The sequence below is a fragment of the Sporocytophaga myxococcoides DSM 11118 genome (assembly GCF_000426725.1).
In the GTDB taxonomy this organism is placed as follows: domain Bacteria; phylum Bacteroidota; class Bacteroidia; order Cytophagales; family Cytophagaceae; genus Sporocytophaga; species Sporocytophaga myxococcoides.
The window spans coordinates 57672-173014 of the sequence record NZ_AUFX01000010.1; the positions used below are offsets into that span (position 1 = coordinate 57672).

General features: G+C 35.3%; 107 protein-coding genes and 2 pseudogenes (2 of these 109 cut by a window edge). 40 read left to right on the plus strand and 69 right to left on the minus strand.

The genetic code is table 11. The features are described 5' to 3' along the window. Positions 1-67, minus strand: the 5' end (the start) of a protein-coding gene (locus K350_RS0112805; RefSeq protein ID WP_028980249.1) for an LLM class flavin-dependent oxidoreductase. It extends 926 nt beyond the left edge of the window; 67 of the gene's 993 nt are visible here — the first part of the coding sequence; it begins with the start codon at positions 65-67; its stop codon lies off the left edge, out of view. A gap of 203 nt (positions 68-270) precedes the next feature. Between K350_RS0112805 and K350_RS0112810 the strand changes: the two genes are divergently transcribed. Both K350_RS0112810 and K350_RS0112815 read left to right on the plus strand, forming a co-directional pair. Continuing rightward, on the plus strand, positions 271-657 hold the full coding sequence (locus tag K350_RS0112810) for a hypothetical protein (RefSeq protein ID WP_028980250.1): 387 nt from the start codon (positions 271-273) through the stop codon (positions 655-657). 32 nt (positions 658-689) lie between these two features. Next, the gene (locus K350_RS0112815) at positions 690-1151 is read left to right on the plus strand and encodes a heme-binding domain-containing protein (RefSeq protein ID WP_028980251.1); all 462 of its coding nucleotides are present in this window, start codon (positions 690-692) and stop codon (positions 1149-1151) included. Positions 1152-1249: 98 nt separating this feature from the next. Here the strand turns inward: K350_RS0112815 and K350_RS28610 are convergent, their stop codons facing one another. Beyond that, a complete protein-coding gene (locus K350_RS28610) occupies positions 1250-3853 on the minus strand; it encodes a TonB-dependent receptor (protein WP_081670992.1) in 2604 nt (867 codons plus the stop codon). 430 nt (positions 3854-4283) lie between these two features. On the opposite strand from K350_RS28610, the gene K350_RS0112825 reads away from it, so the two are divergent. Together K350_RS0112825 and K350_RS0112830 are read left to right on the plus strand one after the other, a co-directional pair. After that, a complete protein-coding gene (locus tag K350_RS0112825; protein WP_028980252.1) occupies positions 4284-4625 on the plus strand; it encodes a hypothetical protein in 342 nt (113 codons plus the stop codon). Positions 4626-4728: 103 nt separating this feature from the next. Next, the gene (locus K350_RS0112830) at positions 4729-5316 is read left to right on the plus strand and encodes an LURP-one-related family protein (protein WP_028980253.1); all 588 of its coding nucleotides are present in this window, start codon (positions 4729-4731) and stop codon (positions 5314-5316) included. A 91-nt stretch (positions 5317-5407) separates the two neighbouring features. Here the strand turns inward: K350_RS0112830 and K350_RS0112835 are convergent, their stop codons facing one another. The 3 genes from K350_RS0112835 to K350_RS0112845 all read right to left on the minus strand — a co-directional run bounded on the left by K350_RS0112835 (position 5408) and on the right by K350_RS0112845 (position 8070). Then, a complete protein-coding gene (locus K350_RS0112835) occupies positions 5408-6328 on the minus strand; it encodes a hypothetical protein (protein ID WP_156027028.1) in 921 nt (306 codons plus the stop codon). Positions 6329-6367: 39 nt separating this feature from the next. Next, positions 6368-7597, minus strand: coding sequence for an ammonium transporter (locus K350_RS0112840; protein ID WP_028980255.1), 1230 nt, complete (start codon positions 7595-7597; stop codon positions 6368-6370). A 161-nt stretch (positions 7598-7758) separates the two neighbouring features. Further along, complete coding sequence (locus K350_RS0112845) at positions 7759-8070, minus strand: P-II family nitrogen regulator (RefSeq protein ID WP_028980256.1); 312 nt, start codon at positions 8068-8070, stop codon at positions 7759-7761. Between the two features lie 293 nt (positions 8071-8363). Between K350_RS0112845 and K350_RS31155 the strand changes: the two genes are divergently transcribed. Next, positions 8364-8717 carry a hypothetical protein gene (locus K350_RS31155; protein WP_051313108.1) on the plus strand — a complete coding sequence of 118 codons (354 nt, stop codon included), beginning with the start codon at positions 8364-8366 and terminating at the stop codon, positions 8715-8717. Positions 8718-8721: 4 nt separating this feature from the next. Here K350_RS31155 and K350_RS0112855 read toward each other — a convergent pair whose 3' ends face one another. Beyond that, a complete protein-coding gene (locus tag K350_RS0112855) occupies positions 8722-9099 on the minus strand; it encodes a hypothetical protein (RefSeq protein WP_028980257.1) in 378 nt (125 codons plus the stop codon). A gap of 87 nt (positions 9100-9186) precedes the next feature. On the opposite strand from K350_RS0112855, the gene K350_RS0112860 reads away from it, so the two are divergent. Then, entirely contained in the window at positions 9187-9408 is a 222-nt protein-coding gene (locus K350_RS0112860) for a DUF3820 family protein (protein WP_028980258.1), read from the plus strand. A gap of 34 nt (positions 9409-9442) precedes the next feature. Here the strand turns inward: K350_RS0112860 and K350_RS0112865 are convergent, their stop codons facing one another. After that, positions 9443-11251 carry an ABC transporter ATP-binding protein gene (locus tag K350_RS0112865; protein ID WP_051313109.1) on the minus strand — a complete coding sequence of 603 codons (1809 nt, stop codon included), beginning with the start codon at positions 11249-11251 and terminating at the stop codon, positions 9443-9445. Positions 11252-11451: 200 nt separating this feature from the next. Next, complete coding sequence (locus K350_RS0112870) at positions 11452-12087, minus strand: hypothetical protein (RefSeq protein WP_028980260.1); 636 nt, start codon at positions 12085-12087, stop codon at positions 11452-11454. A gap of 200 nt (positions 12088-12287) precedes the next feature. Here K350_RS0112870 and K350_RS0112875 point away from each other — a divergent pair, with 200 nt between their 5' ends. Further along, a complete protein-coding gene (locus K350_RS0112875; protein WP_028980261.1) occupies positions 12288-12575 on the plus strand; it encodes a hypothetical protein in 288 nt (95 codons plus the stop codon). Between the two features lie 131 nt (positions 12576-12706). On the opposite strand, the gene K350_RS0112880 is transcribed toward K350_RS0112875, so the two are convergent. The 4 genes from K350_RS0112880 to K350_RS0112895 all read right to left on the minus strand — a co-directional run bounded on the left by K350_RS0112880 (position 12707) and on the right by K350_RS0112895 (position 16643). Further along, positions 12707-13090, minus strand: a complete 384-nt coding sequence (locus K350_RS0112880; RefSeq protein WP_028980262.1) for an SRPBCC domain-containing protein — start codon at positions 13088-13090, stop codon at positions 12707-12709. 93 nt (positions 13091-13183) lie between these two features. Further along, on the minus strand, positions 13184-14434 hold the full coding sequence (locus K350_RS0112885; RefSeq protein ID WP_028980263.1) for a hypothetical protein: 1251 nt from the start codon (positions 14432-14434) through the stop codon (positions 13184-13186). 189 nt (positions 14435-14623) lie between these two features. Then, on the minus strand, positions 14624-15238 hold the full coding sequence (gene prfH / locus K350_RS0112890; protein WP_028980264.1) for a peptide chain release factor H: 615 nt from the start codon (positions 15236-15238) through the stop codon (positions 14624-14626). Between the two features lies 1 nt (position 15239). Then, positions 15240-16643: an RtcB family protein gene (locus tag K350_RS0112895; RefSeq protein ID WP_028980265.1), complete on the minus strand. Its 1404-nt coding sequence runs from the start codon at positions 16641-16643 to the stop codon at positions 15240-15242. 693 nt (positions 16644-17336) lie between these two features. Between K350_RS0112895 and K350_RS28620 the strand changes: the two genes are divergently transcribed. Then, complete coding sequence (locus K350_RS28620) at positions 17337-18710, plus strand: ammonium transporter (protein WP_051313138.1); 1374 nt, start codon at positions 17337-17339, stop codon at positions 18708-18710. An 82-nt stretch (positions 18711-18792) separates the two neighbouring features. On the opposite strand, the gene K350_RS0112905 is transcribed toward K350_RS28620, so the two are convergent. Both K350_RS0112905 and K350_RS0112910 read right to left on the minus strand, forming a co-directional pair. Further along, complete coding sequence (locus tag K350_RS0112905) at positions 18793-19011, minus strand: RNA-binding S4 domain-containing protein (RefSeq protein ID WP_028980266.1); 219 nt, start codon at positions 19009-19011, stop codon at positions 18793-18795. Between the two features lie 353 nt (positions 19012-19364). After that, on the minus strand, positions 19365-19826 hold the full coding sequence (locus tag K350_RS0112910; RefSeq protein ID WP_028980267.1) for an Lrp/AsnC family transcriptional regulator: 462 nt from the start codon (positions 19824-19826) through the stop codon (positions 19365-19367). Between the two features lie 157 nt (positions 19827-19983). On the opposite strand from K350_RS0112910, the gene metE reads away from it, so the two are divergent. After that, on the plus strand, positions 19984-22320 hold the full coding sequence (gene metE, locus K350_RS0112915; RefSeq protein WP_028980268.1) for a 5-methyltetrahydropteroyltriglutamate--homocysteine S-methyltransferase: 2337 nt from the start codon (positions 19984-19986) through the stop codon (positions 22318-22320). Between the two features lie 320 nt (positions 22321-22640). Further along, a complete protein-coding gene (locus K350_RS28625; protein ID WP_037575530.1) occupies positions 22641-22904 on the plus strand; it encodes a hypothetical protein in 264 nt (87 codons plus the stop codon). 57 nt (positions 22905-22961) lie between these two features. Here K350_RS28625 and K350_RS0112925 read toward each other — a convergent pair whose 3' ends face one another. Beyond that, on the minus strand, positions 22962-24404 hold the full coding sequence (locus K350_RS0112925; RefSeq protein WP_028980269.1) for a T9SS type A sorting domain-containing protein: 1443 nt from the start codon (positions 24402-24404) through the stop codon (positions 22962-22964). Positions 24405-24660: 256 nt separating this feature from the next. On the opposite strand from K350_RS0112925, the gene hrpB reads away from it, so the two are divergent. Further along, on the plus strand, positions 24661-26814 hold the full coding sequence (gene hrpB, locus K350_RS0112930) for an ATP-dependent helicase HrpB (protein ID WP_028980270.1): 2154 nt from the start codon (positions 24661-24663) through the stop codon (positions 26812-26814). Positions 26815-26870: 56 nt separating this feature from the next. Here the strand turns inward: hrpB and K350_RS0112935 are convergent, their stop codons facing one another. The 3 genes from K350_RS0112935 to K350_RS0112945 all read right to left on the minus strand — a co-directional run bounded on the left by K350_RS0112935 (position 26871) and on the right by K350_RS0112945 (position 29311). Then, on the minus strand, positions 26871-27665 hold the full coding sequence (locus K350_RS0112935) for an SDR family NAD(P)-dependent oxidoreductase (protein ID WP_028980271.1): 795 nt from the start codon (positions 27663-27665) through the stop codon (positions 26871-26873). Positions 27666-27737: 72 nt separating this feature from the next. Next, a complete protein-coding gene (locus K350_RS31160; RefSeq protein ID WP_051313110.1) occupies positions 27738-28844 on the minus strand; it encodes a DUF6688 domain-containing protein in 1107 nt (368 codons plus the stop codon). A 17-nt stretch (positions 28845-28861) separates the two neighbouring features. Further along, a complete protein-coding gene (locus K350_RS0112945; protein WP_028980272.1) occupies positions 28862-29311 on the minus strand; it encodes a hypothetical protein in 450 nt (149 codons plus the stop codon). A gap of 349 nt (positions 29312-29660) precedes the next feature. Between K350_RS0112945 and K350_RS28635 the strand changes: the two genes are divergently transcribed. Together K350_RS28635 and K350_RS0112955 are read left to right on the plus strand one after the other, a co-directional pair. Further along, positions 29661-30029: a hypothetical protein gene (locus K350_RS28635; protein WP_051313111.1), complete on the plus strand. Its 369-nt coding sequence runs from the start codon at positions 29661-29663 to the stop codon at positions 30027-30029. A 405-nt stretch (positions 30030-30434) separates the two neighbouring features. Then, the gene (locus K350_RS0112955) at positions 30435-31352 is read left to right on the plus strand and encodes a hypothetical protein (RefSeq protein ID WP_028980273.1); all 918 of its coding nucleotides are present in this window, start codon (positions 30435-30437) and stop codon (positions 31350-31352) included. A gap of 349 nt (positions 31353-31701) precedes the next feature. Here the strand turns inward: K350_RS0112955 and K350_RS0112960 are convergent, their stop codons facing one another. The 6 genes from K350_RS0112960 to K350_RS0112985 all read right to left on the minus strand — a co-directional run bounded on the left by K350_RS0112960 (position 31702) and on the right by K350_RS0112985 (position 36282). After that, entirely contained in the window at positions 31702-32331 is a 630-nt protein-coding gene (locus K350_RS0112960) for an SDR family oxidoreductase (protein ID WP_028980274.1), read from the minus strand. A gap of 101 nt (positions 32332-32432) precedes the next feature. Continuing rightward, positions 32433-32852, minus strand: a complete 420-nt coding sequence (locus tag K350_RS0112965; RefSeq protein ID WP_028980275.1) for a (R)-mandelonitrile lyase — start codon at positions 32850-32852, stop codon at positions 32433-32435. Between the two features lie 123 nt (positions 32853-32975). Beyond that, positions 32976-33824 carry a hypothetical protein gene (locus K350_RS31165; protein WP_211236742.1) on the minus strand — a complete coding sequence of 283 codons (849 nt, stop codon included), beginning with the start codon at positions 33822-33824 and terminating at the stop codon, positions 32976-32978. 106 nt (positions 33825-33930) lie between these two features. After that, positions 33931-34092, minus strand: coding sequence for a hypothetical protein (locus K350_RS32530; protein ID WP_162144167.1), 162 nt, complete (start codon positions 34090-34092; stop codon positions 33931-33933). A gap of 244 nt (positions 34093-34336) precedes the next feature. Further along, positions 34337-34828, minus strand: a complete 492-nt coding sequence (locus tag K350_RS0112980) for a hypothetical protein (RefSeq protein WP_028980277.1) — start codon at positions 34826-34828, stop codon at positions 34337-34339. A 212-nt stretch (positions 34829-35040) separates the two neighbouring features. Further along, positions 35041-36282: a phospholipase D-like domain-containing protein gene (locus tag K350_RS0112985; protein WP_028980278.1), complete on the minus strand. Its 1242-nt coding sequence runs from the start codon at positions 36280-36282 to the stop codon at positions 35041-35043. A 280-nt stretch (positions 36283-36562) separates the two neighbouring features. On the opposite strand from K350_RS0112985, the gene K350_RS0112995 reads away from it, so the two are divergent. From K350_RS0112995 to K350_RS0113005, 3 genes are all read left to right on the plus strand, one after another. Next, entirely contained in the window at positions 36563-36838 is a 276-nt protein-coding gene (locus tag K350_RS0112995; protein WP_245598646.1) for a hypothetical protein, read from the plus strand. A gap of 178 nt (positions 36839-37016) precedes the next feature. Next, the gene (locus tag K350_RS0113000) at positions 37017-37862 is read left to right on the plus strand and encodes an MBL fold metallo-hydrolase (protein WP_037575537.1); all 846 of its coding nucleotides are present in this window, start codon (positions 37017-37019) and stop codon (positions 37860-37862) included. 399 nt (positions 37863-38261) lie between these two features. Further along, a complete protein-coding gene (locus tag K350_RS0113005) occupies positions 38262-38600 on the plus strand; it encodes a hypothetical protein (protein ID WP_028980282.1) in 339 nt (112 codons plus the stop codon). A gap of 176 nt (positions 38601-38776) precedes the next feature. On the opposite strand, the gene K350_RS0113015 is transcribed toward K350_RS0113005, so the two are convergent. Beyond that, the gene (locus tag K350_RS0113015; RefSeq protein ID WP_156027030.1) at positions 38777-39175 is read right to left on the minus strand and encodes a hypothetical protein; all 399 of its coding nucleotides are present in this window, start codon (positions 39173-39175) and stop codon (positions 38777-38779) included. 222 nt (positions 39176-39397) lie between these two features. Between K350_RS0113015 and K350_RS28645 the strand changes: the two genes are divergently transcribed. Next, on the plus strand, positions 39398-39931 hold the full coding sequence (locus K350_RS28645) for a hypothetical protein (protein WP_156027031.1): 534 nt from the start codon (positions 39398-39400) through the stop codon (positions 39929-39931). Between the two features lie 72 nt (positions 39932-40003). Beyond that, positions 40004-40864: an SDR family oxidoreductase gene (locus K350_RS0113025; protein WP_028980284.1), complete on the plus strand. Its 861-nt coding sequence runs from the start codon at positions 40004-40006 to the stop codon at positions 40862-40864. Between the two features lie 161 nt (positions 40865-41025). On the opposite strand, the gene K350_RS0113030 is transcribed toward K350_RS0113025, so the two are convergent. The 3 genes from K350_RS0113030 to K350_RS0113040 form a co-directional block, all read right to left on the minus strand. Further along, positions 41026-41949: a DUF4249 family protein gene (locus K350_RS0113030; RefSeq protein WP_028980285.1), complete on the minus strand. Its 924-nt coding sequence runs from the start codon at positions 41947-41949 to the stop codon at positions 41026-41028. Beyond that, positions 41949-44168 carry a TonB-dependent receptor plug domain-containing protein gene (locus K350_RS28650; RefSeq protein ID WP_051313114.1) on the minus strand — a complete coding sequence of 740 codons (2220 nt, stop codon included), beginning with the start codon at positions 44166-44168 and terminating at the stop codon, positions 41949-41951. Before K350_RS28650 ends, K350_RS0113030 begins: the two co-directional genes overlap by 1 nt. Positions 44169-44748: 580 nt before the next feature. Then, positions 44749-46797, minus strand: a complete 2049-nt coding sequence (locus tag K350_RS0113040) for a HelD family protein (protein WP_028980286.1) — start codon at positions 46795-46797, stop codon at positions 44749-44751. Positions 46798-48060: 1263 nt separating this feature from the next. On the opposite strand from K350_RS0113040, the gene K350_RS0113045 reads away from it, so the two are divergent. Further along, complete coding sequence (locus tag K350_RS0113045) at positions 48061-48474, plus strand: hypothetical protein (RefSeq protein ID WP_028980287.1); 414 nt, start codon at positions 48061-48063, stop codon at positions 48472-48474. Between the two features lie 81 nt (positions 48475-48555). Further along, positions 48556-49605, plus strand: coding sequence for a WG repeat-containing protein (locus tag K350_RS0113050; RefSeq protein ID WP_028980288.1), 1050 nt, complete (start codon positions 48556-48558; stop codon positions 49603-49605). Between the two features lie 280 nt (positions 49606-49885). Here K350_RS0113050 and K350_RS0113055 read toward each other — a convergent pair whose 3' ends face one another. The 13 genes and pseudogenes from K350_RS0113055 to K350_RS0113105 form a co-directional block, all read right to left on the minus strand. Further along, positions 49886-50275, minus strand: coding sequence for a GxxExxY protein (locus K350_RS0113055; protein ID WP_028980289.1), 390 nt, complete (start codon positions 50273-50275; stop codon positions 49886-49888). Between the two features lie 705 nt (positions 50276-50980). Beyond that, entirely contained in the window at positions 50981-51457 is a 477-nt protein-coding gene (gene greB / locus K350_RS0113060) for a transcription elongation factor GreB (protein WP_028980290.1), read from the minus strand. An 87-nt stretch (positions 51458-51544) separates the two neighbouring features. After that, the gene (locus K350_RS0113065; RefSeq protein ID WP_028980291.1) at positions 51545-53416 is read right to left on the minus strand and encodes a hypothetical protein; all 1872 of its coding nucleotides are present in this window, start codon (positions 53414-53416) and stop codon (positions 51545-51547) included. A 102-nt stretch (positions 53417-53518) separates the two neighbouring features. Continuing rightward, positions 53519-54715: a PD-(D/E)XK nuclease family protein gene (locus K350_RS0113070; RefSeq protein WP_028980292.1), complete on the minus strand. Its 1197-nt coding sequence runs from the start codon at positions 54713-54715 to the stop codon at positions 53519-53521. An 84-nt stretch (positions 54716-54799) separates the two neighbouring features. Next, a complete protein-coding gene (locus tag K350_RS0113075) occupies positions 54800-56446 on the minus strand; it encodes a type I restriction-modification system subunit M (RefSeq protein WP_028980293.1) in 1647 nt (548 codons plus the stop codon). A 17-nt stretch (positions 56447-56463) separates the two neighbouring features. Further along, the gene (locus K350_RS0113080; protein ID WP_028980294.1) at positions 56464-57591 is read right to left on the minus strand and encodes an AAA family ATPase; all 1128 of its coding nucleotides are present in this window, start codon (positions 57589-57591) and stop codon (positions 56464-56466) included. Positions 57592-57594: 3 nt separating this feature from the next. After that, complete coding sequence (locus K350_RS31170) at positions 57595-58929, minus strand: restriction endonuclease subunit S (protein WP_051313115.1); 1335 nt, start codon at positions 58927-58929, stop codon at positions 57595-57597. Between the two features lie 252 nt (positions 58930-59181). Then, positions 59182-59463: a PDDEXK nuclease domain-containing protein gene (locus tag K350_RS32880; RefSeq protein ID WP_425423911.1), complete on the minus strand. Its 282-nt coding sequence runs from the start codon at positions 59461-59463 to the stop codon at positions 59182-59184. Then, on the minus strand, positions 59457-59768 hold the full coding sequence (locus K350_RS32885) for a PDDEXK nuclease domain-containing protein (protein ID WP_245598659.1): 312 nt from the start codon (positions 59766-59768) through the stop codon (positions 59457-59459). The genes K350_RS32880 and K350_RS32885 overlap by 7 nt, the downstream gene beginning before the upstream one ends. 45 nt (positions 59769-59813) lie before the next feature. Next, a pseudogene (locus tag K350_RS32890) lies at positions 59814-60221 on the minus strand (DUF1016 N-terminal domain-containing protein); the annotation flags it as partial. A gap of 90 nt (positions 60222-60311) precedes the next feature. Beyond that, on the minus strand, positions 60312-63314 hold the full coding sequence (locus K350_RS0113095; protein ID WP_028980295.1) for a type I restriction endonuclease subunit R: 3003 nt from the start codon (positions 63312-63314) through the stop codon (positions 60312-60314). Positions 63315-63359: 45 nt separating this feature from the next. Continuing rightward, a complete protein-coding gene (locus K350_RS28665; RefSeq protein ID WP_037575542.1) occupies positions 63360-64220 on the minus strand; it encodes a HEPN domain-containing protein in 861 nt (286 codons plus the stop codon). A gap of 198 nt (positions 64221-64418) precedes the next feature. Further along, positions 64419-65132, minus strand: coding sequence for a hypothetical protein (locus K350_RS0113105; RefSeq protein WP_028980296.1), 714 nt, complete (start codon positions 65130-65132; stop codon positions 64419-64421). Between the two features lie 105 nt (positions 65133-65237). Here K350_RS0113105 and K350_RS32365 point away from each other — a divergent pair, with 105 nt between their 5' ends. Further along, positions 65238-65414 carry a hypothetical protein gene (locus K350_RS32365; protein ID WP_156027033.1) on the plus strand — a complete coding sequence of 59 codons (177 nt, stop codon included), beginning with the start codon at positions 65238-65240 and terminating at the stop codon, positions 65412-65414. A gap of 645 nt (positions 65415-66059) precedes the next feature. Here the strand turns inward: K350_RS32365 and K350_RS0113115 are convergent. The 4 genes from K350_RS0113115 to K350_RS0113130 form a co-directional block, all read right to left on the minus strand. Continuing rightward, entirely contained in the window at positions 66060-66962 is a 903-nt protein-coding gene (locus tag K350_RS0113115; protein ID WP_028980297.1) for an endonuclease/exonuclease/phosphatase family protein, read from the minus strand. An 83-nt stretch (positions 66963-67045) separates the two neighbouring features. Then, a complete protein-coding gene (locus K350_RS28670; RefSeq protein ID WP_051313116.1) occupies positions 67046-67900 on the minus strand; it encodes a HEPN domain-containing protein in 855 nt (284 codons plus the stop codon). 339 nt (positions 67901-68239) lie between these two features. Further along, positions 68240-70243 carry a T9SS type A sorting domain-containing protein gene (locus K350_RS0113125; protein ID WP_028980298.1) on the minus strand — a complete coding sequence of 668 codons (2004 nt, stop codon included), beginning with the start codon at positions 70241-70243 and terminating at the stop codon, positions 68240-68242. Between the two features lie 18 nt (positions 70244-70261). Further along, the gene (locus tag K350_RS0113130) at positions 70262-70504 is read right to left on the minus strand and encodes a hypothetical protein (RefSeq protein WP_028980299.1); all 243 of its coding nucleotides are present in this window, start codon (positions 70502-70504) and stop codon (positions 70262-70264) included. A gap of 387 nt (positions 70505-70891) precedes the next feature. On the opposite strand from K350_RS0113130, the gene K350_RS0113135 reads away from it, so the two are divergent. The 3 genes from K350_RS0113135 to K350_RS0113145 all read left to right on the plus strand — a co-directional run bounded on the left by K350_RS0113135 (position 70892) and on the right by K350_RS0113145 (position 73076). Further along, on the plus strand, positions 70892-71443 hold the full coding sequence (locus tag K350_RS0113135) for a 2OG-Fe(II) oxygenase (RefSeq protein WP_028980300.1): 552 nt from the start codon (positions 70892-70894) through the stop codon (positions 71441-71443). An 80-nt stretch (positions 71444-71523) separates the two neighbouring features. After that, positions 71524-72204: a hypothetical protein gene (locus tag K350_RS0113140; RefSeq protein ID WP_156027034.1), complete on the plus strand. Its 681-nt coding sequence runs from the start codon at positions 71524-71526 to the stop codon at positions 72202-72204. Positions 72205-72677: 473 nt separating this feature from the next. Beyond that, complete coding sequence (locus K350_RS0113145; protein WP_028980302.1) at positions 72678-73076, plus strand: YchJ family protein; 399 nt, start codon at positions 72678-72680, stop codon at positions 73074-73076. Positions 73077-73371: 295 nt separating this feature from the next. On the opposite strand, the gene K350_RS0113150 is transcribed toward K350_RS0113145, so the two are convergent. Continuing rightward, entirely contained in the window at positions 73372-74007 is a 636-nt protein-coding gene (locus K350_RS0113150; RefSeq protein ID WP_342665047.1) for a nitroreductase family protein, read from the minus strand. A gap of 102 nt (positions 74008-74109) precedes the next feature. Here K350_RS0113150 and K350_RS0113155 point away from each other — a divergent pair, with 102 nt between their 5' ends. Further along, positions 74110-74460: a winged helix-turn-helix transcriptional regulator gene (locus K350_RS0113155; RefSeq protein ID WP_028980304.1), complete on the plus strand. Its 351-nt coding sequence runs from the start codon at positions 74110-74112 to the stop codon at positions 74458-74460. Between the two features lie 145 nt (positions 74461-74605). Here the strand turns inward: K350_RS0113155 and K350_RS28675 are convergent, their stop codons facing one another. The 4 genes from K350_RS28675 to K350_RS0113175 all read right to left on the minus strand — a co-directional run bounded on the left by K350_RS28675 (position 74606) and on the right by K350_RS0113175 (position 80187). Beyond that, positions 74606-76009 (minus strand): M64 family metallopeptidase, encoded by a 1404-nt coding sequence (locus K350_RS28675; RefSeq protein WP_162144168.1) that lies wholly within the window; start codon positions 76007-76009, stop codon positions 74606-74608. Positions 76010-76044: 35 nt separating this feature from the next. Next, on the minus strand, positions 76045-76455 hold the full coding sequence (locus K350_RS0113165) for a hypothetical protein (protein WP_156027035.1): 411 nt from the start codon (positions 76453-76455) through the stop codon (positions 76045-76047). Positions 76456-76792: 337 nt separating this feature from the next. Then, on the minus strand, positions 76793-78946 hold the full coding sequence (locus K350_RS0113170; RefSeq protein ID WP_028980307.1) for a hypothetical protein: 2154 nt from the start codon (positions 78944-78946) through the stop codon (positions 76793-76795). 482 nt (positions 78947-79428) lie between these two features. After that, complete coding sequence (locus tag K350_RS0113175; protein WP_028980308.1) at positions 79429-80187, minus strand: hypothetical protein; 759 nt, start codon at positions 80185-80187, stop codon at positions 79429-79431. A gap of 372 nt (positions 80188-80559) precedes the next feature. Here K350_RS0113175 and K350_RS0113180 point away from each other — a divergent pair, with 372 nt between their 5' ends. The 3 genes from K350_RS0113180 to K350_RS28680 all read left to right on the plus strand — a co-directional run bounded on the left by K350_RS0113180 (position 80560) and on the right by K350_RS28680 (position 82525). Beyond that, positions 80560-80940 (plus strand): globin domain-containing protein, encoded by a 381-nt coding sequence (locus K350_RS0113180; RefSeq protein WP_028980309.1) that lies wholly within the window; start codon positions 80560-80562, stop codon positions 80938-80940. A gap of 224 nt (positions 80941-81164) precedes the next feature. Beyond that, the gene (locus tag K350_RS0113185) at positions 81165-81746 is read left to right on the plus strand and encodes a Crp/Fnr family transcriptional regulator (protein ID WP_028980310.1); all 582 of its coding nucleotides are present in this window, start codon (positions 81165-81167) and stop codon (positions 81744-81746) included. A gap of 56 nt (positions 81747-81802) precedes the next feature. Beyond that, a complete protein-coding gene (locus K350_RS28680; protein WP_051313119.1) occupies positions 81803-82525 on the plus strand; it encodes an MBL fold metallo-hydrolase in 723 nt (240 codons plus the stop codon). 107 nt (positions 82526-82632) lie between these two features. On the opposite strand, the gene K350_RS0113195 is transcribed toward K350_RS28680, so the two are convergent. After that, positions 82633-83538 carry an SMP-30/gluconolactonase/LRE family protein gene (locus K350_RS0113195; protein WP_245598650.1) on the minus strand — a complete coding sequence of 302 codons (906 nt, stop codon included), beginning with the start codon at positions 83536-83538 and terminating at the stop codon, positions 82633-82635. Between the two features lie 120 nt (positions 83539-83658). On the opposite strand from K350_RS0113195, the gene K350_RS0113200 reads away from it, so the two are divergent. After that, positions 83659-84993 carry a PQQ-dependent sugar dehydrogenase gene (locus K350_RS0113200; protein WP_081670995.1) on the plus strand — a complete coding sequence of 445 codons (1335 nt, stop codon included), beginning with the start codon at positions 83659-83661 and terminating at the stop codon, positions 84991-84993. 113 nt (positions 84994-85106) lie between these two features. Here the strand turns inward: K350_RS0113200 and K350_RS0113205 are convergent, their stop codons facing one another. Beyond that, positions 85107-85499 (minus strand): cupin domain-containing protein, encoded by a 393-nt coding sequence (locus K350_RS0113205; RefSeq protein WP_028980313.1) that lies wholly within the window; start codon positions 85497-85499, stop codon positions 85107-85109. A gap of 271 nt (positions 85500-85770) precedes the next feature. On the opposite strand from K350_RS0113205, the gene K350_RS0113210 reads away from it, so the two are divergent. The 3 genes from K350_RS0113210 to K350_RS28685 are packed head-to-tail and all read left to right on the plus strand — an operon-like array spanning position 85771 to position 87223. Beyond that, the gene (locus K350_RS0113210; protein ID WP_028980314.1) at positions 85771-86310 is read left to right on the plus strand and encodes an RNA polymerase sigma factor; all 540 of its coding nucleotides are present in this window, start codon (positions 85771-85773) and stop codon (positions 86308-86310) included. Further along, the gene (locus tag K350_RS0113215; RefSeq protein ID WP_028980315.1) at positions 86291-86563 is read left to right on the plus strand and encodes a hypothetical protein; all 273 of its coding nucleotides are present in this window, start codon (positions 86291-86293) and stop codon (positions 86561-86563) included. Before K350_RS0113210 ends, K350_RS0113215 begins: the two co-directional genes overlap by 20 nt. 9 nt (positions 86564-86572) lie before the next feature. Then, a complete protein-coding gene (locus tag K350_RS28685) occupies positions 86573-87223 on the plus strand; it encodes a ClpP family protease (protein ID WP_037575548.1) in 651 nt (216 codons plus the stop codon). Positions 87224-87333: 110 nt separating this feature from the next. On the opposite strand, the gene K350_RS0113225 is transcribed toward K350_RS28685, so the two are convergent. Both K350_RS0113225 and K350_RS0113230 read right to left on the minus strand, forming a co-directional pair. Then, complete coding sequence (locus K350_RS0113225; RefSeq protein ID WP_028980316.1) at positions 87334-87516, minus strand: hypothetical protein; 183 nt, start codon at positions 87514-87516, stop codon at positions 87334-87336. A gap of 254 nt (positions 87517-87770) precedes the next feature. Beyond that, entirely contained in the window at positions 87771-88706 is a 936-nt protein-coding gene (locus K350_RS0113230; protein ID WP_028980317.1) for a ClpXP adapter SpxH family protein, read from the minus strand. Positions 88707-89115: 409 nt separating this feature from the next. On the opposite strand from K350_RS0113230, the gene K350_RS0113235 reads away from it, so the two are divergent. From K350_RS0113235 to K350_RS0113250, 3 genes are all read left to right on the plus strand, one after another. Then, positions 89116-89478 (plus strand): winged helix-turn-helix transcriptional regulator, encoded by a 363-nt coding sequence (locus K350_RS0113235; RefSeq protein ID WP_028980318.1) that lies wholly within the window; start codon positions 89116-89118, stop codon positions 89476-89478. A 400-nt stretch (positions 89479-89878) separates the two neighbouring features. Next, the gene (locus tag K350_RS0113240) at positions 89879-92500 is read left to right on the plus strand and encodes a DUF7619 domain-containing protein (RefSeq protein ID WP_081670996.1); all 2622 of its coding nucleotides are present in this window, start codon (positions 89879-89881) and stop codon (positions 92498-92500) included. A 353-nt stretch (positions 92501-92853) separates the two neighbouring features. Further along, entirely contained in the window at positions 92854-93792 is a 939-nt protein-coding gene (locus K350_RS0113250) for a prolyl oligopeptidase family serine peptidase (RefSeq protein ID WP_162144169.1), read from the plus strand. A 19-nt stretch (positions 93793-93811) separates the two neighbouring features. Here K350_RS0113250 and K350_RS0113255 read toward each other — a convergent pair whose 3' ends face one another. From K350_RS0113255 to K350_RS0113275, 5 genes are all read right to left on the minus strand, one after another. Continuing rightward, complete coding sequence (locus K350_RS0113255) at positions 93812-94336, minus strand: DinB family protein (protein ID WP_028980321.1); 525 nt, start codon at positions 94334-94336, stop codon at positions 93812-93814. A 4-nt stretch (positions 94337-94340) separates the two neighbouring features. Next, complete coding sequence (locus K350_RS0113260) at positions 94341-94928, minus strand: DUF1572 domain-containing protein (RefSeq protein WP_028980322.1); 588 nt, start codon at positions 94926-94928, stop codon at positions 94341-94343. A gap of 137 nt (positions 94929-95065) precedes the next feature. Then, positions 95066-95776 (minus strand): helix-turn-helix domain-containing protein, encoded by a 711-nt coding sequence (locus tag K350_RS0113265; protein ID WP_162144170.1) that lies wholly within the window; start codon positions 95774-95776, stop codon positions 95066-95068. 352 nt (positions 95777-96128) lie between these two features. Then, positions 96129-96614, minus strand: a complete 486-nt coding sequence (locus K350_RS0113270; RefSeq protein WP_028980324.1) for a DUF6252 domain-containing protein — start codon at positions 96612-96614, stop codon at positions 96129-96131. A gap of 105 nt (positions 96615-96719) precedes the next feature. Then, positions 96720-97163 (minus strand): hypothetical protein, encoded by a 444-nt coding sequence (locus tag K350_RS0113275; RefSeq protein ID WP_028980325.1) that lies wholly within the window; start codon positions 97161-97163, stop codon positions 96720-96722. Between the two features lie 402 nt (positions 97164-97565). Here K350_RS0113275 and K350_RS0113280 point away from each other — a divergent pair, with 402 nt between their 5' ends. Both K350_RS0113280 and K350_RS0113285 read left to right on the plus strand, forming a co-directional pair. Continuing rightward, positions 97566-98810, plus strand: a complete 1245-nt coding sequence (locus K350_RS0113280) for a hypothetical protein (protein WP_028980326.1) — start codon at positions 97566-97568, stop codon at positions 98808-98810. A gap of 54 nt (positions 98811-98864) precedes the next feature. Further along, complete coding sequence (locus tag K350_RS0113285) at positions 98865-99500, plus strand: porin family protein (protein ID WP_028980327.1); 636 nt, start codon at positions 98865-98867, stop codon at positions 99498-99500. A gap of 215 nt (positions 99501-99715) precedes the next feature. Here K350_RS0113285 and K350_RS31175 read toward each other — a convergent pair whose 3' ends face one another. The 4 genes and pseudogenes from K350_RS31175 to K350_RS32725 all read right to left on the minus strand — a co-directional run bounded on the left by K350_RS31175 (position 99716) and on the right by K350_RS32725 (position 104714). After that, a complete protein-coding gene (locus K350_RS31175; RefSeq protein ID WP_156027036.1) occupies positions 99716-100261 on the minus strand; it encodes a collagen-like triple helix repeat-containing protein in 546 nt (181 codons plus the stop codon). Positions 100262-100442: 181 nt separating this feature from the next. Beyond that, entirely contained in the window at positions 100443-101090 is a 648-nt protein-coding gene (locus tag K350_RS0113295) for a hypothetical protein (RefSeq protein WP_211236743.1), read from the minus strand. 23 nt (positions 101091-101113) lie between these two features. Further along, on the minus strand, positions 101114-103354 hold the full coding sequence (locus tag K350_RS0113300; protein WP_028980330.1) for a TonB-dependent receptor: 2241 nt from the start codon (positions 103352-103354) through the stop codon (positions 101114-101116). 143 nt (positions 103355-103497) lie between these two features. After that, positions 103498-104714: pseudogene (locus tag K350_RS32725) on the minus strand (family 8 glycosyl hydrolase). Positions 104715-104914: 200 nt separating this feature from the next. Between K350_RS32725 and K350_RS0113310 the strand changes: the two are divergent. Together K350_RS0113310 and K350_RS0113315 are read left to right on the plus strand one after the other, a co-directional pair. After that, positions 104915-105505 (plus strand): Crp/Fnr family transcriptional regulator, encoded by a 591-nt coding sequence (locus tag K350_RS0113310; RefSeq protein WP_028980331.1) that lies wholly within the window; start codon positions 104915-104917, stop codon positions 105503-105505. A gap of 73 nt (positions 105506-105578) precedes the next feature. Further along, positions 105579-106208 (plus strand): hypothetical protein, encoded by a 630-nt coding sequence (locus tag K350_RS0113315; RefSeq protein ID WP_028980332.1) that lies wholly within the window; start codon positions 105579-105581, stop codon positions 106206-106208. Between the two features lie 174 nt (positions 106209-106382). Here the strand turns inward: K350_RS0113315 and K350_RS0113320 are convergent, their stop codons facing one another. The 5 genes from K350_RS0113320 to chrA all read right to left on the minus strand — a co-directional run bounded on the left by K350_RS0113320 (position 106383) and on the right by chrA (position 112053). Then, positions 106383-106772: a hypothetical protein gene (locus K350_RS0113320; protein WP_028980333.1), complete on the minus strand. Its 390-nt coding sequence runs from the start codon at positions 106770-106772 to the stop codon at positions 106383-106385. Positions 106773-106915: 143 nt separating this feature from the next. Further along, positions 106916-107815 carry a DUF6268 family outer membrane beta-barrel protein gene (locus K350_RS0113325; protein WP_028980334.1) on the minus strand — a complete coding sequence of 300 codons (900 nt, stop codon included), beginning with the start codon at positions 107813-107815 and terminating at the stop codon, positions 106916-106918. Between the two features lie 15 nt (positions 107816-107830). Beyond that, on the minus strand, positions 107831-109684 hold the full coding sequence (locus tag K350_RS0113330; protein ID WP_211236745.1) for an ATP-binding response regulator: 1854 nt from the start codon (positions 109682-109684) through the stop codon (positions 107831-107833). A gap of 408 nt (positions 109685-110092) precedes the next feature. Next, positions 110093-110668 (minus strand): GNAT family N-acetyltransferase, encoded by a 576-nt coding sequence (locus K350_RS0113335; RefSeq protein ID WP_028980336.1) that lies wholly within the window; start codon positions 110666-110668, stop codon positions 110093-110095. A 251-nt stretch (positions 110669-110919) separates the two neighbouring features. Continuing rightward, positions 110920-112053: a chromate efflux transporter gene (gene chrA / locus K350_RS0113340; protein WP_028980337.1), complete on the minus strand. Its 1134-nt coding sequence runs from the start codon at positions 112051-112053 to the stop codon at positions 110920-110922. A 562-nt stretch (positions 112054-112615) separates the two neighbouring features. Here chrA and K350_RS0113345 point away from each other — a divergent pair. Then, a complete protein-coding gene (locus K350_RS0113345; RefSeq protein WP_028980338.1) occupies positions 112616-115078 on the plus strand; it encodes a TonB-dependent receptor in 2463 nt (820 codons plus the stop codon). 80 nt (positions 115079-115158) lie between these two features. On the opposite strand, the gene K350_RS0113350 is transcribed toward K350_RS0113345, so the two are convergent. Continuing rightward, a protein-coding gene (locus K350_RS0113350; protein ID WP_028980339.1) for a globin family protein crosses the window boundary here: on the minus strand, positions 115159-115343 show its 3' portion. It continues 430 nt past the right edge of the window; the window shows 185 of its 615 coding nt (coding positions 431-615); the start codon falls outside the window, past its right edge; the stop codon is at positions 115159-115161.

Genomic DNA, 115343 nt, shown 5'->3' on the forward strand with positions numbered 1-115343 from the left:
CTGCCAGTGCCTGTTCTGCTGTTCCCCCTTTAGGAATATGTGATTGATCTAATACACTTATATACATTTTGAAAAACTTTTATTCACAAACTACTGATATTCAACAACAGTATAGCTAAATTTGGTTTCCCTTGTTTCTAATGGGATTCAAGAGCCCAATGTAAAACACATAATTTCTTTTTTCAACGATAAACCTCAATTTTACTTACTATCTTCAGAATTACAACAAAAAAAAATTTTACCTTTAATAATCAATATTATTTATATAACATGAGAATATTACCTATCGCAACAACATCCATTATGTTGTTACTTTCAATTCAGACATTTTCGCAAAATAATTTTGATTCCTATAAAATGGCCGAAAAGACGGTGCAAGAGCTTAATGATCGCATGCTATTAACTTCTCAGAAAAAAGATTCTCTTATCCTTATTTTTAACAAATACTATTCTGATAAACACCTCAATCGAAGCAAAGACAATGAAAAATTTGCGAAAGCGATAGAGCAAAACAGAGATATGAGTGTAAAACAAGTGCTCTCTCCTTTTAGCTACCAGGAATACTTAAGGTATCTTGAAGAACAAAAAAGCAAAGTAAAGACAAAAGACAGGGTAAGACACGGAGAAAGAGAAGCTACCGATCTGATTGACTTTTAATTAATTTTAGATATTGAATTTATTTCGCTTAAATGAAGAAAAAAATTATTTATGGAGCATTGCTCCTGCTTATTGCAATTCAGTTTGTAAGACCAGAAAAAAATGAAGGTATAGCGGATACTTCAAATGATATAACTCATCATGTTGATGTTCCGGAAAGCACATTAAAAATCCTTAAGACCTCTTGCTATGATTGCCATTCGAATCATACCAATTACCCTTTGTATTCTGAGATAATGCCTTTCGGATGGTTCCTTGCCAATCATGTAAAGGATGGTAAAAAACATTTAAACTTTTCAGACTTTTCAAAATATGCCAAAAAGAAGATTGATCATAAACTAGAGGAGACTGCTGAAGAAGTTGAAAAACATGACATGCCGCTTTCAACTTATCTGATCATGCATTCAGAAGCAAAGTTAAATGAGAGTCAGACACAGGAACTTATTGAATGGGTAAATAAAGAAAGGTCTAAGCTACAGGCATCGGGACTTTAATTATATCTTGCTAATAAAATGCATAAATAAAAAGGAGTAAGCTTATGCTTACTCCTTTCTATTTATGCTTGATTAAACCTGATCCAACTCATTTTCGATTATTTACTTCTATTATCTTTTCCACCTTTCCCTCTTACCGGCCCCTGACGTTGCTCGCTTCCACCCTGTCCTCCCGATGGCATATCTGACATGTTTGTACCATCACCTCCCCCTCCGTCTTTCAGGTCATCATTATTGATAAGCTTCCTTCTCTTCTTAGGCTTAGCATCTTCCATTGACATCTTTCCTATTTTATAAGTGAAGGTTACCTTAAAGTTCATGTTATGAAGAACATTGGTGCTCTTCTGATTGATAACAGGAGACACTAATTCACTTCTGATTCTGTATGAAGCGTTAAAGAAGTTTTCTGCACCAAATCCGATACTTCCTTTATCATTCTTAAGTTGTTTTCTGAAATTAAGACTATAAATACCAAATCCTCCCTGATAGCCTTGCAACTGAACCTTTCTTCCTCTATAAAAACCAAAAAACTGCACTTCCCAACTTTTAGGTAGTTTATAGCCTGCCATCATTCTGTAGTTAGCAACCCACCCCTCATTGCTTGCATTATAAATAGGGTCAGGTACATTATTTTTTAATACAGCATAGTACACGTCTGTTCCTCCATTCAAGGTAAACTTATCCGATAATTTAACATTAGCAAAAATACTGAAGCCATAAGAATTTTCACTTCCTATATTCTTGTATGTAGTTTGAATGGTATCTCCCTTTACATTTCTTACACTTTGAATAGCATTGTTGGAGTTTTTTGCAAAAGTTGAAATAGTCAATGAACTTTTCTTTATATAAGCATTGTAAGCCAATTCGAAGTTGTTGGTGTATTCCGGATCAAGTTCAGGATTACCATAAGAAACATTAAGAGGATTAGCGGCCTGAAAATTGGGATTCAGATATCTTAATGAAGGCCTTTGAATCCTTCTGTTGTAAGAGGCTTTGACAATATTTCCACTTTTCAGTTTTCTTGATAGATTAATACTAGGAACAAGAATTCCATAGGATGGAATATCTATATTATCTCCACCTTTTTGAAGCCTTGCATCAATAGTGGTATATTCATATCTCAGACCGACTTTCGCACTATATACTTTCTTAAGAGTCACAGTTGCAGCGCTATATGCAGAAGCTACATTTTGATTATAGTTAAGCTTGTTGCTCAAATCATTATTATTCACCTCGGAAAATGTCCCATCACTGCCTGGTGCAGAGAAATATTTATAATTACTTGTTACATTCCTGTATATATTCTTGACTCCTGCTTCAAGCATGACCATTGAATCTATTGGAGTCTGATAATCAACCTGGAAAGTTGCTTCTTGATTATAACTGTCATTTATGTTCTTTAACCTGCTTACAGTTGAAAGACCTAAGTTGTCCATGATGGAATTTGTAAAGTCATTGACACTTTTATCCCTGCTGTACAATGCCATAAAGCTCAGCTCCCTCATAGGTTTCTTAAAAAGGTGAGTGTAGTTTAAATTTAGGTCCAGGTTGTTATTGTTGTTTTTAGTGAATACATTCCTTATTCCTATATTCTCTAATATTCCACTCTGATAAGTTTCCGTAGTAAGATTATCCTGATAGTTATTACCATTTCTGAAACCAAACTTCGCCGATGCAGTCAGCAAGTTGTTCTTATCAATATCATAATCCCAACCAAACTGATAATTACCAAATCCATGAAAATTTCTGGTGTTCGCATACTGAACATTTTCATTCACTTCACCTGTTTCACTAACTGTAGTCTGAGTGTTTCTAAAACTTCCAGGTGTATTATAGCTCCACCTTCCATTGCCACCAAGTGAGAATCCCATCTTCCCTTTTCTATAGCTTCCATTCAAGCCAAGGCTAGAAGCTCTGACTCCAACACTACCATCAATACTCACCATAGCACCTTGCAATGTATTCTTTTTGGTAATGATGTTAATAATACCCGCAGAACCTTCGGCATCATATTTAGCAGAAGGAGAAGTGATCACTTCAACAGACTTGATCATATCAGCAGGTATTTGCCTTAAAGCATCGGCAACACTGGTCGCGGTGATTGTTGATGGCTTATTATTTATGAGCACCTTTACATTCTCGCTACCTCTAAGTGAAACATTACCATCAAGGTCAACAGAAAGCATAGGAACTTTCCTTAGCACATCAGAAGCATCGCCTCCCTTATTACCCGCATCATTTTCTGCATTATATACTGTACGGTCTACCTTTTCTTCAAAAATAGGTTTTTCACCCACTACAGTTACTTCTTTTAATTGCTGAATGGTCTGGCTTAGTTTAATTTCACCAAGCTCTACATTTTCTTTTCCTTCAGCAACAGATATTCCCTTTATTAACTTAGTATCATAGCCGATAAAAGAAATTTCGATACTATAAATACCAGCTTCAATTTTAGTAATTTCAAATTTACCATTATCATCTGCCATGGTTCCATTAACAGGGTTTCCTGATTCCTGACTTATCAAAGCTACAGTAGCAAAAGGAACAGACGCACTATTGGCAGAATCTTTAATTACACCTTCAATCTTACCTTTACCTTTAGGAGCAGTCGACGTAGCTGTATTTCCATCAGGTTGCTTAGTCTGTGCTAAAATAATATTGGAAAATGCTAAAAGGACACAAAAAACGATTGAATACTTCACCTCTTTAACTTATTTAATACAATTTAAAATTAGTACTTAAAGTTGAGAGTATATAACCATTCATATTTGAAAATCAGCGGTTGGTATATTACTTAGGAGTAAAAATTCTACAACTCAAAGATTCTTACAAGGTTATATCTGATTAAATTTTCATTAAAACTATTAGCTACAAAATCAAATAGACAATAATACTTTACAACTGTCAAAAAAAAGACAAACCAAATCAATATAACTACCTGTAAACAAACAACATAACTATAAATATCATACTAATTAACATCTTTTCTTACCTCTTTTACTTTTACAATGACATTTTTGCTAAGTTTGAAGTCTTTAATGTTAAAAAATTGTTAAAACTTAAACATTTTTTAGCTTTCAGAATTAAGGTTAAGTTAGCTCGGGCAAAACAATTGAAATAAAATATAAATTCATGGCGATTTCTAAAGAAGATACCATTCAGGCTATCAAATTATCCCAAATCATTCAAGATCATTTTGACAAAAACAAAAATTGTGGTTCACTTAGTACAAATGACATGTATGAGTTTATCTACAAGAAAGGAATAAGTAACTGGGATAAAAACAGCACAGGTAAATTCAAAGATTTTCTAAAAAAATTATCTAACAACAACGCACTGGACCTGATCCCTCAATGCAGAGCAGAAAGTACTGGCAGATCTGTTAGCTGGTATTTTGAATCTACTCCGGGGAAAGTCATTAAAGCCAGAAAGTTAGTGCCACTTTCTGAAGCAAAAAATGTAGTTGCTAACTAAGAAACTGAGACCTTTAATCGGGTCTCTTTTTTTTGTCTTTAATCATCTTTTTTTCAATAATTTCCGTAATATTTTTACATTTAATTAAACAAATCACTTACATATGCACCCTATTTTAAATAGAAATTTATTTTTCATCAAGGAAAAAGTCGGCATGTTTAAAGCATCTAATAACTACGACATTTTTAATCCTGAAACACAAGAATTAATTCTTACATGTACTGAAGAGAAGCTTGGCTTTTTTACTAAAATTTTCAGATTTACAAAATATAAAAGAAATACTCCATTTAATGTTGTAGTAAAAACCACCAAAGGAGAAACTGTTTTAACAGTAAAAAGAGGTGTTTCAATTTTCTTATCAAAGGTTGAAGTATTTGATGAAAAGGATAATCTGATTGGTAAGTTTAAACAAAAATTCTTCTCTATCGGTGGTAAATTTGACGTGGTGGATGCCAATGACAATCTAGTTTGTACTCTTAAAGGGAAATGGACAAGCTGGGATTTTAAGTTTATGAAAGAGAATCAGGAACTTGCTGAAGTGAGTAAAAAATGGAGTGGACTTGGTAAAGAATTATTCACTACTGCTGATAACTATATGCTTTGCATAAGTGAAGTGCTGCCTGAAAATGCTCCTGCAAGAATTCTTATTCTTGGGGCAGTGATGTGTATAGATATGGTTCTGAAAGAATAATATAAGCAGAAAGCTAAAAGTAAAAAGTTTTAAAAAAATGCCGGTAGTAAAAGCTCGCTTTTATACCGGCAACATTTTTATATAGCCACCTTTAAATTACTTGAAAACTTGTAGCTCCTGAAAGCTTTCCGTCGAGATACACCTGCATAAAGTGTTTGCCGGGTTTGTACTCACTTCCTTTTTCAAAAACAAAGTTAATATTTTTACTTCCTGAATATTCAAAATCTTTGTTTACAGTATAAGGAATTTCCTTTTCACCAACTTTCAACATACCTCCTCCCTCAAAAGGGTTGTATAAAGTTTTTCCTCCAGGTTCCACCAAACGAACAGTAACCTCTACATGACCTCTGGACGATTCCGGAAAAGCAGCCAACGCTATTCTGAATTTAAGCTTATCTTTCGGCTGTAAAGAAATTGCGTCTGCTTTTATTTCTTTGCCATTAACAATAGCTACAATATTTATTTCTCTTACTTTCAAAGTTGTTTTGGCAGGAGCTGTTCTTGAATATGATGCATCAGAGACTTCATCGGAATTATCGGAATCAAAACCTCCGGCTGCATTGGCTTCAAATTCGACTCCCCCTTCTGCTTCTTCAGCTTTTTTAGAAATAGAATCTTCAAATTTCACAAGCTCCTTAATCAGATACTTTACATTCGCTTCATTTCGGGCATACTCTTTATCCTTTAACTTTCGAGTTGCCTTCTGTTTTTGAATTTCTTCAAAAATGTATTCTAGTTCAGTTTCTTTTGACCTCAATTCACCCAAAACCAAAGCAAATTTATTAGACTCTTGCTTTACCGAATCTTTCATTACTTCATTCTCCAGTTGCAACGCAAGCAAATCAGCTTTTAATTTTTCAATTTCGCTTGATTTTTTTACAATAAGGAGACTGTCCTGTAAGATGCGGTTTCTTTGGGACATGATAATTGAATTCTTCTCAACTCCGCTATATATAAAATAAGCAAGAGCAATAGAGATTGATAAAAAAGCTATAAAAATTAGCTTTTTCAAATCGCTTTTGGTTGAATTTTCATTAGTGGACATATAAATTTATTTAGGGAGAAAATTGGGATAAGCTTCCATTCCATGCTCAAGAGCATCCAGGCCTTCAACTTCTTCTTCTATAGTTATCCTGATACCGATGGTATATTTAAGGATCAGGAATACAATAAATGAAAAGACAAATGATGCAAAGCCTGCAGCACACATTCCTATAAGTTGGGCAAATAACTGATCCACTCCTGCTTTATTTCCAAACAAGCCCACAGCAAGTGTTCCCCACAAACCACATGAAAGGTGCACTGATAATGCTCCCACCGGATCATCTATCCTAAGTCTGTCAAAAACCATAACTGAAAACACCACTATCATCCCTGCTACAGTTCCTATGATGATGCTGTCCAGGACTCCCATTTGATCCGCACCGGCAGTAATACCCACTAGTCCGGCAAGAATGCCATTCAAGGTCATACTCAGGTCAAATGATTTGCTAATGGAATAAATTGTAATACTTGATGCTATCCCTCCTGCACATGCCGATAAGCAAGTCATTACTAACACTCTAGACACTTCCCCTGGATCAGCAGAAAGTACCGAACCTCCGTTAAATCCAAACCAACCAAGCCATAACAAAAAAGTGCCAATAACAGCTGAAGTCATATTGTGCCCTGGTATTGGATAAATGTTATTGCCTTCATATTTGCCAAACCTGGGACCTAACAACAATACTGCTGCAAGCCCTGCCCAGCCCCCAACTGAATGCACCAGCGTGGAGCCTGCAAAGTCATAAAAACCCATTGTGTTCAGCCAACCATAGCCCCATTTCCAGCTACCAATAATTGGATAAGCAAAACTAACAAATAGTGCAGAAAATATAATAAAACTGATCAGCTTGATTCTTTCAGCAACAACTCCGGAGACAATTGTAGCACAAGTTGCTGCAAACATTCCCTGAAATAAAAACTCTGTCCAGAATGTGTACCTGGAGCTGTAATCAATTCCTTCACCGCCCTCAGGAAGGAATATTCCAAATCCTTTAAAACCTATAAAATCATATGATACCCCTTTTTGAAAGCCAGGATACATGAGACTATAGCCTACTAATGCAAATGAAAGCAACCCAATACAAGGTATTATTACATTCTTAAATAAGATGTTGGTGGTATTTTTTGCCCTGGACAAACCTGATTCAAGTGTAGCAAAACCAAGATGCATTATAAATACAAGACTTGTAGCGATCATCATCCAAAGGTTATTAATTACAAAACCACTTTTCTGAATTTCACTGGCTTGAGCAAGCTCAGCAGTTTTCGCTGCAGCGACAGAATCTTTTATTGTCTGAATCGCTTGCATGAGTTCCGCTCGGAGCAATTCCGACTGGTAAGAATTTGTTGCAGATCCCTGAATAGTGTCGTAAATAATATCCTGCATAAAGTAATAATTTAGATTCTAACTAATTCTGCAACATCGAAAATTACAATTTTCCCATCTCCAACCTGACCTGTACTTGCTGCCAATTTTATGCTTTTAACTACTTCTTCACAATCTTCAGATGGAACTACAATTTCTATAGACCTTCTTGGCACAGAAGCATTATCAACAATAGAAGTACCCCGATAAGCACCTTTACTTTCACGATGAAAAACTGCATCCTTCACATCGTAATAGGTGAAAATCTCTATCCCCGTTTTGTGCAATGCGTTGCGCACTTCTTCAAATTTCGACGTCCTAATAAATGCCTGAATTTTTTTCATGAAGTTAGAATAATCAAAATCTATTCGTTTTCAATTTATATAATTTTTTTTATATTCATAAATTAGACAAGAAAATTTAAACTTGACAAATCTCCTCCTTTATATAGTCTTGACATCTTTTTATGAAATTTCAACATGAATTTGACCGTATATTTTAACAGAAATTTAATATTTAGCCTACTTTTGCATTTACCCCCCATTGAAATTGAGCAATAAGTCCAATCTACTTTTTTGAACTAAACCAATATTAAAAATAAAAGAATAATTAAAAATAACATAAAAATAATCCTAAAATGAAACAATATAAGCATCATGCAATCCTCATTACCGCAAGGGATAGAAAGCTTATGGATGAATTAAGAATAAAGGCAAAGGATTTTTTTCTGAAAGGTATGCAAGCCAAAACGGGCTATAAATTGATAGGAGAAATCATCCCAAGTATTATTGGTGAGTTTTATACAATGGTAATTTTTCCTGATGGAAGTATAGAAGGATACGAAACTTCTGAAGAAGCTGATAAAATCCGGGCTAAGATCATTGATACCATAAAAGAAATCAATCAAAAAAAGGGATGCCAGGAAATCAGTTACGCCGAAGTATCTTTTGGTTCAGGGACTGAACCAGCTGCCATTGAAAATACAAATTAAATTATCAGTTTAGAATCTCTACTTCGTCAACAATATATTTGGTATCCCCTCTCCAGTCAAATTGAAAAAACTTTTCGTCATAATGTACTTTTACACGTTTCCCATTAAGCAATGCTTGTTGCAATTTATTGTTTAGCTCATCTTCCGAACCCTTTACAGAAAATTTCCAGATATTTGCAACACTTACACCTGGCTGCTGATCATTAAGAACCATTCCAAGATTGAGTTCGCCTTCGTACGTTTTAAACAGCACTCCTTTCTTACTGAATTTTACCATTGTTCCTGCCCTATATCCATCACTGTAATTGCCAAATAAAAAATATCCTCCTACGCCTACTACTAACACAATAAGGATAAGCGCAATTATCTTAAGTTTTGCCATGAGAACATTTAAATTCTCAGAAAAACCGCACTGTTATACTTTTGTTATTTAAAGTTGCCTACCTTTGTTCTATCAAAAACTTCTTAAGTGCAGCCCGATCCGGAAATTCTTATCAAAATTGTAAAAACCAAAATGCCATTTGGTAAATATAAAGGCACCTTGCTTTGCGACCTTCCGGTCTCCTATCTTGAATGGTTTCAAAAAGAAGGATTTCCTGACAACAGCCTTGGAATGATGTTAGCCACCGTCTTTGAAATTAAAATCAACGGACTCCAGGATATACTGAATAATCTGAAAAAGATGTATTGAGGCTGGTCTACTCAAATCCCAACCTATCTAAAATTTAAGAAAGCTCAAACTGTAATTTATTAAGGTTCTTATACAACCCATTATTAATAAGAATTAACTCTTCATGGGTTCCGCTTTCCTTTACAAATCCCTTTTCCAGCACAACTATTTTATCTGCATTGCGAATAGTTGAAAGTCTGTGCGCTATCACAATCGAAGTACGCCCTTTCATCAAACTGTCTAGCGCTTTCTGTACCAGCTGTTCTGACTCACTATCAAGAGAACTTGTAGCCTCATCGAGAATAAGGATTGCGGGATCTTTTAATATTGCTCTTGCAATGGCCACTCTTTGTCTTTGACCACCAGAAAGCTTGACACCTCTTTCTCCCACCACTGTATTATAACCTTCAGGGAAGCTGCTAATAAAGCCATGAGCATAAGCCTTGCGGGCAGCCTCTTCAACTTCTTCTTTGGTAGCTTCAGGTTTTCCATAAGCTATGTTTTCAAAAATTGTTCCTCCGAAAAGTAACACATCCTGGGGAACAAAAGCCATTTGTTTTCTCAATTGAGATAAAGGAAAACTTCCTGCATCTTTCCCATCAAATAATAACTCGCCTTCAGCAGGATTATAAAACCCTAGCAGCAAAGATACCAACGTACTTTTGCCCGCCCCACTGGGACCAACAATCGCAATCTGCTGACCCAGGCCAGCCTTAAAGCTTACATCTTTTAGTATCTGCATTTCAGGACGCGATGGATAGCTGAAAGCAACATGCTTCAACTCCACTGTTCCTTCGATTCTGAAAGCATCCTGCACAGGTTCATCCTTGATGTTTACATTTTCTGTAACTTCATCAAACAGCTCTTTAACTCTTTGTGTAGCTCCCAATGTTTTCTGCAATTGAGAATACAGTTCTGCGAATCCTGCCATAGATCCGCCTATGAATGCAGTATATACTACGAAAGCTGTAAGTTCTCCAAACTGAAGTATACTTGTACCATACCACACGACCATTACAATTGCGGCAAAGACACTGAATATCATAACAGATATAAATACCCCTCTAAGCTGTGCACTTTTGATAGCAAGCTTCACTACCTTTTCAACACTATTGCTATAACGCTTCAGCTCATAAGCTTCATTAGAGAACGCTTTTACATTTGCTATTCCTTGCAATGTTTCCTGAACAATTACACCAGAATCGGCAAGCTGATCCTGTGCTTCTTTAGATTCTTTTCTTATTCTTCTGCTGAAGACCACAGCAACCACAACGATCACCGGCACTACAGAAAGCATCACCAGAGTGAGCTTCCACGACAGATAGAAAATCAATCCAATACCAATGATCAGGACAACCAGTCCTCTCAGCAACTCTGCAAGCACTGAAGAAACGGTATCCTGGATCTGAGATATATCTGCTGATAATCTATTAGATAGTTCTCCTACTCTCCTTTGAGCAAAAAACTCCATAGGCATCATGATCATCTGTTTATAAATGTCCTTTCTAAGATCAGACACAGCATGCTCCCCCACAAAAGAAAAAAGATAGACCCTTGAAAATGAAAAAAACATTTGAATGGAAAGTACTCCAAGCATCGTCAGAGCAACGAGCCCAGGAGCAATAGCATCTTCTCCAAGACTTATCTTATGTGCATTATCTATAAGCTCCTTCAGCAAATATGGAAAAGCCATTGTGGTAATTCCAGAGAGCGCTATAAACACCAGTCCAAGAATAAATCTTAATCTATACGGGATGATGTATTTAAATACCCATAAATTTTCCTTTATACTTTCTTTACTTAACTTAACCTTTGGTAATTCTTCTTTAATGGATCCGTTGCTGCTATAATTGGGTCTTGCCATTTTTTTAATTCTGATTTCTCTCTTTTCTAAAAGAAAAGACGATTAAATGGTATAAATATTTTAAAGAAAAGAAAACTAATGTACCTGAAATACAAATTTATAAAAACATTCTGAACACATCCTGTACTTAATATAAACATCTTTCCTCAAAGGCCTAAAATTCAGGACACTTTAGTCAGATGAATAATGCATATTGAAATTTAAAATTTATATTTATCGGAGAAGATTCCTTCAGGATAATGCTGTTCATATAAGTCAATCAGATTGAGCAGGAACCGGAGGCCTACATCCAACATTTCCTTTATCATGTAATCACTTATTGTAATTGGGCCATTGTTTTCAGGATCAATATGATTATCAACTGCTAGTGTAAGCTTGGTTTTTAATGTAGTATTTCCTGGAACAATAGAATTATGATGCACTATTATATTTCTTATTTCTCTATATATAACTAGCCTTGCCCAGTCCTCTGAAATAACTGAGGCGCTTACAGGAAGAATATTCGCAACCAACGAATGATATTGATAAACCTTATCCATATCAGACAACTTCCTTTTAAAGCCAGTATGCTCAGTCACTATAATTTCACAATATTTCCTGAATGAATATTCAAAGAATGAATAAGCTGTAACCAAAAAAGAATTTTTTATAATTGAAGATGTGAAAGAATAAAAATGAACTTCTCCAAGAGCATGAGTGTTTACTTCATTATTTATTAAAAATCCGTCTTTTAAATCGGAGAGCGCCATGCCAGCATCAATTGCCACTAGTATAGACTTTTTACAATTACTGAATTGAGTTTCTAAAACTTGGCTAAATTGTTGCTTGTAATTCATACAAAAATTTTATCACAGATTTCCATTTAACATAATGGAATTGAAAGTTGCTAAATTAAATAAAGCAATCTTATTTAATGAAAGGCGAAATGATTATGTGGATAAATTAAAACCCTTCAAATACAATATTTACCCACATCTACTATTATCGTCATAACATTACGAACATAAAGCCGTATAATTATTAAAATTTAAAAGTTATGAGCTCAGCATTAGAAACGATAGCAAAGGAAAAACTTAGCGAAATTCACTTTACTAAAGATGACGTTCTAAGTGATCCGGCAAAGAAAAGGCTTAGAAACATTTACCTAAAAAAAGCAGAGCTTCTTGGAAATGCGTACAAAGGAAAGGTAAAGATGTTTTTCAAAACACTTGAAGGAAATGTGCTTTGTGTTGAAACTACCATTTGGGAAGCAAATGAAGAATATATAACGCTTAAAGGTGGCATTAATATTCCAACCAAGTCAATTCTCGAAATCGAATTTTAATCTGCATCTTAAAAGAAATATAAACAGCCTCCGACAAGAGGCTTTTTTTATTTCTCAACAGATTGGCCTTTGACAATAATTAAAGCGCTGCAATCATTAACCTTTATAGAATCGAACCTATGAGGATAAATTTATTCTCCTTCATAAAAATCTTGCAAAGCGCCAAAATATATCTCATTCCAACCTTCTACAATATCACTATAATCTTCATCCGGAATATTTGTATGCCTCAATTCTGCAGAGGTTCCTTTTTTATCCTGATGTAATATTATAGTTACAATTGATTGAGCTTCCTGATCTCCGAAAAACCATTCCTGCACAATCTTTTTACCTTCTGCAAACTCAATATTCCTTCCGGAAATACTTCCATCCCAAAGAGAAAATTCAGATCCTGGAACAGTTGACATCTCTGCAGGTTCTCCTGACCATAGCTGAATGGTTGCAGGGTTTGTCAATGCGGCAAATACCTCCTCTGGCTCAGCCGGAATAATATAGTACTTTTTGTAATCTTTCACTTCTTATAAACTTTTATTATTGATCAATATAAAACTTAAAAAGCATGTCTGAAAGATCAGACATGCTTTTAATATTTTCAGTATCAGTAATACTTATTTAGATAATGTTAAAGCACTTACACCGATTTTTTTACCATCGCAGTAAAATTCGATAGTATATTTACCTGGCTTATATCTGCTACCTTTCATATAAAGGAAACCAGTTGAGTGGGAAGACTCAAGATCCAAAGTCTGCTTATCTGTATAGAATGTCTTTTTACCATTAACAAGGAAAGTTTTATCTCCTTCAAAAAGAGTTGCTCCTCCTGGCTCAATAAAGCGCATGTAGATCTCTTTTTTACCTTGTGCCAGATCATTCTGAGCAAGAGATATAGACATTTTAACCTGCTGAACAATCATTGCTTTGTAAGTAGCAGCTTGCTTAAGTTCCTTACCTCCATGGCCTAAAGCTGTGATATGGATAGACTCAGCTTTTAAGGCTGCAGCTACGGATACCTTCTCAGACAATTCTACTTTTTCAGTTACAAGAGCTTTGATAGAATCATCTTTCTCCTGAAGCTGCTTGTAAAGCGTTTCCTTCTCATACTGCAAGTGCTTATTTTCAGCAGATAATGACTGAAGGCTTGCACTTGCCATGATATAATCCTTTTTGAAGTGGGATAGCTTTTTGTTCAATTGATTAATTGAAACTTGTTTGTTCTGAATCTGTGATTTTAAATCATCAAGTTCAGCAAGTTTAGCTCTCTCTTCACTAAGCTCTAAACCAAGTTTTTGCTTTTCTGCAATAACAATCTTAAGGCTGTCCTGAAGTCTTGTAATCTCTGCTAACTTGCCGTTAATGTCAGATTTAAAAGTTTCTGTAGTGCTTTGTAGCTCGGCTTCAGCAATTTTTGCCTGATCTGCTTTGCTGTAGACAAAAAATGCAAGTGCTCCTAATAACAATACGTTTGTAATCAAACTGGCAATTTTTACAAAATCAGTACCTCCTCCATTCGATTTTGGTCTGGATTCTTTTGGAGCTCTCTCAGGTTTTGATTTCACTTCCGGCTTTGTTTCCTTAGGCTCTGGTTTAACTATTGCCTTCACCTCTGATTTTGCCTCAACTTTAGGAGTTTCAACTTTAGGTTCTTGCTTAGGTTCAACTTTTTCCAAAGGTTTTGATTCTGATTGTACAACCGGAGCTGAATCAAACTTTATCTCGTCAGTTTTTTTTGACTCAATCTTGGTCTCCTTTTTAACATCAGAACTAGCTGCCTGATTTTTTGTGTCATTCGGATCAGCAGGTTTCTTCTTGACTGGTCTCATGATCGGTCTGGGACCATTCATTCTAGGTTCTGGGCTCATGAATTATAAAGCTTTTGTTAATTGTACTAAAATGTGATTTTTTATAAAAAGATTGACAATTTACATAAACTATGAAACATCTACAATGTTTTTTAAGTATAAATCTTTTTTTTTGATTAAGCAGATTTTTACCAGGCCAAATGCATAAAACGGCTCTATTAAAGTCGTTTTTAAAATTTAATTTGACTTTTATAACCTTTCATTGAATGTCCTGACAGGGTTTCCGCGCTCCAGACAGTTATGCTGATTCCATTGACTTTGTGTTTTCTTTGCTGCTTCCTCAGCATTCCAACCTAAAACCTTAGCTTTCAACCTTTCCAAAGCTTCGGCTTTATTTTGAAATTGAGACCTTCTTTCTGAGGCAACTACTGAAATTCCTGACGGCAAATGTTTTGCGCGAATGGCTGACTCAGTTTTATTAACGTGCTGGCCGCCTGGACCAGAAGCTCTGAGACTTTCAAATACAACCTCTTTGTCTTGCCAGACAAAAAAATCAGCTACATCATATGCTTTTATTCCCACAAACCAATTTTTCCTTTTATTAAATTTCCTGTATGGACTTGGTGAAATCCACAAAATAGAGCCTTCCCAGTTTGTTAAAAACTCTTTTACTTTTATGCCCTTTACCAATACAGAGACTGACAATAAGGTACCATTTAATGGTCCAATCTCTTTATCCGTGATATTAACCTGCAGACCTTCTGTTTTCGCCTCTTTAAGGAAGATTTCAAGCACCTTTGCCACCACCTTCCAGCATTCCTCCGGACCACGTCCGGAGGAAATTTGTACTAAATATTCATTCATCTTATTCCTTATTCATTCTTACAATTTTTGGAAAAAACTTTCCATGAACATCCACGAGTGATTGCTGAGTTGCCATTACTTTTTCTATATCCTTATAAGCCTGAGGTGTCTCTTCCACAGTACCTCCGAGAAGGGTTACTCCTGCAGAAGAAAGCTGTTTCTTTAATGCTGACATGGTAAAGGTTTCACGGGCCCCACCTCTTGATAACCGCCTACCAGCACCGTGAGATGCTGAATTCAAAGAATCTTTGTTGCCCTTACCGACAACCAGGTAACCAGGCGAGATCATATTGCCAGGAATAATACCCAATTCACCTTTACTGGCAGGGGTTGCACCTTTTCTGTGGACTATTACTTTTTTGTCATTGTGCCATTCTTCCCATGCAAAATTGTGATGGTTTTCAACTCTTGCTATTGGCTTTTCTCCGATTGCTTTAGCCAGATTATAATGAATTCGGTCATGACAAGCACTTGCATAATCGCCAGCAAGGTTCATGCTCTGCCAATATTCCTGCCCTGCTGCACTATTGAGCGACAACCAGGCCAAATGCTGGGCTTCTCTTGGCAGTTTACAAGTATCCATTGCAATTTTCATATAATACTTAGCAACCTCAGCTCCTAAGCCACGTGAACCTGAATGAGAAAGAACTGCAAGATATCTTCCATCAGGAAGGTCAAGAATATTACCTGCAATCAGCTCTATCAGGCCAAACTCCACAAAGTGATTTCCACCTCCGGAAGATCCAAGTTGCTTCACGGCCTTCCCATGAAGCTTTTTCAGCAAGTCAGTATACCCGAATTCAGGCCTCTCAAGAATTTCATGATCCTGAGCAAATTCAAGCCCGCCATCCATACCAAAATGAGTGAATTCTCCCAATGCCTTCTTTAAGCTATAGGCATTCATTTGCAGGTATTTTTCAGAAAGATCAAATACTGATAGCGCCATCCTACAGCCGATATCAATACCTACTGCATATGGAATGACTGCATTATCAGCCGACAATACCCCTCCGACAGGCAAACCATACCCCGTGTGTGCATCTGGCATCAGAGCACCCTGTAGCGATATGGGTAAACGCATGGCAAGATCCATCTGCCTTTTCGCATTCCCATCAATATCTTTTCCTCCAATAACTTTATATGCTGCAGGCTTTTCAAGCAACTCATAAGATTCAAATGTCTGCACTTTTACTTTAGTCACAAATGTGTTTGCTAATGGTCCCAATTGCTCATCGTTTAAGTATTCGTCAGGATTATCTTTTAAAAGAGACAGCATATTCAATATTTCTTCTTTGGCAATGTGCTTAAAATGACGCATTACTACAGCCATTGCCACGCTGCGGGATACATCGTTATGATAACCTATTTTAGTCAGGTCTTTCGTTTTAATAGTTTGTCTTCCCATATGGGTATTGACTTTTTATAATATTTGAAATAAAAATCTATTTGGCTCCTGTATGTACAAGGAGAATATTCTGAAGTCTCTGAGACTAATTCAGAAAAAGTACTAAACACCAACATAAAACTTTGGATTTAAAACAGTTAATTATTTAACAATACTGTAGTTTCAATTTCAGAAGGCACAAAAATATACCACCCTTCCCGAAGGAAGTATCTGAAAACAACTTAAGAGGTAAGGAAAACAGGACAAAAACAGGAAATTAATACCGGTAAAAAAACGATATTAAATACTCTCGTAAAATCATTCTTTAATAAAGTGTACAACAAGACCATACAGAATATGGCTTCTCTGCAATACCTTCTATTTGATTTTCTTATAATAAATTAAATGAAGTCCTGAACTTAAAACTAAGCTGTCAGTTGAATGGGTGATATGTATAATGAGGTTTGCAACATAATGTCCTCCTTTTCAAAAAATCTTGGGAGATCTGCTCTGCAAAGATAAACGTTTTTTTCCAAAACACATTAAATGATCCATATTATTTTACACAATGATCACTTAAAAAAACTTCAGCTTCAAATTATGGCCAACTTGTAAGAAATATCCGGTTATTCCCCTATAAATACATCGTAATTTTACCTAAATTTGATGCGTTTTTTTACGAAACCTAACCAGGTAACTCAAAAAATTAACCAAATGACCAGAAAATTATCAATTATTCCATTTATCGTTTTAATTGGCATTGCCCTAATCACTTTATTAATAACAGGTATTCCGAGTGTAAATACAATTGACTATTGGACGAAATACAAAGACCAGTTAAGTGCAGGAGATACAGCCTGGATGCTCACAGCTGCTGCTCTGGTTTTATTGATGACGCCAGGGCTCGCATTTTTCTATGGGGGAATGGTTAACCCTAGAAACGTAATTTCTACGATGCTTCAGAGCTTCATTTGTATGGCGGTCATTTCTGTCTTATGGATAGTTGTAGGCTTTAGCCTTTCTTTCGGAGAAAGTATCGACGGATGGATCGGCAATCCTTTTACTTATTTCTTTCTTGATGGAGTAGCTGAAGGTAAACCATGGGTAAACGCTCCTACTATTCCACTTCTGTTATTTGCTCTTTATCAGCTGAAATTCGCTATCATCACACCTGCATTAATTACAGGTGCTTTTGCTGAGCGTATTCGTTTTACTTCATATATTCTGTTCATTTGTCTTTTTTGCATTTTCATTTATACCCCGCTTGCCCACTGGACATGGCATCCTGAAGGTATTTTATATAACCTTGGAGTTCTAGACTTTGCAGGAGGAACTGTTGTTCATATGTCTGCGGGTTGGGCTGCTCTGGCTTCTGCCCTTTATTTGCATCAGAGGAAAGAAGCAGAACATAATCCAGCCAACATACCATTAGTTATGCTGGGAACAGGATTATTATGGTTTGGATGGTTTGGATTCAACGCTGGATCTGCACTTGGTGCTAATCAACTTGCAGTATCTGCTGCCATGACGACAACAGGTGCTTCTGCAGCTGCAGCCCTTGCCTGGATTTTCTTTGACACTGTCAAAGGTAAAAAACCAAGCGCACTGGGAATGTGTATCGGGGCAGTAGTAGGACTTGTGGCAATTACCCCTGCTGCAGGGTTTGTTACAATACCTCATTCTATTTTCATAGGTGTTATTGCAAGTCTTATCTCTAACAAACTAGTTGACTGGAGAACCAGCAAAACTACACTTGATGATACACTCGACGTGTTCCCCTGCCATGGTGTAGGAGGAATGGTAGGAATGGTTTTAACTGGAGTATTCGCTACTAGTGCTGTAAACCCTATTATACCTGATGGTGACAATGGCCTATTCTTTGGAGAAACAAAACTATTCCTTCATCATTTGGCTGCACTCATTGGCGTTTCTGTATTCGCATTCGGTGGATCTTACCTTCTGTTAATGTTTACTAACTGGATTTCTCCGCTAAGAGTTAATGAAGACGATGAAAAAGCTGGCTTAGATTCCAGTCAACACGGAGAAGGTTATTTATCCTGGGTAAAAAATGACCTTGAGCATTCATAGAACATTAACCAACCTTATAAGATAATTAAATAAAAAGGGCAAAAGAATTTATCTTCTGCCCTTTTTATCTTTTAGGTAAAAACTAATACGCCTTTTTTATCTTCACTTTCTCACCCTGGAATTCTACCACATCCCCATCTCTCAATTTTTTTCTTTTCTGAGTTTCAACTGCACCATTTACAATCACTTCTCCATCAACAATAAACGTATTAGCCTCACCGCCAGTACCGGTGAGACCGGTAATTTTAAGCAACTTATTTAATTCAATAAATTCGTAGCCTTCTAATTCAAATTCAGTCATTATTATTTTAATTAAGGAACCCAAAGGTAGTAATAATTAAATAACATATCTATACCAAATGCCACAATGGCTTACACTTGTTCAACAACTACTTATTACCCTCAATAAAATTTGATTGCATTGAGAATTTAAAAGTTCTCCGATAAAACATTTTGCTTCCATCTTTAATCCACAACCCATAGAAAAAATTCCGAAAAACTGTATCGGAAAACAAAAGCACTTATCAAACCAGTAATATACAGTATAACAGAAAGCCTATTTAATCTGATATTCTTTTCATTGGGAATAGATATTATCGAACCTGTACGATAAATTTAAACTGAATACCGATAAACGAAGATTACTATATATTCTTATATCGGCAGCTCAGTCGAATTCTTAATCTCCCCCATCACGAATACACTATGAGTACTTCCTATATTCTCAATGGAAGCCAGTTTATTCATTATGAAATTTTGATATTCAGGCATGTCCTTTACCATCACCTTCAACATAAAATCATATTGTCCTGAGACGTTATAGCACTCTGTCACTTCTTTTAGTGAAACTATATCATTTACAAACTTTTTCCCTATACCTTTTTCATGCTGCTTTAAGGTCACATTGCAAAAGACAACCAGTCCTTTATTCAATTTATGGTTATCTAATAAAGCAACATATTTCTTAATATAACCATCACGCTCCAATCGCTTGATCCGCTCGTGAACCGGTGTTGGGGTAAGATTAAGCTTATTTGCCAACTCCTTTGTAGTGAGTGTTGAATCCTTTTGAAGCAATTTCAACAGTCTGATATCCAAATCATCTAATTCAGTCATAGATAAATTTTCTTTTTAAGATCCTTTCGAACCACAAATACAGATTTTTATTCCACAAAAATAAACACAAAAGATATTTATTTCAATTTTTAACCAAAATTATAGTATTAAGATCTACCAACATAGATTTGTAAAGAATTTATATCTACAAACAACTATGCTAACACAAAATTTAGGATACCCGAGAATTGGAGCTTTCAGAGAGCTTAAAAAAGCTTCAGAGCAATACTGGTCAGGCAAAGAGAGCCTTCAGAATCTTTTAACCACTGGAAAGAAAATCAGAGAGGCGAACTGGACACTTCAAAAAAATGCACAGATTGACCTTATCCCGTCTAATGACTTTTCCTTTTATGATCAGGTATTAGACATGTCTCTCATTGTAAATGCCATCCCTGAGCGCTATCATGAGATAGCAGAAGACAGAAATAACACAGAGAATGACTTGTATTTTGCAATGGCCAGAGGCTATCAGAAAGATGGAAAAGATATCATAGCAATGGAGATGACAAAATGGTTTGATACTAACTACCACTACATCGTTCCTGAGTTCCATAAAAATCAAAAGTTCAGCCTGTTTTCAAATAAGATTACCAATGAATACCAGGAGGCTAAAGTGTTAGGAATAGAAACCAAACCAGTGATCATCGGTCCAGTATCTTATCTGCTGCTTGGAAAAGAGAAAGAAGATGGATTTCACAGAATTGAACTGATCAAAAACCTTCTGCCTGTCTATATAGAAATCATTGAAAAGCTTGAGAAAATGGGGGCTCAGTGGATTCAGCTGGATGAGCCATTCCTAACAATGGACTTGAGTGACGAAGAAAAGAAAGCCTACCATCTTGTATATGATCAGCTAAGAAAGAAATTCCCTTACCTGAAAATTATGGTTGCTACTTACTTTGACTGCACCGGAGACAATCTGGGACTTGCAGTAGTACTTCCTATAGATGCCTTGCATGTTGATCTTGTAAGATGCCCTTCTCAGCTTAATGACATACTACAGACCTCGTTCATACTTTCCAAAACCTGCCTTTCCCTCGGAGTTGTAGATGGCAGAAATATCTGGATCAATGATTTTGAAAAGTCTTTATCATTTATTCAAAAGGCTGTTGAAATATTAGGAGAAGATAGAGTGATGATCGCTCCTTCATGCTCATTGCTGCACACTCCGTGCGATCTAGACAATGAAAAAGATGAAACAGTTCTAACTGCCGAAATCAAACAATGGATGGCTTTTGCAAAGCAAAAGATTGAAGAAGTTGGTGCTTTGAAAAAACTGGCATCTGTCAAGGATCCTCAAGAGCTTGCAGCTGCAATTAAACCAAACAAAGATATCATCGAAAGCAGGAAGAAATCAACACTGATTCATAAACCACAAGTAAAAGAACGAGTAAAGAACATAACTGATGCGGATAGCAGAAGGGCAAGCACATTTGATATAAGACAAAAGAAACAGGAAAAAGCATTAAATCTTCCTTTATTCCCGACTACTACAATCGGGTCATTTCCACAAACTGATGAAATTCGACAGCTCAGAGCTAAATTAAAGAATGGAACATTAACTCAAGCAGATTATGAGGAAAAAGTAAAATCAGAAATTGATCGTTCGATTGTGTGGCAGGAGGAAATTGGTATAGATGTGTTGGTACATGGAGAATTTGAGCGCAATGACATGGTGGAATATTTTGGCGAACAACTGGACGGCTATGTATTTTCTCAGAATGGCTGGGTACAAAGCTATGGCTCAAGATGTGTTAAACCTCCCATCATTTATGGAGATATTGAAAGAAGCAAACCTATGACAGTAAAATGGTCTCAGTATGCACAATCAAAAACCAATCATTATATGAAAGGTATGCTTACCGGTCCTGTTACGATCTTGCAATGGTCATTCGTACGTGACGATCAGCCGAGATCAGAAACTACCATGCAAATAGCTCTAGCTATAAGAGATGAGGTGACAGACCTTGAAAAAGCAGGCATAAAAATTATCCAGATAGATGAGCCTGCAATCAGAGAAGGCCTACCACTACATAAAGTGGATTGGGATAGGTATCTGAACTGGGCAGTAACTGCATTCAGAATAAGTGCATCTGGAGTAAAGGATGAAACGCAGATCCATACACATATGTGTTATTCCGAATTTAACGATATCATCTCACACATTGCAGATATGGATGCTGATGTAATCACTATAGAAACTTCAAGATCTCAGATGGAATTGCTGGATGCTTTTGCAGACTTCAACTATCCAAATGAAATAGGTCCCGGAGTATATGACATTCACTCTCCTAGAGTACCAGGAGTTTCAGAAATAGAGCATTTACTTGAAAAAGCTTTAGCTGTAATTCCGGCAAGGAATCTATGGGTGAATCCTGATTGTGGGTTAAAGACAAGAAAATGGGCTGAAACAGAGCTTGCATTAAAGAACATGATGATCGCCACCAAGAAACTCAGGCAAAGAGTAAATGAAACATCCGGAATTGAAGCTTAACCTTGCAATGATACTCCAGGAAAAGCCCTCTTCTAAATCATTTTTCCATAGGAAAAAAAATTAATTCACATAGTTTTGGTGCTGTTCATATGTATTGTGAGTTGCTGTAAAATCTTCACCGATCTTCAGCAATTCACACATATATTATTATTACATATTTCATATAATCCTCTGTACAACTCTGCATCTCCTCTGTGTACCTCTTTGTCATTATATTCTTTCAAAAATAGGCTATCCATTATCCTCATAAACCCAAATACTTTTCCACATACAACAACACTTTTTCTAAACAGTCGTATGTTTCGAAAAATTACAGCAATATGAGAAATCGTTTTTTATTTACTTCAGCTTTTATTATTCTGTTTGCAATACTAAGCCAGTTTGCAAAAGCTCAGACAGTATACGTTACAGAGAAAGGTAAAAAATATCACAAAAAGAACTGCTCCGTTGTAAGCGAAGGCAAAAAAGGACAGGAACTTGCTGCGGCCCAAAAAAATGGCTATGAGCCTTGTTCTGTTTGCAAGCCAGACGAAGCTAAGAAACAAGAAGCCACAGACCCCAAGAAAAAAGTAACCCTAAAATAACCAGAGGCCGGAGCTGCAAAGTTCCGGCCTCTTTTAGTTTTATACTTTCAATAAATTTCATTCCACAATAATCGGAGCTGATCTTCTACCTGCTTGGTTGTTTACTTCCAGAATATACATACCAGCCTCTACTCCGGATATAGAAAGTGTATTCTGAGATCCATCAAACAACTTAACTACCCTACCTGACAAATCCATTATACTTATAGCATCGCCAGCCAGAAGGCCCTCTACTGATATAAATTCCTTCGCAGGATTAGGATAAACATTAATTTTACCTGCAGCTAACTTTTGCAAAGACGTAATCACATTTTCTACTTCCAGCAAATTAGAACCTAGAGACAGATCTTCTGAAGTGCGTGCAGACGGGAAGCAACTTACCCAGTGCATTTCAATCTGATAAAACAATTTTTCAGATGCAGGAGGATTGATATCGGTAAATGAATAAATACCTTCAGAAACTGTAGTAACTAATTCCAGAGCATCTTTGGAAGCACCTCTGTAGATCGCGTATTCAGCTATACCTGCACCTTCATAAGCATTCCAGGTAATTGTAATTGCACTTTCCTGTTTATCCTGCGATAGCAAAACAGTTTTATGCGACTGAGACAATGGAGTCATATTACCATTAACATCCTTCACTGCAATGCTATATGAATAAGAAGTTAGTTCAGGATGTGAACTGTTATCTTTAAATATACTGAATTCAATTCCTCCAAGACGGCCGATCTGCTTACCATCTCTGAAAATCCTGACACTGTCTACCGCAGGATAATCTTCTGATTTTTCGAATATAACCAGATTTTTTCCAGAGGTCTTATCAAAAGTTGCCATGCACATAGATGGCTGATAAACAGTAAGACTAGCCGGAGCTGATGAAATGCTGCTTCCGCAACTTGATAATAATTCACAAACAAAATTCAAACCATTCAGGTCAGTAGTTACATTATTTAATATTAACTTTGATGAATTCGCTCCATCTATGTATTCAGGCCCGGAACCTCTGTCTGTAAGCCAGGCATAAGATATTCCTCCTCCGGATGCAGTGACCTCAAAAACTGCTTTTCCATTTTCCCATACAGAAACAGACTCTGGGTCTGAAAGGATAATAGGGTTCTCATTTACAGTTAGCTTTGCTGATTCGGAATAAATTTTAACTTCGCTCTCATCTGTTAAAACGCACCTGTAAAGACTTCCATTCATTTCTTTTTCTACTGGCGGCGACTGATAAGAACTAGATTCTGCACCATTTATATCTACATATGCAAAGCCTGTATATACCTGCCACTGATAAGATAAATTTTCACCTTCAGCTTGAATAGAAAAAAGTGCTCCAGTACCAACACATACAGCTACATCTTCCGGATGCTTCGCTATCTGGATTTCATTGATTTCCTGAATATGATGCACTAAGGATTTGATCGGCTCGGCTATTGCAAAAGAGGACAAAGAAGTGAAAGAAGCTGAAATCAGCAGAGATAAAAGTAGTTGTTTTTTCATCTAAGAATACAATAATTAGTAGTGTTTACCATTTACAAAAATAAGCTTAACTTTCTAATTATCAAAGTGAATTACTTACTCCCAATATCCTAAAACTACAATAATTAAAATTCTAAAATAGGATTTGATAAATATTCCTATCAACATATAAACCTGGTGGATAAATGTCGTGAAATAAATCATTAGATTTTTTTTCCACCTGTCAGACTTTCTCTAATCCTTGATTACCTTTGCTTTTTCAAAAAAACATAATCACTTGTCATTTAATCCATTATCAATAGACCTTCCTGTAAGGGAAATTATTCCTGCTGTACAGGAACACTTAAGCAAATCAAATACACTTATTGTAAATGCCCCTCCGGGAGCGGGAAAAAGTACCTTATTACCACTGGCAATTTTTAATGAACCATGGCTTGAAGGTAAAAAAGTGCTGATGCTAGAACCGAGAAGACTGGCTGCCAAGACAATAGCTGAGCGTATGTCTTCTCTGCTTGGTGAAGATGTTGGGCAAAGCATTGGTTATAGGATAAGGTTTGAAAATAAAGTCAGCAATAAAACAAGAATTGAAGTTCTGACCGAAGGTATTTTAACCCGCTTCATACACAACGACAACAGCCTTGAAGGTGTAGGACTTGTAATCTTTGATGAGTTCCATGAGCGCAGCATCCATGCTGATGTTGCAATGGCTTTGTGTAGAGAAGCTCAACAAAGACTGCGTCCGGACCTCCGCATTATGGTGATGTCGGCAACACTTGATATGCCTCAACTGACTAAGATCCTCAAAGCTCCTGTTGCACAGAGTCAGGGCAAACAATATCCTGTAGAAATCAAATATACAGGAGAAGCTGATCAGTTCCTGCTTCCGGAGATGACAGCGAAAGTCGTCATTAAGGCTGTAAAAGAAAAAGATGGAGATACCCTTGTATTCCTTCCGGGAGAAGCTGATATCAAACAATGCGAAGGCATTCTTAAAAAAGAGCTAAAGGGCTTTGTCATTCATCCTTTGTATGGCATGTTGCCACCAGGAAAACAATATAGTGCCATTATGCCTGACAAGACTGGAAAGCGTAAGGTTGTACTTGCCACTTCTATTGCAGAAACAAGCTTAACAATAGAAGGCATTAAAATAGTTGTTGACTCTGGTTTTGGAAAGACCTCTAAGTTCGATCCCCAATCAGGATTATCAAGGCTTGTAACTCAAAGAATTTCTAAAGACTCTGCAGACCAGCGTGCTGGCCGGGCAGGAAGACTTAGTCCTGGAACATGCTACAGAATGTGGTCAGAAAGCATCCAGGAAAATATGACAGAGCACAGGATTCCTGAAATTATGGAGGCTGACTTATCTTCATTGGTGCTGGATATGGCTCAATGGGGAATAGTTGATCCTCACCAGCTTACCTGGCTTTCTCCTCCGCCTAAAGCTACTCTTGCTCAAGCTGTAGAAACTTTGCATCAGTTGAATGCTTTGGAAAATGGCCGTATTACGGAACATGGAAAGAAAATTCACTCGCTTCCATGTCACCCGAGAATTGCGCATATGCTTCTGATGGCAGAAGAAGAAAACAGACTTCCGCTTGCTACTGACCTTGCTGCTCTTCTGGAAGAGCGAGATCCATTGAAAAGAGAAACTGGGATTGACATTAACGTCCGAATTGAAGCACTAAGAAGGTATCGTAAGGAAAAGGGTCAGGGTAAACAATTGGGAAGGATTGAAAAGGTTGCCGCTTCTTACAGAAAGCTTTTTGATATAAAGGAAGATAATGGTCAGCAAGATCCGTACGAAACAGGTGTTTTATTAGCACATTGTCATCCGGAACGAATTGCCTTTGCCAGACCTGGCAATAATGCTCAGTTTCAGCTTGCCAATGGTAAATATGCTTCCGCAAGCCATAAAGATGAACTGGCACATGAATCATGGCTTGCCATTGCCAACCTTGATGCCAGAGAGGGTATGGGTAAAATTTTCTTAGCCTCTCCTTTAAATCCAAAAGATCTCGCACCATTGGTAAAAGAGCAGGAAGTCATTTCATGGGATACTGAAGACGGTACATTAAAAGCTTCTAAAGATTTAAGAATCGGAAGCATCATACTTAAATCAAAACCATTGCCAGCACCTAACGATAAATTCAGAATTAAAGCTATTTCGGATGCGATTAAAAAAGAAGGAGACTTCTTACTTCCGTTTACCGAAGAAGTAAAAGAATGGCAGGAAAGGATATTACAATTAAAAAAATCTGAGCCTCAGGCAGGATGGCCGGATGTAAGTACCTCTACGCTATTACTTACAAACTATGAATGGCTGACTCCCCATCTTACAGACATCGAACACCCTGATGACCTATATGAGCTGGACCTGCTGGATATCCTTCAGAAATTTCTGACGAAGGAACAAAAAGAGAGGTTGTTATAAATCTACACATCAGTCTTCAGAATCAGGCATGATTCCGAAGACTGTGGATATGATTTCTACAATAATGATTTTATCACCCCTCCCTCAACTCTTATAGAAGCTCCATTGGTAGCTGACGCAAGAGGACTAACAAAATAAGCAACAGTATCTGCGATTTCCTCAACAGTTGCAAATCTCTGAATGAGAGAAGTTGGCCGTATGTTTTTAAAGAAATCAGCTTCTACTTCATCTACTGAAATATTCTTAGATCTGGAAAGATCTTCTATAAACCCTCCTACTCCTTTGGACTTTGTAGGCCCTGGCAATATTGAATTTACAGTAACATTCGTTCCTTTTGTCAACTCAGCAAGACCTCTCGAAATTGCCAACTGAGCTGTCTTCGTCATGCCATAATGGATCATTTCTTCAGGAATAAAAACAGCTGACTCACTGGAGATAAAAATAATTCTGCCCCAATTATTAGACAACATTTTTGGAAAACAGTATCTGGCAAGTCTGATACCACTCATAACATTTACTTCAAAAAAGCGAAACCAGTCTTCATCGGTAATTTCTATAAAAGTCCTGGGTTCAAAGATACCGGCATTATTAATTAGAATATCTATAGAAGGCAATGAAGCTATCAGTTTGTTTACTCCTTCTGCATTTGAAAGATCAGCTTCAATCCCTGTAATATTAGAATTTCCGGATATTGACTTTAGTTCAGCTATAGCCTTTTCTACACTTCCCTTTGTTCTGCCGTTGATAATAACTTCCGCTCCCTCAATCAGCAATCTGCTGGCAATGGCAAATCCGATCCCGGCAGTAGAACCTGTAATAAATGCTTTCTTACCTTTAAGCTTTAAATCCATATTTTTTTTATTTGATAAATGAAATATCTTTTCTTCTTAAATTGTTATTTTATAAGTGTAAATCACAACTTATCAATCAGTATTTAGCATTCCATTTAATTTTTCTCTGTCAGAAATACTAAGATACTGGCAAGCTATTCTATCTTCAGGATTTCTGTCAACGGTATAAAGCACTATTGTAAATAAAAACTCCAGAGGCTTCATCAGAATAAAAATAAGATCCGAAACTAATTTATTATTGAATATATCATAATACCTGTGAATAAAAACCCCTACTCTGTTATAATTTGACCTAACTGCTTTATGTATCTTAGGAAAATTCTGTTCTATAAGTTCTTCAAATGCATTTGCTACTAATAGCTGTCTATTGCAGATGATTTTATTTCCCATTCTTTCCCCATATCTGACAGGCCTGACAATAACCTTGTGACCGTTTGCTGCTACTGAACATAAAAAATGTCCTCCACACTCAACATTTGCACACTCATAGTCCAGTTGAGAAAAACCATGCTTATATGTATCGGTGAACACTCTTATCAATGAATCCGGTTTCTGCCCGAAAAGCAGTAATAAACTACTGATCACTGATAACACAGGTAAAAATACTATTAATAAAACAGGAATCTTAAAGAACATATTAAGCTCTAATATTCTCCATGCAATTTTTTCAAAAAAATTACCATTACTATAATCCCTGTTTTTATTAGTCTTAAGAAATATTTTATGGTTCTTCACCAATTGAAAAGTAAACAGAATGATAATAGGAATATTCCCCAACATTGCTAAAAGAGGATGAATCTGAATGCCTATAAAGACATTTAAGATAATACCACCCAATAACATTGAATTGATTAAAACTTCTACCACAGGGCTTGCTATTCTTTTTTTCAAAGCAGAATAGAAATATGCACCAATACTGATCAGAATAAAGATATATATGGTCAGTTTATGTTCTGGTGAAAAGGTAGCCGACTCCTGACAACAATCGTTCTTTGTTTCATCTATCAGAAAAAAGTAAAAGAGAGGATATATCACTATAAATACAAAGTCCAGCACCTTGACAAGACCAAGATCCAGATCTCCTTTGCTAAGAAATCGCTTTCCATTAAAAAGATAAACTACAAAATCCAGAAGAACTAAAAGTAATGGAAGAGCAAAAAAGGCAATAATAATAAACATATTTCTTTTTTATATTATCAATTCAGTTGAGTCATTACAAAACTACCATTTCCAGTTGATATAAACATTGGTATAATTCCTTTCCAAAAAACTAACCTTTTCTTAAACTTCCAGCTACCTGTTATATTCCTTTTATTCTGCGAAAACAGGCCTTCATATATCAGAACAGGGTGCTTCTTATTGTGATCAATATGATGTTCTCCATTTCTCTTTATAAAGCCATATACCGGCATAAACTTTTCAAAATAAATATGAGTATCGGTACATCTACCCTTTATCTTTCCTATACCTGGCGTGCCTCCCATCTCAATATTATCTTCTACAGTTCCTTCAAACTCAGACCTCTTAACTGAGAGAATTGTTATTACAAAGTCCACATGACCCACTTCAATATCTGAAATTTCTTTCGGAATATTATAGTAGTATGTTCCTTTCCATTTACCTTGTATTTCTATTGCACCTTCCATGGTTAAATGATCTTCTAAAAATGAACAATTGTACAACTAACATTAAAAATTATCTTGGTATTTTCCTCTTACTAACTTTTATGTCTTTATTTCCAATAAAAGATTATTAAGAGCAATTGAGTTATAAATTTAGTCTTATTATTTATCAAAAGCCAAATGAACAGTAGCAATATGTACGTATTAAAGAATGGACTCAAAATGTGACCGGCTTTGCTTCTCTTATTAGCTAGCTCTAGTGTATAGAAAGAAATTTCAATTCCAGACAGCACAAAAAGATAAAACTATCTGATAGTATGAAAGTTAACTTTAAATATTATATTTAATTAACAAACCATACTCATTTTATGATATGAACAAGGTAACTTTAATTGCAAGAATTCTGCTAGGCATCACCTTTGTTACATTTGGGTTAAATGGGTTTTATACTTTTATACCAGTCCCAAAGTTCCATCCCTTCATGGAAATATTGGTTTCAAGCGGTTTTATATATTTTGAAAAAGGTCTTGAAGTTATAGCTGGTGCACTTCTATTATTCAACAGATATATCTTGGCAGCGCTGTTAATATTAGGCCCTATTGTCATCAATATATTTTTGTACCATATCCTGTTAGATTACAGAAACTGGCCAGTATCTATTATCATCTTACTACTGTATGCCATTTTAATAAAAAAGCATTGGTCATACTTTAAGATCTTTACAAAAGCAAAAGTTGATTAAGTGAAAATAAAGCTTCAGTTACCAACCTTCGTCTTTACATCTTTTGCTTTTCTTCTCAAATGCATAGAGAAATAAGCAATTTGATTTAAAGAACCTGGACAGAACACTCCAGTTATGAAAAGATTAACTTATAAATAAATCTTTATAAACTTTAAAAAGATCCTAGGACAAACTTTATTTAAATGATAATATTGTTTATCTCAAGTAGATACAATTATTTGTCACCTTAGTATTCTACACCATAATTCTCAATATAATTTGAATTTAATATGGGTCAGCAGAATAAATGAAACGTCATACTACCTATCCAAAAGATAAGAAGTATCATTACTTTCAAAAAATCACAACAGTTCTCCGTCCAAGGAGTTATCTCTTTATTCCTAGTTTTTACCTCTTAATGTAGCTATGAAAAATCTTAATTTAAGCATTCTTCTTTATACACTGATTCTACTCAGCGTGAAAGTCCCTTCAAAAGCCGGAATTGACAATAACGAACAAAAAGAAAGTTACTGGTCAAAATGGAGCAAAGGGAAAAAATCAAATAGATTAAATAGAGATAGCACAAAAACTTATCCTAAACCATTCCTGACTATTCACCTTGGTGTTGCACATACTACAAATTTCGGAAATGTCCGGCTTAATTCTGAACAAGCCCAAGGCACTAAGATAAGTTTACGTAATGATCTGGGATTTCCCACAACCACAATCTCGCCAAGGTTAAATTTCATTTTTAATTACGGAAACCTTTTCAACCTCGCTTTTGATATGTACAGTGCAAACAGGAAAGAAACAGAAGTGATCAGTAAAGATATTAAGTACGGTAATGCTACCTTCCTTGCAGGAAGTGAAATCCAAACTACCCTACGCTTAACTTATGCAAGTTTATGCTATTCCAATTTTTTCTATGATAATGGAAGAGCCAGGATAGCCGCTCTTGCCGGTGTTGCAGGAATTTTTTATCACTTAAATATCAAAAGCACTACCGATCCTGATTTAATTCAAAAAAAGAGTCTTTTTGTTCCACTCCCTACGATTGGATTAAATGGATCAATTTATCTGACGAGGAATCTATTTTTAAGAACGATGGTAAAGTACTCAGCATGGTGGTCTAAAAATTACAACTGCAATGTTGTAGAGGTTATACCCTATATTGAATATTATATTTTCAAAAACTTCGGGATTGGAATGAGATATAACTTCGGTTATACTGGCTTTAAAAATCTTCCTGACAAAAAATTTAATGGCAGCATGGAGAATACATTTAATGCCATCTCAGGAGTATTTGTATACAGATTCATTAAGAAAAGAGACAGAAAGTATTGATAATGCTTGGGGAGTTGGTAGGCTATGAGCTAGAGCAGAAACAAGACATATAGAAAATATTTATTTACTGTCGGTCAGTTAATACTCCTCTCTTAAGGATAAAACTTAAGTTGACAACCATGTCTTCAGGAAGAATGATTTAGAATTTTCAGTGAAAAAAATCTGAAGTTCCAATCTTTACTATTTGCTTTATTCTCCTGCAAAGGGCCTTTGCTGCATCGGATAATAGTCAGCATTATTACGGTAAAAACCAAAAGGTACAAGTACATTTTCCATGTTTTCATTTTTTCGGGTCTTGTTCCTTTATAACATAGTACTAATTCATCTTCCCTTTACACGTCATTTGATTTTAATAAAAAGCAGGCTTATCAGCATCGGTATCTGGTTTATTCACACCAAGGCTCCTTTTGATTGCAGATTCCGGATGTTGGATAAGTTTTACGATCAACTCTGCAACACTTTTTCGGGAAACCTCGGTCCCCTTAAAATCCTCACCCTTTTGAGTTGTTTCATAATCTATTTCGTCATAGTCCGTTAACCATGCTGGCCTTATTATGGTATAATCAAGTCCGGAATTCTCTATAATCTCTGCAGCTTTTCCATATGGCCCAAGGTATTGGCTAATCATACTTTTATTCCACTTACCGAAAGCTCCTGGAACTTCATCATAAATACCAAGTGAAGTAATAAAGATAAGTCGTTTCACACCTGCTTCCCTCATAACATCAACTATGACCTTAGCCATTTTATCTACTTCTCCTGCAAGGTTTGCATATACAATATCCTGCCCTGACATAGCACCTTTTAACTTCAGGTGATCAAGGACATCACCATCAATCACGACTGAGGAGTCTGTCTTTCCGATTCTGCTGGCATTTCTCAGAAACAAAGTCAGCTCAACATCTTTTTCTTCTAATAATTGATCTATCACGTGCTTAGCAATACGGCCACCTGCTCCTAAAATTAATACTTTAGTCATTATGTAAATCCTTTGTTATAGCTATTTAACCCCTCTTCAGTATTATTAAAGTATCGAAAGATGAGACGGAATACAATTTGCTCGTCTTTCCTTAGATGCTACTAATTACCATTGACAGACTGATTATATTCTTCATCAGTAACGCTCTCCATCCATACCACAATTCCATTCTGGGTATTGGTGTTAATTGCAATATGTGTACATTCATTACCTGGTGATGCTCCATGCCAATGTTCCACATCTGGGGGAATATGAACCACTTCACCCTGTTGGATTATCCGTATTGGTTGGCCTCTCTCCTGAAAATAGCCGATACCTTCTGTTACAATCAGTATTTGTCCTCCCGGATGCGTATGCCAGTTGTTTCTAGCCCCTGGCTCAAATATTACATTGCTTACCTGGCAATGCAACATACCATCATTTGGGACTAACAATTTTACCCAGGCATTACCCGTAAAATTATCAGCCGGTGCTTTTCCACCTTTCGGAAAAATTTGGGTTTGAAATCCCGTTATAGTCATAGTCCCTTATTTTTATTCAGTTAAATACCAGAAAGGAGACTATTTGTTAAAAACTTTTACTAACAATTGAATTCCAACCACATACAAAAAAAAGGATAAAATCTAAGCCCAGTACACTTAACCTTATTTTAGATAATTCTCCTCAATAAATCGATGCCATTGAATTTCAAAATCTTGTTGCTCTATTCCAAAGGATGCCTTTATGTTTCCGTTATTTATAATCAATATTCTCAATCCATTATATGACCATCTGCTTATTATAAATTCACTAATGCAATATCCCAACGGGTATATCCTTTGTACAGAGCCTTGTTCCTTACTAAGCTCATCCAATGTAGGATATTCTCCATTCACTATGTAAGAGAGTTTTTTGAGATCTGTTTTTTCACCACATTCATATTGTGCAACGGATTCCCAAAACCACCTTGGATTGTTAGCAAAGCTTTCCGAAATATATAATGTAACAGCATGAGTAAATTCATGAACAGCTCCCCTAAGCATTCCCGGTGCACCTGTATATAACAGTCGAACTTCTTCTTTGCTAAAAATATAACCTGCGGCACCAGGAGCCCAACCACCCATATCTTTTTCAAATTGATCCTTATCAGACCATATAGCGATTTTAATTTTGGGCATGGCTCCCGGTTTCAGATGATTTATGATAGAATCATAACTGGCCTCCAATGCTGCCTCTATTGAACTTGCTTTCGAAACATCTAATCCATCATCATAGTAGAATATAAAATGAGCGCTTTCACTTTTTTTATTGAAGTAAAGAGCTTTGGCAAAAGGTTCCGTTTCTTTATCTTTTTTGCACATCATCATGCTGAAAGCCAGAAAAGGCAATAATAATATTAGGAGGTAGGGACGATGTCCCAATGACAATTTTCTGTTATGAAGCATAGCTATGGTAGTATATGAAGGTTGTAATTTAAAAAATAAAGTGCTGATTTTCAACCTCAATATATGCATAAATAAGCCATTCACTCATACAATCAAATTCAGTATCACTCACTACTTTTCTATGCCAAAAAATAAAGCCTATTATTCTTAATAGGCTTTGTATATCTTTTAGTTATTAATGACCTTTTTCTTTCTCTTTATTTTCCTCATGAGGTTCATGTTGTGCAAGTACACTGCCTGCTAATGATTTAGCCCTCTTGCTGGAGTTATCATCCAGAAGCACTCTGGACGCCATGGTCGCTAGTTTATCACTGGATGCTTTATGTATCCTTTTCATTTCAAATACCATTTTTATTGTTCCTTACCATACAGGGTGGAACTATACCTGCTTGCCGTTAGAATGCTTTGAGTTATTAAATCTTTTTAAGCATTCAAGCCCTTTATAAAGCAACAATGGTATATTTTGATAAGTTGCAATGATTGAATCATTTTATTAAAGGATTCGTTTGCAGAGACGCCATGCATAATGTCTCCAGACAATGAATATGATTATTAAAAATTGGTAAGGCAAAAAAAATTGACTATTCGATAGAAGATAGTTTTTGATGGTTATTAATTAGCTTAATCTTTGAATAAACTTTTACATTAAAGGCTAAATAATCAACAAAGTCCACATATTGATTATTCTTAATAATGTCCTCCAGTGGGTATGAACTTTTTTTGCCACTATGTTCGATCTTTAGAACAATCCCCTTTCTGCTTGAAGCGTAAATACACAATCCTCCTAACAAAACAGGAAGCACAGGAACCATTAATTCTTCTATATATATCCTATTAATGGAAGGATCATTAAAAACATCTATAAGTCCAAAAGCATAATAAATACTGAATGCTATCAAGCTTATTCCAAAAATGAAAACAAAAATCCAGTTTCTGATTAGCTTACCTCTGACTATCTCCAATGATGTGATATCATTAAAATTTATGGTACTGTAGTTAAAATTGCTTCTTAACAAATGAATTCCAGTATCTGATATACCAAACTCTCTGGTAGAGAACTTATAATGCTTCATAGTATAAAAATGCTAATTCTGTTCTATAAATATACATAAAAAACAGAAGGCTATAAAGTATAAATGAAGTTATCAGGATAAATACTGACCATTAGAAATAAAGGCCAGTATTTAATTACTCTCGATAATTCAAGCGTCATACTTCAATTAAAAATTTTACAATTGATTTATTATCTGCACATGCAGAGAGGAAGATGCCATGCATGGCGCCGCTAAGCTTTCATCAACCTGTATAGATGAATTAACTTATCAATCTCCTTCTGAATGCTGGTCACGATATTATCAGCAGATATTTCCGCATCATTAGCAGCATAATTCCTGCCTATAATAAAATTATATTGTATTGCATCAGCATTTGTATAACTCCATAAAGCTTGTTCATCTTCAAATGAATCTGACTGCTTCTTCTCTCCTGCAACCTCTATCCAGCAATCTTTTCCTAAGCTCTTTAACAGATCAAAGAATTTTTTCCTATACTCTTCATTATTCATTTCTTTGCGGAAATACTCACGATCTTCGGTTCCGGTGTTAGGTTTTCCTAACGATAAACAAATCTCAAATTCCTGAGGCTTCAGCAATAATTGAATATTGATAAGATCCCATAGCTTTGCTTTATATACATCCAATTCCTTTTTACTTCTGCCATAAGCAAGCCACATAGCCTTTACTTTATGTTCATAGTGAAACATTGGATCAAGGCTGCTTACAATTTGCTCTGCATCATCATTTTCATGTAGCTTAAGTTTATTCAGATATGGTTTCAATTGCTCATGAAGCTCCAGCATCTTATTCTGAAGCATCACCCTTTCATGATGAACCAATTGAGAGCTTAACGCGGCTTTGCTGTTATCAAGTGTAGCATAATCTTCTGCTTTAAAATATTGCTTGGAGAAATTAATACCTGTCAGGCTGAAGCGTCCTGTAATGACGTCCGTCAATTGCTTCATATCTTCTTTCGTAGCATTATCCCTAGCTACTATTGAAGGATATAGCATTTCATACTCTCTAATTATTTTATCAGAAAGATCTACTCCAAAATCAAAATAGGACCTGAACCAGGCTTTTAAATCTTCTACACTTCTCTCTACATCTATTTTATAAGAAAGTTCTTCATGATCCTTTAGCCCTCCAAGGGTAAGGCTTCCGGAGCCAACAAACGCTACCCTTTTCCTGAAAGGTAAATCAAAAATATACAGATTGGAATGAAAGACATTCTTTGTAAATATTCTAAATGTTACCCGACCAGGATATTGCTTGAGAATTTTCCATAGCACATTAGGATGAGTTGGCAAATCAAACCCGGTAACAATATCAACATTGCAGTGACGTGGCAAATTGCTCATCAGAAGATCAAAAGCAGGCTCTGAAATAGATCCAGAGGCTATATAGCAATGTTCTGCTTCTTTAAGGATTTTATTGTTTACTAAAGGAGCTAGTAATTTCTTTATGATCATAATAAATATTTTAACTGCTTATTCATTCACTACCAATGCTTTCCAAATATGAAAGCTTTGCAATCCCCATGGAAAAGACAAAGATAAAAATCTATTTTACCAACTTGTTAAGTGAAGACTGGATAATCCAAATACCCATTGGAACAAATATAATTAAAAGAGCTGATTCAATTCCAGTTAATCCAAACAGCCCTGTGACTTCACCTAATCAAACCTACAAATAAGTTCAAGGAACAATGGCTAAGCAGCCTCTGTTTTTATAAGAGAAAAACAAGAAGACATGATGGAAAGCGTTGGAACATTCATAAATGATATCAAAACTAAAATTAATAGTGAAGATTTCAGAGAGGGAAAAATTGCAAAGTTTATTGAAACACAAACTGCAAAATTACCTTCTGATGTGTATTTATGGGCAGCTATAGGATCTATGGCAGCTTCTTTAACATTGAAGCTAACCAGGAGAGATAAAGATGCTCTGTTTGTAGGGCAATGGGCGGCTCCGTTTCTGCTCTTTGGAGTTTATAATAAACTTGTAAAAACTCACGGTCACGATTGATTTCTTCAACAGAAAAAATCTAAACCTATTATTACCTAAATCAAACTAAAAATAGTAGCCGGTTCTATGGCTACTATTTTTAGTTCGTAGATTTTTGAAACAGCACCAGGTTAAGCAAGTGCAAGAGTTCCAAAACCTTTGCAACTATCTGATGTTAAGCATTAAACTTTCAATCACTATGAAGAAGGAACAATTGCATCAGAGCAAGGATAACAAGTCCATACCTGTAACATCCGTGTCTAGCGGAAAAGGAAGGCAGGTCAGGCAAGATATTTATTACTATACCGATCAGATTGTAAATTTTATTCTCTTTGGTAAACCGGAAGATAATCAATGGATACTGATAGACACAGGCATGCCTCACTCTTCTTCAGTTGTCTTATCTGCTGTTAAAGAAAGGTTTGGAGAAAACAGTAAACCATCTGCCATACTTTTAACTCATGGACATTTCGACCATGTGGGAGGTGTGGTAGATCTTATCAAAGAATGGAATGTTCCCGTCTATGCGCATCCTCTTGAATTCCCCTACCTGACTGGTGAGAAAAGTTATCCGGCTCCTGATCCCACTGTAGAAGGTGGTTTATTGGCAAAGGTTTCATTTATTGATCCTGTAGAACCTATAAATATTAAAGCGGTGCTCAAACCTTTACCTAATGATCATTCTGTGCCAGGAATGCCCGGATGGCAATGGATACACACTCCGGGACATTCACCGGGACATGTATCTTTCTTTCGTGACGAAGATAAAGCTCTTATCGCCGGAGATGCTTTTGTCACTGTAAGACAAGACTCTTTGTACAAAGTAATTATGCAAAAGGCTGAAGTAAATGGCCCTCCAAGATATCTAACCACAGACTGGAAAGCAGCTTGGGATTCAGTAAAGAAACTGGAAGCACTTCATCCTGAAATTGTAGTATCAGGACATGGAACGGCCATGGAAGGAAAAGAGCTAACCCAAGGCCTTCTCAAACTTACCCTGGAGTTCGACACCATTGCTATTCCCGAACACGGAAAATATGTATAGAAGTAAAATATTTTTCCAGCTCAGAGCATTTCTCCCTTCAGAGAAATGCTCTGAGTCTCGGAAAGTTACAATATAGAACCTGAAAACTTTCAATTTATTTCGATCAAAATACATTGCCAGCAATGGATATACACAACTAAAGTTATCAATAACCGTATCTTATTTTACCTTAACTTTTAATCTTAAACTTTTAATAAATTAACTTTCAAGTACAGCTTTATATGAAATTAAATTATTACCAATCAATACTTCACGAAAGAATCCTTTCCCCTGCTAATTCAATCTAATACAATTAAATCAAAAGTCAGAATAGTAATTCAGGTTTGAATATCAATAATTTTTTATTTAATAAAGACTATTGAAATCCATATATAATCCTGGGTTTAAATTATATATCATATGTTAGGAAATAATACTTCAGAAAGACAAAAAGCAATCATCAATCTAATTTCAAGAATACAGGAAAATTACGCTGAATTAGGAGATTATAAATCACATAGTGAAAATAGTATAGGTGCACAGATCGAATTGACAAATGGTAAAATTTTTATACCCCATATTGCAATAGCAGATACTGAATTTGCGTTTGAAATACCTGATTTTATTGCTCATCTAAGAGGTTCATTCGTACCTTTTAATACTTATACATACACGCCACACAAACAACCATTTTGGAAAAAGATCTATAACGTGATAAAAATTAATGATAAGAGCACTGGTAAATATATATTAGAATAATAGTTTCAATTCAATCAGCAAAATGAAGTTAACAAGTCCGGCTGTTTATAATGGAACTTTTAACCAATATTTCAAAGAAGCAGATATATCATTCACAAGTTATAACAGCAATAAAAAAGATTTAGACTGCTATAAAGGCATTTTTCATATATGCTGATGGAACTTAAATTTAACAATTAAAAACCTCTATAACGCTTCTTATCTCCTCTGAATGTCCAGAAAACAACCAGCCAGCTGATCAAAATTAAAATTTCTGCAAAAGCATCTGCAAGATAAATTTCAGCAATAACATTTTTAAGGACATACAACACATCTATAAATAAAAGGCCGAGAGCAGACCCGAAAGCTATAATCATTATCGGAACATCAGCTTTTCTCAAAATAGCAGAAGCTAGTAAACCCAGAGAAATTGCGGTAATCAAAACACCTACAGTCTTCACCAGCCAAATATCATATTTAGGTCCGCTGACAACCATAAAGGAATAGATATGAACTAAAGGCCAGACTCCGGTTATAAAAAAATAACCTCCCTGCATCCACAATAACAACATTAAATACTTATTATTTCCATTCATGTAAGCTTTGTTAAGCACTGTGAATTGGGAAAACTATAACTTTTCCATATATGTTATGAAGACTGATAAAATATATTATTGAGAGGGATGATAAATTAATGAATACGGGTAAAAGAAACAGGTTCCTTTACCCTGTATGATACAATGATGATCCTTTTCTAATTATCATAATATTAATTAAATGTTGAAGGTATGTTGAGGAGTTTGTATAAAAAATCAAAGATGGCATTAAAACTATTTAAAGTATATAAGAATAATAAAACATTGGTACGGACAGCTGTGGACGCGACGAACTACATGACCTTATATATGAAAATTGTATCCGAAATTTCAAAGAAGCAAATGAGGGTAATAAGAATCCTGGGCAGACTACTTACCAACAAAACACATAATGAAAAAGGGATAATATCAAATACTCAAATAAAAGCATCAGGCACTTTCATACATTATTCTATAGGAATACTCTTTCTATACATCTATCACCTTTTATGGAAAAACAGAATCACAAAACCTAACCTTACAGGAGGTTTAACTTTGGGCTTTGCCAATGGATTAATAGGCATTGCAGCCTGGTATCTGTATATGAACAAACATCCTCATCCTCCTAAAATTGACAGAAAGAGCTATCTTATAAACCTGGTCATTGCACATATAATTTACGGAACTGTAGCAGCATTCGAATACAATAGGAGATTACACCTATCTGAAGGAAAGTCAGCTTACAATTCTCATGCAGGTCTTCAATTCCTGTCATAGAGCATGTATATACTCTTTCAAACATTTCTAACATTGTGGTCTTATACTTAAAGCAGCTAAAAAACTGAAACAATGGAATATAAACCATCATCATTACCGGCAGAACATCTGAATGAGCAGCCGGGCTCTGAAGCAGAAATGCAGCTTAAACCTGAGTTTATCCGGAATGATTATAAAGGCAGTGATAAGCTTAAAGGTAAAATTGCTTTGATTACAGGTGGAGACAGTGGAATCGGAAGATCCATAGCAGTTCATTTTGCTAAAGAAGGAGCAGATGTTTCAATTGTATATTTAAAGGAACATACAGACGCAGAACAAACAAAAAAAATGGTCGAACAGGAAGGACGCAAATGCCTTCTTATTTCAGGAGATATTGGTGACCAGAACTTTTGCAACAAAGCAGTAGAAGAAACCTGCAAGCAATTGGGTGGTTTGAATATTCTTATCAACAACGCTGCAGAACAGCATGTAAAAGGATCCCTGGAGGAAATTACAGCAGAACAACTGGAAAGAACTTTCCGCACCAATATCTATTCTATGTTTTATCTTGCGCAAGAAGCTTTAAAGCAAATGAAAGAAGGTGATTGCATCATCAATACAAGCTCTGTAACTGCTTATCGGGGAAAAGAATCTCTGCTCGATTATTCATCCACTAAAGGAGCTATTGTATCCTTTACAAGATCCTTAGCAAGCAGTCTTGCAAAAAAAGGGATAAGAGTAAATGCTGTAGCTCCAGGCCCCATATGGACTCCATTAATTCCTGCTACTTTCCCTCCGGATAAAGTAACAAGCTTCGGAAAACAAGTACCACTGGGCAGGCCAGGACAGCCTTCTGAAGTTGGCCCTGCATATGTATTCCTTGCATCCAAAGATGCCTCTTACATAACAGGTCAGGTCATTCATCCTAATGGAGGGGAACCTGTAGAAAGCTAACTGAACAAGCAGCATACTTAAACATGATAGGGTTTGAGTATGCTGTTTTATTTTTCTATTTATACCACTACCATTTTTATTTACAAGAACTTCCAGATGGATTTTATGAGAACAAACAAGAAAATTAATTAAATATTAATTATCAAATATAAAAAATTAACTTATCTCAATTTAACTATCTTTTCCTGATATGCTTCAAAAAAACCTAAACCACCGTTTATGTTTGAATAATAATCGTAATAAATAGGTTCGGTAAATAAAGGTTCTTTTGAAAAATCAGTGCTGTCATACGAATAAAGAGGCTCAACAGAAACTGGTCTTTCAGATAATGAATTACTGAAATTATAACCTTTCAACTTTTCATTAAAACTGAATAATCTAAGGTAGTCATATGTAATATAATATATTTGCTCAGCACTATTTTTATTATAATAATAATCCATAGTGGCAGATTGATTAGATGGAATATATTCCATAAACAGAATGCTTTGTTTGGAATAATCACGTACGGTATCATTCCAAGATTTAACTCTTACATAGCAGCGCGTATAATAATCATAAACTCCTAATATATACTTTGAATTTGATGATCTGTTAAAGCAATTATAACCGTAAATCCAATGATGATCTATAAAAATGGAATCTGATTTTGTTATTATTACATCAATGGTATCAGGAACGGTAGTAATTGCGTCAACATGCCTTCCATCAGGGAGATCGACGTTGAGATATAATTTTTGACCAGGTCTAAAATCAAAAGGGGATATGGAGGTATGTCCATAAAAGGAGATTTCATTATCATTTAGATTTTGATGGAACAACCTGACTGTATCTTTCCCATCAGAAACAGTTACCTTAGCATCTGTTATATATTGCTCTTCAAAAGAGTATCCGTTTTTATTGAAGAATGGTAAGGTTTGACTTATTGCAACCTTTGCCTCAATAGGGCTCACAAATCCTCTCACAACAATTTTCATATCTTTCATTGAAGTGGAAACTTTCACTTCATCGGCTTCTTTTATACATGAAGTTAAGAAAGGTATTGATATAAGGATCAAAAATATATTTAAGTAAAAACGTATCATCAGAAAATCAGTCTATATGAAACAGAAGGTATGATGGGAAATAAAACAATCTTTTTCATTTTGTATTTGGCATATCTCCTATCTTGTCCTGAATACCCATCTTTTGCAAGGAAATAGTAATAAGGATTTTCCCGGTTATATACATTGTATATACTGACATCCCATACTCTTGAAATATTTCTTTTTAATTTTTTCTGAAATTGGGCTCCAAGATCTAACCTGTGATATGCAGGCATTCTATAACTGTTTTTAGGAGCATAAACAGTATAGTATTTACCAGAAGAATTGCCCCATGGACCTCCAATGGGTGTACCATTTAATGTTCGGGCAATACTTGTAGGAATTGTATAAGCATTACCTGACGAGTATACCCAGGTTACTGATAACGAAAACTTTTCATTCGGTTTATATATCAACACAACAGATGCATCATGCCTGTGATCATATTTGGCAGGATATTTTTTGCCAAGATTGATCTCCTGGAATTGCATCCAGTTCCATGAAAGTGTATAAGCCATCCATCCGGAAATCCTGCCTGTTTTTTTATGAAGCATAAACTCACTTCCATAAGCCCAGCCCTTTCCCTGGGTTACCTGATCTTCCCAGGTATAATACTGATTAAAGTTGTCAACGTCTTTGACAAGAAAACTTGCCCCTTCTTTATAATCAACCAGGTTAGAGCTTCTTTTATAATAACCTTCTGCTGTAAAAGAAACGCTATGATTAAAATCTTTGGCAATGCCTAATGCCATTTGTTTAGAATTCTGGGGTGTGATTTTATCAGTTGCCGGTACCCACAAATCCAAAGGAGGACCTAATATAGACTGAGCAAGCATTAGGGAATATTGGTTCATCTCCGCATAAGATGTTTTGATCGCAAATTTCTTAGTTAAATGAAAAGCCATTGAAACCCTGGGTTCAGGCTTGATATAAACTTTATTTCTAACACTATATCTTGTAAGTCTCCCTCCAATGTTATAAGAAAAAAAGGGAGAAAGCCTCCCGGTCTCTTCAACATACAAAGACATCTCTTGAGAATCAACAGGCTGATCAGATCGATCCGCTGCCTTCCCATCTGATTTTTCAATATATGCTCCGGGCACATAATGGTGAAAGATCATCTGCACACCACCGTTTACAGTATGTTTTTCATGTGGTTCATATATTATTTGGTACTTAAGAGTAATATCCTTAATAGAAGAATTATAGGCATACTCATAAGGAGTAGAATCATCAAACATATATTGTTTGGTCATTAAATAGAATTTACTGGCCCCCACGGAAATCTTTGATGACAGCTTATCTGAAATAATGTTATCCCAGACCAGATTGCCAAGTAAATTATTCCAATTCAAGTTAACTTTATTCGCAAAATCAAAGTCCTTATAATTACTTTTAAAATTATCCTTACCATTATAAAAGCTCAGACTGATCTTATTTCTTCGATTGATATCCCAATTCACTTTGGCATTGATATCATAAAAGTAATAAGAAGCCTTCATCGTATCAGGAAGAAACGGACTCACCAGGAGATCCATATAACTCCTTCTTGCTCCTATGATAAAGAAACACTTATCTTTCTTGATAGGTCCTTCAAGCATGAGCTTGGAAGAAAGAATTCCTATCCCCGCCTCTCCGTGATATTCTTTTTTGTTACCCTCTTTCATGGTCATATCCAACACAGAAGACAGTTTGCCTCCATACCTCGCTGGAAAAGCTCCTTTGGTAAATTCTACATTCTGAAGCACATCTGAATTAAAAAGAGAAAAGAACCCGTATAAATGCGAAGCATTATAAAAAAGCATACCATCCAACATAATAAGATTCTGATCAGGACCGCCTCCCCGGACGTACATGGCAGTATTCCCTTCTCTTCCCTTTTGCACGCCGGGCATCAGTTGCAGTACTTTGATCACATCTCTTTCTCCGAACAATGACGGAACACTGTTCACCTGTTTCATCGACAGGTTAATTTTACTCATTTGTACATCACTGCTTAAATAACTTGTATCTTCTCCAAGGATGGTAATCTCTTTCAAAAGGTTATGTTCTGAAACAAGTTTGATATCAAGTACCTGAGAATCCCAGACCATTAATTTCTGTGTATTATATCCATGCATCAGAAAGACAACTTCCAGTGTATCGCTTGTCTCAAAACTAAGAGAATAAAATCCTGAAGTATCTGAAGCTGTTGTCAGATTGATTGCAGGTATGCTCACCACCGCCCTACAATTGGCTCATTGCTTGCAGATTCTTTAATATGACCTTTAATTGAAACATTGCCGGAATTAACCTGAGCTGACAACTCTTGATAAGAAACTGTAATGAATAGTAAAAAGAAAATTAGCTTGCTGAAAAAGTGCATTTAGAAAAATAAACTTACTGTAAAATCAAATTGAACACATTATATAAATTTAAGAAATTCTGCTGTATTATCTAATACGTTATTAGGGCCATATCAGGTTATGTTTTTAATAAATTCGTGATTTAAAATATCTTTCATATGATTATCAAATATTTGTCTAATATTTAAACTTACGACCCATGATTTTGATAATAAATACTTAAAACTGATAAATTGTAATTTGGAAAAGTAATTTACATATTCTGTCGTGAAATTTTCCTAGCGAATACCATAGCTATCAAAATAAGGTAACATTAGAAAGATGTATTATCGATCTGTCATTCAAAGGAATAATAAACTCTTGTCAACAACTGCAATTTCGTACGTGCCCCTTCTTTCTTATATTACATAAAAAATTATTATTGAGTAAACCCAAACCGGCTATTGACTTTTATTTATTCCAATAAAAATCCTGTTACCTCCCCTGCATAAGTAATTGTCAACTTGTGCATCGTACGTGTACATGCTATATACAACATGCTTTTATCTGCCTCCGTTTTATAATTACTTGCTGTCACAAATGGAACAATCACTTCATCAAATTCAAGACCTTTAGCCAAATGAGCAGAACTAATGTTGACACCTTCTTTAAAAGCGATAGACTCATCTGTAAGCAAATTAACTCCTTCAGCTTTTAAAGCATCATAAGCTTTCTCTGCCTGTTGTTTTGTCTTGCATATAATTCCAAGAGATTGATTTCCTGAATTTCTGAAAATAGCGATCATCTTTTTAATAGCCTCCAGCTCCTCTTCATTGCTATTGAAACGGGAAACAACAGGCTCCTGGCCATGCCTTTCCATTGGGATGATATCAGGATTAGGCACGATACGCTGAGCAAAGGCAGTAATCTCCCATGTAGATCTGTAACTTCTATTAAGCTTTACAATATCCGCTGATGGGAATACCCGTTCTATAGTTTCTGCTGACGAAGCGCTGTATGGGTTAACCGTCTGACTGATATCTCCCAGAATGGTCATTCTGCATGGAAACAATCTTGACAATACCGCATATTGAACAGGAGTGTAATCCTGCATCTCATCAATCAGCAGGTGTTTCACGCGATCAAAAGTACTGATCCCTTCCAGACGTAAACGGAAATATATTAAAGGAAAGACATCAGCATATTCTAACCCCATGTTTTGGTCTGTTTTGAATAGGTCCGGCCTACTGATCCATTGATAAAAATCCTTGTAGAGGTCAAACACGTTGTTAAACTTAAACATACGTGGTATAGCTTCCCATATCCTTGCCTTATCTCTTCCTGTAAGCTTCTGCCCTTTTGCCTCTCTGACAAATGTCTGGATATCTTTCACCACAAGCTCAAACCTTTTTAACATTGGCATACGATGATATCCCTTAAATTTCTGAAGAATGAAATGACCGGGAACTACCGTTTGACCGATCCTAAGATCTGTAGATTTAAAGTAATTATTCTCTACATGGAGAAGGTATTGATTCAGCTTGCTGAGAAATTCAAACGATGATTTAAACTTAATACGCTCAATAAAAGCAGGATCGTGGGCATCCAATAAACTAGATACCTGCTCGAAGAATGTCTGGAACTTATATTTCTTTTCAAGTAAGTCTGTAGCGAGCTCTTCCATGACCATCTCCGGAATATGCTCTTCACCAAGCTCAGGCAAGACGTTTGAAATGTAATCGGCAAAGACTTTATTGGGTGAAATGATCAATATATCTTTTGCAGCGATGCTATCCCGGAAGCGATATAGCAAGAATGCAATTCTATGCAAAGCAATAGAGGTCTTTCCCGATCCTGCCACTCCCTGGATAACCATAATACGGGAAGTGTCATTCCTGATAACAGCATTCTGATCACGCTGGATGGTAGCCACAATGTTCTTCATCTTATCATCAGAGGACTTGGCAAGCTCTTTCTGAAGAACATCGTCATGTATATTCACCTCGTTTTCGATCATGAACTCCATACGTCCATCTCTGATCTTATATTGTCGCTTTAATACAATCTTACCATGAACGGTTCCCGAAGGTGTTGCATAGAATGCTTCACCTAGTTCAAAATCATAGAACATGGAGGATATCGGTGCACGCCAGTCATAGATAAGGTTAATACGCTTTTCCATGTCTGCAAAGGAATAAATGCCTATGTATACAGGTACTCTTTCGTTATCATTGCCAACAAAATCTATTCGTCCAAAATATGGAGATTGACCAAGCTTGATCAGTTTACGTTTTCTTTCAACTGCTGCTCCTCCTGTAAAGGCCATTCTATTAATTGATTGGTCGGCAGCCACCATTTCAGCTTCGTCCATGCCCGATTTTTGTTCATGGATATACTGCTTTTTCTGCCTCATCTCTTCTGAGTATCGCTTTACAGTATCATCTATGTGCTTAATAGCCAGCGTAAGTTTTTCCTTAATCTCTTCAAGGTACTCTCTTTCTTCTTGCTCTGTCGCGTTAATCATTGGCTAGTTTTATAAAAGTGGGCCTCAAAGATAATATGAAAATCGATACAATCCTGCTAATTTTAAAATCCTTTACTCCCGATTCGGACAACCTCGAAGTAATTGAATTGGCTTACTAATTTTAAACTCTGTACATAAGATACTCTTGGTCTTACAATTCATTTGTCTGTAATATAAAATGCTATTATATTGATATGGAAAGTGAGATACCAATCATCTTATTTGGCACATGAATAGACCCTCAGAATTATTATTACTTTTTTTTAATTACTGTTTCCTGCAAAGACAGCACTGATAAAGAAATCCCGGAGACTGATCTTTCCTATATTGAAACTACATTTCATAGTTCCATTGACGTGACAACTATCAATTCCCCCTTAAAGAAAGTTGAGGAAATCACCAAAGAAAGCATTTACAAATTGACTTATTATCTTTATTCTAAACCAATGGAGGTTAACGTCAAAAACAGATAGCATAAACGCCTTGCTTGACGCGCTCAAAATATTGATATTGGAGGACCATAAGTTTTTAAAAATGAATTAAAATTACTGTAGCATATGTACTTCGTCTGGATACTTTTTTTAGCTTTTTACATTTACTGGCTGGTAAAGAAAAAACCATACAAAAGAAAATAGATTTATAGGTTTCCATTGTTCCAATTTTCTGTTAACCCAGAAAATGAGGTAGAGTTCAATGCAGTATTTGAAATTATCCGTAGAGACGCCATGCTGGCGTCTCTTTATCCTCTGGCACTGCACCTTAAATTATCAGGACACAGCAATAGGTAAACATTAGTCTCTGCACATATCCATCTCTGTCCATTACCAAAGCTTTTGAGACGCCAACATGGCGTCTCTACGGTCTGGCACAACATCTTAAATTATCAGAACATTATAATTGGCAAACATTAGTTTCTCCAATATATCGATCGTAATTCATTACCAAGCCTGTAGAGACGCCATACTGGCGTCTCTTTATCCTCTAGCACTGCACCTTAAATTATCAGAACATTATAACTGGTAAACATTGGTTACTCCAATATATCCATTATAATTCATTACCAAAGCTTTTGAGACGCCAACATGGCGTCTCTACGATTGGGCTCTGGAAATCCGACCAAACCTTAAAAATAAATTGGTTACAGTTACAATTTTCCGACATCCTGATAACCAACCTAATACATTTCACAAATTTTCATTTCCTACACTTCCCTATTTATGAGCCCAAATTCGTATTTTTGTAAAATTAAAATTTACTTACAACATGAAATCCTTTATTTTACTTTCATCTTTTTGGGTTTTATTTTATACTCATTCAATAGCAGGTGATACTGACAGATCCACTGCTCCTTTGAGAAAAAAAACAGACCTGTCTTTGTCACTTCCTAAAAAACCGCGTGAAACATTTATTTACGTGGCAACTCCTCAGCAAGACAAATACACTCATCCTCTGAAAAAAGTAGGAAAGATTTTAACTTTTTCCGGGTTGCCCCTGGTTCTCGCTGGCACAATGATGGTAGCCAATGCAGATGCATTATACTATAACTGCAATAACGGATACTGTGAAGGAGATCCAATGGGAGGATTTGGAGTTGTAATCCTGGCTGCCGGAATAGGTGTAACAACAACAGGCGCGATCTTATGGGGAATCGGTGCGTCAAAATCATCTAATGATTAATAAGTGCTAAGAATACTTAGTTGTTTATATCGTTTTATGATTTACACATTCATAAATTTAATTAACTCCGCTTTAAACTATATGAAAAAACTGAATCTGTTGTTCTTGTTACTAACATGTGGGTCCACATATGCCCAGACATTCATCACCCAGATAAAGACATTTGAAACGGGCAAATGGGGGTACATGAACAGTAAAGGTGAAATGATTATTCAACCTCAATATAGCAGGTGCGACGAATTTACAGAAGAAGGCTTTGCCGGAATCGAAGAAAATGGATTCTGGTTTATCGACACCAAAAACCAGGTACTAAAAACAGAGGTTGAAATCGAATTCAGAGACGCGCCTTTTTTTACAGATGTTCACGGTTTTTCGGAGGGACTTGCTCAGGTGATTGTTAAAGATGCCGGCAGATGGGGATATATAGACACCAAAGGAAAACTTGTGATACCCGCCATCTATAAGTTTACCACAGACTTTCACGGTGGATTTGCCATTGCCCAAAAAGCAGGAAATAACTACTATGTGTTGGATAAGACTGGAAAGGAAACTCATATACCCATTGAGAGGATTGAGCATTTCAAATCCTTTTCCGAAGGACTTGCAGAGTTCAAGACTAAAGACGGATTCTACGGTTTCATTGATCCAACAGGAAAAATCGCTATCCAACCTGAATATACAGAAGTAAGTAAATTCCGCGGAGGCCTTGCTGCCGTGAGGTTAAAGGGTGGTAGAAATTGGGGCTATATTAATCATAAAGGAGAATTGGTGATTCCAGCAAAGTACGATGTCGCTAAGAATTTCGATCCCGTAAGTGGTATTGCACGCACCAGGACCAACAATGGATGGGCATATATCAATCAGAAAGGTGAAGAAACAAAGATCTCCGATACTGAAACCTTCGATGATTTTCGTGATGGTTTATGTAAAGGAAGAAAAGGCGAGAAATTCGGCTTTTATGACAACACAGGCAAGTGGGTGATCGAACCTAAATTCGATGGAGCAAGAGACTTTAAAAACGGCTATGCAGCTGTCAAAGAAAACGGTAAGTGGGGAATGATAGACAGAGCAGGCAATTGGGTTATAAAGCCTCTATATGCGGGAATAAGAGATATGGAATTGGTGAAGTAAGACGTTTGATTACAGCTTAACAAAGCAGAAAAGCCCCCGAAAATCGGGGGCTTTTTTATTGTAATCTCATGTTGGCTAGTCTGAATCAGGATTTACAAGATTAATAGATTAACGGGATAAAATTAAAAAACACTATGCTAAAACTCTAAAGACGCATAAATGTCTGAACCACTGATTTAAAAGTGATTATTTTGATTTACATGATTCTTTGACTTGCGATTTCAGAAATATTTGATTTCCTGAATTGCCTTCATCATATTAATCATTTCAATCACAAAAATCAGCGGTACTTATTACTAATGATACGCTTAAATTCTAAACTCTTTGCTCCAAAGTTTATCAATAACCCTACTTCAAGATTATAGGCTTCCAGATAATTAAGGGCTTGAGCTAAATGTACAGGTTCCAGTCTGCTCACTGCTTTTAATTCTACTGATATTATTCCTTCCACTAAAAAATCTACTCTTCGTGTTCCTATATGTTTTCTCTTATAGTATATAGGCATTTCATGTTCTCTGGAAAATTTAATTCCCCGCTCCTCCATCTCAATCTCCAATGCTCTCTGATAAATAAACTCCTGAAATCCGTTACCTAATGATGAATGGACTTCCATGGCACATCCTATCACTTTTGATGTTTCATGAGAATACTTATATTCTTGTTTGATCATAGTAAAAATGTCTGAACCACTGATTTAATATGATTAATTTGATTTATATGATTTTTTGACCACTGATGTAAAAAGGATTATTTTGATTTACTTGATGATTGTCTGAGCCCATGATTCTATAAAAATTTGATTGCTTTTATGACATCATAATAATACATCATTCAATACCAAATACCCTCCGACCACCACTCATTTAATATGATTAATTTGATTTACATCATTTCATGAGCTTGCGATTGAAGAATAATATGATTTCCAAGATGAATTAATCATAAAAATCATTCCAATCACAAAAAATCAGTGGTTCAGACATTTTTACTTTAAACGCACACTCAAAAATCCTAGCTGGTTTTACATCTGGGTGAACTGTTGCAAGATTAAAATTTTAGAATTAAAAAAGCAATAGCACCTAGGCAGAGTAAATCTCAAAGGGGGGTGAGGTATGAAAAGTTCTTTGAAAGATTATATAAACCGGTTGGTTAAAAAAGTATTTTGAAAGAAGAAGATATAAAATTTCACCTCAATGACAAGTCCCTTACAAAACCACCAGCATAGCAAAGGTAGCACCTCTGCCAATGATTTAAACTGATTACTTTAATTGACATCATTTCCAAAGCATGCGATTTGAGTTAATTTGAATTCCCAAGATAAATTAATCATAATAATCATTCCAATCACAAAAAATCAGCGGTACTTGCACGGAAATTACTTCTGATACTCTATTCTTGTAATACGCCAGATAAATTCCCCCGCACCTGTTTTCACTACTACTTCATCACCCACTTCTTTTTTCATCAGGGCGACTGCCATAGGTGAGTCTATAGAGATGTAGTCTTTGGTGGTATCAAAGATCTCATCATACCCCACTATACGAAAACGTTTTTGTTCACCTCTGTCATTTTGAATCTCTACCCACGCACCAAACATTACTTTGCCTTCCTGGAAAGGTGTATAATTCACGACTTTCAAGTCAGTAATACGTTTCCGTAAATAAAGCACCCTCCTGTCGATTTCCCGCAAACGCTTCTTATTGTAATGATAATCTGCATTTTCTGAACGATCTCCAAGACTTGCTGCCCAGGCTACCTTCTGCGTAGTGTCCGGCCGTTCAACACGCCATAAATGATCCAATTCAGCTTTTAATTTTTCTAAACCTTCTGGAGTAATTAGGAGCGTTTTCATGTTGACTTGTTCAAAGAGTAATGCATGTACTTACTATGAGGATATTATTATGGCCTGTCAGGAGACCAAGGAGCAAAAATCAAAAACTTATAATTCCTCCAAAATCTTTTCCTCCTTCTCACAAAAGTGAATATAAGAAACAGGGATTTTTATTATTGAATTAAGATGCTTTAAATAGCATTTAAATTCTTCATCAGGCTTTCTATTACTTACTAATACAAGTTTAGTTGCATTTATGACATTGGGATAAAAAGCATATTCTAAAAGTTGCCCTAATGCTACTCTTAATCCTGTCAATAATTGTGAATAAGTTTTAATCTCATAGAAAATATAATCATTACCATCTTGTCTGACCAAATCTATTCGGTTAAAACCAAAGGCCCTACACTCCTTTTTAACCTTATCTTTACCATATTGCTTTTGAAGTACCTTAAGAAGTTTATCTTGAATTTCACTGTGCGTCTGTTCAATTTCTATTTCCCGCTTAACAGGCCTTCTGATTATCACACCCGATTTATTAGATACTATTGAGGTTCCAGAATCATCAAAAGAAAATCCTTTAATTGCATCACTTTTTATTTTTTCAAGTTTTGATGAATCAATGTTTAAAAGATTATATCTACTTGAAGTAATTAACTTATCGTCCTTATCAACAGGTACAAGAAAAGTTGGTAAACAATCAATTTCCTTGCAGGAAAATCGGACATTGAATAATGCCCAAGGCCTTTCATCTACCCAACTTAACAATCCTTTTTCATCTCCCCCTACAGCTTTAATTTGCTGAATCATTTCATTAAACCAACCATTGGCTTTATATATTTCAAAAGCACGTTCTGACTCCTCTTTTGTTATTACTTCAACATTTTCAAGAGTTCCGACCCAAAATCTTTGCTTCTTACTTCCATCTATAGTAAATAACGATATATCAAGAATCCTACCTTCATATTTAGAATAATATTTAAATACAGGTTCCAAAAAACCATAATGATAACCATCTATTAACTTTGTTTTATCAAACAGCCATTCTTCATGTCCATATCCATAATAGTTTTCGTGACTTTGGTTAATAGATTTCCCCTCTCTTCCAGAAGGCTTAATCCATCCATTCGAATTCCAGGTAATCCTTGCCAGTTTTTGTTTAGGCTTCCACACTCTATCCAATATATCATGATATATTTCTATAGTAGATTCTATATATTCAGCTGTCTCATTAATCAAGCTTTCCCAAGTATAAGAATCTATTTTACTAAATGGAATTTTATGAACTTTAAGATTATACTCTTGAAACATCTTATGAAAGGTTTCCTGTTGCTCCTTAGATAATTCATTGCTCCCAGAAAACTGACAATCTATTTTATATTCTAAAGAATCAGACTCTGCTAACATCCCTACTGTAAAAAACACACCTCTCCCCTTATCTGCTTCATCAAAAATTCTTACCCATGTATATTCTTTAAATCTTGCAACTCTTTGCTTGCGTTCTTCAATTTCATCCCACCCTCTTTCCAACCAGTTCTTTCTTCCTTCGAAATATAGGTCTGTCTTCTCTGCAACTTTATCTGCCCAATAAAGTGTTTTATGCCAAATAGTATTAATAAGTTTTTCTGCAGCTTTTAGATGATCAGGATTATCTTTATCGTATACCACTCGTGCATACTTTTTAAAATGATCAAAATCATCCTTGTTAAAAAAACTAACTTCATCCGGATAATAACATAGCTCAAACCCCAAATCCATTACGTATTTCCGATATGATTCATTATTATGAAAATCTATTTTAGTATCATCTAAGTTTCCATTTGCATATTTATCTGCTACTAATACAGTCAGCTTAAAAGGATATTCTTTGCCATCATTTCTAATCCAATATTGATTCCATAAACTTGACCAGTAGCCTTTTGAATCTATCTCTTGAAAGGCTTTGAAAAAATGTGATTTGTTAAGATGTGAAAGTTTCATTATACAGTTTACAACTAAAAAAAGAAATAACTCCTAAAATTTAATTATCAATTTAGCTCTTATTGTAGCATCCATTAGTCAGTTCTTCATTATATGTTTTGTTTACACCATATAGTAGTGGCTAACCTTATTCAGGAATTCCGGAATAAAATTATAGAACTCATCTTCCTGAGAGGGAAAATCAAAAAGCTTCTCTCTTCTATCTCCGTTTTGTTTAAATTCTTTTATAAATCCAGATGATTCAAGAAATGGCAGGATAGGATCATCACCTTTTTTATCTGAATTCAGGTACTTCCTTTCTATAAATTGAAATCTGTAAAGGTCTGATTCAGAAATTATATCTATAGCAAAATGCATATTATCTTTAAAAAAATTATCAAGAACAGCATAATTAATACTCCATCCATAAACCTTGGTAAAAGGACGACAGTTCTTCCGACAAGAATCTAGCACTTTCTCTCTCCTATAAGAAATAAGATCAGTTAGCATTGCGCTCAAAGATGAAGCGGTTTTATAGTTATCTCCTATAAGCATAACTTTAAGAAATTCATCCATTAATGGTTTGTTCATATTAACACCTCCTATAAAAGCAATTAAGTTGTTATATTGTCTCAGTAAAAATAATACATCTACATTTTGAGCCAAACGCTCACACCTGGTCAACCAGCCATTAAACAAGTCATTTGTCGTTTCATCGTAAGTATTGACGATTATCATTTTGGGACCAATAACTTTCCGATCTTCTTCCGTCCAATCTCCCGTATCAGGTTGTTTGTTATTGTTCAATGAAAGATAAACAACAGCTTCCACTTCATACCCTTGACTTACAAGACTGTCATAATACCTTGGAATTTGCCTGGCCTGGTCTGGGGCATTATTAATCTTGTTTTCTATAATGATAGCCTTCTTTGACAAGTTGTCTTTGATGGAAATATCGATCCGACCAATTTCTTTATCTACTTTACTATTTCTATAATCAGAAACAGTTATTTTACGACCTTTTTCAAACCCTGAGAGGTATTTAATAAAAGCCTCAAGAAATTTATATCCTTCTTTATGGGCACCTTCCGGATCAAGTATCGAATGAAGGATATCACTATGAAAGTTTTCTCTCTGATATTTATCTGAGACTAATATAAAAGGATTAAAGCCAGGATAAATAATCCTGATCTTATGAGAATCATAATCTCTTGTAAGAGTTTGAAGTTTATTATCAGAAACAACTTTGCTTATTGCATTAATCTGCTCTTGAAGAAGCTGGCTGACTGTCTCAAGCAGATTTATTTCGAGATCTGACATAGAATCTTAATTCAATGAATTTATTAATTTTTAGGAAATGCTTTTCTAACTAGGCTTCGATTTGCACTTATAGTCCCGTTAAGATTATATTGGCGGCAACCCCAACTCTTTCAAAAACTCATTGTGTTTGTCTGTATTCGTTTTTATGTTCTTGTTTATTTCAGTCAATTTTTTATTTACATCTTTCAAATCAATTTGCACTTCGTCTACAGATGTGCTTACATAACGAGAAATATTCAAATTATAACCGTTCTTTTCAATTTCTTCCATTGAAACCTTACGTGAATAACGGTCTATATCGCTACGGTGCTGATAAGTCTCAATAATTTTTTGAATATCGTTAGGTTCTCCGTTTTCGCCTTCTCTGAGGGTGTTTTGTCTTTTGCCTTTTTCAAAATGCTCACTGGCATTAATGAAAAGTACATCATCTTCCTTTTTGCATTTTTTCAAAACCAAAATACAAACCGGAATACCTGTAGAGTAAAACAAATTGGATGGTAACCCAATTACGGTGTCAATATTATTATCTTTTAATAACTTGGTACGAATTCTTTCTTCTGCACCTCCACGGAATAAAACTCCGTGAGGTAATATAATAGCCATTGTTCCTTCTTTACCTAGGAAGTGAAAGCCGTGCAACAAAAAAGCAAAGTCAGCCGCAGACTTAGGTGCCAGACCGTAACTTTTGAAACGAAAATCGTCTGCTAAGATGTCGTTGGGTTCCCAGCGCAAACTAAAAGGAGGATTGGCTACTATGGCATCAAACTCAATCTTTTTAGCAGGATTCATTTCGTTGAGCAATGGCCATTGATTTTCTAAAGTATCTCCGTGGAATATCTCAAACTCGGTGTCTTTCATACCGTGCAAAAGCATATTCATTCGGGCAAGGTTATAAGTAGTAATGTTTTTTTCCTGCCCGTATATTTTTCCTACACTACCCCCATTTTCCTTTACACGTTTGCGCACATTTAATAATAATGAACCCGAACCGCAAGCAAAATCAAGCACTTTGTTAAACTTCTTTCTTTTACCGCTAGTAGGGTCCTGGCTATCCAAAGCTACAATTTCAGATAAAATAGTTGAGATCTGTTGTGGTGTATAAAACTCACCTGCCTTTTTACCGGAACCTGCTGCAAACTGACCAATCAAATACTCATAAGCATCACCAAGCGTATCTGAATCTGTTGAAAAATCTGCAATGCCTTCTGCAATTTTTTGAATGATGGTGCATAGCTTTTTGTTTCTTTCTGCTGAAGTTTTACCCAGTTTTTCAGAATTCAAATTAATTTCTGAAAACAACCCATGAAAAGAATTATCGAATGATTCATTCTCAATGTATCTAAAACCTGCCTCAAGTGTTACCAATAATTCTCCATCTTGTGTACGAGCCAATTCGGTAATATTGCTCCACAAATGTTTCGGTTTAATAACATAGTGAACCTTTCTGCGCATTTGCTTTTCAAAGTCTTCAACCTCCTTTGGGTTTTCATTATACCAAATTTCCAAAGGTGTGTTAACTTTAAGTTTGGACATAACATCCTTTGGGGTATTACCAGGATAATCTTTACCTAATTCCTTTTTTGCAGATTCTTCATAGTTGTGGGATAAATACCTAAGAAAGAGAAACGAAAGCATGTAATCGCGAAAATCATCTGCATTCATGGCTCCTCTTAAGTTATCCGCTATATTCCAAAGGGTTTTACCCAGTTGTTGTTGTTCTTTTTGTGTCATTGACTTTACTTTTTCACCTACTCAAATATTTCAGGCAATTGGAATTCGTATTTCTTTAAAAACGCTTTTAATATTCTATTAAATAATTCTTTGTTATCCTTATTCATTTCTACAGGCTGGTATATTGAATATTTTCCGTGACTTAATAAGTTTAGCGCACGGGAAAAAAGGACTTCATCTTCTATTCCATTGATGCAATTTGAAAAATCATCATAACCAAAAAATGTTGATGTTTTTTCCAGAATGCTTCGCAACATATTAAAATGATAAGTGTTGATTTTATCAGTATCTGATGCTAGTCTTAATTCGCTTAGCAAAGCAACGTGGTGAAAAAATGGTGTATCATCTGTTGCTCTTAACACATAGCCATCTGTGCCATTCTTGTGTAAAAAATGACTTTTGTGTTCTATTTTTTTGAGCTCGTTGTACATCACATTGTAGAACAAAGAATGATGTGAGGAGACAACAATTTTTACTTTATCCTTTCCTTTTTTCAGAAGTTTTGCCAGGTCGGTGGCTACAGCTATTGCATTATTATCATCCAATGAAGAAATGGGATCGTCAATGTAAATGAATTTTACCCAATTATAAGGTCCTGTACCATCATCATCTATTACCAGTTCGGCTATTGCCAGAAAGATGCACCAGATAAAAATATTTTCTTCTCCTCTTGATACTTTAATATAATCCTGAATAATAAATTCAGGTTCTTCCGTGTTCGGTCTATGTCTAGGATTATTTACTTGTTTACTAAAAACTATCTTCCATTCATCATAATTAATTTTGAAATTAAAATCAGAATAGCGTTCCAGATAACTAAAAATTTTCTCTTCTAATGCCAGCTCTCTGAAACCATTGAAAAATTTAGAATTGCCATTAATGATTAAATATCTCTCCGTATCATTATCAAGGTCATTGTTCCAGTGAAAAAGGTCTTCAGTGAATGCATTGTAATAGAGTGTATCAGATTCAGGGTTATTCTTCCGCTTCTTACTTCTGTCTTTAAACTCCATTGAAAGGCGGGTTTTTCCTGTTCCATTATAGGCATATAATAGAACAAAATAATGGTCGTTTAAATCATCTCTGAGTCTAACCGCAACATTAGTTAATGTCTTGTACTTATAATTTTTAACCTTATCGCCCATTTTTTAATCTATTACTTTCGGGAACAAGCCCTGCGTCAATGCTATTTTATGTTGTTCCAATTGTTCTACTTTCTCAACTTGTGTCGTGATTAATGCATCTAACGATGAAAGACAGGTGGCAATTTTTTGTTGTTCTTGATATTGTGGTGCTAAAAATCTGATCCTTTTAACATCATCTTTATAAAGTGCTCCAATAGTTGAAGATGAATTCAGTTTTTTAAGTGATTGATTGCCTTGAAAACTTCTGAAATAATAATAAAAGTATTTTGGAAATGCCTTTTCATTCATCTTTAGCAAGTACAAATTTGGACCAACTGTTGCAGGCTTATCATTTCGATCAAAAAAATAAACCTTGCCAATTTCCCCCCTTTTTGTAATCAAAAGCTCCCCACCGAACAAAGATGTTTTACGAAGAAAACCATAGCTTTTCTGATCAACGAATTTTAATTTTTCAATTGAACTATTATTCTCTAAATCAGTTGCACGAACGTACCAAGCAAAATTTGGTTCATCATAAACGGTTACGTTAGATTTAACGTCAGCGAAACTTCCATTTGCTTCAAAATCAGTTAGCATCTCTAAATAAAAATTCAACTCTCGTTCCACCCACTTCGCATTACTCACGAACTCCGGAAAACGATATCTAGGAACAGTTTCCCCTTCTTGCGGGAAAAGGTTTTGCATCAAGCCTTTTTTATGATCTTTGAGTAGCTCCAACTTTTGGTTGTGGGCTGCAATCACTTCATCTAAGGAAGAAAGGAAGGAAGCAATTTTTTGTTGTTCTTCAATCTTATTTGGGTATAATATTTCGAGCTTTTGTTGTTCCGTTATACCTACATATGCTCTTGTGCCTCCTCCCGATACCTTTAACAAACTTTTCTGAAATAAATCTGAATGGAAAAAAGCTGCCAAATATGTATTTGACATTTTAGATTTGTCCTTTACCCGATAATAAGTAACCTGGGGTGTTAGCATTATATAGGGGAATTCTATATCTTCTAACAACGCCACTTCTCCAACTGTACCTTTATGAGATAGCAAAACATCACCACTTTCTGAAAATCCTTTCTGTAATGAATCAGCTTGTGCTTTTTTTATATAGGTACATTTTGAAAAATCAATTTTTCCATTTTGCAAGTCACTTGCCATTATAAAAGGAATTCCTGATTTAACATAGTCAGATGATTTTGGATGTATATTACCATGATTGCCATCCTTTGGGGCGAATAGAATATTTTCTTGAATTAATTTTTCTACCATTTTTTTTTCCCACTCCCCCAAATTCTCAAACTCCGGAAAACGTAATTCTGGTATTAATTTACTTTGATCTTTACTCATTTGTCTCAATTTAATATAGGGCTTAGCCCTGAAATCTTCACCTCACACTCCTTCGCAAACTCCATTAAACGTAATTCTTGTATGCTGCCTGCGCTATGATTTTGGAGCTTCATTTATTGGCTTTGATTATTTCCTAAATTTTATTTGATATTGCACTTTAATATTTATTCTCCGGAATTATCGTACTCATTCCAATAAAAATTTGCTTTATAATTGTTTTCTCGTTCATTTTTTAACTCATAATTGATTTACTCACCCCTCCTCTTTCGTACTTGCCTTTATTTCGTTTACAACCAAGGTTTGCAATTCCTCTTTGGAAAGCAGCAACTGATACTCGGCTACTCCTATGGGTTTGTTTATATCTTGCAGGGCTATTTCCACATCCAAATGATCTTTATCAGCACAAAGAATGATTCCAATAGACTGATTTTCGTTTTCACCTCTTTCAAAGCGATCAAGCAGGGATAGATACAGGTTCATTTTGCCTGCATATTCGGCTTTGAAACTTCCGATTTTTAATTCAATGGCTACCAAAGACCGTAATCCTCTATGAAAGAAAAGCATGTCCACAAAGTACTCTTTGCCATTGTATTGTATTCTAGTCTGTATTGATTTCCTATAAAACTAAAACCTCTGCCCAATTCTAATACAAAATCTCTGATTTTGGCTATCAGCCTGTTTTCTAATTCTAACTCTTTGACAGGTTCCGTAACACCTAAAAAGCCCAGGTTGTAGGAACTTTTAAGCACTTCATTTGCATAATCTACATTGAATTCCGGAAGTGTCTTTTCAAAGTTATTAGATTTAATTTGCTTTTGTGCCTGGCTATAGCTGTCCATTTTTATTGCATTGAGCAGTAAATCTCTTGACCAACCTTTTGTCAATGCTTCAATTGCATAAAATTCGACCTCATCAGACGATTGTATTTTGTCAAGTAAAAGTAAGTTGTGCCCCCACGGTAAAACTGCCACAGCCTGTAGCAGTTTTGTATCTTCCTGATAATAACGTTCATAATAACGTTTCATATTCCATAAATTACGGGGTTACAACCCCATATCAGGAAATGCATTTTTCAGGTCAGCAGATAATTGCTTCACAACTCCACTGCCATACCCTTCCTCCAACTGTTTTTCAAAAAGTAATTTTCCTAAGTTCCAATAAACGGATTGAGTGGTGGTGTTTACTTGCTTAGCAATCAAAGTACGGGCAACACGGATTTGATTTACAGCTTGTCTTAATATTTCACCATACTCAGCCTCGTTGATGCTCAGTTTATTTGTGTCTTTATTCATTTGTCATTGACTGTGAATTATTTGATCTCCGAATTATCCTGAATGTTTTCAACTGATGGCTTCATCACAAAAATCATAACGCAGACAACTTTACTCATAGGCAGCCAATCCACTGATTTCACGTCCCTGGGCCATCTTTTTTAATTGCGGCACTAAGTCTTCCATCAATGCCAATTCTTTTACCCTGCGTTCTTTCCAGCTCAAATCCAAAGGTTCTAAAAGATCAGTGAGTTTCTCACCGTCAAAAATCATTCGGCTTATAATTTTATCGGCAAAGGCTTTCAGGTTTGCTGTTTCCAAACCATGTTTGCTGGCTACTGCTGCCAGTTCCTTTTCGTTGTTCTCTATTTTAAATTTTTCGTAGCCCTTGCGTAAAGTGTTTACATCTTGTCCGCTGTTCCAGTCAAGACCATTAATGTATTCGGTTAAATCTTCCTGCTCGTCCATCAGGTTGGCATTGGAGCTCAGCAAGCTAATCACCTGTGCTTTGGTCATTTTTTGGTTAGCAGGTTTCTTTTGCGTACTATCGGCAATGAGGTTCATGATATAGTCGTAATCAATTACAGCAGAAGCAAAGAGTACAAATTCAAAATCCAGCTGTTGAATTTCAGGTGGTGCTTCATCACCTTCTTTTTGCTGTATTTCTTTCAGCTGCTTCGCAGTCTCCAAATACGAACTCCTGAACGATTGTAAGGTTTCCTTAGGCAATATTGCCTCGATTTGGACTTTCTGCGTTTCATCCAGGTCCGTGTATTGGTCTAATTGAGTTTTTAAGCGTTGTACTTCTTTGAAGTTTTTAACAAATGCTATGCGTGCAGCATCACCTTTTAGGTTATATACCTCTTGGGGTTCGTTTACCAAATTGTGCTGCTTCATAAAATTACCCAATGCTTCTACTGCCTTCTGGTAGTTCTCAATAACCACCGGAGCAGGATCAACTAGCCAGATTTTTTTAGCTCGTCCGTTATCCTCACCTGAAAAAAGCGTGATGGCTTGGTTTACGGCCTCTTGTTGTGAACGAAAATCTAAAATATTGCCACACGGTTTGGTATCGTTCAGCACACGGTTGGTACGTGAAAATGCCTGAATTAATCCATGGTATTTCAAGTTTTTGTCCACATACAAAGTGTTCAGGTATTTGGAATCAAATCCTGTGAGTAACATATCCACCACTATGGTAATGTCAATTTTGTTTTTGTGCGGATAATCCTTGTTGCTGTATTTCTGGTCTTTGATACGCCTTTGCACATCCTGATAATACAAATCAAACTCGTTGATGCTATGATTTGTAGCATACAGCCTATTATAGTCAGCAATAATTTCGGTGAGCGCCTTTTTCTTTTCTTCAGGATTAGTTTGGTTATCCAGTTTCTCTTGTTGCAGATCTTCTTGTAATTGTTTCACATCTGCTGCATTTTTTTGACTTTGCTGGTCGCCTTCCTTAGCAATTAGTTGAGAAGGAGGAGAAAATACACAAGCAATATTGAGTGGCACATAATGAGGGTTTTCGTCCTGCTTCTTCTTTTGAATTTCCTTGAAAAGCTGATAATATTCAATAGCATTGTTAATAGAAGCTGTTGCAAGAACAGCATTGAATCGCTTTGAATTGGTGGCAGCATTATGTTTATCAAGAATGGCTTCCACTACTGCTTGTTGTGCAATAGGTTCACCGGGTTTAGGTTTTTGGGTGCCTTTACCTTTGAAATAATCAATATGAAAACGAAGTACATTTTTATCATCTATGGCATGCGTAATAGTGTATGCGTGCAACTGCTTCTCAAAAATATTTTCGGTGGTTTTGTAAGATCCGTATTCACCTTCACGGATGCTGTAAGTAGCGTTTTCATCAAAAATAGGTGTACCTGTAAAACCAAAGAGTTGAGCATTTGGGAAAAACTCTTTAATCGCAGTGTGGTTGTCTCCAAACTGCGAACGATGGCACTCATCAAATATGAAAACCATACGCTTTTTGCTCAATGGAGCCAGTCGATCTTTATAGTTTTTCTTGTAATTACCATCTAATGCCAAACCCAGTTTCTGAATGGTGGTAACAATAACCTTGTCTGCATAGTCAGTAGAAAGCAAACGTCTTACTAAAGTTTCGGTATTGGTATTTTCTTCCACACTACCTTCCTGAAATTTATTGAACTCTTCACGAGTTTGGCGATCAAGGTCTTTACGGTCAACAACGAAAAGACATTTTTCGATGTCGTGGTTATCTTTCAGCAATGTAGATGCTTTGAACGAAGTCAGGGTTTTACCGCTTCCCGTAGTATGCCAGATATAGCCGTTACCTCTGTTTTGTTGAATGCAATCTACAATTGCTTTTACTGCATAAATCTGATAAGGGCGCATTACGAGCAATTTCTGTTCGCTTTCCACGAGCACCATGTACTTGCTAATCATTTCGCCAAGTGTGCATTTGGTTAGAAATTTTTCAGCGAACAACTCAAGGTGAGTGATTTTTTTATTGTTTTCGTCTGCGAGTTGATAAATGGGCAAAAACTGTTCGTCAGCATTAAAAGCAAAATGCTGATTTTTATTATTCGCAAAATAGTACGTGTTTGTTTTATTGCTTACAATGAACAATTGCATGAAACACATCAACGAATTGCCATAACCGTTACCAGGTTCATTTTTATAATCCACAATCTGCTGCATTGCTTTTCGTGGGGAAATGTCCAGTTTCTTCAGTTCAATTTGGACCAAAGGCAAACCGTTAATAAGCAAAATGATATCGTAACGGTGATTACTGTTTTCAGTATTGATGCGTAATTGACTAATAACCTCAAAGTCATTTTTACACCAGTCTTTGATATTTACTAAAGTGTAATGTAAGGGAGTACCATCTTCCCGTTGAAAGTAGTTTCTTTCTCGCAATAGTTTTGATGCAGCAAATACATCAGGGTTGATGATTTCTTCACGTAGGCGCAAAAATTCACTTTCCGTCAGGTGAACCCTATTTAGACTTTCAAATTTAGATTTGAAGTTCTGTTCAAGCGTTTTTCTATCAACAATATCAGGTCGTTGGAGATATTTAAGCTCCTTTAGTTGCTCGATTAGGCTTTCTTCTATTTGGTTTTCTTTGCTCATCCAAACTTGTTGAAAAATTCGTTCAAATTTTAAGTAATAAGTCGATTAATCATTATTTCCCAACCTCTCCTCACAAACCCTCTTCACCAATTCCTTCAACACCTCAATCCTCCCACTCAAATATTCCAAATCCTCTTTCGTAATAGTATACCCCTTCTTATACCTCGCATCAATGTAAGCCTTCTTCAACAGCTCATACCGATCAATCTGTTCTTTGGTATCTTTAGGAAATACAGTTCTGAATTCTTTATTGATTACAGCAGCAGTTTTACCCAATTCATCAAGATCATGATTCTTGCCTTTGTAGTGAGTGAAGACTAAGTTCACAGCAGAGTAAAAGCTTTCAGTGGCTTGGTGAAGGTTAAATGCCGCAAGATTATAATCAGGTTTGTTAAAGCAATAACCATAAACATCAATGAAACTCTTCCCCTTGCCAATCCAGTATTCATACTCGTCTTTAGCTCTTTTAAGCACAGCATCCGGATTTACCTTTCCCGGAGTTGCAAGCGTTACCTCTCCGGAATCGTATAATACAATCCCCTCACGGATCACATCAGTGAAAAAATAACTTCCGGCTTTGAGTTCTTTGTTGATGAATTCGGCACTATGGTGAATGGCGGTAACTGTTGTAGACAACTCCAGCTTCTTCAGCTTTTGCTTGGTCTTGCGCCATCTACTGGAGGATGTATTGCCCAATTCCTCAGGAGTAATCACCAGAATATCATAATCACTCTTGAAAATCAGCCTGATGCCCTCCTCTACCTTTTCTTCCTCTGCCCAGGTATTCCGTGCATAACTTCCGAAAAGCAGCAGCTTAGCAGGCTTCATCTTTTCCACAATGAGATCTGTGATAAGCTTCAGCTCCTCCTGTTTGTATTCCGGCAAAAAATCTAAACTGGCAATCAATGAGTTAAAATATCTTTTCCTAAATCTCTAAGTTAGAAAAAATCGGGCATAAAATGGCAAAAAATCATTTGTAATTACGGCCTATTGAGCAGCCACTGACATTCAATAATTTATTCATTACGCCTACCCCCACAAAAAAATAACCCTCCAAATCATAAAGACCTGAAGGGTTAAACAAATAACAAACAGCAATTCTTATTACACTGCTACCTGTCTTGTAACAGTGATGTTAACAATGTTGGAGAACTCTCCTACCTGCTCGTCGTGCAGCCTGTAGATCCCTTTGTAAGACCAGATGGCCGTATCCTTTTCCCCGGAAGGAAGTGAAAACGTGTCAATATAGTCCGGAGTGGAATCATTGGCGAGGAATACAAATCCTTTGCCATCATTGCGGTCCACGTAGATGTCAATGGAATCAGCCACACCTTTTTTCCACTTGATAAGCGGACGGTGCGCATCCAGAGCACCGCTGATCTGAGGTTGAAGAGTCATTCTGTCAAAAGACGACTCAGCCCCGATAATACCTAAATCCTTACCAATGGATTCATTGTAGTTTGGGTGATTTTTGATCCTCTGTACCAGTTTCGGAATTCTCTTAAAGATCCCCGCTTTTAAAGCTACTGTTGGCTGTGTAACGTTGAGCGTAAGAGATGGATAAGAAAGCGGAATCGATTCCTCTCCTTCTGCAAGAATGTTCTTGAATGCCACTTTCTGAGCAGAATCCTTTTTGGCATTTTCCACCAGTTCGATGGTGTACATAAATGCACTGGCATCATTGGAAATAGAGATCACCTCATCCGGAGATAATCCTACAGTTCCTGCATGATTAGATAGTTTAACCGAGAAATTTTTAAGCCAAATAGCTTTGTCTTTATCCGCCCTTGGCAGATATCCACTGTTGTTGGTTGTCATAGTTGGTGAAAATTTGAAGTTTAAAAATATATAATTACCTCAATGTTAATATCTTAAAATATTCTATGCAAGTATTTTTTCTAAAAACAACCCCACGATTCATCCGTGGGGCCCCACGGAAGTTCCGGATGTTCCCACGGACGTTCCGTGGGGCTATACAGAACTCTCGTGGGAGGTTTTAAGCGTCCGAATGGCCCCACAGAATGTCCTGAAGCTCGCATGGAACAGTCGGATGATCCCACAGAGTTATCGTGGTATCCCACAGAGATTCCGTGGGAATAACCAAAGGCCTGAATGAACCCACGGGACTTTCGTGGGGCACCACGGAGGCATGGTTTAGAAGCTTTGAATTTATACCTGGAAATACAAAAGTCTTAAGTGATTCCACAGAAGTTTCAGGAGGAGTTATAAAGAAATTGTGGGGGTAACCAATAGTCCGCGCTTGATTTACTTCTTATTTAGCTAGTAAAAAAAAGATTAACCAGGATTCACGAGAATAGCGATCGCATGGCTATAAATGTCCAAGTTGTGTCAAGTCTTTCGGACCTGACACTTTTTAAAAGTCCAGGAATACATCAAACTTCTAATTCTATTGAACAATGTGTCGGATCGAAAGAGCCAACTCCCCGGCCCATGTCGGCACCAAAGTCAATTAAAGAATCTTTGCTTTGTCATGCTGAACTTGTGAAGCATCTGAACTTTCAAAATGACTAAAATTAAGCTATCTGGCAGAATGGTGATTTAAATAGCAAATTATTTTGTGGCTATCAGATCCTTCGCAGGGCTCAGGATGACAAATAGCTGACTGTGGTTTATTAAACAATGTTAGGTTGAGGGCTATGGTGTCGGCCCCAATAGTCCTCGCTTGCAGCGAGGATTTCCGAGAATAGCGATTGCATCGCTATTCTCATATAGAATCAAGAACAATCACAACTCAATACTCATCGCCACCGGACAATGATCTGATGCTGTTACTTTATCAGTGATCATATCAAACCTTTTACCAGTATATAATTTGGCCTTTTTTGACAAGCCTTTTCTGATGACTCGGGGAATTGATTCTTTATTATCAGTGGCAAGTTTTTTGGACAATAGAATGTAATCAATCTGTCGGTATTCTTTTTTCTTATCATAGAAATGCGTCCATCGTTCATTTTCAGGAAGCCTTTCCAATACATCAACCATCCATTTATTTTCAAAGAAGATATCAAGAGCTGGAGACGGCTTGTAGTCATTCATATCTCCAAGGACAATCCAGTTATGATTTCCAGGATTGCTTCCGTATTTCTTCTTTAAAATATCGATTACAGCTTCCGCCTGAACTCTTCTTCTTTGAGACGTGACCTCTCTTCCCTCCATCATTGATTTAAGATGATTTACAAAAAGCGTCAAAGGTTTGCTTTCAATATTGAATTCAACTTCAAGACAGTCCCGTGAAAAAATATAACTCTTGTTATTCGAAGTTCTTAGAAACTGATGCGTCCTGATTGCATCAAATGGCACCTTGCTTAAAATCGCCACATCAATAAATCTGGGATCATTTCCATCAATAACAGCTTTATACTTATAACCAGCCTTACTGAGAAACTGATTGTTAAATTGCTTCAAAGCATCCATGTTTTCAATTTCCTGAAGAGCGATGATATCCGCCTTGGTTTCCTTTATTGCAGCAGCAGTTGCAGCCCTTTCAGCATCAATGATAATATCAAACTTCTTTGGGTCAATAATAAATCCCTCTGTTTTGGTTGTTGCAGAATTAACTCCTTTATCAAACTTAAATCGTCTGAAAAGATTCTCGCAATTAAAGGTTGCGATAGTAATTTGTGTCATAGCTAAAAATGGTTGATTGTAACAAAGCTAAAAATTAAATAGAATAAGTTGTAAAAAATATAATAAAACTTGGCAAGGTGTATTTATTGCATTAACCTCTCCCCACAAATCCTCCTCACCAACTCCTTCAACACCTCAATCCTCCCACTCAAATACTCCAGATCCTCTTTCGTAATCTTATACCCCTTCTTATACCTCGCATCAATATAAGCCTTCTTCAACAGCTCGTAATGATCAATCTGTTCCTGGGTTTCTTTTGGAAATATAGCTCTGAATTCTTTGTTAATCACAGCAGCCGTCTTACCCAATTCATCCAGGTCATGGTTCTTGCCTTTGTAGTGCGTGAAGACTAAGGCAACAGCAGAGTAAAAGCTCTCAGTGGCTTGATGAAGCATGAATGCAGCTTTATTCCAACTTTCGCTAGAAAAATAAAACCTATACCCATCTAAAAATTCACCACCACTCTTAAACCAGTATTCATACTCCTCTTTAGCTCTTCTAAGCACAGCATCCGGATTTACCTTTCCCGGAGTTGCAAGCGTTACTTCACCGGAATCGTATAATACAATCCCCTCACGGATTACATCAGTGAAAAAATAACTTCCGGCTTTGAGTTCTTTATTGATGAATTCAGCGCTATGATGAATGGCGGTAACCGTTGTAGATAGCTCAAGCTTCTTCAGCTTTTGCTTGGTCTTGCGCCATCTGCTGGAGGATGTATTACCCAGTTCCTCAGGAGTAATCACCAGAATATCATAATCACTCTTGAAAATCAGCCGGATTCCCTCCTCTACCTTTTCTTCCTCCGCCCAGGTATTCCTTGCATAACTTCCGAAAAGCAGCAGTTTAGCAGGCTTCATCTTTTCCACAATGAGATCTGTGATAAGCTTCAGCTCCTCCTGTTTGTATTCCGGCAAAAAATCTAAACTGGCAATCAATGAGTTAAAATTATTTTTCCTAAATCTCTAAGTTAGAAAAAATCGGTTAGATTATGAAAAACATTGTTTAAGCTTTGCAAGACTTGCAAGAAGACCTAACAGCTATAATCAATTAAAACTCACCACATATACTGTTATGTCATTTGTCTTAATATACTCCAAAACAAAAAAAAACCTCCAAGTCTTAAATTCCTGGAGGTTTATTAAAGTACTGTAAATTCATATTAGCAACAATGGTGTCAAAACTACAACTTTGTTTTATGTAAATGTATTCTACTCGAATACCACAATGAAGCAAGTACCGGGAGACGAGACATCATGCTGCCAACTGCATGTAAATTACTTTTTTATTATTTTACCACTTCCTAAAATATTACCATCACTGCCAGAAATCAAGAAAAAGTATATGCCATTGGATAATGAAAATAAATCAAGAGCATTTTTATTTTCCAAATGTAATACATGATCACCTGTAGAAGACATTAGGTCAATTTGAAAATCTTTAGCTGATATGTTTGTAAACTTTACTATATCAGTTGCAGGATTAGGAACTACTTCAACTCTGCAAGCATCAAAGTTATTATTGTTAACAGAGGTAATAACATCATCAACTTTGAATGAATATTGAGCTGATATACTCTTGTTGCTTCTGCAGTTGTTACAAATATTTATTTTAACAGTATATATGCCATTTTCTAAAGGATAAAAACTCGACTCCGTCTCATTTTCTATTAACCTTTCATCTTGGTACCACTCATAAACTGCCCCTTTAAACACTGGAGCAAATAGTTTTCCTAATTTTCTTTGAATTCCATGAAAGTCTATTTCATCGAAGGCCTCTGCACATCCATTATTAATTAAGAGTTTATAAACTCCATCTGCCAATGCATAAATTGAATTTCCAGATTCACTTGAGAGGAACTGACCATTGTAAAACCATTGATTGGAGAATGAGCTTTCAGAAGAAAGTATTGCTTCATCGACTATGATTTTCACATTGGAAAATGTAGTGTCGCAAAATTTAACAAGACATATATCTCCAAATCCTTTAGCGGAAATCTCTTCACTTTCAACATTTCTGCTTTCTGTAAAATAGCCACTAAAAACGATATGGCCGGTTGGACTTATTGATATGCTTGTACCGGAATATACCTGTTCTAGGTTTTTAGCCCAAACTCTATTACCTGCTGCATCATATTTAACAATTAAAGTACTACCGTTTACAACGGTAAATAGATTGAAGTTTATACCGGCTATCGACTGACTTCCTTCATAATGCCCCGTTATATAACAGTTACCGGCAGCATCTACTTTTAATTCTCTATCTACATTTGGTGATGAGAGTTGCAGTGTATCTATCCACTTTGTTTTACCATTCGAATCAAACATTCCTGTAAAAATTTTATTACCAGATGACGAAGCCCCTCCGATAGAACCCGATATATAGACATTTCCAGATGGATGAACATCAATTCCTGACACTTGATCAGAATTGGAATTTCCAATTTTTTTAGCCCACTGAAATAATCCTTCTGAATTTATTTTGGCTATAAAAATATCACTAGTGCTACTTGTGCTTGAATTATTAAGTGTAAATGTTCCTAAATTAGTACCAGATCCTGTGAATATTCCAGTTATATAAAAGTTTCCGCTAGAATCGGCACTAACACCCCGTGCATATTCTGTACCTGAGCCTCCTGCAGATTTTGCAAATAATTCATTACCTAATGAATCATACTTTACTAAAAAAATATTATCAAAGCTTGAATATTGAATTATTTTGCTTCCAAAAACAGCATTAAATCCATACTCCCCAACGATCAAAACACTTCCGTCTTTATCAGCAGCAATTGAATTAGCAGTAACATTTTGCTGTCCACTTCCAGTTTTGTTCCAAATAAGATTCCCTAATGTATCATATCTGCTGGTAAACGTACTGAAATAATTGCCAAAATTTTGCACACCAGTAACATATACACTGCCTTTGTTATCTATACATAAATCGCTGCCTTTGATCTCTGTTCCGGTTTGACGAATGGTAGATACATTTTTTACCCATTTTAAATTTCCTGCTCCATCTAGTTTGGCAAGAAATATATAGCGGTAACTATTATTCCCGACAAGTGTTGTGTCGCCTATTGTCAGGCTACCTTGGAAGATACCTGTCAAGAAGAGATCACCATTTATATCCTGCGCAGAAGAGTTTACCACATCCTTATTTGGCCCTCCAAATGCTTTTAACCACTGCTTGTTTTGTGCATGGCTAGCGGCATAGCAAAAATGAATTAATAAGAATAAGCAAATAAGCCTGCAGCTTTGATTAAACGTAAAAAATGACTTCATATGATTTAAATTTTAAGCTTAATAATATGTATTATTTTGAACAATAGCGATTGCATCGCTACTCAATTTAACTTTTACTTTTCTTTTCAAATCAATCCTATAGATTCCCTCCTCTACCTTTTCTTCCTCAGCCCAGGTATTCCGCGCATAACTTCCGAAAAGCAACAACTTGGCAGGCTTCATCTTTTCCACAATGAGATCTGTGATAAGCTTCAGCTCCTCCTGCTTGTATTCCGGCAAAAAATCTAAACTGGCAATCAATGAGTTAAAATTATTTTTCCTAAATCTCTAAGTTAGAAAAAATCGGGTAAATATGATAAAAAAACATTGGGGAGATACCGGCAATTAAATCAATTATCAGACAGTGATTAAATACTCTGAGACCTATATACTTATTACTGACTGAGTTCTATCAATATTTAAATTGTTATGTGTTGTCCAGATACTATCTATAAACTCAGGGATTTTACTTATACGTAAGCATATAACCTATTTATTTAAAATAAAATCCGAAGACAACCTTGAAGCTGAATATTGATTCGCCTTCAGGCACCCAGCAGCTTTTTTTATTCTCTCTTAAATAGTAATTTAGTAATATAATGAAGAATACCCATCCAACTTCGGTATTTCCTTATTGACTTTTAAAATATGAAAAAGAACATCTTTACCAACTATATCTTTACTATAGACAACTTTTGGACTAAGCAGGAATGTGAAGATTTTATCAAAAAAAGCGAAAACATCGGATATGAGCCTGCTACTGTGAACACAGAAAAAGGAGCAGTTAGAGTTGAATCTGTAAGAAATAATAACAGAGTAATTTATAACGATACTGAACTTGCTAATAAACTTTGGTTAAGATTTGAACAATCTGCACCCACAAAGATAGGAAACAGTAAAGCCATTGGGTTCAATGAGCTTTTCAGATTTTACAAATATGAGCCCGGACAACAATTTAAACGGCACAGAGATCAAAGTTTTATCCGTAATGAATCTGAAGCAAGTTACTTTACATTCATGATTTACCTGAATGAAAACTATGAAGGAGGAGAAACAACTTTTAACGACCTAACGATTCAACCCAAACAAGGTACAGCATTGATTTTCCTACATGACCTGGAACATGAAGGCAGCTCTGTTAAACAAGGTATAAAATATGTTCTACGCACAGACATAATGTTCAGGCTTGAAGAAGAATAAAAAGGTTTGACTTCTGCGCCAAAAGTCTCCGTTTCCTATGTGGGATAAATAGAACCTAAACAACTTTTAAAGAGATTAGAGTGGTATTAATTATAATATTAATTGTTGCAATTCTCATTGTCATATGGATGGATCGGGAAAAGCGAAAGATGGAGTTTAAGGGTAAACCTGATATGATTAATCATAAGGTGTATAATTTCTGGACAATAGTCCTGATGCTGTTAGCACTGCTTCAGGCTCCCATATTATATTACTATACAAGTGGATTATTTTCAGTATTTGTAACTATACTATATCTTTCAATCGCTTTGATAATAACAGGTATAATACTAAGATCCTGGATTAAGAAAAAAGACATCTCAGTTTTTCATAAAGCAGGGGTTTCTTTTTCAATTTTACTGGGAATTGCTTCTTCAATATGGGGCTCCGAAACAATTGAACAGCTTGATTGGAAATATAGACGTGCCGAAAGGGAATTAATTGTAAAAAAAGCCTTGAATGGCAGCGACATTGAAGACGGAGAATTAACCACCAACTATTTCCCTCCTATTTCTAATGGAGGTAAAGTTTTAGTAGAAAGCAAGAGTCCTGGAAATGTAACCGTTACCTTTTTCATTGACCGAGGATTTATGGATCATTATACTGCCTATATTTATACAACTGACAAATCATTAATTGAGGATTTTGATGCAAGAACAAAATCAGAATGGCACAGGACGAATAAAAAAATAGATGAGAATTGGTATAGGATAGCAGAATAGCTGACTCATTTGATTAAGCCCTAATACTGCCCATGTCCGAGATAATTCAGCTGGGCCGCATATAAATCCTCGGAAGGCTGGCGCGCTTTTGAAAAGCGTGCCCCACTGCTCTTCCCTATTTTACGCATTCTGATCCAAATAGAAAAAGTAAGTTCATTACAAAGTGGCTTCAATAGTCCTCATTTCTTTAACGAGGATTTACGAGAATAACTATTGCATCGCTGGCAAACTAATTCCAACAAGCTAACTTTGGAAAAACAGCATCTTTTAAGTTTAACTAATTATGAAAGGTTCGGTCTGTGAAATCGAGAAGTAAAAATGCTAACAGTTTCAATGGTCGACAATTCCTTTATCAATATAATTTGCCATAATTATTATTCGGATTCAGTACCTTTGTTCCAGGCATTGATGCACATCCTTTCGCTAAACAAAATGCCTGATACTATTTATTATAAAGCAAAATCAAAAAAAACATGACACCTTGTTATTGCAACTCCGGCTTATCTTTTGAATCTTGTTGTGAACCATTCCTTCTGGGAGACAAATCACCGGAGACAGCAGAGCAATTAATGCGGTCCAGGTATTCAGCGTATGTTGAAGCAGATGTTAGGTACATACTCAAGACAACACATCCCTCTAAAAGAAAATATTATTCGGCAGCAAGCATAAAAAAATGGGCTACATCAAGCAAATGGTTAAAGCTGGAAATTATTGCGACAGAGAAGGGTTCTGCAACCGACGACAAAGGTACAGTTACTTTTAAAGCATATTATTCTAATGAACAGAATCAATCGGTTCATCATGAACATTCCTATTTTGTTAAGGAAAAAGGTATGTGGTTCTTTCTTGAAGGCGAAGTGAAAGAAGAATAATAACTATCCAATAGTCCTTCCATCCACTGAGGATTAACGAGATCTACCATTGCATTGTTATTGCAGCAGTCATTCAACTTAGGAAACACCATTGAATGAATCAAATACCTCTAAGTAAAAAGACGAAATTTCTTTTGCCATCCTGAGCCTGCGAAGGATCTGATAGTCACAAAATGATTTACTATATAAATCATAAATCTGCCAGATAGTGCAAATTCATCCTTTGTGAAAACTCAGATGTTTCGCAAGCTCAACATGACCAAAATTAAAGATAACTTAATTTCACTTTACTTTATTAACCTACAAACTTTACAAATTCTTCTCTTGGTGTTCTCCACTTTTTAAGATTCACCAACCAATCATTTGCTTCATCTCTGTAACCTATAGGTAGTATAACAACACTTTTAAGGCCTAATTCATTAAGACCCAGGAATTCGTCCATTTTAATATTATCAAACCCTTCCATTGGTGTAGCGTCCACCTTTTGTTCCGCCGCAGCAGCAATAGCCAGTCCAAATGATATGTATGCCTGTTTGGCGCAGCGGTTTTCCTGCCATTCTTTTCCTAATGGCTCATAAAGCCCCAGAAGCATTTTTTTGTAATCTTCAGACGAGTTATCAGGCAAGCCACGCTCCCTGGAAGTTCGTAGCAAAACATCTCCTACTCTGTCAGCTGAATAACTGTCCCATGCAGCCCAAACCAGCAAATGAGAGCAGTCAGTAATCTGACTTTGATTGAAAGAAAATTCCCTGATTTGTTCAAGCTTTTTCCTGTCGCTGATTACAAAAATTTTATAAGGCTGAAGACCAGACGATGAAGGTGCATATCTTGCGGCTTCCAGTATATAGTCTAATTTCTCTTGCGGAACTTGTTGTCCGTTCATTTTCTTTGCAGCATAACGCCACTTTAAGTTGTCTAGCAAAGTCATCATATAAATTTTTATTTGTTGATGCTGTAAAACTAGAATGAATTTATTTAATTTGGTAACCAAGTATCAAAAAGTAACAGTAACCTTTAAGTAACCAAGTAACTTATGACAAAAAAGAAAAGTCCTGATGAATGCAAAAAGCAGATTATGGCTGTTCATGATGCCATGGACGTACTGACAGGTAAATGGAAAATATCCATCATCGCAGTACTTTGCTTTCATAATAAGAGAAGATTTTCTGATATATTAAAAGACGTAAAAGGAATTTCCAATAAGATGTTGAGTAAGGAATTAAAGGAGATGGAAATAAATAAACTTATCAAAAGGACTGTCGAGGCTACACAACCTGTAACAGTTCATTATGAGCTTACTGAATATGGTCAGAAATTACAATATGTAATTAAAAATCTTTCTGATTGGGGAATTGAACACAGAAAAGAAATAATGGGGAAATAAGTGTAGTGTCTCTGTAGCATGATACAATCTCTTCAATAGTTCTCGCTTGCAGCGAGGATTTGCGGGAATAGCGATTGTATCGCTATTCTCGTGAATATATAGATATCTCCCTTGATACCGAGCTTTTTTAATATCCTTCGCCTTTTTATAGCTTAATAAAACTCTCAGTGTGAACAAAATTTACAGATCTAAACTCTACAAAATATGAACCTACAGCATATTTACTAAGATCAACTGTTAAAGATATATTATTATCTGCCTTGTTAGGATTTTCAATACTTTGCACTAAGGTTCCTTGACTTGAAAAAATATGAATGCTTGCTTTTTCCTGTTTTTCATTTTTAAAAATGATATTCAAAAAATCGGATGAAGGATTTGGGTAAAGCTTTACCTCTAACATATTATTCTTCGATGAAATAGTATGAATTCCGGTAACCGACTTTGAGATTGTCCAGTTTGTAACATAAAGGTGGCTTGTTGTGTGTCCATTGTTCCTGATTAAATTAGTAGTATCAATCACACTAACTGATATACTATTGCTGCCAAAATTCAATGAAGAAGGGTTTATTAAAACTGAGTCTACATTCTTTCCTATATTAATGCCATTTAACAACCATTCTGTTTTTAGTGTGTTAGGAATTGGTTTAATTAAACTCAAAGAAAAATATACAGGATCAGTAATAGTATTTATTGAGCTTATTGGAGTGTAATTTTTAATTGGACTTACAAGCTGGTGTATTTTTTCAATAATAGCTTCGTTACAAACAGCACAAAATGGTTTATTAAATTCTTCCATAATACACGTTCCATTTGCAGGTTTGTACCAGGCTTGCCCGGAAAACTGAAATATCCCAACTCCTGTACCTGTATTAAGCCAGTTTTTCCACTTAATTGTATTTGGATTATTATTTTGAGTCATATTAGGCTTTTCAGCCGCATATCCAGGACCAGCCCAATATTCGTCAGCCAATCCGGCAAAAGAGTGTCCTATTTCGTGTACTGCAATTTCATTACTCCATTGATCCAGTGTAGCAGTGGCATAACTCCCCCCAGAGCCTCCATAATATAAAGAATTTGCAATAACGAATACTTGATCGTAATCAGGAAAGTTATCAGCTAAAACTGATATTATTGCTGAAGTATTCATAGGTACAACCAAACGATGAATACCATAAGCATCGAAAGTTGATCCAAAATAGTTGTTTGGGTTAGATTTAGGAACACTAGCAGAAATACAATCTGCTGCTGTAGCTGGATGTTTTACTCCAGACTCAATTGAGGGTGTTTTGATAATAAATACATTGAAATAATTTTTATAATTAGAAAACGGAGCTTTCCCAAATAAATAATTCTTGAGTTTATTTGCATCAGTAATAAAATCATTCATTTCGCTGCTTACATAACCGTCACCTAAAATTACAAGGTTAATATTCTTGTTTGTATTACCATTATAGAGTAAGGTATCGACATCAAATACCTGAGCGAATACTGGATTAGCAACAAATAACAATATCACTAATGAAATAGCAATCAACTTTATTTTTTTCATAAACAAGATGTATTCAGACTTAAACATAATACCCATTAGAATTTTATACTTATTATTTTTTTATCTTTTGTTACAGGACTATTTTCTTTAATGATTAAGTAATCATAATTTTTCTTCTCAAATCTTACAAAAAATTCTGATTCTTTTAAATTGATGTTTCTTTTCAATAATTGATTCTTTTCATCTAACAATTCTATTTCCCGGTAAAGCGGATGCTCAATACAAAATGAGTCTTTTATGTTATTCTTTTCATTGATAGCAATACAATTCAAATAATTTTCACTTTTCATATTGCCTATCAAAGGATTTTTTAAGGTACCAGGTTTCTTAATGATTTTTAATACTTCAATATTGTTTCCAGATTCAAGGGAATCGGACCATATTCTCATAGTAATAAAAACAATACTGTCTTTTGGAGACTCTTCACTTACTGCATCATTCTTCAATCCTGACTTACTTGCAAAGCATGACGACATTAAGAATAAAATAAAAAATAAATAGATGTACTTCATTTTTTTTAAGTATACGATTAATCTTTCAGCTCTATAAGTCAATGAATATTTGAATCATTACTGTGATATCAGGTCATTCGACCATAGATGTCAACTTCTGGGATCTTTACTTTGTCATGTTGAACTTGTGAAACATCTGACTTCTCCAAAAGGATTAATTTGATAATCTGGATAGTTGTCAATTGAAATCGCAAATCAATTTGTGCCTATCAGATCCTTCGCAGGGCTCAGGATGACAGCTTATCTGATTGTGATATTAACTAAGCTTGTATTAATTTGCAGTTGCTGACGAAGGAATTCTGCGTCTATCAATATGTTCTTGCCTCACTTGACTGTTTGTTTTTTTAGGAAAATAAGTTTCCATTAACTTTTTAAGCTCAGCATTATCATCAGGGATACGCTTAACTCTATTGTTAATATATTCATTTGCTTTATCCGAAAGATACCAACCCAGAGGAACAATCACCGAATCTCTCTTTAACTGAATGGTAAAAAATTTACAAGAAGGATTACCATCCTTTAACATCCCTTGAACCATAGAAATTTCACTGGGTGTCTGATTATCCATTGCATTAAGCGCTCCGGTTATTGGCATCCTTAAGTCATGTAAAAAACTTAAAGGCTTGCTACTTACAGTATCTTTACTGTTTTTAATTAGAATCATTATAGGAATTACCTTACAGGAATCTCCATTGGTAGTTTTAATTTTTTTATTTAGTTTTCCTTTTATAGAGTTAAAAACCTGTGCAGCTGTTTCCAGCCCTGTATTCTCCAGGTACCCACCATCAATCACATGCCCTATTGATCCTCCGATACTATCCTTTATCAGACCACCTTCTGTTAGATACGGGAAACGGCAACAAACTGTAAGAGCAGTCTTATATGGCATATCTCTTTGAGTCTTAGAGTACAGATCCAAACAGTTTTTAAAATATTCTTTAGTATCTAATTTCAGATTTGATGCTATAATTTTCTGACCTGTTTCAGCCATTGTCCCATTTATAAATAATGATGGAAGCTTATATTGATCTGAAGGATTCTCAAATTTATTTACTACTTCTAAAAAGTTTTTATCAAATAAATCCGTATCTAAATTTTTCTTAAAAGATGCAGACCATGAATCAGAAAGGTAAGAAGTCCTGTTAAAATGACTTATTGGGAACGGACATAATTTTTGAATATTATCCGGAAAAAACAATGCTGCCGTAATTGGAGACAGAAAGTCGTCTCCGGTGCATTTACGAAAACTTTCCAGATTCTGCTTTTGGCTAATGTAATAAGCATGAAAAAAACCGGCACCGATTCCACCTCCTGATACACCGCTTATTGCAAATACATGGTTGTAAAAATTAGGATACAATGAATCAAGTGCTGCTAATGTTTGGGCTGTCCATACCAGTGAGCGACTTCCTCCTCCTTCCGCTGCTATTATAAATACTGGCACTGAATCTTTATTATGGGCCAATGCCTCATTATGTTCCAGCCAATTTGAAAAATGAGTTGGTATGTCAGACCGGGTATCCTTATCAATTAATTTTTCATTTGTATTTACTAATGAAGAATTATCATTGTGACAACTATTTACAATCATCAATAAGATAACCATTGTAAAAACCGGACGCTGATAAGGGTCATTGAAATACATTATCAGAGTCAAAAAATAGGTTAAAAATGAAATTGAAAGTATAACTATGGATGCAGGTCTTAACTCTTGAGCAAATTCTATTTTTAAGGGACTTATAAAAATGATCATTAGAACCAAAAAAACTAAGCCGATCGAATACACAAAGAAGCTTGTACCAGTATATGAAAGAAGGTTTTTAAGATCACCTAGCAATGAGCTGCCAAGCCTATCAGAGTTATTATAACTGCCAGAATAATCAATTTCCGGCCACCAATTCTTTACATCTCCTTTTCTTTTAATATTATTTTTCCTTGCACTGCGTTTATCAAGAAATACAAACAGCAGATAAAATGCTGTTGCCAGAGCAATGGATAATGATAAATATATAGCACCATTGATACGCTTTTCAGTAGAAAAACCTGCAAGAAATAAAGAAATCCCTATAATCAAAGGAGGGATTATTCCTACTATCCGAGGTGCAATTAATACAATGTTTTCTCTGTATAGCTTATCCTTTTCATCATTAAGATAAAGAGGACTGATTTGAAGGATCACGCAAGCACTATACCATGTCACAAATGACCACCAGAAGGTTGTGACCAAAACAAATAATATATATTTCTTATCTTCAGAAAACAAGAACCCTATAAGGAAATCCTGGGCTTGATCCGGAACTGTTAACAGGATATATGATAATATAAGTATAACAAAAATGTACTTCAGATTTAATATTGCTTTCCACGAGGTACCTCGTGAATGAATTAGCTTGAATGTAAAAGAGTTTTCTTGTATTTTGTCCATAAAAAAATTGAAAGAGTTTAAATGCAAATTAAATAGAAATTAGGAAGACCAATCGATTTAAGTTAACATAGCTAATCAGTTTAGATTTAAATTATGGTAACCTTAAATATATGATCAAATAATATAAAAAATATTTTTATATAAGACAAAGTATGCATTTTCTTTGGTTTTTTCTCCTATGTGAAAAACAGGTGCTTCAAGCTGTCATTCATAATGATCCATAAACCAATCAATCAGTATAATGAATGACTCAGATAATTTGCATTTTATAAAAAAATAAATAAGGATACTTTAAAAAAATCAATAGATATTTGAATTCGATGTTATAGAAAATTCTGCTATAAATCCTTGCAGTAATTTCTCTCCTGACTCATGAAATTTGACTTAGCTCTCTAAAGCTAAGTTTATAATATTCTTATTAAAAAAACAGGACAAATACGCTAGTAAATGTCCTGCTTTCAAAATACCTGATTTTAATTTATTTAAAGGGCCCTTACAAGAATGTCGTCAATACCCCAATGGTCGCTTGAGAGTCCGGAAGCCGCTCTGATATGGACTTCTTGAATATTGGTTGCTCCTGGTAAATTCCATCTTCCTTTTGGCAGACTTGCCCAATAATACCAGTTGCCATTTGCGGCTTTAAACCACAATGTAATTGGAACTCCTGTCACATTGATTTGAGTTAAATCAAAATTGATTCTTCCTGTTCCGCTTCTCTGCATATAATAAGCAAACCAATCACTTCCGAACATAGATGTGGCCTGAGGGTTTGGTTCTGTAGCAGGATCCATCAGACCTACGATATGGTAATGTGAACCTGTTGTATAAGGAAGAAAGGCAGTTCCCGGTCCACTGCTCATCCAGCCATATCCCCAATCGCTGCCTCCTGTACTTTGAATATAGCCAGGCCACACAACGAATGTATTCGAACAGATGTTGGGGTTCCAGTTGCAGGAGGTCCTGTCTCCAAAATGAATGTAGGTGGCAGCTCCTTCTGTTCTTAATCCTGAAACATTGCTAGCAGGTGTAACATCTTTTGCTTTAATGGCAGACAATTCGGTTATCAATCCTGTATTGGAAGATTCATTGGTGATGATCGCAGCGGGAGGATTTTGTGGCTCTTCCTTATTTATTTTAACATCATCATCTGCTTTTTTGCACCCAATGGTAAATAATAGGCCTGCCAACAATAAAGTACTGCAAGCTGATTTTGCGCTTTTAATAAAAATTGTTTTTTTCATAGTAGTGGTTTAATTGATTTTACATACTCTATTAAGTTTACCTTGAACTAAATATGTCCATAGGTATGGTGAAAGCTAAGTATTATAGTAGGAAGAAAAGTGAAAAATTCGTTTTCATAAGTATTGAGAAAACGCTTTTCTATTTGCGTGTAAAATAAAAGAAACCTTTTTTAGTGGAATGTAACTTAAGTTGCAAACAACAAAAATATTTCTTAGTAGTAAGGGAGATAAGCAATTACAATGAGGAAGATGCAATAGTTTACTGTGGTGTCTGATCTTTCGACATGAAACTTGATTAGTTCCACGGCTGCTTTAAATGGCTTGGTAAAAATGCTCCTGAAATTGTACCTTTAAGGAATCAATTTAAAATACATGGAAGAACTCCCTAATATATATGAAAGGCTTGGAGCTGATAATCTGCAGCTTTTGGTAGACTATTTCTATGATTTGGTATTTACCGACGAACAATTGGCACCACTTTTCAGCAATACACCCAAAGAGGTAATAAAAAACAAGCAGCTACTATTTCTGACCCAATTCCTGGGAGGTCCTGGAGCATATTCAGAGCTCTATGGTCATCCTAAAATGAGAGCGAGGCATATGCCGCATGAAATTACAGAAAGCAAAGCTATAGCCTGGCTTCAATGCATGAATAAAGCTGTATATAGGCTTCCAATAGACGAACAACTCAAAAAAGATTTATTTTCTGCTTTTCCCAAGATGGCCTTTCACATGGTGAATACTGAGAAATAGTTTCATGTCCAAAAATCTATAAAAGGCTTAATAATCATTGTTTATAGCGAGGATCTGCGACAATAGCGATTGTATTGCTATTGTGATATATGCAATATTCGACCGCATATCATCAGCCGTCTTTCTTTTACCTTGATTACAATAGCTAATTTGGAATAACATATAAATATTTATTAACTTAGGTAATACAATCAACCATTTACTTTTTGAAAATTACCAGAAATATGAATAATACGCACTCTGCTATTCTGGAATATGTAGGTAAACAAATAACCCTATCTGAAAATGATAGAGAAATTCTGATGTCATCATTTCACTTTGTAAAAAAAGACAAAAATGATTTGATTCTGAAAAAAGGATCTAAAACAGAGTTTTTATATTTTATTATAGCTGGATACATGCGCTGTTTTCATCAGAAAGAAGAAGGAGAAGAAGTAACCACGCAGATATGGGGACCTGGGGATTTTGCCACTTCGTTTGAAAGCTTTCTCAAAAGTGATTTGTCTCCCGATTATATTCAATGCATATCAAATTGTGAGTTGCTATGCATCACAAAAAACGATCACGAGAATTTATATTCTGCAATTGAAGGTTGGCCCCTTTTTTGTCAAAATGTTTATGAAAGCTATATTCTGCGCATGTCTGAAAGAATGCATATACTACAGAACCTGTCAGCATCAGAAAGGTATATGAGACTATTAAATAAACAACCCCATATAGCATTAAACACCTCTATAAAACATTTGGCTTCCTACCTCGGAATAAAACCTCAATCTCTTAGCAGGATAAGAAAAAGCATAAAGTAACAAATGTGATTTTTTTATAGAAAGGCAACTAATAGTTTTATGCAAAACTTAAAACTATGAATGCTGTAATTCCAATCTCAATCTGGCCCAAAGGTCTGATCAATTGTTTCCTCATAAAAGGTGACCATAAACATGTATTGGTGGATACCGGGGTACCCGGAAGTGAGCATAGAATATTCCGTCAATTAGAAGAGCACAATATTGATAAAGCAGATATAGGACTTATCATTATTACGCACGGACATATAGATCATTTTGGTAGTGCTGCCCAATTAAAGAAGTTACTGAACGTGCCAATATTAGCTCATCAATCTGATCTGGAGGCATACACTTCTGGGAAAGCGGACATTACTACGTTAAAGCCTAACAACCCCCAGTGGAAACTATTCAAGGCGATGATAAAGGACCAAAGAGCAAGGGCTTTTCAACCAGATATTTTAATGAAAGATGATACTGATTTTTCCATAAGTAATTGGGGGATCCGTGGTAAAGTCATACATACACCTGGGCATACGCCTGGTTCTATATCTATAATCTTGGATAATGGGGAAGCTATTATTATGGATATGCTTGCCACAGGAATATTGCTTGGTGGCATCATGCTTAATTCAAGAATAAAACATCCCCCGTTTCACGATGATTTAAGGCAATTGAAAAGTAGCTTTGAAAAGGTTATTTCAGAGAATGGATCACGTTATTATCTCGGCCATGGAGGGCCTGTGAGCAGAGAACTTGTTATAAAATATTATAATAAATATATAGATAAGAAATACAGATAATCCTAGTAGTAGTGTAAATGGTTACAGAAGGCACGCTTTTCTAAAGCGTGCTCCATCATTCTCAATATTCTTAAACTATATAGCTATACACTGAGACCTCAATTTATTTACTTACTCCACTCCTTTCCTTCAATATCATTTTCAAACGCCTCAATCCGTCTCTTATCCTGCATGGTTACAAAAACCGTTTTCCCGTCTGTTCCGCCAAAAGCAAGATTGGTTGGCTTTTTACCTTTTAATTTTATTTCTCTTATAAGCTTTCCTTCAGGTGAAAGGACTGCAATCACGCCCTTTCCGTAACGCGCAACATACAGATTTCCTTTTACATCCATCCTCATTCCATCCATACCATAATCAGAGAATCTATGAAATAACCTTTTTCCCGAAATATTACCAACACTGTCTGCATCATATACCCAGACATTCCTCTGCACACTCTCATTTACATAAAGCTTTCTGTTATCCGGACTAAGTTCTATACCATTGGTAGTGCCCATATTTTTTTCAAGTAAAAAAGTCCTCCCGGTTTCGTCTATCTTCCACAACATTCCTGTAGAATGCTCCCAGTCTGGGTCGGCAGCAAACAGAATACCTTTATCGCTGATGGCAATATCATTGGGCTGGTTCATATTGCGATCGTGCGCAAAGATTTTTATATCTCTGGTTTTCATATTGATCAAAAGAACTGAGTGATTTGTATAATCGGCCACTAACATATCTCCATTCTTATTAAACCTGATCCCGTTTCCTACACTGCCAGGAGGAAGTTCAACAAAGAGTTCAACCTTTCCGCCTGGTCTTATCACAGCTATGTTTCCTTTTTTCTGAAAATTTACAGCATATAAATTTCCCTCAAAAAAATAAGGCCCTTCTATACCTATGCTAAAAAGAGAATCTGTATAATATTCAGACTTAAACAATTCTTTCTCAGGCTTTGAAGTGGATTCTTTTTTCCTTTTATCCTGTGCGCATGCCTGAAAACTTATTAGGAGAATTAAGTAAAAGTAAATCAAGCAATTAACCCTTTTGATCATGTCAATAGTATTTAAGGCAATTTAAAATAAAACCATCGGCATTCAATTCTTTACTTTATCCTTTTTTTGTAGGTTTGTTTACTTTTAAATAAAAAAAACATGAATCGTCATTTTTTGAATTTTATAACTCTTAACGCACTTGTGGGATCGTTATTCCTTTTTTCATGTTCAGGAGAAAAAGCTGCTGAACAAAAGGAATCTCAGAAATCAGCTCAAGAAAGCACAGTTACAGATAAACCTCAGGAAGTAAAGGTTGTCGAGAAAAAAGCTGTTACACCCCTTCCTGTACCGGATACGTCACCTGTTAATTTCATTGAGCAAAAGATTTTTCACCCCAATGGAGATACATTTAATCTATATCTGCCGGAAGGCTTTATAATAAGGCCAGTGGCCTGGGGTATGAAAAGAATCAGATTTATGGACTTAAGTCCGGATGGAAGGTTGTTCCTTACAGATATGTACAACCTTGAAGACAATACCAAGGGAAAGATCTATATACTGGATGGCTGGAATGATTCCTCAATGACCTTTACCAAAAAAACTGTGTTTGCAGAGCAGCTTAGAAACCCTAACAGTCTTGCCTTTTACAAGGATAGTAAAGGAAAATACTGGTTGTATGTAGCATTCACGGATAAGCTTGTAAGATATCCATACACAGAAGGAATGGAAAAGCCTGAAGCTGCTCCAGAGGTCCTTGATACTTATCCTGATTATGGTCTAAGCTATAGATATGGGGGCTGGCATCTTACACGAACCATCCAATTCGGTGACAATGACAAACTATATGTTTCAATAGGAAGCAGTTGCAATACCTGTATAGAAAAGGAAGAAGTGAGAGCTTCCATAATAGAGATGGACCCGGATGGAAAGAACAGACGTATCTATGCCCGAGGTGTCCGCAATGCAGTGGGACTGGCATGGGCAAAGGGCAATCTGTATGCTTCCAATATGGCAGCAGACCACCTGGGCAAAGGCAAGCCGGATGATGCCATGTTTCTGATAGAGGATGGTAACAACTATGGCTGGCCATATTGTTATCATTGGCAAGGAAAAGTTTATGATGATCCAAAATATGATACAACAAAAACTAAAATCTCAGCCGAATCAGTTCCGGGAGCTTTCAGTTATTTTGGAGCACATACAGCTCCATTAGGTCTGGCTTGGTTTGGAGAAGAAAAAGCGGACGACACTTCCCTTAAAAATTATTTTCTGGTAGCACAGCATGGCTCCTATAATCCTTCCATGGCCATGGGATACTCAGTACAGAGGGTAAGAGCAAACACGCCGCCTGAAGATTTTATAAAAGGATTTCTTGATGAAAAAGGGAAAATTCACGGCAGACCTTGCGGTATATATGCATTAGGGAATAACAAATTTTATCTGACAGATGATAAATTTGGTACTGTGTATTTAGTTTTTAAAGAAACAGAATAAACTATAAAATCGGATAACTTAAATCTCCTATTTCAAGTCCTGTCCCCGGACAGGACTTATTTTAAACTTTTACTCCCCCCTCTTCATTTACATCTCAATCCTGAATAAGCACTTTAATCTTTATCATTCACAAAATAACGATCTTCTTCGCTGTGGCTCAATGGAGCTGTTGCAATTATTCTCAGGGTCTCATTTGACAGGTTTTTAAACTTATGCACTTGGTGAGGATATATCGTAAAGCAATCCCCCTTATGCACTTTATCTTCACTTTCCCATATTACCCCATCTTGATCTTTTGTCCCTAAGAACACTACCCCTTCTCCGTTAAGAATAAAATAGGTTTCGATGTCTTCCTTGTGGTAGTGAGCATGAATAAACTCCCCCTTCTGAAGCTCCACTGCAAATACAGACATCTTTTCATCCCCTGTTAAAAGAGCAAGCTCTACTCCTAAATCTTCATCTTTAGAGATGTCATTTAACTTATTATCTATGTTTGAAATATTCATTTGTTTCTACCTTTAATAGTAGAACTTACACCTGATCTCAAAAGTTTTATGAACTAATAGCTATCTGGGAATCAATGGTAGTTATATGACGCAGGAAAAACAATCTATCAGATGTAACTATTCTGAAATCAAGAATAAACTTTCACTTAAAAATCATTTCCGAACGTTATTTGGAGGTAACATTTTATCTATTGAAAATTTATTAAAAAAATAATTTTATATCTGGTGATATTCTAGTCGTACATTGCACTTATATAATAAAATCAAAACTATGTCAGAAATATCAATTTTAAAGGATTTCCAGAAAAGGCAGATGCTTTTTATGGAACTTTATAAGAAGGCCTTTCCGGCAGTTGCAAGGTATATAAGCAGAAAAGGAGGCAATTATGAAGAGGCTAAAGACATATTCCAGGATGCATTGGTCATTTATTATGAAAAACTTATTTCAAAGTCTTTTTCACCTATAAATAATGAAAAGGCCTATATCCTGGGAATTGCCAAACATCTATGGATCAGAAAACTTGGAAGCAACGTGATCAATGACACAATTGAAAGTGCTGAATCAGAAGCTGTATTTGCCGAAGAGCACCTTCGTACTGACAAACTTATTTATTTGCTGGAAACAGCAGGAAAAAAATGTATGGATATACTCAGAGCTTTTTACTATGAGAAGGCTTCTATAACTGAAATAGCTCAGCAGTTCGGTTATTCAGGAACAAGATCTGCCACTGTGCAGAAATATAAATGTATTGAAAAAATAAGGGAAACTGTAAAAGAAAAATCATTGGCATATGAGGACTTCATTGAATGAAATCAGAGAGATAGAAGAATATCTTTTAAAATATTCGGCACCTGAATCCAGACTTGTGTTCGAAGCCCAAATGGTGCTGCAACCAGAGCTGGGGCAAAAAGCCATAGAACAGAAACAGATTTACAATCTGTTAAGAAAATACAGTCGTAAACAATTAAAAACTGAAATTGAAGCAGTGCATGAAAAACTGTTTACAACTCCTGAAAATAAAAGCTTCCGACATAAAATTCTGAGTTTATTTACTAAATCCTAAATCACAATTATGACAATCAATGCAAACGTAATTCCAATGGTCATTGATAGCAATAGCCACGGAGAAAGAGCATATGACATATACAGCCTTTTATTAAAAGAGCGCATTATATTTCTTGGCACCGCTATTGATGATCAGGTCGCCAATCTTATTGTTGCACAGTTGCTCTATCTTAACAGTATAAATCAGCACGAACAGATCAACATGTATATCAATAGTCCTGGAGGAAGTGTGTATGCAGGATTAGCCATTCATGATGCAATGAAAATGATTTCAGCTCCGGTTTCTACCGTTAGCGTAGGCTTCTCAGGAAGCATGGCAACAGCATTGCTCACTTCCGGAAGCAAAGGAAAAAGATTCGCTCTTCCACATGCCACGATTCACATGCATCCTACAAGTGGCGGAGGAAAAGGTTATACGGAAGATGTCAGGATCTCCACACGTGAACAGGAACGAATTCAGGCACAGTTATTCCATATCATTGGAAACAACACTGGTCATAGCTGGCAGGAAACAGAAAATTTCTTTTTGAGAGATAAGTACCTCAATGCCCTGGAAGCGAAATCTTACGGCCTGGTCGATGAAGTTTTGGGAGATACCAGTGATCTTGTTATGCTTAACACAAATGCCCAGGAGGTTCTGTTATATCACCAATCATAGAGCACCTTTAATTACCTATAGCTTTTCAGATCATCCTTTTAAACCGGATAAGTACAATGCTTATCTGGTTTTTCTTATCCTATGAAAAAGAACTACAAGATTGATTTGCTCTAAAAAAACAATTGCTTTAAAATGATCTCATTCAGAGACTTTGTAACATCCTTTTGATCCTTATGCTGGTCAGATCTACCAGTACACTCATATTTAGATTCCGTTTCGGAACCTGCAATAGGCTTAAAATCTTCATCTTGAACACTTTTCCCGCATTGGGATAGCTTTAATACATTTGTCATCAGATTAAACAGTTTTGATTGTTATGGATAATCATCAATCGGTTTAACTCCTGTTAATGATTCTTCCCTTGATTTAAATTTGTAGACGGATATGTGACAGAAATATTTTAAGGAAAAAATATTTTTTCAAAAAAAATAAAAATATCTCTACTTTAAATGCCCTCCCTCATTAATGGGAAGATCAATCCAGATACTGTTCATTAATGAGGAAGGGTAAATTGATTAATTTAATAGATTCATTAGAGAGGGCACTGCTATTCCATCTTGACGGAGTTTTTCAACTTCCATATTGATCCATTTTTTGTAGTCAGTTTTTCCAGGATATTTTTGGCTGAAAGATCATTTAGATACTTTTCGCTTTCACTTCTTGGCATACCCGATAATTCTGAAAATTCTTTTGCAGTAAGTGAATTGTATTTAGCAAAAAGAGTATCCGAGTTTTTGTTGTATTCACATTTAGCAGCTGATGGGTTGAGCTTAAGAACTGATGTTTCATAGAATGCATAAGGCTTTGAACCATATACAGTTTCTTTATTACCCTCTTTATCAATAAAAAACATAGTGGGAAACCCTCTGACGCCAAATTGCTTGGCGAGCTTAAGATCTTCCTCAAATAGTGTTTTTGCTATTCCATCAAAATCTATTTTCAGTTGTGAAGTATTTAGTCCTACTTTTTTAGCAGCTGATTCAAGATGTTCCCACTTGGTAATGTTCTTTTTCTGTAAAAAAACCATTTCACGAATCTCTCTTAAAAATAAGACCGCAATGTCTGGATCCTGCTGTTGCGCAGCCTTAAAAGCAATTGATGGCGGATAAGAAGATGGTAAAGGATCTTCCAGCCAAACATCTCCATCAATGGGCATATCATAATGAACGCTCACTTCATCCCAATGATGAGCCACATCAGAAGGTTTGCTTATACCTCCACTGTTATAACTCCAATCAGGTAGCAATCCGCCCATCCTGTATTCAATTTCTAGACTGTTACCATATTCGAGTTTCAGCTTCCGCAATTGAGGCTCTATGCCCCAGCATGAAGAACATATGGGATCAGTAAAGTAAACTAATTTAACAGGCTTGATAATTTTCTGCACTTTGATTTTTGTATTATCTGCACTATCAGGAATTCCGCAAATTCCTTCCACAGGATCGCATATGAGGGGATTTTCGCTGGTTGTCTTATTTTTCATCTTCTTATTGTTTTTTTGTCCCTGACAGCTTGTAATGATTGCTGCTGCAAGAATTAATAAATATATTATAAAACTTTTAACCATTATCGTAAATTATCGGGTAATTAACGCGCTTGCAATGATTGAATCAAAAAAATTTGTAAAATCTGAATAGGATAGAAGCTAAAGCTACACCGCCCACATCCAACAGACCTCCAACATGTTACACCAATAAAAACGCACATTATCAGCAATTCCATGAAATTTATTTTTGATCCTTATTATCATTTTTCAATTCATCACAAAAATACTATACGCATAGTTTACAAGTGATATCAGTTTCCAATTGGTAACTACTTTACAATTGGGAACTATTTGATTTTTTAGTAACTTTCTATAGATATAATTTGCAATACAATAAGTTAATACCATGAAGAAGCAACAAACATTTAATAATACTGCTATATGCAAAACAAGGATAACAGCGATTAAAGACACTATGGATATATTATCTGGCAAATGGAAGTTTCACATCCTTGGCACCTTAATGCAGGGCGGTAAAATGCGCTTTATGGATTTATTGCGGGAAGTTGATGGTATAGCGGCAAAGATGCTGTCTAAAGAGCTGCAGGATATGGAAATGAATAAATTGGTAAGCAGAACTATTCTCAACACCAAACCTATCACTGTAGAATATGAAGTCACTGAATATGGTAGAACTTTGGAACGTATCATTGACGAAATCGCCATTTGGGGAATTGAATACAGGAAAGCACTATATGATAAGAAATAGGTGGATTATAATAGCTATCTCTACACTTAACAGAAGCAGGAGAATCAATACTATATTTTAGATAGCTTTGGACAAAAGACAAAATTTTTAGGATCCCGGAAGGATGGATAATAGATCAAAACAAAAAATAGTCTTAAATCATCGTGACCAGTTATTGACTTTTATCGGTAGAATAAATTTTTATTTTTTTTATAAAAATTTGATTACCTTCCCTTTACAATTAGTATTCAGATTATAATTTTGGGCAATTACATTTTTGAATTCACTTTTAGTATTGAATAAATACATTTAACCTAATATTTGATTTTAATTTTATTTATTAAATATTACATATTTCAAGTTTTATAGAAGCAGTACAACGTCTTTTTTATTTTAAACATTTTTAACCTAAATCACAACTATGAAAAAAATTCTATGCTTTTTAATGTCCCTGGTTCCTTTCTGGGTAAATGCCCAAATGAATACCTGGGAGAACTTTAATTTTTATCAAGTAAATCATCCTTTCAAAAAAAATGATACTATTCCCGTTATTCCGGTAAAAGATTGGAATGGAAATACCTGGATGATATACAACAAGGCCCTTCTAAAAATAAATGGAACAGATACTACAAAATTCTACAATTTCCCATCCGATCCAGTAAACTATTATAGCTATGGACTTAATACTTTAGGGGATAAGGTATCTTTTCTTTATTATAACTATGCAAATGTAGGAGGCACATACAAATACCTTAATTACCTGGGCTTTTATAATGGTAATGAATTAAAATTCATTCCTGAGTCTGATATGGGATCGGCAGCAACAGCTAACTCATTTTCCACAATAAAGCAAACCACGAAATACATCTGGCTATTAAAGAATGATAGGCTGATAAGGTTTGATAAAGCTAATTCATTTAAAGTTTATGAATCAGCTGACATTCCTTTTGCTGGTGCTAAACTTGATCCATCCTTGTATCAACCGGATGCAGAACATATTATCTTCAGAGGAAGAGGCCAGGATTATGTATTCGATGATCAAAAAGAAAATTGGGAAGCATTGGTCGCAGATGATTTTATAAAAAATCAGTTATTCTCTGATTCAACAAAAAATTTATATATAGCTGGAAAAAACAAGGTATACCAATATGTAAATAACACTTTAACTGCTTTCCCCATTCCTGACTCTACAGTTCTTGGAACATCCGGAACTGTCCAGGAATTGAAAGCCGGAGTGGCTCTATATAATTTCTCAAAAGGTTTTGTTCTGATTGCCAATGGCCAGGTCTTTATTCAGAAATTCTCAGATTACTCCAACAGTCCTAATCCATACTATTTCAATTATAAATATAACTTAAAATCATTTTTTCTGGACAACGGAATCCTGATACTAAGTTTTAATAACAGAGAGGAAAATCTGTTCTTTAGCTTTGCAAATAATGAAGTAAAACTTGAGGACAAAAAACCTGTTAATTATACTTCATTTTTTTACAAATCTAAGTCAGGAGATAAATACTACTATGAAACTAAATTTGACCAAAGCCGTTTGCCTACTCCAAATACATTAACAATAATAAAAAATGGATTGGACAGTACAACTCTTACGCTTCCGGAAAAAGTTAATTATGTAATGGATGTTGCTGCTGACAATGATTTTATCTATATAAACAATGAGCAGGCTCCTCAATCTGATTATAGAATCATAAGAATGAAAAGAGAGCAGTATTTTGTAAAAGGTAATCTCTTTTATGATAATAATAAAAATGGAATAAAAGACCTTGGAGAAGTTGGTGTAAGCAAATACCCTTTGTTGATAATGCCTTCAGGAATTACTGTTTTCGCTGATCGCAATGGTAATTATGCTTTTGCAGGTGTACCAGGTGAAAAATACGTACTTGAGATTCCTGCTGATTCTTTGTTTGAATATGTATCTAAACCATTACCATATACCTTTATTAATGCGGAAAAAAATGCGATTGGTATTACTCTTTTAAATCCTGTAGCAGATGTACGCACCAACTTTTATATTCCTTGGCCTCGTTGTGGCAGCACTGGAAATGCCACTTTGAGAATTGAGAACGCTGCTTACGAAACAATAGAAAAGGTTAAATTAACTTTAATCGCAGATCCTCTCACAGAGATCCAATCTGAGAGCGCTGAAGAAAAGGATAATGATACCCTCGTATTTGAAGTTAATAACCTAAGTCCTTTAAATACCCAATCAATCGCTTACAATGTTAAATTCCCCGGAGAAACATATGTTGGAACAAAGCTCAATTTCAAACTTCTTACAGAAGTTTACTCTAAAGGATCAATTGTAAAATATGTTGAAGACAGCTTAACAACCATTGTTCGTTGCTCTTTTGACCCTAATGATAAATCTGTCACTCCTGCAGGAGAGGGTGAGCGTAACCTTACTTTAAAGCATATAACACTGGATTATCTGATACGTTTCGAAAATACAGGAAATGATACAGCATATACAGTAACAGTTCATGACACTTTGGATACCAACCTTGATCCTTCTACCCTTTTGGTACTTGGTTCCTCTCATAAAGTAATCACCAATATTTCTAATGATGGAAAGGTTTCTTTTCACTTTGAAAACATTATGCTGCCTGACAGCACGACCAATAAAGAAGAGGCACAAGGTTTTATAAGATTTTCTATAAGTCCTCGTAAAGATCTTGCGGATGAAACTGTAATAAAAAACAAAGCGGGTATCGTATTTGACAATAATACTCCTGTCATTACCAATGAAGTATTTAATACTTTAGTCACAAGGCTTCCTATTATCGCTTCCATAGATAGTAAAACAGAGCTTTCCCGACTGATCTATCCAAACCCTGCGAGTACATTTGTCAAGATAAATAATTCTCCGAAAACAAGTGTTGAGGTTTATGATTTTACAGGAAAGAAAATACTAGAGACTTCAGCTTCTGAGATAAATACCGCTGACTGGAAAAATGGGCTATATATTTTCAGATTATCAGATTCTAATGGTAAACTAATAGGTACTGAAAAAGTATTGATTAATGAATAGAAAATGAGATTGAGAGAATACAATCTCCTATAATAATGATTGAATACCCCAAAAACCTTCTGAGTATTTCAGAAGGTTTTTTTTACCTTATAAAGGTAGAATTAACAATACCATTGAAATTAATCGATAAAGTGTCAATTTTAAATTTAAATACTATTTTACCTCTCTTTCACTTTCATAGATGCAGATTTTACCTTATAATTATTACCTTTATTCTATAATATTGAATGCATCCAATCAACCACAATCCAATAATAAGCTTTTGCCTATAAAGTCATATGAATAGAAACCTTCTTATTATAATAATCTTGGTTCTGCTATCTACAATAATATCTTGTAATAAAGCCCCTTACTTGTCTGATGACGAAAAAAATGCTTTATTTTCTGCCCCTTCAGCTATTGAACTAGATAAGATTTATAATGGATGGAAAAACAGAGATCTGACGCCAACGGATTATAACACCATTCAGGAAAATGAAATACTGAACGGTTCATTTAAACTTAAAATGATTTCGTTTAAAGTAAACGGTATTAAGGAATATGGGGCACTTCTCATTCCTAAAACCGACAGCCTTATTCCTGTAAGAATGTATATAGGAGGATTCGGATTGAATGTTACAACCAATTCAGTGAATCTGATTTTAGACAATTCGAGCAAGAGCAATCCATTTATTCTGGCCATTCCTGCCTTAAGAGGACAATCATTAGAGGTTAAAATTAATGGAACGCTTTACACAACTCCAAATTCTGCAGGCGATCATTGCGATGCTTTTGATGGAGCCACAGACGATGTACTCGCCTATTTAAACCTGATCCAGCAGACAGAAACATTAGCAGATGTAAACAGAACTTCTGTAAGAGGCGGGAGTCGTGGCTGTACAGTAGCACTTCTGGCGGGCATCAGGGATAAAAGGATAAAAAGAGTAGTAGGAGTTGCAGGTCCAACCAATATGCTGGAGCTGACATCAGCTAATGAAAATGACCCTACTTACCAATGTCAGTTTTTAAGTTCTTACAAAAATAATCAGACAGGTCTTGAAGCAACTAGAAACAGAATGATTGCTTCATCTCCGCTTTACTTTGCAGATCATTTACCTCTTACTCAACTGCACATGGGATTACAAGATAAAATTGTACCAATAAGTCAGGGCTATGATCTTCAACAAAAAATAATTGATACAGGGAGAAGTTCATTATTTCAATTATTCACCTACGATAAAACACATACCGATATTGCAACTAACAATCTGGACCTTTCTGAAAGAATTGAAACGTTTCTTGAAGCTTTATGAAACCTGTTAATAAACTAACTTAAGTATTTAAAATTTTCAGAAATGCTGCAAATGATCCCACATTATCTTTATTCTGTTTGGCAATAATCCTTGTTACCTGAGCGATATGACTCATATCATGAGTAACCCAGGTAGAGACTAGTTCCCGCAAATACACTTCTCCTAATGTTGGATGAATACCCGTTTTATTAAAGTCTGATTCCTTAAGGTTTAAGTTCTTTAAGTCATCAATTCCATCTATTCTGAGCTGATTAAAATCTTTAAGTAACTTTTCTAATGAAGTGTTTTCTGCAAGCTTAAAATGAGCATGCATATCAATAGGGACAAATGTCTTTTTCAGACCATCAGATAAAATGATTTTTATTCTGACCATCCAGTTTGTTTGTTCGCAAATAACAAGATGAGCTACAATCTCTTTTACATTCCATGTATTTCCTACTTCCTTGGCTAATATCCACTCTTCACTGAGATCACTTAATAATGCAGAAAGAACCGCCGGAGTTCTTCCAAGTATTTCCAATGATCTGGCCAAAGAGAATTCCATAGTATTAGTTTTGATTGTTTTCGTTATTGTTCTTATTATTTAAATATTCATCTGTAAAATGTACCTTATGCTTTTCTTGGGAAAATTTCTGAGCGTTATAATCCTTTGAGTTCCCTTTTGGAATAGATAATGAATGCCATTCCTGAGCACACATTTTACCTATAAAAACAATTTGTCCAATATGATAAGGATAATGAGCAAGCTGCCTGTTAATAGCCTCCAGAACCGTATGCCCCTGATTGCGGATATAAATAATTTTAATTAAATCACTTTCACTTAAACTATTCAAAGTATCAAGAAAAACTTGCCAGCCTTCATTCCATCGATCCAGCATTTCTTGTTTTGATGTAAAATTATTTTCAAATTCTCCATCACGATCTCTCCACTCCTTTTCACCATCAGTTGTAAGGAAATCGGTCCAACGACTTAACATATTTCCGGATAAGTGCTTTACAATGATGGCAATGCTATTGCTTTCCACATTATACTGCCAGAAGAGTTGTTCATCCTCCAGCTGGGAAAATGTTTTTTCCCCAAGCATCTTATAATACTCAAATTGTTTAATTACACTTTCGAGGTATCCGTTATTCATTTTATCTTTCTTGATTTAAAATATTCGGCTTATAGCTCAAATCAGCTTATTTCATTACTCTTGATCGTTAAAACAAAAGAATAAAAGATCATGATAAAGTTTGTTATGCTGAAAGTTCAAATAGTTGTTTTAGCAGTTCATTTATCTTGAAATTGTCTGGGAGAAACACCGAAAAACTTTTTGAATTCACTGCTAAAAGCTGACAAGGTTTCATAGCCAAGTTCTGCGTAAATGTCTGATGGTCTATTTTTCAGAGAAAGTAAAAATTCCGCTTTTTTCATCTTCAGTCCTGTAAAATATTTCTGAGGAGACATTTTATAAACTTCAGCAAAGTGTCTTTTAAAAGTGGACATACTCATATTGCAAAGAAATGCGAGTTCTTCAATAGTTAATCCATTATCAATATTTGATTCAATAACCTGCTTTAGTTTTATGTCCCTATGATCCATTAATGCCTGTGAAACCAAGCATTGGAAAGCATCTGTGTATTTAGCACATAGATATCCTAAAAGCTCCTGAATCTTTAGTTCATCAATTGCTGAATTATGTTCCTTTCGCAGAAGATAAAGAGAGTGGCAATAATTACTTAAAAAATCATCTCTGGAAATCTTTAGTACCGGATTGTCAGAAGTTTTTTGGATAAATGCGCTTGCCTGTTTTGCACAAAAATCAATAAGTGTTTTGTTTCCGAAAAATATCAGGATAGCTTCATATGCATTGTTTTCTGCTACAGCCTCTGACATTAATACACTTCCTCCTGTCAATAGCAAAACTTCACTATTGTTGATACTGGTTTTTCCTTTTGGCGTAAATACTTGTTTAATTCCCTTCTGTAGAAGGCATATCATATTTTTAGTAAAAAAAACCTGATTATTAACCGATGATTTGTTATTGGAATAAAAATAAATAAGAGAGTCGTTTAAATCAATGCCAAAATCATCAGGCAGAGTATAATGATTGATATTCAACATTTATAGTATTCAGAATTTGGGTTAATTAAAAATAGCAAAACTCCCCAATAATTCAATATTCACAAGTTGATTGCGGTATTGATTTTCAACTTCATGGAATGATATAAAGTATTTTAGGTAAGCAATAGGCCAAGAAAACTAAAAAGAAATAATCTTTCTTTTATTACTGACCACAGAACAACCGAGACAAATGACATCCAAAAAGAAAATGGACTTCATCAGTAGGCGATTACTGGAGAGAGTAGTACAGACCTATCTTATTAAAAGAACCCGATACTATAACCGACCTGCTGCCATTTTCCTCAAACAATTTGCCTTCAAATGAACCGGTAAGCAAATAGCTTTTATAATCCATGTCTTTAATAATAATTTTACTCAGATTAGATCCTGATGAAACATACTTCACACCTTCTGAATCATAGTAAACAATAGATGATACCGAGTTAAGATTGCAGATATACGTTCCTGGAATTGTATCATTTGTTGTAAGTAAAAATCTTTGAGGATAATATGTAGAAGATGAAATTTTAATTTCCTTATTTTTTTTGATTATTATACTATTCGCGGTATCCTTAATTTCTTTATTTTCAATATTTGCTAAAAATGTTCCTAATTTTTGCTCTATAGGCTTGGGATCATCTTTATGATTACAACTCACTAAAATAATAAAAGAAGCTAAAAGTAAAAGAGATAACTTTAAAAGTGATTTTTTCATAGAGATTATAGTATTATTCCCCCTAAACGTAATTATTACAAAATATTGTGTTAGTTAAATTTATACTAACAGTATAAAATATGCATTGCAAACATTTTCTCCAAATCAAAATCTTGTCCACCCCCACCATGTATAATGATAGTCTCGTTCAATAATGCTAAACTTTTGCCCACATCTTGTACATAGCGCGATATAAAAGTCAACATACCTCTCATCTATCAATTTTCTATCAATTATCTTTAAATACCCTTTAGCTTCTTCTTTATTAGGATCCATGCAATCATGTATACCAAATAAAGAGCAGGGACATCCCTTTTCACTTTTGTAAAATTCTATCGTTCTGATAGCACCATGAACAAATCTCATATTAGATGCAAAGGCTCCTCCCATTTCCAGCCCTTTAGTCATTTCCTTAATTTTTGTAAGAAAAGGAATTAAAGGTTTAATTCTGTCAGGTTCTTGTCCTAAACTTATTATTTCACAAGCTGAACTCCACACTTTTTGTGAATCTCCTGATGTAATTTCATTGATAATCTTTTCGGTTGTCATCCTTGATTAATTTTTTGGTTATCCTTATAACATCCATACTGAGTAAAGGCCTTAACTTAATCTTACATTAAAATCTCTATCTCTCTAAATAATTGATTTATTTAATCTGAAAAAATTCCAAACCAGTAAAATAACTTAGTAAATTAGTAAAATAAAGCGAGGCTAAATTTAAGGGTACATATCGAATAAAATCTGATAATCAACACTTAATTAATCAAAACAGATATTGAGGTTACAAATATTTTGAAAGTTTTAAAATAAAAGTATCAGGTATACGACTATGGATTAGAAGTATAAATTTTTCACATTAAATTCAAATAACCAGTTTAAAATAAAACGTTGAGGTTAAGTTGTCAGAAATAGTATGACACATGAATATAAAGCAACATAATAACCACCAGATTGAAAAAGCTAAAAGATTTCATTAAATGCATAAAGAAGGAAAAAGATCACTTCAAAACAAGAAGAACTCCTTCTCTGTTGGGCATTTCCATTTTTGATTCTATTGATTATGTGCCTGTCGAAGAATGGAATAAGATTGTACCTCAAAGTAAAGGTTTAATGCGTCATCCTTATCTTACAGCAATCGAAAACTCATCAAAAGAGAAAGAACAAAGCAGGTACGTCTTAATATATAAAGATAAGAAACCTGTTGCTGCTGCCATATTTCATATAGTAGTTATTACCGGTGAAGATTATCGGTGCTCAGACAATGGAAAGCTTAATCTGGAAAAATTCACCACCCCTCTCAAGCATAAGGCAAAACTACGCATGCTTGTTTGCGGACATACACATATAAGTGGTAATCATGGATTCATTTATTCTCCAGACATAACTTTTAAAGAGGCCTTTCATGCATTAGCGGATGCTTGCTATCAGATTAGGCGTTCTGAGAAACTGAGAGGTAAAATTAATCTTCAATTGATCAAAGACTTCTATGAGGACGAATTTACCACCTCAGCTTATCTAAATGTCTTTAAGTACCGTCAGTTTAAAGTCGATCCTAACATGATTTTAAAAATAAGGCCTGAATGGAAGTCCTTTGACGACTATCTTAATGCAATGAATAAGAAGTACAGAAAGAAGGCCTTAACTACTGTTAAGAAGGGAGCAGAACTTAAGAGAAAAAGCTTGACTGCAGAAGAGATACAATCCAACTTTGATAAAATTCAAATGCTTTATTCAAATGTTGCAGATAAAGCAAAAGTACGTATCAATCATTTTGACGTATCTTATTTACTTCAATTGAAACTGAATTTAAAAGAAGAGTTTGAATTGGTTGCCTATTTTCTTAATGAAGAAATTGTTGCCTTCAATACATATATTTATTGGGGGGATAAATGTGAAGCACATGTAGTCGGAATGGATTATGATCTGAATAATCAGTACTGCATATATCCGAACATCTTGTATGACTATGTAAAAGCTACAATTGAAAAGAAGAAAAACATACTGATTCTGGGAAGGACTGCGATGGAAATGAAAAGTAATATTGGCGCAGAGCCTTCTGAAATGTGCTGCTACGTCCGCCATTCAGGGCCCTTGTTTAACAGAGCATTAAAACCTGTTTTTCATTATATAAAACAAACAGAATGGACACAAAGAAGTCCGTTCAAAGAAGGTGAAGCTGCAGATAGTGATAACTGAAAATAGTACTTCCTTAAAAATTAACACGTAACAATTAACACTTATAAATAAATAATGAGGATTAAACTTTTATTTTTCGCTTTAACAATTCTTCATACAAATTTCATTTTTGCCCAAACTAAAAAATTCCAAATTGGTCTTGAAGGTGGACCTGGCCTTGCCTCTATTGATGGAAAAGATAGATTTAAAAATAATCATAGTACAAAGGTTGGATATGCAGTGGCCCTTACTCTTCAATATGATATTTCGAAAATCCTTTCAATAAGAACAGGAGTTGGATTTGAGAGAAAAGGATACAAAATGAGTTTAAATAATCCCCTAATTGATGTGGATGCAGGAGAGATCCGCTTTCATTATGATTACTTGACTGCCCCATTACTTGCAAGGATTATACTAGGCAATAAAATTAAATTTTTCACCAATGCTGGTCCCTACTTTGCATATTTACTTAATCTTAGTGACGACCGTAATTTAATTAAGTATTCTCCTGAAAGCTGGAAGCAGTATTATAAGAGATTTGACTGGGGTATCACTGCAGGAATAGGTGGAGCAGTACCTGTTAAAGACAACTTATTATTAACATTGGAGGCTAGATACAACTTTGGATTGATTAACTCTAGTAAATATTTACAATTCAAAACTTATAACAACTTCGCAATTCTTTTAGCGGGTGTCGCTTATAAGCTATGAATAAATAAAAGAGAAAGAGATATTTAATCATAAAATAATATCAAAATACCTTATAGAGCTAGAAGTTACAAGTATAAAGCGGTAAGTTATAAAGGGTATGAGATCACTGCACTTACATATCTTGGGAAGTATTGAATGTTTTTAATTAATAATGGTAATAATGAAAAAGGACTGTCTAAAACAGTCCTTTTTTATTATTGATGCGGGCAAATCATTTAATCCTTAATTTGTAAAATTTCTTTTACTTCATCATAATCATCCCAATTGATAGATTGTCTTGCCGCTATTCCACCCGGAATGATTACATACCTGTACTGCAAAACTTTTTTCTTGTCTTTATTTTCATAAGTCCCTACGTTATAATTGGAAGATAACTGGAGCCCGCCATTGAAGGCAACATATTGAATCTTCACAGTGTCTAATCCAACATATGGCAGAGGGGCAACAGTCGGATCATCAGGGGTACTTAAATTTACATACATTTTTATCTCCCCTTGAGACAGTATTTCCGGAGTAAGTTTTGGTACATCTATTTCAGAAAAATAAGATTTTCCCTCATTATCAAATGAAAAGGGTAAATCCAGCCAATCTGAATAAATTACATTGGCTGTACCTGCCTCTCCTTTAGGACCGGCTGGACCTGAAGGGCCAGCAGAACCTGTTGCTCCTGTCGGGCCCACCGGACCTTCTTTTTTACAAGAAGAAGTAATAAACACCATTGCTAACAACAGGACCGAAAAACAGGAAAATATTTGTTTCATAAGTAAGTAAAAGTTTATTGTACATTTTTATTATACTTTAATATTACAAAACTAAATTTTAATTTTCTAATGCTCAAGTAATGATCAATGACTGTTAATTCTTTATAGATTAAGGAAACGCCTTCTATTTATTTTATAGACTAAGGGTCAATCTTCCTTATACTTTCCACTTAAAACTTGATCAGTTGCACTGCGCCAGCAATTCTTCAGCACTATTCTTTCCCCAACTTGGATATAGAGGTTTAGGCTGCTCTTTGCTATAAAGTTCTACTGCCTTTTGTAAAACAGGCTTTGCCTTATCTTTTCCACCTCCAAATTGTGTTGGAGTATAGAAAATGGAACTTCCTTTAAGAAAATTCAGTCTCGGGTTTTCCGGATCCATTGCTAATCCTTTTTTCAATGCAGTCGAAGCATCAACTCCATAATTTACCCACCGTGTGCTGGGATCGATCATCATTTGTTGTGTTGCTATCATGTTGCGTAATCCATAAATTTCAACATTATCCTCAATTTTAGAAGCCTTGTCAATTAAGGCCTTTACCTTAACAGAATTTTCATCAGCATTGATAGCCTTATCATTCCATGCTGGCGTTATCAAAGCCAATGCAGCATAATAATAAGGAAGCCATGAAGTTTTCTCCGCATCCCCTATTCGCTCAAAAGAGTTTGAAATAGCAATATATTCAGCAGTTGTCTTTGCTGAATCTAATGCTTTAAGGTTCTTTTGCATTGCCTTGACAAATTTATCATCCTGAGCATTAGAAATCAAAGAGAAAAAACATAACAGAAAAAAAGTTAATAAGCTGGTGATTCTAATTTTTTCTTTCATAATTAATATTAAGGTTATAAGTATTATAGATTATTATTGATTGCATCCTGTGTTCTGTCCACTCCCCAGCTCAGAAAAACTCCTATAAAAAAGAATCGCCTGGCTGTAGGTGTCACTGCTTGCTTGACAGAACCATTGTAAGAGTAATTATAGCCATAAACCTGATCGGAGCCTAGAAGATTGGAAACACTGGCAAATATCACCCAAAACGTTTTAGCATCCTGCTTTCCCAAAGAAGGTATATAACTAAGGCTAAGTCCTACATTATGAAAATCTTTAGCCCTTCCCTGATCCTTTATTTCAAAAGAATTCTGGTCGTTCAGGTGAAAATAATAATACGGTCGGCCTGTTGAATATGTATATGTCAGGTTAATCCCACCTTTGTATTTAGGGAAAAATTTCTTGGTAACAATGGAAGCATTATGAGTAGCTGCAAAGTTAGGCTGAATTCTTTTCGGATAATTAAGGAACTCCCGCTTTGTATCCAGGTAAGAATAACTGACCCAGTAATCCAAATTTTTAACAGAAACTTTGTTGTCTCTGCAGAAGAACTCTATTCCATTCGCATAGCCATCTCCTGCGTTATTATAAGTAGAGAAATAAAGATCTTTGGGTATAGTTTTAACAAGATTATTATATTGTTTATAAAATACCTCTGTTCTCAAAATCCTGCCTTTTAGATTTTGCTGAAAATAGGCAATATAGTGTGTCGCTTTAGTGTACCCTAATTGAGGAGAAGCTATCAGTTGTTGATTTTCCGGCTTCTGATAAAATATCCCGTAAGAAACACATAACACGGAATTGGCACTTGTTTTATAGGATAACGACATGCGTGGTGCAATATTCACCTGATCGATAATGGTACTATATTCTGACCTACAACCTGCCTGAGCTGTAAGTCTGTTTGAAATATGAATATCTGTTTCTGCAAATAGTGCAGTGAAATGATCATTAAGATTTCCGGGATACTCATAAGTAGCTGTATAAATCGATCTCTGAATATTGTACCAGTATTCTCCTCCAAACCGGAACACTGCACTACTTGACAATCTTTTATCCAAAACCAGTTTTATCTGACTAAGATCCTGTCTGGACTTTAGGTTGAAAGTCTTATTCATCAGAAAATAACTGTTAGGAAATTCCCGGGGTACATTATTAGAATCCTGCAACTCCTGATACATGTGATCCCTGTTGGTACTATAGCTTAAGCCAAGAATAAACTTCCAACCATTTCCTAAATTTTCTCTCCAGCTCAGGTTTGAATACCAATTAAGGTTGTGAATATTCAATGCATCTTTAAAAAAAATACTGTCGATATCCGGTCTGCTTAATCCTCCATCTCCTATGCCTAGAGCGCTATAGAATTTAACAATTCCTTTTTTTGTTTTTATTCTGAAATTAAAATCGCTGTTATGTCCATTAGGAACTTTAAAATAATCCGGTTTTTGTTTTACAAGGTAAAAATACAGTCCAAGGTTTACATAGTTATATGAAACTCCCCATGAAGACTTTTCATTTTTTGCTAATTGCTGAATAGCTCCACCCCATACTAAAGGAGAAACTGAAGCATCGATATGAGACTTTTCAGGCAAATCAATGGATTCAAGAATAAGCGCTGATGACAATGCCTGACCATATTGTGCAGAATAACCTCCTGTACTAAATACCGTTCCCTTAAAGAGAAATGGAGAAAACCTTCCTCTGGCCCCGATATCAGGCGCAGTAGCAAAATAAGGGTTGTTCACTAGCGTACCATCTATAAATTGTTTGGTTTCTGTTCCCGTCCCACCTCTTACAAACAAACCTTCTCTTTCCCCGACCTGCTGTGTGCCCGGCAAGGTTTTCATTACTGAAGAAATATCTGCACCAGCTCCTCCCACTGTCGCAACATCAAGGGAATTAAGTAATGTTACAGATTTACTTTTATCATCAGCATCAAACTTTCTTGCAGTAATTGTTATTTCATTCAGCTCTTCATTCAGCATAATATGTTTTATGATGGGACTCGAAGAAATAAAAATTGAATCTTCAGTATAAAGATAGCCTGTAGCAGAAACTGACAGAACGAACTTGCCTTTCTCTGTGGTTATAAATGAATAGAATCCTAATGAATCAGATGTAGCGCCGTCATAGGTATCTTTCAGAGATATGTTTGCACCAGAAACAGGCTTTCCGTCAAATCTTTTTACAGAACCACTGATCTTTACCTGTCCATTAGCGGCAAGGGATAAAAATAGCAGTATCAATTGAAGTAATCGTTTCAAAATAAGTTAATTAAAGCGTATAAATATACACAATTACTTAAATGAAACATTATTTTTCATTGGTATTGGGAAATAAGAAAATTGGGAATGAAATTATAATTAAATAAAATATAGTTAAAAGACAAAAAAGGAGTAGCAAACCTCTAAGGCGCCCACCAGTTGCCTGAGATGTACAAAAGACACAAAAGGTTATATGTATCTTCGAAATAACTTTCCTTCATATCTTTAATAACATTCCACCCTTCGTTTAGGAAAGCCTGGTTTTCCCTATCTGAAGTTGCTGCAGCTACAATAGGTGCTATGAATACGGAGGTTTCATAATTGTTACCTGGCAGATCATTACCATTTAAAGTATATCCTGCTTTAATATTAGCAGGATTGTTATTACTTTTTAATTTAGCCCATTTAACAATACCAGCGACAGCATTTTTACCTCTTATATCACCATTATGGGCATAATCCATAACAAATCTTAATGGTGTGCGGCAAGCGTTATAATAATAATTCCCATCATTGGGTCCTTCAAGAAAATCAGGACCTGCAGGCCTAACAGGTTTTCCTGTTACAAAATCAGGCATAAAATATGTCGAAGCTGAATAGTTAGTCTGTAATGTTGTAATCATTTCATAGGTTGCAATTGAAACGCTATCCCAAACAATATCTTTTGTGATTTTTTTAAATACTTTGAAATGACCCAACATCCAATCTGAAGGGCGGCTATCTGTAGATGCTTCGTTTTTCCAGTCACCAAGATTAAGACGATAGTCATTTGTTATGTAACTTTTCCTGATGCCTTTGTTGATTATTCTTTTAGCTTCTTCCAGATAATTTATGTTTCCTGAGGAACCCCATTGTTTATGAGCCAGAATCAATGAATAGGCATATCCAGATCCCCGTCGGTTGCAGAACCAAAATGCCCCTGCGCCATCTTATCGTCTGCTACAACCCATCCCATTAAATTTTCATTCCCAGAGCTTTTATATGATCTTACAGTCTTATACAAGCCATTAAATATTGTCTGAGCTTCATTATCATAACCAGCCATAAGTAAAACAATGATCATCCCATAGCCTTGTCCTTCTGATGAACCAAGCGGTGTAAAGCCATCCGGACTTCCGGTAATCTCTCCTTTCACGTAATAGCCTCCTGGCAAAGAAGCGAGGTCATTTTTGAGATACTTTCTTTTCCAGTAAATATAATAAGCTTTAACTGATTCATCCATGTCTTCCTGAGAGACATTCGAAGGTTTTATACAATTAGGATATGCAAGAGACTGTGGAAAGGGTTTTGTTTGCCCTGCAGCTTCAAATATGCTTATTGCAATAGCGCAAATCAGCATTATATACTTATTCAATAACATAGAAAAATTAATCTCATTCTGCTATCCAATCTAATAATATAAAAAGAAACAGGCAATATGTGATATCAGGCCCCCTTTCCTGTGTATTGTTATTATACTCATTACTAAAAGAATAAAAAAGTATTAATTCCATTAACACAGATACATTTTTACAAAATTCTTTGTAACATAGCACAATCAAAGCATTCCAGACAAGAGAAATGAGCGATTTCAAAAAATTAAAACAATGGCTTCAACAGGTTTCTTTTCTTACAGAAGAAGATTGTAAAACATTTGAACCTTACCTCATAAACAGGAAAGTAAAAGCGAAGGAAAACATACTTGTGCAAGGGCAGATATGTAAAGAGATAGGATTTATCAATTCAGGTGCTTTCAGAATTTTTTATTTATCTGAAGGAATAGAAATTAATACACACTTTTGTTTTGAAAATGATTTCGTCGTGGACTACGATAGCTTTTTGCAGGAAAAGTACAGTCGTCATTATATCCAGGCTCTTGAAGACAGCGAACTTACAACTTTTAATCTATCAGTATTACAAAAAGCCTATAACAGTTCACACAATTGGGAAAGATTTGGAAGGATCATGGCCGAGTCTTCTTATAAGATCATAAATGAGCGAGTAGAAAGTTTCCTTTTTATGAATGGAGAACAAAGGTACCTTCAACTGTTGAAAACAAATCCTCAGCTCTTTGATAGGGTTCCTTTATATCATATTGCTTCCTACCTCGGAATACAAAGGGAAAGCCTTAGCAGGTTGCGAAAAAAAATTACTGCGAAAGAGCGATTGTAACATTTGTCAATTTTTGTCCTGTTTATTTATCAGACTTTTAAGGTGTAATTAATTTCACCAAAAAAGTCATAAAATGAAACATCAACACTTTATCATCGTCCTTATCCTATTAACTCTATGGTCTTGCAGTTCCTCCAAAAAAGCCACTATTCCTCTAAGTGAAACGGTTCTTGCAGATGATACCTATACTATCATTTGGAATGGTGTGAGTCATGCATATAGATATGAAAATAAAACCTGGATAAGAGATGAGCAATACGACTATCAGTTTGATGTCATCCAAAAAAGATATGACAATCTCTGGAAGTCCATTAAATCGCTGCACCGGATACATCCTGAATATGATGGTAAAGCTGGAGACAGGGACCAGACAATGTATTTTGAATTAGCGTATAATAGTCTTAATGATAGTAATAAAGTAATATCCACGATTATATCCACTCTTGGTGATGGAACAGGTCTTTGTGATCCTGAATTCCGAAACAGTCAGCTTATCATGTATGTTAAAGAGCCAAGTTCCTTCCTTCCCTATAACAAATTCAGAATTACTCAGCATTATAACTATGAAGAAGGTTTATTAACAGAAACAGTAGAGTTGTTAAATGAGAAAGACGGAATAGAGACACCATTTATGAAAAATGAAGAAACAGCTTGGTTTTATATTAAGGGAAAACTGGATAAAGCTCCTACCATTTTCAGATAGAAAAAATAATATACAGGAAAAATATTATTCAAAACAAAAAAGCCACTTCAGAATATTTGTGAAATGGCTTTTTTGTGATCATATAAAGATTTCAACCATCTTTATTGCAGCATCAGAAGTTGTTTCGCAGGCAAAAAGCATTTAAAACTCCCTTCAAAAGTAAATCAAAATACTTCAAATAAAAAGATTCTTTAAATCCTGGATATCCAAAGGCTTTATGAATACAAGTTCAATATTCTGCTTGCCTATCTTATCATAACTCAAAGTGTATTCGACAATTGAAGTTAATAAAGCAATTCTTGTTTCATTTTCACGATAGTCAGAATGTTTTCTGATTCTATCAATTAACCCAAACCCCTTTTCCCTGTTATTTTGAATATCCACCAAAAGCAGCTCTGGGAATTTACCATTAATTAGACAATAAAGATTTAAACTTTCAATAGCATTTTCACTACTAACGAATCTGTATTCCGAGGCAATTTTGTAAGTTTTGAAAATTCCTTCTGCTATCCAATTATCAGTAACATTATCATCAATTACCATTATACATTTTGGAATTCCCATAGTTACCATATTTATTTAATTAATAAAAATGGTTGTTATAGAAACATCAATCAATACTATAAATAGACTATTTCATATACTTATTTTAGAGTATTTTAAAGCAAAAAGGATATAATCCTACTAAATCTCAACAATTAACAAACTCATTTTTGCTTATTTAAAGAAGGAGTATCTTGACGGAACCTAAGCGCCAGCCCCAGATTAAAAATGAAGCCGTCTTTGGTTTTATGTAAAATCGGGTGTCCTATTCTCTGACTATTTTTGTTATAAACTTCATATTTCCTGCAAAGAGAATGGCCAAACTCTCCATAAACAACAATATGTTTTCTAAAATAGAAGTTGGCAAAAAGCTTTAATTGCATTTGCCCCCAGAATTTATCGCCATTTCTTACATATGCATACTCTTCGCTATCGTGGAGCCTATAACTAGCCGTAAGACATTGATAAGAAATCCCGGAATAAAATTTTGAACTTGCCTTATACTCAATAATCATATAACCTGGCAAAACACCAAAAATATTTATCCTTGGTGAAGGTTTCCACTCCAATCCAAGTAAAGGCATAAAAAAGTTACCGAAAAATTCTTTGTTATAATAACTCCCAAATTTGAATTGCAGATCAGGACTTTTTACATATGTAAAAAGCAATAATCCCCCCTGTTGAAATGATCCTTGATTTATTCTTAATTGGTCTGAACTGATTTTGGGCAAAACAACAAAAAATGTTTTCCACCTGGCATTCTTCCAATACTTTAAATAGCCTAATTGAAGATTCAATGCATAAAGATCTTTGTTTCCATGAGAAGAACTAAACCTTAATTGATCAAATGTCCCACCCGCAAGTATTACATCTTTATTTTTTAAAGGAATGGGAATATTTAAATTCAAATAGTTCTCATTAACGCCAAGTTTATGATCATCATTGGTATATTGAACTGGAAGAAAGTTCTGATATTTCAAGTTAATTATATCAATATATGGCTGACTCAGGACATTTCCTGAATATATAAACAAAAAAAATAAAATATAGGTTGCTAACTTCATGACACCAATATTTAACTAAGTCGACACCTCAAGTTTGCTTAATAATTCTACCTGTTTCTTTACATCAACTTTCTCAAAAATATTTCTAACATGTTTGGCGACAGTCTTATCAGAAATAAACAAAAGCTCACCGATACTTTTGTAGGTAGCACCTTTGGCAATAAGGTTTATAATTTCAATTTCTCTTGTAGTAAGGTTGTACCTCTGGCAATTTATTTCAAATTTATTCTGGCTATCTACTTTAATAACATCTATGTCATTTCTTTTCTGCAGGTTTTTATAAGCAGTATTTATTAATGCAATTCTCTGCTTTTCAAAGTTCAATAAAATTGAATCTATTTTTGCAACAAGCTCCTCGACAAGGAATGGCTTTTGAACATAATCAACAGCCCCTAGTGAAAGCCCTTCGATCTTTGACTTTGAAGAATCTCTTGCTGTAAGAAAAATAAAAGGAATATGATTCAGATTACTTTGTTTCAATATGGATCTATATAGATCAAAACCATCTCCACCATCCATCATTACATCTGATATTATAAGATCTACATAAGTTACGGCCTGCAACCTATCAAATGCTTCCTTACCGTTAGTGGCAACTAATACATTATATTTTTCACTCAACTTTTTTGCCAGGTAATTAAGTAGTGCAATATTATCCTCAACGATAAAGATACTTGGCCTGTCTGCATTATATAGAACTTGTGGAACGTATAAAGCATCTACATTAAAATATACCTCTCCACATTCTATACTTATTGTCTCCCCTAAATGCTCCTGATGTAAGATTGGAATTTCAATAATCATTTTAGTTCCGGCAGCTATAGCCGGATTACTTTCTATTCTTATCACACCGCCAATACTTTCGACAATCTTCTTTACTATCGAAAGACCGATACCTATTCCCTGAATATTCTTATGACTTGAATTTATTTTAAAATAAGGTTCAAATATTTTTTCGTGAAGCTCAGGATGGATACCAATCCCAGTATCTCTAACAACAAACAAAAGATTTTCACCATCCTGCTTTAGAGTAACTTCTATTACACCATTTAAAGATGAAAACTTAATCGCATTTTCAACTAAATTATTTAGTACTCGATAGATCCCCTCGGGATCAGCTTTCACTATTAGATTATCATCAATATAAGAAGAAAGAAAAATACTTTTTTTATTAGCATATGACCTATAGAGTTCTATATTATTTTTAAGTACCTCACTAACATTACAAATCTGATCATTAAAATAAATATCATCTCCTCGCTTGATCTTCTCCAGGTCAAAGAAATTATTAATATCTCTGGTTAATTTTTCAATACTTCTTTTAATAATTAATAATTCTTCAGCCTCTCCATACTTGCTTATATATTCCTCAAGATAATTCCTTATAAGCGTAATAGGCGTTTTAGATTCATGAGCAAGGTTGATAAATGTATTTGTTCTTCTTTCATTAGCAATTTCAAGCTCTCTTGTTCTTTCTATTACTTTTAATGTTAAATTGTAATTTAACTCCTGAAGCATCTTTTGGGAATCTAACAACATGTAATATTCTGCTCGCGATTGTTTGATTGATTTCCTGATAAAAAGAACAGTCATCACAAGAAGCCCGAGATTAGTAGATATTACTTCTGCAACCTGGCTTCCATTATGAAATTTCAATATTGGTAACAACAAATGATTTATATCAATTTCAAAAAATGCAATAATCGGAAGGGTTAACCAAAAACTAAACCCCAAAAGCACTCCTATCATTTCCTCCTTACTACTCTCATCGGTGCATGACTGATATTTTTCTTTAAATGATTTAGCTAAAGAAAATAACATAACAATAACATATATAAATGGAATTATCACTACTAGTCTCCTTGACATTTCAAGATCGCCGGTATATATGTATGGAAACAGAAATAAAAAAATAAATGGTAAGACTATAAATATCATTGATCCTTGAAAAGCATAGAATCTCAGTTTCGCCAAATCCAGTACTTTATATATATAAAAAATAAAATATAAGGACATTACCAAAGCAACGATATAAGCAATAATATTCTGAATTGTAATCGGAATATCAATTTTGTTATCTGGGAACAATGCTCCAACTATGTTATATTGAATTAAAAGGAAAAGAAGGATCAGATAATACAGCCGGCTTTTATCTGACGGCCTTGACAAAAAATATATACCCTGATAGAAAAAGAAAACCAGTTCAAATAAAGAGATTAAAAAAGTTATTATATGAATTTGCGTTCCAAATACAACCATTCCTGTTATGTTAGAATATTAATCATTATTTATTCTGAATAAAAATAATTGATGCGGTAAGTGTAGTTCATTAAACAATTCAAAACCCATGTTTTTATAAAACTTTACATTTTCTTCCATCGAGGTTTCTAAATAGATTGGCTTCTTCAATATCTTTGCTTCATTTATTATATCTATAATCAATGAGCTGCCTATTCCTTTTCTCTGAAAATCCGGATGAACACCAATAAACCTCAAATAAAAAATAGACTGTTTGGGATAATTACTTTTAACCTTAGATTCTCTGGACAGAACTTTTAGAAGCCTTTCCGGGCCTATGCAAGAGAATGCTAATCTAAGGTCATTCACTATAGACTTCAATGAAACCTTCTCTTGCTCCGGAAATAATATAAGAGCGCAGGCATTGCGATCTTTTGACAGATATACTGTTCCATTTTGAAAACAGCTTTCAAAACAATATTCCATCAGCTTTCGGATTCTTTCCTTCCTCTGCCCATCCTGTTTTATAACATAATTAACGCTTTTATTCTGGTCAAATGATGCGGTTAATATATCCACCACAAGAGACTTATCTTCAATCTTAGCTATTATCATAAAATTTATCTTGTATGAATATTAAGAAAAATATTTTATAACTTATTGAAAACTTGGATAGACAAATCTAAAATTACTCATCGATATCTTCAAACTTTTTAATACAAAATTCATTAACAATCATAATACAAGACTATATCTTGTAGTCATTTACCTCGAATCAACAGTTTTAAACTATCCTCAATAAAATATTCTAGGGCTTTAGCGCAGTATATATGATTTATGAAAACTAAAGAATCTTGCAGACCATATCATATGTTAATCAAATGAAAAAGATATCCCGCTACAGCTCCTCCTAAAATAATCCAGGTAGCATTGAGTTTCTTGAATCCAAATACTACAATCAGAGAAGCAATAGCAATAATCCATCCATTGAAGTCAATGAGAATATTTCTACCAAGCTGAAAGGTAACCGCCAGCATCACTCCAATAGCCCCAATATTCACACCATCCAGGAAATATCCCATTATCCTGGATCTTCTCAATTTTGGAACAAAAGGATTTAATACAAGAACAAAGAAAAATGAAGGAAGAAAAATTCCTACAGTAGCAATAATAGCTCCAGGTAAACTATTCATTTGATATCCGATAAATGTAGCGGTTGTAAACAAAGGGCCGGGAGTAAATTGTCCAAGGGCTACAGCATCCAGTAATTGTTCCTGAGTCAGCCAACCTGTCTTATCTACAAATTCTGCTTGAAGGTAAGCTACCAGCACATATCCACTGCCAAACAGTGTTCCTCCGATTTTTATAAAAATCCAGAATAACTCTGCAGGAGTGATATTTTTTTCTACAGGTATAGCAGAAAGGACAAATGGACTAAAAGAAGAGAGTCCTTGGGGCGTTACCCACTCTCTTCCCGAGAACCAAATAACAGCGAGAATGCCCGCACATAATAATGCATATATTTCATTAATACCTGCCATTGAAGCTATGATTACTCCAGTTCCAATAAGACCAAGTTGCCAGTTTTTTAAAGCTGTTTTTCCGAGTTTAAAGATCGCATTAATGATGATTGCTATAACAGCAGGTTTAATACCATAGAGAAAAGGTTTAACCTCTGGTATACTCCCATAATCTGTGTAAAGCCAGGCAAATACACCCATTATAAGAGCTGCAGGAAAAATGAAACATATTCCCCCAAGAAACAAGCCTGGCAAGCCAGCTCGCTCGTGACCACAATGCATGCTCATTTCAGTTGAGTTTGGGCCAGGAATCAGATTGGTTGCACCTATGAGATCAAGAAAATGCTCTCTGCTCATCCATTTTCTTTTGTTTACGATTTCTTCTTCCATCATCGCAATATGTGCAGCTGGCCCTCCAAACCCTATAAAACCTAACTTCAGAAACACATAACAAACTTCCTTTAATCTCGTTGACTTCATTTTCAAAAGATACTAAAACTTTGTTAAAGATTTTTCAGATCTAATAATCTCAATAATTGAGGATCACTTTTCTCAATATTTATCCATATTCTTTATATTTTTTAAATCACTACATATTAGTAGTTTATTTCACACAAAAAATTCTAGGGTAAAGGAGATAAGGATATGCATCAGAACCATCATAAATCTATCTCCAGAATATACATTATACTCAGGATAGATTTAGCACACAACAAACAATTCGACCAATCCAGATATTTGGTTGAAAAGAAAAACTATATTAACTTAATTGAATGGCCAAAAGAAAAATTTAAAAAATTTAGTTAACAACGGCTATTACGGAAATACCCTTAACATCGAAAGTTAATTAAATGTCACACAATTTTTATCCCTAAGATTTCTGCGATAACTCTGTCAACAGAAATCATTTTATAAATATTTGGGTAAACAACTGTTTACATCATGCAAACTTAACAATACAATCTGACAACAAGTCTTGTAACCCACACCTACTCACTTTCGTTTGAAAAGATTAAATTCTAGTCCATCCACTTAAAAATTTATGGTAAGTATTAAAAACCCATTGCGTAAGGCTGGGGCTGTAATTCTTTTGGGTCTGATCTCTTCAAAAGGTATAGCACAGTCCGATTCCTTAAACACAGTATCCCCTCCTATTGAAACCATTTCCAATATTGAACAAGCTGATATTTCATTTCTTTCACTGGAAGATCTTATGAATGTTAATGTGACTACAGGATCTCTTGTAAAAACAAAACAATTTGCAACACCTGTTAGCGTCACTTTAATAACTGAAGCAGATATCAAAATAAGTGGGGCAAGAAACTTACTTGACTTGATGGAAGTATATGTACCTGGTTTTTTCTGGATGGATCATCCATCAGAGTCAGTTAAAACCGGTATGCGTGGTATTACATCAGATAGGAACCTTAAGATGCTATTACTTGTGAATGGAGTCATTGTAAATGACAGAGGTCATAAGGGAGCATTTTCAGAACTTACAAACTGGGATTTGAATGACATTGATAAAATTGAGATAATAAGAGGTCCGGGATCCGTAACATACGGCCCAGGAGCTATCCAAGGGGTAATCAGCATTACAACCAAGAGAGCTGCAAATGGAAATTCTACCACAGTAAATGCGAACTATGTAGGTGCTTATAATTCTAAAGGAATAAGCATACATCAGAATTTAGATGCAGGAAAGGTAAAAGTAACTTTATATGGCAGCATACAAGGTACAGAAGGCGCTGAAAATAAACTTTTCAAAGTTAATGACACTAAAAAATATGGCTATATAGGTGAAGTCCCGGGAACAATAACACCGAATCGCTATATGGCTGATGGAAATGCTCCACAATTGAAATTATTCGCTGATTTTGATCTTTCAAAAGGCTTTAAAATTTACACCAGATATAATCAGGTAACGAACAACTCAAACTTCTATGAGATGTACAAGCCCTTATCAGCTGTGAACCCCAAAGCAACATATAACGGAACGCCAACACAAAGTTTGTTATTGAAAAATCAGCAATATTTTGCAATGCTTGAAAAAAAGATTGACTTCAATAAAAACTTCAGTCTGAATACTAACCTTATTTATGATAATGAAAATAATGTTAGTTATAGATTTCAGGCTCCTGCATATACTGCAAAAACATCCGATTCTGTAGATATGAGATTTGTTAAATCTGTTATAGATCTTGACAACTTGCGTCATGCAAATTATTCATATTCTGAGGAACAGATTACAGGAAGAGTTGTCGGTTACTATCATAGTAATAATGAAAAGTTCCAGGCTGCGCTAGGTGGAGATATCGTAAAGAATACCTGGAGAGCACCTTGGGGACAAAATGACAATATGCTCAGAATGGGTGACCAGAAAAACATTCTAAGTGATTCACTGTCTTCAGGAGCAATTGGCCCTGATGCCTTAGCTACTGCAGGATGGATCAAAGCAAAAGACGGTATTTATGTAGGAAATGGTTGGTCGACAACAACAGTCTCTATGTATGGGGAAGCAAAATACAGTTTTTCACCATTGCTTACTATTATTGGTTCCAATAGAATAGACAAAGATACTTATTCAAAATGGTTATTCTCGCCACGAATCGCATTCATCAGTGAATTGAACAGCAAACATAATATCAGACTAGTATTCCTGCAATCAAACAGAATGAATACTGCCTCTCAGATGTTATTGCAGCATATGGCAGGAGTTCAGTCAAGGCCTGAAAAGCTAAAAGGAACAGAACTGATTTATACCTACATTCATAATTCTAAGTTAATAGGTGATTTAAGTGCCTTCTATAGCGAGAACGAAGTATTAAGCTGGTCTTCAAACCTTAAAAGTGTGTTAAATACAGGCAAATCTAATACTGGTGGACTTGAAGCTTCGATTGGTTATACTGCTAAAAATGTTAAAGTTTCGATCAACCACAGCTATGTAAAACTATTTGGATGGGACATGTCGTCTGAAGTGACTGCCAGCGGTATCAGTTATGCTGATTTTAGGCAACCTGTAACATATACTGATGCCAACAAAAAAACTCAGACAGTCTACATTAATGGAGTTGGAAATAACTTAAGCAACTATGCTAACAATATTACCAAAGTCATTGTGAACTATTCATGCTTTAAAGATAGATTAACCATTCATGCAGATTCAAGAATACTCTGGGGATATGCAGGTATGAAAGATGGTCTGAAGGCATACGAAAATGCATTTGATACTGTAAGTGCTCCGATAAAAACGGAGATAACGAAACTGATAAGTGATCTGAAATCAAGAGATATGTATGGTGTTGACATCAAAGTAAATTTGTCAGTATCTTATAAAATCACCCCTCAAATTTCAGTAATGGTATTTGCAAATAATATTTTCAGCTCAGATAAGACAAGACGTTACTTCTATGATTCAGGACTTGTATCTGCTACAGCGCCTAGTAAAATTGGATATGTCGCTGAACCAAGATTTTTAGGAGCAAGAATGTCATATAAATTTTAAAAATTATAAAAGATCAAAATAAGGCTATCAGGGCAACCTGATAGCCTTTTTTATTACTATGAAAGTATATACAATATTTATTAATATTTTGGAGTAAGGTTTTCAACCTTTCTAGACACACTATCAGCCTTTCTTATTAATGATGAAGGCTCTCTGGTTTCTGGAAGATTGTCTTTCTGGTATTTTTCTATCTGTTCAAGAGTCAGGAGTACTTTTAGGACAATTAGACGATCTTCAATCGTTGATGAAAGCTTTGAAAGATCAT

Coding starts and splice junctions, on each gene's coding strand:
- K350_RS0112810 (WP_028980250.1), top strand. CDS start 271: ATGAGAATATTACCTATCGCAACAACATCCATTATGTTGTTACTTTCA.
- K350_RS0112815 (WP_028980251.1), top strand. CDS start 690: ATGAAGAAAAAAATTATTTATGGAGCATTGCTCCTGCTTATTGCAATT.
- K350_RS0112825 (WP_028980252.1), top strand. CDS start 4,284: ATGGCGATTTCTAAAGAAGATACCATTCAGGCTATCAAATTATCCCAA.
- K350_RS0112830 (WP_028980253.1), top strand. CDS start 4,729: ATGCACCCTATTTTAAATAGAAATTTATTTTTCATCAAGGAAAAAGTC.
- K350_RS0112845 (WP_028980256.1), bottom strand. CDS start 8,070: ATGAAAAAAATTCAGGCATTTATTAGGACGTCGAAATTTGAAGAAGTG.
- K350_RS31155 (WP_051313108.1), top strand. CDS start 8,364: ATGAAACAATATAAGCATCATGCAATCCTCATTACCGCAAGGGATAGA.
- K350_RS0112855 (WP_028980257.1), bottom strand. CDS start 9,099: ATGGCAAAACTTAAGATAATTGCGCTTATCCTTATTGTGTTAGTAGTA.
- K350_RS0112865 (WP_051313109.1), bottom strand. CDS start 11,251: ATGGCAAGACCCAATTATAGCAGCAACGGATCCATTAAAGAAGAATTA.
- K350_RS0112870 (WP_028980260.1), bottom strand. CDS start 12,087: ATGAATTACAAGCAACAATTTAGCCAAGTTTTAGAAACTCAATTCAGT.
- K350_RS0112875 (WP_028980261.1), top strand. CDS start 12,288: ATGAGCTCAGCATTAGAAACGATAGCAAAGGAAAAACTTAGCGAAATT.
- K350_RS0112885 (WP_028980263.1), bottom strand. CDS start 14,434: ATGAGCCCAGAACCTAGAATGAATGGTCCCAGACCGATCATGAGACCA.
- prfH (WP_028980264.1), bottom strand. CDS start 15,238: ATGAATGAATATTTAGTACAAATTTCCTCCGGACGTGGTCCGGAGGAA.
- K350_RS0112895 (WP_028980265.1), bottom strand. CDS start 16,643: ATGGGAAGACAAACTATTAAAACGAAAGACCTGACTAAAATAGGTTAT.
- K350_RS28620 (WP_051313138.1), top strand. CDS start 17,337: ATGACCAGAAAATTATCAATTATTCCATTTATCGTTTTAATTGGCATT.
- K350_RS0112905 (WP_028980266.1), bottom strand. CDS start 19,011: ATGACTGAATTTGAATTAGAAGGCTACGAATTTATTGAATTAAATAAG.
- K350_RS0112910 (WP_028980267.1), bottom strand. CDS start 19,826: ATGACTGAATTAGATGATTTGGATATCAGACTGTTGAAATTGCTTCAA.
- metE (WP_028980268.1), top strand. CDS start 19,984: ATGCTAACACAAAATTTAGGATACCCGAGAATTGGAGCTTTCAGAGAG.
- K350_RS28625 (WP_037575530.1), top strand. CDS start 22,641: ATGAGAAATCGTTTTTTATTTACTTCAGCTTTTATTATTCTGTTTGCA.
- K350_RS0112925 (WP_028980269.1), bottom strand. CDS start 24,404: ATGAAAAAACAACTACTTTTATCTCTGCTGATTTCAGCTTCTTTCACT.
- K350_RS0112935 (WP_028980271.1), bottom strand. CDS start 27,665: ATGGATTTAAAGCTTAAAGGTAAGAAAGCATTTATTACAGGTTCTACT.
- K350_RS31160 (WP_051313110.1), bottom strand. CDS start 28,844: ATGTTTATTATTATTGCCTTTTTTGCTCTTCCATTACTTTTAGTTCTT.
- K350_RS0112945 (WP_028980272.1), bottom strand. CDS start 29,311: ATGGAAGGTGCAATAGAAATACAAGGTAAATGGAAAGGAACATACTAC.
- K350_RS28635 (WP_051313111.1), top strand. CDS start 29,661: ATGAACAAGGTAACTTTAATTGCAAGAATTCTGCTAGGCATCACCTTT.
- K350_RS0112955 (WP_028980273.1), top strand. CDS start 30,435: ATGAAAAATCTTAATTTAAGCATTCTTCTTTATACACTGATTCTACTC.
- K350_RS0112960 (WP_028980274.1), bottom strand. CDS start 32,331: ATGACTAAAGTATTAATTTTAGGAGCAGGTGGCCGTATTGCTAAGCAC.
- K350_RS0112965 (WP_028980275.1), bottom strand. CDS start 32,852: ATGACTATAACGGGATTTCAAACCCAAATTTTTCCGAAAGGTGGAAAA.
- K350_RS31165 (WP_211236742.1), bottom strand. CDS start 33,824: ATGCATATATTGAGGTTGAAAATCAGCACTTTATTTTTTAAATTACAA.
- K350_RS32530 (WP_162144167.1), bottom strand. CDS start 34,092: ATGAAAAGGATACATAAAGCATCCAGTGATAAACTAGCGACCATGGCG.
- K350_RS0112980 (WP_028980277.1), bottom strand. CDS start 34,828: ATGAAGCATTATAAGTTCTCTACCAGAGAGTTTGGTATATCAGATACT.
- K350_RS0112985 (WP_028980278.1), bottom strand. CDS start 36,282: ATGATCATAAAGAAATTACTAGCTCCTTTAGTAAACAATAAAATCCTT.
- K350_RS0112995 (WP_245598646.1), top strand. CDS start 36,563: ATGATGGAAAGCGTTGGAACATTCATAAATGATATCAAAACTAAAATT.
- K350_RS0113000 (WP_037575537.1), top strand. CDS start 37,017: ATGAAGAAGGAACAATTGCATCAGAGCAAGGATAACAAGTCCATACCT.
- K350_RS0113005 (WP_028980282.1), top strand. CDS start 38,262: ATGTTAGGAAATAATACTTCAGAAAGACAAAAAGCAATCATCAATCTA.
- K350_RS0113015 (WP_156027030.1), bottom strand. CDS start 39,175: ATGAATGGAAATAATAAGTATTTAATGTTGTTATTGTGGATGCAGGGA.
- K350_RS28645 (WP_156027031.1), top strand. CDS start 39,398: ATGGCATTAAAACTATTTAAAGTATATAAGAATAATAAAACATTGGTA.
- K350_RS0113025 (WP_028980284.1), top strand. CDS start 40,004: ATGGAATATAAACCATCATCATTACCGGCAGAACATCTGAATGAGCAG.
- K350_RS0113030 (WP_028980285.1), bottom strand. CDS start 41,949: ATGATACGTTTTTACTTAAATATATTTTTGATCCTTATATCAATACCT.
- K350_RS0113040 (WP_028980286.1), bottom strand. CDS start 46,797: ATGATTAACGCGACAGAGCAAGAAGAAAGAGAGTACCTTGAAGAGATT.
- K350_RS0113045 (WP_028980287.1), top strand. CDS start 48,061: ATGAAATCCTTTATTTTACTTTCATCTTTTTGGGTTTTATTTTATACT.
- K350_RS0113050 (WP_028980288.1), top strand. CDS start 48,556: ATGAAAAAACTGAATCTGTTGTTCTTGTTACTAACATGTGGGTCCACA.
- K350_RS0113055 (WP_028980289.1), bottom strand. CDS start 50,275: ATGATCAAACAAGAATATAAGTATTCTCATGAAACATCAAAAGTGATA.
- greB (WP_028980290.1), bottom strand. CDS start 51,457: ATGAAAACGCTCCTAATTACTCCAGAAGGTTTAGAAAAATTAAAAGCT.
- K350_RS0113065 (WP_028980291.1), bottom strand. CDS start 53,416: ATGAAACTTTCACATCTTAACAAATCACATTTTTTCAAAGCCTTTCAA.
- K350_RS0113070 (WP_028980292.1), bottom strand. CDS start 54,715: ATGTCAGATCTCGAAATAAATCTGCTTGAGACAGTCAGCCAGCTTCTT.
- K350_RS0113075 (WP_028980293.1), bottom strand. CDS start 56,446: ATGACACAAAAAGAACAACAACAACTGGGTAAAACCCTTTGGAATATA.
- K350_RS0113080 (WP_028980294.1), bottom strand. CDS start 57,591: ATGGGCGATAAGGTTAAAAATTATAAGTACAAGACATTAACTAATGTT.
- K350_RS31170 (WP_051313115.1), bottom strand. CDS start 58,929: ATGAGTAAAGATCAAAGTAAATTAATACCAGAATTACGTTTTCCGGAG.
- K350_RS32885 (WP_245598659.1), bottom strand. CDS start 59,768: ATGGACAGCTATAGCCAGGCACAAAAGCAAATTAAATCTAATAACTTT.
- K350_RS0113095 (WP_028980295.1), bottom strand. CDS start 63,314: ATGAGCAAAGAAAACCAAATAGAAGAAAGCCTAATCGAGCAACTAAAG.
- K350_RS0113105 (WP_028980296.1), bottom strand. CDS start 65,132: ATGACAACCAACAACAGTGGATATCTGCCAAGGGCGGATAAAGACAAA.
- K350_RS0113115 (WP_028980297.1), bottom strand. CDS start 66,962: ATGACACAAATTACTATCGCAACCTTTAATTGCGAGAATCTTTTCAGA.
- K350_RS0113125 (WP_028980298.1), bottom strand. CDS start 70,243: ATGAAGTCATTTTTTACGTTTAATCAAAGCTGCAGGCTTATTTGCTTA.
- K350_RS0113135 (WP_028980300.1), top strand. CDS start 70,892: ATGAAAAAGAACATCTTTACCAACTATATCTTTACTATAGACAACTTT.
- K350_RS0113145 (WP_028980302.1), top strand. CDS start 72,678: ATGACACCTTGTTATTGCAACTCCGGCTTATCTTTTGAATCTTGTTGT.
- K350_RS0113150 (WP_342665047.1), bottom strand. CDS start 74,007: ATGATGACTTTGCTAGACAACTTAAAGTGGCGTTATGCTGCAAAGAAA.
- K350_RS0113155 (WP_028980304.1), top strand. CDS start 74,110: ATGACAAAAAAGAAAAGTCCTGATGAATGCAAAAAGCAGATTATGGCT.
- K350_RS28675 (WP_162144168.1), bottom strand. CDS start 76,009: ATGAAAAAAATAAAGTTGATTGCTATTTCATTAGTGATATTGTTATTT.
- K350_RS0113170 (WP_028980307.1), bottom strand. CDS start 78,946: ATGGACAAAATACAAGAAAACTCTTTTACATTCAAGCTAATTCATTCA.
- K350_RS0113175 (WP_028980308.1), bottom strand. CDS start 80,187: ATGAAAAAAACAATTTTTATTAAAAGCGCAAAATCAGCTTGCAGTACT.
- K350_RS0113180 (WP_028980309.1), top strand. CDS start 80,560: ATGGAAGAACTCCCTAATATATATGAAAGGCTTGGAGCTGATAATCTG.
- K350_RS0113185 (WP_028980310.1), top strand. CDS start 81,165: ATGAATAATACGCACTCTGCTATTCTGGAATATGTAGGTAAACAAATA.
- K350_RS28680 (WP_051313119.1), top strand. CDS start 81,803: ATGAATGCTGTAATTCCAATCTCAATCTGGCCCAAAGGTCTGATCAAT.
- K350_RS0113200 (WP_081670995.1), top strand. CDS start 83,659: ATGAATCGTCATTTTTTGAATTTTATAACTCTTAACGCACTTGTGGGA.
- K350_RS0113205 (WP_028980313.1), bottom strand. CDS start 85,499: ATGAATATTTCAAACATAGATAATAAGTTAAATGACATCTCTAAAGAT.
- K350_RS0113210 (WP_028980314.1), top strand. CDS start 85,771: ATGTCAGAAATATCAATTTTAAAGGATTTCCAGAAAAGGCAGATGCTT.
- K350_RS0113215 (WP_028980315.1), top strand. CDS start 86,291: ATGAGGACTTCATTGAATGAAATCAGAGAGATAGAAGAATATCTTTTA.
- K350_RS28685 (WP_037575548.1), top strand. CDS start 86,573: ATGACAATCAATGCAAACGTAATTCCAATGGTCATTGATAGCAATAGC.
- K350_RS0113225 (WP_028980316.1), bottom strand. CDS start 87,516: ATGACAAATGTATTAAAGCTATCCCAATGCGGGAAAAGTGTTCAAGAT.
- K350_RS0113230 (WP_028980317.1), bottom strand. CDS start 88,706: ATGAAAAATAAGACAACCAGCGAAAATCCCCTCATATGCGATCCTGTG.
- K350_RS0113235 (WP_028980318.1), top strand. CDS start 89,116: ATGAAGAAGCAACAAACATTTAATAATACTGCTATATGCAAAACAAGG.
- K350_RS0113240 (WP_081670996.1), top strand. CDS start 89,879: ATGAAAAAAATTCTATGCTTTTTAATGTCCCTGGTTCCTTTCTGGGTA.
- K350_RS0113255 (WP_028980321.1), bottom strand. CDS start 94,336: ATGGAATTCTCTTTGGCCAGATCATTGGAAATACTTGGAAGAACTCCG.
- K350_RS0113260 (WP_028980322.1), bottom strand. CDS start 94,928: ATGAATAACGGATACCTCGAAAGTGTAATTAAACAATTTGAGTATTAT.
- K350_RS0113265 (WP_162144170.1), bottom strand. CDS start 95,776: ATGATATGCCTTCTACAGAAGGGAATTAAACAAGTATTTACGCCAAAA.
- K350_RS0113270 (WP_028980324.1), bottom strand. CDS start 96,614: ATGAAAAAATCACTTTTAAAGTTATCTCTTTTACTTTTAGCTTCTTTT.
- K350_RS0113275 (WP_028980325.1), bottom strand. CDS start 97,163: ATGACAACCGAAAAGATTATCAATGAAATTACATCAGGAGATTCACAA.
- K350_RS0113285 (WP_028980327.1), top strand. CDS start 98,865: ATGAGGATTAAACTTTTATTTTTCGCTTTAACAATTCTTCATACAAAT.
- K350_RS31175 (WP_156027036.1), bottom strand. CDS start 100,261: ATGAAACAAATATTTTCCTGTTTTTCGGTCCTGTTGTTAGCAATGGTG.
- K350_RS0113295 (WP_211236743.1), bottom strand. CDS start 101,090: ATGAAAGAAAAAATTAGAATCACCAGCTTATTAACTTTTTTTCTGTTA.
- K350_RS0113310 (WP_028980331.1), top strand. CDS start 104,915: ATGAGCGATTTCAAAAAATTAAAACAATGGCTTCAACAGGTTTCTTTT.
- K350_RS0113315 (WP_028980332.1), top strand. CDS start 105,579: ATGAAACATCAACACTTTATCATCGTCCTTATCCTATTAACTCTATGG.
- K350_RS0113320 (WP_028980333.1), bottom strand. CDS start 106,772: ATGGGAATTCCAAAATGTATAATGGTAATTGATGATAATGTTACTGAT.
- K350_RS0113325 (WP_028980334.1), bottom strand. CDS start 107,815: ATGAAGTTAGCAACCTATATTTTATTTTTTTTGTTTATATATTCAGGA.
- K350_RS0113330 (WP_211236745.1), bottom strand. CDS start 109,684: ATGTCAAGGAGACTAGTAGTGATAATTCCATTTATATATGTTATTGTT.
- K350_RS0113335 (WP_028980336.1), bottom strand. CDS start 110,668: ATGATAATAGCTAAGATTGAAGATAAGTCTCTTGTGGTGGATATATTA.
- chrA (WP_028980337.1), bottom strand. CDS start 112,053: ATGAAGTCAACGAGATTAAAGGAAGTTTGTTATGTGTTTCTGAAGTTA.
- K350_RS0113345 (WP_028980338.1), top strand. CDS start 112,616: ATGGTAAGTATTAAAAACCCATTGCGTAAGGCTGGGGCTGTAATTCTT.